Raw genomic sequence first — 106,656 nt, forward strand, 5'->3', positions numbered from 1 at the left:
CTTCAAATGGACTTATTCGGGCAAAGCATTGAAGAAATAATCAATGGTAGGTTAACTCCCGCCTACGTCTACTAGGAAGAGGCGACATCTCGCTAACTTTAGAGCGTACAGAATGGATCTACATGGGAGCTGTTGAAGTAAAATATTCAGGAGCCTATTTACCTGGATTAAAGTGGCATTATCTTAACGCCAGACTATCCAGAACGGGCAAATTGCTTTCCGACTTAACCTACAACTGTAAAGTCGTGTCTTACCCTCACTGTCCGCTTGCGCCTGACTGGTTGACAAAATCTAACTTAGAAGAGGTGAAAATTCAGGAAGGAGAACAGATGAATCTCCCCTTTCACGAAGCTGTACTGATGGTAAGCCAGCCCCCATTATTGAAAGGGAGTTTTTACCGAGCCAAGCGGTGGCATAAGCCAAAATCAGAACGATCGCCCGTAACAAACAGTCGCCGTACTCCAAAAACTTTCCAGCGCGAACTGCCATTTCTGAAGCCAAAAGTCCTAGCTCCCGATACTAAATTTGTCCCCCTTGCCTGTATTGATGGCGCTCTCGTACAGGTTCCTGAATATCTAATCAAGTTGTTAGAAGAAGCCAATGCTAGCCCATCCGAAAGAGCAGATGCAGCTTCTTTGTACGCGATCGCGGGTTTGAAAGGAGCCGTCAACTATGTAGAAGGGCTACCTTTACTGCGGACACGAACAATAAACACTTTACCCCAATCGATCGCGCCCAATATTGGCAGCGATGAAATTAAAAGCATTGTGAGTGCTTGATTCCGATCGTAGCGCAGCTTTAGCAATTTTTGAAGCTGCGATCGCGCTTTCATAATCGTTCCTTTTTTGCAGACTTAATTAGTTTTCCTCACAATTCGTTATTTCTGTACTACCAGTTAAAAATTTTTATGAATTTTTAGTTGTTTCAACCAAATTACTAGGCTGAACTGCGTTAGCTCTTACCCTTCTTAAAGGTAAGGCTACCGCCTTGCAAGAACTGCAATGTCACAAACTTTTAGAATGGTAAAAACCAATAGCAAAGCTAAAGCAAAAAGCTCAAATAACGCAGGAATGACTGAAAGCACAATCCCACTTCAGTCAGAAAACCTTGATTTTGAAATTGACCCCGAACTCCTAGAAGCAGGTCACAATCAAGTAAGGCGACCTATTCTGCCCTATGGCATCGTCATCAACGAACAAGTGGCAGGAATATTAATTCCAGAAGATCAGCTAGAAAAAGCCAATTGGTTTGTCATGCCAACAGAAGAGGAAATGACTACAATTGGACTAACAGAAGATGTTACAGGTCTGCTGCTTTCTAAATGCCACTTATGCGTGTTGGGATTCGTCCCTGAATACATTCGTTACAAGAATGACGTTCCCGATTTAGGCGGTAGTGTTGTCGGGCTGTACGAAGAGTATAAAGCTCAACTCGATAAAAAGATAATGGATGTTGTTAGCGAACACGCCATTGTCTTCTTGGATGAAAACAATCGTCCCAGACACAGCACACCTATTGTCGTCAGATTTAAGAATGTTGCACTTTGGAGCTTTAAAGCAGCCAGAGACGAATTCTACCGTTTGTTGGAAAAAGCATTCGCCGACTATTTCCAAATTCCTTTCAGCGGGAAAACTGATAAATGGCGGAGTCTCGGCATCCTAGAGGTGGAGTTCAAAGGAGTTAAAGAAGGTGAAGGCTCTAATAAGAGCTACTGCTGCAAAACTGTCAGCTATACCAAACCAACTGCTGATAATTTCCCCTTTCTATATCTGGGACGCCCGCAGCATAAAAATGCGATTTGGGGGCTGCACGATATCATTGCCGGATTCACTGAAACTCCTGCATTACCGGGTACAGCCGAACCGCAAATTCAAGTGCTGCCACCCGCTGCTCGTAAAATAGAAAATGGAATAAAGCAGACAGCCGATCGTAAATCCCCTCGGAAAATTGCTGCTGAAGTAATAGAAGAAGAGGATGATTTCGACGACTTAGATGAAGAAGAGGAGTTCGATGATGATTTTGATGCGGAAGCAGATGACTAACAGCGTCGATTAGTTTCTTGTCAAGAAGTGCCTCATATCCAGTTAGGAAGCGAGGCATTCTTTTATTATGCAAAACAGGATCTCGCTAACAGATAGTCAAGCTCAAATATAGCGGTTCTCACGCCTTATGAGGTACACCCGATCGTGCAAATTTCAAGATCTTCGAGCGTTTCTGTGTACCTCACCTATCCGAGAAAAGCTATATAACTTTTCTCAGTAACATGAGGTAAGCTCGCAGATAGGGCTGACGGGCTGACGGGCTTGCCTCCATTCCCGCGTACCTCACTTTATTGAGAACTGCTATACTTTAAACTCGCCTATTTCATTTTATTGGGAAGCTCGATCGAGGAACTGTTAGCTAACTGATACTGGCGGCCGTTGAAGCAAAAAAACAACTGCCGAATACCATTTTGTGAGGGCTGCTGTACTTGCAAGCAAGGCAGATCGGAGGTTTGTGAGGGGTCACTTACTACTTGAATTAGCGGTCTATTCGGTGGCAAGTTGTCGTTTAAATAACTAGCAAATACACGAGTAGGAGTAACATCTTTTCTGAATAAGTATCCAGCATATAAGCAACCTCCTGCTCCACAAACTCCAGGGCTGTTAAAATTAAAAATAACTAACCTACCTGCTTGTTTGTTTACAGCCCAAGCCAACACATTTGATGCTGAATCTTGGGGGTTAAGCTCAGAATTTTCGGCAACTATGCCTCGAACAGTTTCAACAGGGATGAGTCTAGTAGCAGGTGTCCATGAAATCGTTGTAGCACTCGCGGTACAACCCGCAGTTCCTAACAACACTGATAGCAGCAAGAACAAGACCACTCCAAAGCGGAACCACCGCCCAATAAATAAAAACGATGATACTCTAGACCCCAAATTATTTAGGGAATTAGAAGCGGGGTTTGGGAGTTTCTTCTGAGAAGGTTGGGAAAACAGTAATAAAGTTTTCTTTGCAGCTATAATTGGTGGTTTCCCTCTGTGTTCTGAACCTGAAGTTAGTTGTTGATTTTTGCTAAACATTGATTTAACCTCCGCGAATTATTGTCTATGTAGATGTCATACCAAATCCGCTGATGACAGACACCTTGCAGATTTACTAAATCCGGTTATGACAGACACCTTGCAGATTTATTTACAAAATCAGGTTATGAAAGACACCATGCAGATTTACTAAATCAGGTTATGACAGACACCATGCAGATTTACTAAATCCGCTTTAAGCAAAAGTTTGATTGTTGCTTGTAGCAGTCTTATTCAAGCGAATTATTCTCACTTATTTTTGCTGGTTTTACTAAGTTGAGGAACAGTAATGCCAACCTGCTTAAATGCCCAAAGCTCTTCTTCCGAAAATTGCCAAGCGGGATCTCCCAAATTCGGCTGTAAGGTAGAGCGGAACTTATCAATACTCCCTGCCTTGTTGATGGAGTAACGCAATTCTCCCAGAGCGATTTGCCTTGCTACCGGCAGCTTGACAGTGCGGCTGTAAGGATAAAAAGCGTTCGTCGGGTTGGAATAAAGCAAGCTACACTGCGTCTCTTGGAGAGAAACCAATACAGAAAATGGCACGGCATCTCCCTGCAAATAGGCATCGAACAAGCGATATTGAGTGCGGCCATCTGTTACTTCAGTTACAAACTCTGTCCTGAGAGTCCCTAGACCAACTGGAAGGCAAGCTGAAGGGAAATCAGCGTTCCGAGTCGGCTGGCTAAAAGCTGGGGGATGGGTGAATAAACTGCTCGACAAATAAACTAAAAAAGCTGTTAGCAAGCCCCAGATAAATTTCAACAGAATTGTCCGTTTTTTCAAGGAAATCATGGTGCAGAACATCTCCGTTTAATTCAAATTCCTTCTTGATATGGGTTAACAGCCGTTCCATTAATGCGGGTTTCAAAGTGCAAGCGAGGGTCTGCCGTTGTTCCAGTGCTGCCTAGTCCGCCTATGACCTGACCTTGAGAAACCCGATCGCCCGCTTTGAGTTTTACTGAACCCTCGCGCAGGTAAGCGTACCGAGTTGTACGACCGTTGCCGCGATCGATTTCAATCCAGTTACCGTAGCCACCGCCGCAGTTTTTTACCCCTTCTTTGCAGTTAGAAACCACTGTCTTGACAACGCCGCCGCCAACAGCTTTTACCGGACTTCCCATTGAGCCAGCAATTCCAATGCCGCTGTAGATTTTCCGCACCCCGGAAACCGGACGAGTTCGCATCCCAAAGCGGCTGGTTACTGGCCCATTCGCAGGCTGGATATAGTGACTCGTGGATTGACCGCCGGGGGCAGCACTCGCAGAATTAGAGGATTGCGCCACACTGGAAGTCGGAACGCAAGCAGCAGCATTCGACCCCGCGATCGCCCTACCTCCCTCTCGATAGCGCCTCAAAACATCCTGTCCGTAACTTGAGAGAGTTAAACGACCGAATATATCGGTTGAAGAGCCGTCAACTTTGGAATAATCGCCTCCAAAATGCTTTTGAGCTACTCGTTCAATTAGGCGATCGCCACTAAAAAAACTTCCAGTAGTAGGGTCTTTTTCTTGAGAGGTGGCATTCAGCTTAGAAGCGAGAGTTTGAGCAAAAACAGCTTCTCGATCGGCAGGCGGAAAAAATTGAAAAAGTTCTGCTTGAGTGGGTTGATAACCGCCTCGCAGTTTGGCTAAAAATTGGGTACCCCCTGGTTTAGATGAAATTGAACTAGCAGCGTACTCGTCGTAGTTTATAAACTGGTACTTGCCCAACGGAACCCCGCAATTATTTCCGCCATGAACGCAAGCATTAACGCCGGCATTCTCGTAAGAACTGCTGCTTTCAATACTGGCGATCGCTTCCGACAAAGCTGCAATATTTACTCCTCGAACATTGCCAACTGACACGGGCGTTGATGGGGTGCTACCTGGAGGGCAAGGAACATTAATATTAGCTGCTGTAGTTACGCCTTTTGTAACAGGAGAAGATACTCCGTCGCGAACTGCCCCAGTTGGTACAGAGGAAGAACCGCCAGAAGATGATTCCAGCGCCCCAACAAAAATGGGAGAATTAACCCGATAGGTAAAAAAGGGCACCGGGCCAATGAAATAAGGAGAGCAGCCGCAAGGCGAACAAAATCGGAAAAATAGAGCCGTATCAACGGTATCGGTTCGCTCGTCCGGTTCCATGACTACTACTTTAAAAGCGCTGCCAAAAGGCAATCTTCCCGTCGGTTCCTTGCCACCGTTGACAACTTTAAGACAGCCCGATCCGCCCTCGACTTCCTGGTACTTACCGCTAATCCATTGCTTGCCTTCCAGCGAACCGCGAGCGTTGCGACCCGAATTCTCCAGATCGTCTAGTTCGATATAAGCGCAATCATTTTCTTGGCAATTAACCGAGAATCCTTGAACGTCGGAGCCTGAGATCGTCTTCGTTCGCCGTCGCTCGGCGGGGCCATAAATCGCATCAATTCTCATTACTAAATTGCCAAATTCGGCTATGGGATTGGGAAAGCTAGACAGAGGTAAAGCATTCAGCCCCGGTACGTCTTTAATTAAGGTTGTTTGCCAATCTGAAAACGCGCCAAGTTGAGCGCTGCTTAAGTTTGGAATTGAAGACATTGAATACTGAGACAGGTCAATTTCTCCGAGTTTTAAATTACTTAATTGTGGATGGGAAATGAGGAGCTGCTCTAGAGTGCGATCGGCTACATCAATGCCAGCAGCTTTTGTTGCTAGCAGTCCCGCCACCGGCGCAATCTCTGCGACTTTAAATTCACCTAGAAGAGGGATAGCCTGAACTAACTGATTTAACGGCTGCTTGGCAACTAAAGTAAATGCGCTTAAAGCTACGCTATCTAAATTCAGACCAGCTTGCTGCGCGATAAAACCGATCGATAGCAATTCTGGTTGCAAAGCTTGGCTGATATCGCCCAACATGATGTATTGGTCAGGAGTTTGTCCTGCTGTCCAACTTCGGCTCAAATCATAGCCAACTGCCTGCTTGTACTCTCCCGTTGAAAGGCTTCCCGATCGACTGATGGGTGGCATTTGAGAAAAAGAAATTTGCGTCCAATCTGGCAAGAGAGCGTTAACTGAAGTAGGATTTCCTTGCCTGTCCATCCCCGGTATTTCTAAAATTCTGGTTGGCATTTCAGTTGGATCGGTAGGAATTCGTGCCATAGCAAAAATTGGTCGATCGAACAAAATGGAAACTATTAAGACTAGAGAGAATAATCCTACTGATAATTGCCAGAATCTTGTTGATAATATTCTTCTCATGTTTGTGCAAAAAACTTTGGTTATTGGTGGAGGATACTGTACAAAAGTTAAGCAATTAAGTGGGAGAAAGGAACCCACTGAACTTGATGCTGCGCAATTGCGCTTCTTAAAAGAAATGAAGCAGCCTGCCGAGGCTTCAAATGGAGCAGCCTCGGCATAAAACACTACATATCTAAGTCATCGCCGTTGAAATGAAAAGTTTCATACAGGCGATTTGTAGCCGACAATCTGAAACACTACAGCTCTAAGTCATCAACGTCGAAATGAGAAGTAGCTCTTTGATTTTGATAGGGATTAGCGTCATTTACCCCTCGTTCAAAATAAGGGTTAGGGTTAGCAGCCGTCTCCGTCCACGGAGTATCTGCTAAATTCAAATTGCCTTCAAAAACGTTTTCTCGATAGCCATCAGCAAAGAAGTCGGGAACCCCGTATCCCTCTGTTTGCTGACTGCTATAACCGTTGCTTCGATATCCGTTAAGGGAGGATTCGCACGGGTTACTTTCACAGCCGCTAACAGCATAGCCCTCAGCGCTGTAACCTGGTTCATTGCCATAGATATTGTTTGGCTCGTTCATAAATCCTGTAGCTACAAAGTAGTAAGAATCAACAATTTAGCGTAGCTAGGGATAACGAGTGGGGGTTTCATCCGATAGTCGTAATTAAACTACCGCCTATCGGCGGATATGCTAAGGCGATCGCCTCAGCCTATCTGCAAACAACCAAGACCTACTGCTATTGCATGAAACAAAATATAGCGCTGGCATCGCTCTTAATTTCGCCCGCCTTCCATCCAGCAAGGTGGGTAAAAATTACTCAGAAATATAGAGGCGCGTATCTCTGCCGAATTGTTTGCGCAACAGACGGCACAAATCCCTGTAACTGAATTCGCTACGCGATTTCTTTGACCTTCATTCGTCACACAATTATCCTTCAAAAAGATATGACTCAGCTAAATCTGTTAACGCCCGAATTACTTGAAGAAATTACCACTCATCCTGTAAAACCTCAGTCCGGCATTTTGGAAAAGCTGAAGCTATTAGCCCAGATGGGTATGCACCGCGACTTAATAGCCGTGCTACTGGAATTTACCGGAATTCCCCTTCCCCTTTTACGTTACTATGCAGGCCCATTAGTTTTACACCAAACCCCCTGGTCAGAAAGCATACCTGACTGGTTGAAAACGGCTTGCTTATCCGATAGGCTTGACTTGATTGTAGAGGAGTACAGCAACAGAATTGTAGGGAATTACTGCACTTCCACAGAAGTCGTAGCTTATATGATGGGAGCGACATTTGAAGCTCCCCTGCACCACAGTTATTACAAAGTCTATATGTGGGCAGCACAAGAAACTTTGACGAGACACAATCGGCTACCAAATGGTTACAATTTATCCGAATTAGCTGAATTTTCAGCGGTGAACTTTGACAGCATCAAAAATGATTATCACCATCTAGCTAGAGCAATTAGGAAAAGCGTTGTCCGCCATGCAGCGTCCCAAGGCTGGGGCAAACGTAAATTGTCCCAAGATCAAAGTGCTGATGCAGATTTACCGACAGAAATGGTAACAGCTAATTCACCAAAATATCGGTCAAAAGTTGAAGGGCAATTGACTTTATTTTAGCACGAAACAAGTGGCAATCTTCGTCAACTATAGCCCTAATAGCAACAAAATTTAAATGAAAGATACTTCATCTATTGCAGAAATGCTATACGATCGAATCCGAGAATCTCCACCTTATTCCTGGTTTCCGTCTCCCCGAGAACTAATTGAGCTTATGATTGAAGAAGCTCAATTAGTTTCAGGAATGTACGCCTTAGAACCAACAGCAGGAGACGGCTTATTAGCGGAGGCTATGGTTAGAGCGGGTGCGATCGTTGATGTAATTGAGATCGACCCCCTGCTACAACAACTCCTGTTCCAAAAAGGGTTCAATCTAGTTGGAAGTGATTTTTTAACAACTGAACCCCAGAGGCAATATAGCAGAATTTTGGCAAATCCGCCATTTTCAACGCCCCACATCAAAGGAGTTGATTTAGATATCGTACAACGTGCTTATAACCTTTTTCTAGCCAATTCTGGACGGCTGGTAAGTGTTGTTAGCAATTCCATGAATGTCCGAGCCGATCCGCGATCGCAAGCATTTCGAGCCTTTCTTAAGCGCACGTCAGCCAATTTAATCGAACTTCCCTTAGAAATCTTTTGGGGCAGCGATCGCCCGGTCACTGTTGAGAGCTACTTAGTTGTAATAGACAAAAAGTAGATGATTGCTTCCCCACTATACCGTTTGGTTAGTGGGGACAGCATTTTTCGACCAAATCTACCTTTCAACAAATTACTGTCAGCCTCCTCGCTCTCTAGCATGAAGGGTAAAGATTTGGTAAGTATGAATGTTCCTAATTTTCGTAATTATAACTGGATTTTTAAAGCCAAATTTATAAAATAAACTAGGGAATGTTTATTATGAATTAACGGTTAATTTGTAATTATCGATCGAACACAATCCCTTGAAAATTACATAAATTAGATAAAAAAAGAAATGGATGTGAAATATCCAGAAATATAGCAACCGCCACGCCTGTTAGGACGGGCTTGAAAAATGAAACCTTTATTGGGCAAGCTTTCCACTTCTGACTCCTGACTCCTGACTCCTGACTTCTGACTCCTGCTCTATCTCCGCTAGCGCGGTCAATTTTATAACTAAAGCTATTGCCTTAAAATTCCTCTACTATTATGAATAAATCCACACACAATACCCCAGCCCCTGTGGTGGAATACGAGCTGATTGCGAACTCTTCCAAGCTCTCTGATATTCTATCACCTCTGATGAAAGCTCGTGTTATAGCCATAGACACAGAAACCACAGGGCTAGATCCGATCCGCGATCGCATCCGACTCATCCAAATAGCTGTTCCCCAACGTCCAGTGATAATTGTCGATCTAGCTGCTCTTGCCGATCGCGAACTATCGCCTTTAAAAACACTTCTAAACAGCAGTGCGCTCAAAATATTTCAAAATGGTAAATTCGACTGGCAGGTACTAGAAATAGCAGGGCTTAGACCGTCTGGCCCATTTTTTGATGTCATGCTAGCGAGCCAGGTGTTGCGATCTGGACTCAAGAAAAACCACGATCTACAATCCCTCGCTCTTGAATTTTTAGGAATCAAACTTGACAAGAGCCTACAGTCGAGCAATTTTGGAGGTAAGCTATCAGCTTCTCAGTTAGAATACGCCGCTTTAGATGCTGCTGTCCTGCTGAAACTTAGAGCGCGGCTGAGCTCAAAACTTCGGAGTGCTGGGTTACTAGAAACCGCCCAAATTGAATTTGAAGCGATGCCTGCTGTAGCTCAAATGGAACTAAATGGAATGTTACTGGATGCAGAACAATGGCATTTGGTGGGGGAGGAACTGAAAGCTCAAAAGCAGACTACGCTAGTGGAATTAGTGAAAGCTGGTCTCAAACCAGCCCGTAGCGCACAACTTTCCCTGTTTCCAGAGATGGTAGAAATTATCAACCCCCGCTCGTCCGTACAAGTTTTAAGCGCTCTTCATGCTTTAAACATTCCAATTAAGTCAACAAGTAAAAGCGAACTTATTCCTCTAGCTCGTCAATACCCGATTATCCAGTTGTTACTGAATTATCGGAAATTAGCATCTTTGTGTTCAAATTTTGCTGAGGCATTACCGAAACACATTCACCCGATAACGGGAAGAATTCACCCCAGCTATCGGCAATGCGGTGCGCGTTCGGGACGCTTTAGTTGCAACAAGCCCAACCTGCAAAACGTTCCCAGAAATTGTACGGCAAAAGGGATGCGTGCGTGCTTCATTGCCGCTCCCGCATCTCAAATTATTAAAGCGGATTACAGCCAAATCGAGCTAAGGATTGTCGCTGAAATATCTGGCGATGCAAAAATGTTAGATGCCTACGCTAAAGGTGAAGATTTGCATACTTTAACGGCTTCTTTGATTACGGGAAAGCCATTAGAGGAGGTAACGGCAGAGGATAGGCGCATAGCTAAATCAGTTAATTTCGGATTAATTTACGGCATGGGTGCTGCCAAACTCCAAGCTTATGCTGAAGAAAAGTACGATGTTTTTTTAACCTTGGAGGAAGCTAAAGAGTTCAGAAGACGATTCTTTCAAGCTTATGCTGGAATCAAAAGATGGCATGACAGCATCAGGAGAAGGGTGTACGTCAAAGATATCAAGCAAATCCGAACAATTGGCGGACGCAGAAGACGGTGGGCAAAGAAACCCCGGCTTTCTGAGTTGCTTAATCACCCGGTTCAAGGAACTTCGGCTGATATGTTGAAAGTGGCGATCGCTCATTTGTTTAAGCTCTTACCCAAGACAGGAGCGAAGTTGATTGGTGTGGTACATGATGAGATTCTGCTAGAGTGTCCGCAAACAACTTTAAAAAGAACCAGTCGTATTCTGAAAAAAGTGATGGTGGAAGCTGGAGAGTTGTATTTGCAGCAAGTTCCGGTTGAAGTAGAAGTGAAAATTGCTTCTTCTTGGGCTTGAAAAGAAGTCGCTATTTTAACCATAAATAGTCCTCTTAGTTTGTCTATTTTTCTAACAGGAAGTATTTTTTAACAGACACCTCCTGTATTCGCTTGTCTGCTTATTTATCAATTATTCAAGGTCGCAGCAATGAAAAATAGTACATTGCTGCGATCGCCAACAGGAGTAGCATAGTAAATAGAAGTTCTACAACGCAGATAAAAAACTAAAAACTTCAGGAGCAGAAGCCCTAGTAAAATTGGCAAAATCTGGTGGCAACCTGACATTAAGAGCAAATGCCATTGTGACTAAGACAAATTGCAGTCTTTCAGCTTCAGGGAAATTTTCTGCTGTATTCAAAATTCGACCAACCAATGATGTTGAACGCAACCGAAGTGACACCCTTTCAAATTTAATCTTCCAATAATCTATAAAAAAAGGTAAAATCAGTCGGCGATATGTCGGAGATAAGGGTTCAGGATGTTGGTATATGAAAGGTGCGATCGCCATATGCAGGAAAATATCTGTTTCAAGCGGAGTGTCATTTTGTAGTGTCGCAACTAAGTAGCCAATTACTAGAAGCACTTGTTCGTTTTGAGGATCGAACCTGTTACTAAAATCTAATATTTCGTTATATGAAACTTCTGGTAAGTAAATTTGTTCAAGTAGCTCTGCTGCTTGTAACCAAAGTTGCTCGTTCACTGCTGTTACACTAATTTGGCGACATATTGCTGCTACTTCTGTCGCCTGTGAGCGCGCCAGTTCAATAGAGCGGAGAGCCACTGTACCAATTCGGAAAACAACGGGAAGTAGTCCAACTAAGGCTGCATTATGTTCTGCCTTCCGCCACAGTTCACTAGGCTTGTTACCTAAAATGGTTTCAACATCAAGATCGAATACTTGGTAAACTTGACCAAGCTGAAGCAGTTGCATACCAGCGACAAAAGAAGCTCCTGCATCCATCGCAAAATCGAGGACTTCAGCATAACGAGCATTTAACAGTAGATACGGAAGAGCTTCCAGACTGAGACGAGCGAAAACAGCACGCTGGTTTGTAGCTCTTGCATCGTCCATTCCTCTCAAAGCCCAAACTGCTGCTCGCTCATCATTGCCAACGGAATCTGCAAAAAATGTTAAATTGACCAAAACCGTACTTTCTCGATTTCTGTCGTAATAATCTACTAATCCTGGATTTTGAGAAAAAAGAATACCTCGCTGCGGTGCTGCGTAATCTTCGCCACCCAGTGTTTTAGTTGGAGGACTACCAGTACGGGCTAGATTAGAGAAATAACCCGATACATGACCATATACAACAAAGAGTTTTTTCCAGTCTTCTGTATCTGACCTACAAGCCAAAAGCTGCTCACCAGCCTGCTCCCAAGATTCAAACACAGATGCTAGTGAGTTGCCACCTAGCCATTGAGCAATAGCAAGTTCACCAAGTGCTTTTACCAGTTCGCTCTTATCAATAAGACTATTAGTTTCTGCTAAATTTACGGCCTGTCTAGCAAATTCAACTGCTAACTGAGCATCTTGCTCTCCAGTTGCAATACTCATATATATGAGAACTTTTAGGCGTATATAGGGATAAGCATTTGTTTCCTCACCTAATGCTTTGCTGAGCCAGATAATAGCCTGATTGTTTTGGTTAATGAGTACATATTTTCGCCCTACGAGTTCCTGGAGCAAAAACCGAACTCGCGGATCGTCAGATGCTTGGTGAATTGCTGCTTGTGCAACAGTTACTGCGGCATTTGCATCTCGCAAATAATCTCCTAAAACAATAATTTGAGAACGTACAGCCCACGCCCACAGGAGTTCCAAAGCAAGTTTCTTAGCACGTTCTGCCAAGTTTTCATAGGCAGCAAGTATTGCAGACCAATCCTGTTCTTCTTGAGGCTTCTCAGCCTCTTTATGCCATAACTTTTCTGAAACCACCAAGCAACCTTGTTCAGCTACCTCATGATTAAAGGCAAACTGCCTCTGTTCAAGAGTAAGCTGCTCTATGGTGCTAATCCAATCGCGAAGATGCTCCGCAGAAGTGATTCCTTGGCTATTTGTCCAAATCATGAATCCAAGCAATCCTTCATCAGAAAATGCTGGCTCATTGCTACCCGGTATTTGTGCATATGGTAGAAAGTGGAGTGCAGTTCTTAAATATCTATTGGCACGTATAGGGTCATTTTTGCCAAACACGGAGTTAGTAGCCATCATGGCTGCAAGAACACCTATAGCATTTTTATCGCTTGCCTGCTCAAGGAGTGTATCTAAATCTTCAACTAAATAAGATATAGATTTACCATATTTGTGTCGCGCAGCAATTTGCAAGCCACGCAGAAAGATACGAATGCCCAGATCCATTTGCTCAGGAAGTGGCAGACTACCCCATAAAGATAGCAATCCTCTGTCATCCACTAAAATCTCCATAGAATTTAGTTCTTGAATAGCGGGAATCAGTATCAAGCCAGCTCGGTCAAAAACTTCTGCACCCAGGAAGTGAATAATTGCATTGATAACATCTTGCGGCCCAAGTTGGTGTCTAGATACAATAAGGTCTCCTAATGCTAAATGGCATGATTTTTTCGTCTCAACCAACAAATTATTTTCGCCTAGTTGCTTAACCAAGGGAGAAATGAGCAAACCTTCATCAACATCGCGTTGCACCCAAAGTCCAACTAGAGTATGTAGGCGCTCGCTAGGTCTTTCCAAAACTCGGTTAACAGATGCGACAGCTTGCACCTCAATCAGCGAAAAACTACCAATGGGCAAACAGAGACGGTATAACAACTCTCTGGTATTCTCATCCTCAACAGAATCCAATACACGCCTAGTTATCTGGCTGTTGAGTGCAGCTTGATACTCACCTTTGAGTAGCCTCTCATATACTTCTTCATTAAGTTGCCAACTGTGCTTGCTTAAATCTCGTGCAATAGTAGTAAGTAATACTGGGTGCTGCTGTGCGATTGCGTTTATGCCTCTGAGCAAATTTGCACTAATCAAAGAACTTGGTGCACCGTAAGATTGAAGGATTTCAGCAGCTTCATCATCAGTAAAAAGTGGAACTTTCATTGAATGAAGAATTGTATTTCCTATAAATTCCTCAAGACTGAATGGAAGCTGATAGGGGCTGGTTGACAAGATCCGAACATCATGTAATCTGCACGCTCTGGTTAGCTGAATCAGTTTTTCTGAAAGTTCATCACTACCTGAAAGTTCTGGCAGATCGTCCAGCACTAGCATTGCACCTTCACCAAGTCTTTCACATAGCTGGCAGTACCACTCGTATTGATTGCTTTGCGATGTTGTGCCCGTTAGTTCCCTACAGACCGCATCTAATTGCTGACAGGCTGCTCTACGGGTTAAGTCCCGCAACCGCACCCAAGCACGACAAGTGCCAATAGCTTGAGCCACTAATATAGCGAGGTGGGTTTTACCCGCTCCAGCCATACCGTCAATGGCTATCCAACTATAATCGTTGAAAATGCTTATTATTGATTTGACAGTTTGCTCCCTATGACTTAGATTCTCTGCAAGCAGAGGAATACTAATAATGGGTGGAGTTGGAAAGTAATTAATTGCTACATCAAGACCCTGCTGTTGAATCAAGCGCTGCACTTGGTCATTAACTTGTGAAGCGATCGCATCGGGCAACTGTGTAAAATTTTGCTCCAGAGTCCCCACACGCGATTCAAGGTTCAAAAGACTCACTATAAGATTTTGCAACAGGTTATGGTCTCTTTCACTTAGTGTGGGAAGTGAAAGCTGATGCGTTCGCTCTTCTACTGTGAGTTGTTTGATATCAGGCTGAGAAAGTAGTTTAAAGACATATAGGAAAAGCCTTTGATACTGCTCCTTTGCTTGAATCTCATTTGTTGCATACTCTTGTTGAATGAGCGTTTTTAGAATCCGAGGTCTTAATGATTGAGGATCTGGTGCATTCGTACTCCACTCAAAGTTACAAATTAGGTCAAGTAGTTTGTTGTTGCTACAAGTTATTATAAATTTCCGAAATACTGCCCAAGTTGTATCAGAAAACTTTTCGGGTTTAGAGTCCTTACTTATAATTATACGGATGCCTTCTAAAGCTTCATTTTGAGAGATTTCTGTTAGAGTTCCTTGGCGAATCTGTTCCCATACAAAAATGCCTTCTTTTTTCTTAAGCATTTTTGGAGAAGGTCTCTCTCTAGTAACTGAGGCAGTAGTTGTGTAAATATATTTTAATCTCTGCTGCAAATTATTCTTACGATGCTCGACAAAATTAGCAATGGCTGTGACAGCACTCCAAAGCGTAACAGAAGAGTTGTAGTTTTTGACCTGTTCGAGTCGTCTTTCCTCTTCTCCAGAAAGTGAACGGGAAATTAAATCTATATCCTCCCCACACTCTAGTTCTAGGAATTCTCCGGGTTGCAAAGAAAGCCAACGCTCAATGGTCAGATCAACCTGATACACATACCCTCGAATGGTGTCCGATGCGTCTCTGTTAGGCTGTGGAGTAAAAGCAGACATAGTTAAATATACAGCGGATTCCAGGTTTATGAAGTACAGTAAAGTTTCATTTCCCTGTTCATATACTGGCTTTAGTGTACTCTATATACCTGGAATATGCTGTACTTAGATGGGTAAATGCTCTCCCTCTATGTGGATATCAGAAGCAGCCAGCTTTCTCCAGAGTAGCCCTCAGAAGTTGGCTAACCAAACAATTCCTGTAACGGAATAGAAAACCGCGATCGATCTTCTCCACTAGCCGATCGAGCATAAGTCGCTTGATTGCGAATCGCTAAAATTTGCTCTTCATCGCGCAGCATCGACGGCGTAAACTGATAGCGCTGTTGTCGGAGGTCGTTCAAAGTCACTTTCAATTCATCCGGCTGTTTCCCTTGTACCCGATCGCGATAATAGATTTCCTCAGCACATTTTTTCACAGCATTGCCAATTTCTGCTGGCGTACAAAGCCTGTAATCCCTCAATAAAATCCGCCACTCATCATCTGTCCAAGGCGAAATACAAGCATTGCGAAACTCAGGAAAGTATTTTTTTAAGTGAAGATTGAAAATCTCGTACATCGCGCCTTCGTGAGGCAAATTCACAAAGAAAATATCATCAAATCGGCGGATTAATTCCGGTGGTAACATACCCAAACGGTTAACCGTTGCCACTATATAAATTGGGTATTGATGTTCCTGCATCCAGGTTAAAAGCTTCCCCGATAATCGCCTAGAAACACCGCCATCTGCATTGGAATCCCACCCTGCAAAACCTTTATCAAAATCGTCCCAATATAGAATTGTAGGACTTAAAGCCTGAGTCAATTCTAACAGTTCGCGCAAAGCTAAATCAGGCCTGGAAGAACCGACGATCGAACCCCAATCAGCCGCCAACAGCGGCACTCCCATCTTCTTAGCCGCAAGTTTAGCACTTAGACTTTTGCCCGTACCCGGTGGCCCCCAAAGAATCATTCCCTTCGGAAATTTGAGTCCGTATTTCTCTGCTTCTGGACTTAACAACGAAGCTACTTTTGAAAGGGACTCATCTAGCAAGTCTAAACCACCTGCATCCGGCACATCTGCCTCAGCAATAAACTCTAGGCCTCGCCCCCGCAACTTGTTAACCTTGTGGTCGAGCACCAAATGCGCCATTTCCTCGTAGCTAGAAGCAAAAGCTAGCGATCGTTCCAAAATCAACTCGATTTCACCTTGTGGCAACCCCTGGCAAGCGCGAATCAAAGCAGCTTGCAACACCTCGTCGCCTTTGTCGCCCAGCCAAGAATTGCGATCGCAAAACAACTCCACCACTTTTTGCGTTGCAACGCGGGACGGTAATGGAGTCGTCAGTACGGGAATCAGCGGCTGCAAGTTCACCGGCAGTTGTATGTAGTTTTCCAACATCACCCAAAACTGAGGAACCGCAGACCAAGATGAGTGATAGTAAGCATTTGCTAGTTGAAATCCCAGACGCGAACTCACCTGACCGGATTCGTCAAAATCTAGCAATCCCTCAAGAATGTAAATTCCCTCTCTCCTACTTTCTAATAAAAACTGAAGCACGTCAGAATCTAGGTGCAAGTCAGTATTTTGTAAGATGCACCGACCGTCCCGACTCACAATTTCCTGCAAGCAACTGTACCCAGAGTTCCAAAAGAAAACAGGTAAATGCAGTTCCTGCCCCCAATTGTGAAACTGTGCTAACACGAATGTTCGATCGGGCGTGTAATACTCCAGCCCGACAATCTTAATTTTTCTTTGGGCTAAAGCGAGCCAGTCATTGAGGGTGCGCATAAACTCAACGGTAAGAAATATTCAAAGGTACTCTTCTCATTGATAAGCTGCGGTCGATCATTGCCATCAGCCAACAGTTCTACAGCAGTCAAACCTCCTCTTAATTCTTAGGAATTATTTACCTAATTTCCTGAATATACATAATTATTTATTTCGGTCGAGTGCAAAGGAATTACACCTTATTATCACATTAATCTTTTTTTAGTTCAATTTCTAAGAGCTATTAAGAAAATAATCAATAAAAAATTAATTATAAATTTGATGAAATTTGAGAGCGCCTAACGGCGCTGTTAGCCGTGAAGTAGTTTAATAAAATCAAACTTCATGGCTACTACAACAGCTAAAAACCATAACTCTCGCCCATCCAATGGGGCGGTGACTTTGAATGGCAAAAGCAATGGTGCTGCTAAGTCAAAGACCCCAGCGACAGCTACCCAATCGCAGGTCAGTCGCCGTTCGACACTCACTGTAGAAGAGCAAGCAGACGCACTTCTAGACCGCGTGCGAACTACCATTCTGAAAAAGTTTGGAGTCAAAATTCAACTGCGCGAAAAACGCCTCCAAACTAAGGTAGGTCACGCTACCAAGGAAAAATTAGGTTTGGATATTGCTGCACAGTTGAAAAAACGCGGCAAAACGATGAACTGGCAGCGTTGGAATAACGAAGTGTTTCCAACTCTATTCGGTCAACCCGATGCACTGCGCCACGATGTGGAAGTCATTGCGCTTGTGATGGCAAAACTGTACGACGTTTTCGAGCTTGACCCGCAAGAAGCAATTAAAGGTCTTGTCAAATTCAATCAAGAATCGCTTGCTAAACGCAATAGCTATAACAAGCAGGATGAATCCGATGATGAAGATGATGATGTCGATGACTTAGAAGATGAGCTTGATGCTGATGAAGATGAGGAAACAGATGAACCTGAAGAAGACTTGGATGAAGACAGCGAAGATGATTTCGATACCGAGGAAGAAGATGAGGAAGATGATACTGATGAAGATGAGGACGAAGATGAAGATTTAGAATAGTCTTTCACCCTCAGTTTTATAGCTTCCTTCAACGTCGCTCTTGTTGAATATGTAAAACTCTGCTCTGCCTAAAAACGGTAGAGTAGAGTTTTTATTTTATTCAAACTGTTAGCATTTTTAACATAAATCAACTTGAATATGAGGTTTGAAAGTATCGATTCGATCGATTAAACGATATTTAAATACAGCGATCGCTGTTGTTTAAAAAAATTAAAACCCAATGAGTGAACTCAAAGGGGCAGCGATTGCTGCTGTGTGGATGAACAAACTTGAATTTAGGAAAGTTGAGAAATGAGAGTCACTGAAAAAGTTCAAAAGACTAATGCAGCTAATACTGCTAAAGCTCAAAAGGCTCAGATAAAAGCGCTCGACAAGTGCATTAGTTACAACGATAAACTTCGCCTAATGGTACTAGAAGTTTTGAGAGAAGAATCTGGTCGGGAACTTGCAAGCGTTGCTCGTTTTAACGGCGGTGAATTTGATTGGGAAACACATAACGCCCAATTTCGCGCTGACTACAGCGAGACACCTTTAAAGGAATTGATGCGTGCTGGTCGCATCTTATACGGATTGACAGATATGGATGCAATCCGCGATCGCCGCGCCAAGCATCGGGGAATTCGCGATCGACGGCTCGCCCGCCAGAGCAGTGGAGTTGCCTCAAGCTCACAAAGTGTGTACGAAGAAGTCGATGTTGCTGACGACGACATCGATGATTTGGAATGAGTTGCTCGAGCAACTAAGAATGTCAAAAATAGCTCGTTAAGGGCAACTTCCCCACTCCTCATTCATTCTAGGAGTGGGGAAGTTTATTACCACCCACCCACCCTTTGATTGAGAGCTATTTTACTCTGGGATAACTATTTTTGACCTGGATGCGGATTTTAAAAGGCTAAAAAAGGAGGAAAAAAGAGGAGAAAACAGCACATTTCTTCCTCCTTACACCTCCTATTTCCTACTTTCTTCGTGTCCGCCAGTATAAATACTTACAACTTCTGTAAAGAATCATCACTTTTAGTGTAATTTTTTGTATTTTAGACCCTTATTTATCCTCTTAAATCCTCGTAATAAGTACGCCAATTGCATAGCAAGCCATGTTAAATGTACGTACAAGAGTCGAATTCGATCGCTTTTTGCCAATGCGAGGGTTTTTGCAAGACTGCTATGAGAACAGTTGTCAGGCAAGACTTGCGCGATCGCTCACTTTCGACAGCCTTGAGTTGAAAGTTTGATTGGGTAATTTAAACAGTCCTGGACGCAAGGAATACGATTTTATGTCATTACGAGCCGTACTCCGTAATCGCTTTCGGTCGATCGATCGGTGCGAGTGCGTCCAGGACTATTAAACTTTGTTTTTAGCTGTACGATCGCTCGCGTGAGTGGATATCGAAGCCCGGAATGAGTCAGTTAATGTAGTTTGTGCAGGAAGGTAGGAGACTAAAATCAAACGCATACCGTTAGAAAACAACAACAAGCTGTTAATTTGCCGTAATATTGTAAATGCCGTCAGGTCGCCCCCATTCTATTTTTTTGAATGAATCGCACGATTCCCGAACAAGAATCCCTCACCGTCGAGTTTAAGAGCGATCGCACTCGCCTGCCGGACAAAGACCTGATTGAAACCGTCGTCTGCCTTGCCAATACCGACGGAGGCGAAATTTACCTCGGCGTTGAAGATGACGGTCAAGTGACAGGTTTGCACCCCCAACACCAAAACCTGTCCACCCTCGCAGCCCTAATCGCCAACCGCACCAATCCCCCAGTCAGCGTGCGCGTTACAGCATTGCTTGAAGCAGGTCAAACCATTGCCTGCATAGAAGTCCCCAAATCACCCCGCATCGTCGCTACGTCCGACGGACTCCTGCAACGCCGCCGCCTGCAAGTAGACGGAACACCCCAATGCGTCCCCTTTTATCCCTACGAATTTGCCACTCGCCAGTCAGACTTAGGCGTTCTCGATTACTCCTCATTACCCGTCACCGGATCGTCTGTTGCCGACTTCGACCCCCTGGAACGCGAACGCCTGCGACAATTAATAGAGCGATACGGGGGCGATCGTACTCTGCTATCCTTAACTGATGAAGAACTCGACGGCGCTTTAGGGTTCGTGCGTTCTACCGATGGAATTCGCTTTCCCACCGTCGCCGGACTGCTGATTTTAGGACGAGAAAGCGCCCTCCGCGAACACTTACCCACCCACGAAGTCGCCTTTCAAGTCCTCGAAGGCACCCAAGTGCGAGTCAATGATTTTTACCGCACCCCCCTGCTAAAACTGTTTGAGCGAGTTATGGAACAGTTCGAGGTGCGCGTCGAAGAAGATGAAGTGCAAATCGGTTTATTTCGCGTCCCCGTTCCCAACTACGATCGCCGCGCCTTTCGCGAAGCCTCAGTCAATGCCCTCATCCACCGAGATTACACTAAATTGGGAGCCGTTCACATCCGCTGGGAAGATTATGGAATTACCATCAGCAACCCAGGGGGTTTTGTTGAAGGTGTCAGTTTGGATAACTTGCTAGTCGTAGAACCCCGGCCGAGAAACCCCTTCCTAGCCGATGCCATTAAACGCATCGGACTCGCCGAACGCACCGGACGCGGTGTAGATTTAATTTATCAGGGGTTATTGCGCTACGGAAGATCCGCCCCCGATTATCGAGGCACAAACTCTCATTCAGTTGCCGTCAGACTGCCAGGAGGGGAAGCCGATTTGGGACTGTTGCGTGTAGTAATTGAAGAGGAAAATCGCCGTCAAAGCTTGCTCCCCGTTGACTCTTTAATCGCGATCGGGCAATTGCGACAAGAGAGACGGTTAGACACGGCTACTCTCGCCCGCGCCATTCAGCGAGATGAAGCGATCGCCCGCAGCGTGTTAGAACGATTAGTCGAAACCGGTTTGGTAAAAGCCCACGGCGTCAAAAAAGGACGCACCTACACCCTCAGTCCCCTAGTTTACCGAGAACTGGGACAATCCGCCGATTACGTCCGGCAAGCTGGCTTTGAACCCATTCAGCAAGAGCAAATGGTGCTTCAATATGTAAGGACTCACGGCCGAATTACCAGAAAAGAAGCTGTGGAACTCTGTCGCATCAGCGAAGACCAAGCTAGTCGCTTGCTGCGGAAGTTGACTGCTGCCAACCAGTTAAAATTAGAGGGCCAAGGCCGCGCATCATATTATGTTGTTTCATAGCGAAAAAATACACACCGCACCTGAAAGAAACACGCGCTGCGCCTTTTAAACGCGCACGGAGCATAAAAGAACGCGCACTGCGTCTTTTAAACACCCACTCCGCATAAAAGAAACACGCGCTGCGTCTTTTAAACACGCACTCCGCATAAAAGAACGCGCGCTGTGTCTTTTAAACACGCGCTGTGTCTTTTAAAGCGCGTCAAAATCCCACACAATCCCTGTTGCTGAGAGGTTGTATTTCCAGCGATTCAACGCCCTAAACCACTTGTACTGTCTGGGGACGATCGCTCACAATCCCTACTCCTCGCCTCTATCCGATCTAGCTGCTCTGCCACAACTGCCCAAAAGTCAATATCTTCAGAGGAAATGCCCTGAGCTAAAATCAAATCTTCTCCGCGAACCTTGATTAACTCCCCTCGGACAGAGGCCGTCAGAGAAGACACCGAAACCCCTTCCGATTCTGTGACCATCAAATTGTACAAATCCCCTACCCGAACGCGGGTGTACTCATCAGTTTCTTCCACGCGATCGGGAGCACGATCGAGTAAATACTCAAAAGCTCTTTGAGCCGTTGGCAGAATAGACTCAGCCATTTTTACCTGCTGAATGTCCATTGTGACTGCTGGCGGTACTGAATCAGCATTCAAATCGCCTGCTGGCGAATTCGGAATTATCGGTTCTAACCAGTTAGAAAATATAGCAAAATCTTGTGAGTTTTCTTTAACAGTTGCACCCAAAATCTCTGCATCGCCATAAGATAGAGCGCTTTGCACTTCACCCTCTAAAGTAATCCGCAGTACGATGTGGCTGTCTCGATCTGAAATAACTCGGATCGCTTCACCCTCCTCTAAAAATGCTGTCCAATCTTCTATAACTTTGCGTTTCCCTAGCTTAAAGTATTGACAGCCATCTAATAAATTGCTAACTAACAAATTCTCTAGTTCTAACCGCTCCTCTTCTGGCAGCTTTAATATCTCTTCTTTACACTGTTCTTGTACTTCCTCTTTAAAACTTGCGCTACCATCCTCGGAGATTCCCAACGAGCGATCGCTCGTTTCATTTTTGCCTCGTCCTGCTAATATTTCAAGCGGGTTTAGTTCAAAAATTACTTGTTCTTCACCTTCATTCTTGTCTTGCAAAATAGCCGAATTGCTAAAAGCAAGAGGTACGATCGGTTCGCTGGAATTAGAGCGATCGCTCTCCAAATCTTGCTCCTGTATTTCAGCATCTTTTGTTGCTATTTCTGTCGAGAAATCCTCGGCTTCATCGCCCTCTACTTCACTGCTAAACTTTCCAACTCGATCGTCCCCATCTACTTGGGACAGCCCGACAAGCAAATCTTGTTTTGGTTGCCAATCTTGCCTTTTGGAGGAGGATAATCCTTTAAGCTCGAGAACTCGGCGCTCCCAATCTTTGTTTAATTCGATGAAATTGGCTGCATTAGTTTTTACCAGACTGATTTGAGCATAGGCATATTTCTCACCTGCCAAGGACAGGGCAAAATCAATAGCAGCAAGGCAACCGTGATAGAAATCTTGAGTCTCGCCGATGCAGATGCAATCTTCTATAATCGGTTCGCAATCGGTTTCTCTTCCAATTTGTCTGAGTTGAGAAATAGAGCTAGCCGGCAACCTGCAAATTGATAGTTTACAGTCGCCTCCTCCTGAATTTGAACTTAGATGTTGTTGGGGCGAATCATCTCCTCCATCATTGATAAAAGTTGCTATTTTAGCTTCTAAAAGGCTGAGTGTTTGTACCCCGACTTCTTCATCTATTAACTTGACTGCCCGATCCAATCCTGCAAGCAATCCCTGATAAAAATCTTGGGTTTCTCCAGCTATCGATCGGTCAGTTGCTATCTTCTCAAAAAAAGCTAACCCTATTTGTTTTAGCCTCAAAATATACTCAGGAGAAAATCTTTGCATCGTGCCTAAAAACATAAGCGTACCGCCACCTAAAAGCGCGTCGATCTTTTAGGAGCGCAAATTAAATAATTTACACATATTTGTGGGATGGGCGTCCAGAGAGGACGGGCGGGACGCCCATCCCACAAACCATGAAATTGTAAGTTATTTAATTCTCATTCCTTAGCAATCAACCTATCACGCGCTCTTGTCGCTCTCGATACGTCTGGAGTTGTAACTAACTTTAGTTCTCAAGGCATAGAACATTGAACCAGTAATTGTTTTATCAAAAAGTATTGTTCCGAAAAAAAGCCATCTAACAAACGCTTTTTGCCTATTGCTATAACTAGCTGGAATTACAAGAAACAACAGCCAATCGGATGATAGTTTTTACATTTGGATCGCATTTTAATAGTCCGCAAGATTAATATTGTCGGTGACTTTTGAGGTGGGAAATTAGGAGGGACGGCGGATTTAGTTTACGGCCTTTAGCTTTTAGCTTAAATCAGTAACTTTTACTGTCAACAGGAGAACGGCATTCCCATGCAGTTTAACCATCAACACAGCTCTCAACAGCCCGTACCGGCCGATCCGCTGCGGCACAGCAGGAGGAACATACTAGCATCCATCCTATTGCTATTGGAGTGCGATCGCGCTCTTGCCGACTGGTTTCTCCCCCAACTACCTCACGTCTCAGGATTTACCTACAAAGGAAATCGCTTTTTGGTAGCAACTCACAAAGAGGCCGAGCAAATAGTTTGGGGGTGGATCGAGCATAATTTATGGGCAGTAGCCAATACTGATGAAGATATTGACTTGCTCCTCCAGCACTTGCAAATTTCCCCATCTTTGGTTGAAGCATTTAATGGGCAAGCTACTCTCAATTATCTTCGGACTGCTCACCCTAGAAAATTTTGCAAGCTTCTGTCTCCTGCCATAGCCAATCCCACCCAGTTCGTACAAGCTCTGTTTGAGAACCGCAGCAGACCGGGATTAGTTAAACGCGCCATTTGTGAGTCAGCCCAGTTCTCGCCTCTGGCTTGGACAGAAGTGGAACGGGCTGGATATCTCATTTACTGTATTGTCGATCGACCAGAGGTACTTCCTGGTTCCCTCAAACTAACAATCAACTATCCTTATCCCTGCAAGCCAAGGGCGGAGCGAGCTTAGAAGTATTTACAGAACTGGCAGAAAATTAGGCTCTCAAGTGAGTAACTCTCGCCAGGACTTACGCAATTGCCGTTGTTTTTTATAGCAGCGGCATTGTCACTGTTGCCAATTCCCCAGTGGGGAAAAATAAAAAAATCCCTAATGCGCCTTAAAAAATATCTCATTGATATGAGAGCATAACTATAAGTTTTTCTACAAAACGGTCAGAGGATAGGGTTTATGCAAAAAGCGCAGATATCCCCAGACTTCAACAAGAATGCAAATATGCTTACAGTTTTAACCGCCACCTCCTCTTGCACGCAGGATGGAAACTATGGCGGCACGCTACAGGAGCCCAAGTTATGACAAAGATAATCTCGCTGTTCAACCAAGCCGGCGGTGTGGGGAAAACCACGATCGCGCTCAATCTCGGCTACCACCTCTCAAAGCGAGGCCGCAAGGTTCTTCTCATCGATATCGATCCTCAAGGTTCTCTGACACTCTTTATGGGGATTGACTCTCAGAATTTGGATAAAACTGTGTTTGATGCCATTGTCAATGAGGAGCCTATGCCCATCCACACGGGCATTCACGGTATGGATTTGGCTCCTACCAACATCAACCTCAGCGCGGCGGAAATTCAACTGGTTAACATGGATTTTCGGGAAGTTCGTCTCAAAGATGCGATCGCCCCCATTCAAGACAACTACGACTTTATCCTCATAGATTGCCCTCCCAGTTTAGGGCTTCTCAGCTACATCAGTCTAGTAGCTGCCACTCACGTCTTAGTTCCCGTTGAGACTCACTACAAAGCCTTTGAGGGAACCAACCTCTTGTTGCAAACAGTAGCGAGAATCAAAAAGAAAGGAAACCGCTCTTTGCAGATAGCTGGTTTTGTTCCCTCCCGCTATGCTGCTACCAACTCTCAGGACAAGCGGACTCTCAAGGCTATGAGCGAGCAGTTTACGACCTTCGGCCCCGTTTACACTCCCATCCCGCGCATAACTGCTTTTGCGGATGCTTCCGAGAAACAAGTCCCGCTTGCTGTTTACGAACCTAAAAATCCCGCCGTCAAAATATTAGACCAGCTAGCAGCCAAGATGGAGAAACTCAATGTCAAGTAAGAATGACCAGCCCTATAAAGGTAAGGCAAATTTGAGCGTTTTGTTTGGAGATGATGAAGTGGCAGAACCAACGGCAGAAAAACTGCTCTCGATTGAGTCGATCGAGCTTCCATCTTCTCAACCTCGCCGATACTTCGACTCCCAAGCTATGCAGGCTTTGGTTGAGTCAGTAAAAACTGATGGAATTCTCCAACCTCTATTAGTCCGTCCTTTGGGAGATGACAAATACGAGCTAGTAGCAGGCGAAAGGCGGTATAGAGCTGCAAAAGAATTGGGGTTGACAGAAGTCCCCGCGATCGTTCGGGACTTGACCCAACAACAAGCTCTGCGCGTCGCATTAGTTGAGAACCTCCAGCGGGAAGACCTCAACCCAGTCGAAGAAACGGAGGGTATCTTGCAACTGCTCTCCCATCACCTCGAATACGATCTAGAAGAGGTGGTGCGGCTGCTCTACCGGATGCAAAATGACGTACAGAGGATGAATGATAACGTTATCATTCATCAGGAAATGCAAACAGTCGTCAAGGTTTTTAGCGAATTGGGACGGATGTCGTGGGAGTCTTTCGTCAGCAACAGACTGGGACTGCTGAAGCTGCCGTCAGACATTCAAGAAGCCCTGCGCCGGGGTCAGATCGAGTACACCAAGGCGCGAGCGATCGCCAAAGTTAAAGACGAGCAGGCAAGAAAGTCGCTTTTAGAAGCGGCGATCGCTGAAGGTCTATCTTTAACTCAGATTAAAGAACGCATCGCCGATCTAAAGGCAGGTACTTCGCCAGAAGAACCGGAAGAAAATCTGAAAACCCAAATAAAGGGAGCTTTAACAAAAGCAAACAAGTCCAAAGCTTGGAACGATCCAAAGAAACAGAAGCGCCTCCAAAAAATCCTAACAGAGCTAGAATCCCTCTTAGGAGATTAGAAAAAGCAAGGGCGATCGCGCATCCACCAAAACGCTACAACCGGATTCCAGACAATAATTTTAGCCATTGAAGGTGATGGTTGTACCCATTCAAAGGCCGAAGTGAGAAGACACTTATGATGAATTAAATATCCGGCTTCTAGCTTCTGCCTTCTAGCTTCTGCCTTCATACTTCGGTCTTCGGATGTCTTCGACCTTTGTTTTATAAGACTAAGAAGGATTCTTGGTGCAAGTCATTGTACAACCGGACTCCTAAAAAACTATTCAGGACAGGACGCAATTGTCACAATTAGTAAGGTGCGTCAGATATCTAAACCCTCAATAATCGTTCGATCGATTTACCTGACGCACCCTACAACTCGATCTGAGTATGCCAGTTGCGTCCAGTCCTGCGATTGTTATTTGGGTTTGTTTCTGGCTTAACGCGCGATCGCGCTGCTTACTGGGCCTGATATTATTTCTGCGCTGGCTGTTGGGAGGCAAAGTTTAAGTTTTTGTGAAGAATGCCCTGTTAATCGAGAGGGCATTCTTTTTTGGCGATCGATCTGATGCAGGCGATCGCGCGCGAGAGGGAACAACTATTTCTGCAGACAGAGAAGTCGCGCACGCTAACAACAATTCTCACGCCTCAGTGGCAGTGAATGAGAAATTAGCTTTGCGGCAGCGAATGCGAAATCAGCTTTTAGGTAGAACTCACTCAAGCTTGGCAGTTGATAAGTTATGGACTTAGAAATGAAATAGAAAAACGCCAACTCAAACTAAGTTGTGCGAAGGTTGACAGTTATGCCACAAACTAACACTCTTTCAAACCGCAGCCGACTTTCACCGCCGGCAAAGTATCAAACCCGGTCAGATTCTTTTTTGGCAGATTTTCAAAAGTTGCTAAATGCTTTTGCCCGCGCCTGGAATAAGTATCAGCCAAACGATTCGCTCTCGAACGACAGAAAACAAGACTTAGATTGGCTTGAATCGACGCTGCAAGAGTATAAAATCTCCATCCAAACTTCAACTAGTCGCAAAGAGTTTTGGAAAGGTTGCAAGGATGGAAAACAAAGCAGGAGAACAATTTCTGAGTTCGACTCGCCAAGCGTCGCACAAACCTTACTCAACGCGATGCCTTCGGCTGGCGAAGCCTACGCGAATCCAAAAGCAACTCAAATATACGAGCTGGGATTTCAAGTTGGATGGCGGTACGTTCGCCTCAAAGACTACTTGCTGCGAATCAGAAAGCAGCGGAAGTTGGAAGAATCCAAGCAGCTTCAAGATTATCAACAGTTTTTAAGTTTTATCCGCCAAAAGCCTGACTCAGAAGATATGGACTCGTTCGTAAGCTTTGGATGGAGGCGGGAGAAAAAGCTAGGACAATGAGAGATAAACCCAGTAAAATCTTGGCGGTTGACGATAAAACTGACAACTTATCGATCGTGCAGGCTATCCTCTCAGAAGAAGGCTACTGCGTCAGCACGAGTTCCAGCGGACTTGATACTTTAGCTCTAGTAGAGGAGTCACCACCAGATTTACTTTTGTTGGATGTAATGATGCCAGAAGTAGACGGTTACGAAGTAACTTACAGAATTCGCTCAAATCCTCAACTTCCTTTTATCCCCATCTTGTTAATTGCGGATGATAACTCAATGACCGTAGCAGATGGACTAGACTTGGGCGCAGACGATTTCGTTTGCAAGCCCATCCAGGTAAATGAGTTACTGGCCCGCGTCCGCAGCCTCCTCCGGCTCAAACACAGTATAGATGCGATGCAGGAAGTGACAAAGGCGCGAGAGGATTTTGTATCTCGTCTCACCCACGATCTGCGGATTCCCCTTGTTGCTGCTGATAGAATGCTGGCCCTACTCCAACGAGGAAAATTCGGCGAACTGCCCCAAAAAGCGGTAGAGGCGATCGCCACCATCGGCAGCAGCAACCAAAATTTGCTTTCGTTAGTCAATACTTTACTGGAGGTTCACCGATTTGAATCGGGTTGCAAGACTCTCGCGATCGCCCCCTTTGACTTCAAAAAAATGGTCAAAGAAGTCGTCAAAGAATTGGAGGCTGTCGCTATCGACAAAGGACTTGTCCTAACCTGCGATGAGTCCGACTCGCAACCGCTGCGGATTGAGGGCGATCGCCTGGAACTCCGCCGAGTCATCACCAACTTAGTCGGAAATGCCATTAAATTCACCGATTTTGGTTGTGTGAAAATCGTTGTCCGTTCAGATGCTAAGTCGGTAAGCATTAGCGTAGCAGACACCGGCCCCGGCATCAGAGCCTCAGAACAAGCCACGTTGTTTGAACGATTCCGCACCGGAAACCATGCTAGAGCAGGTTGCGGCCTGGGGCTGCACTTGTCTCGCCGGATTGTAGAAGCCCACTCTGGCAGTATTGACGTGGCATCAACGGTGGGTCAAGGCAGCACATTTACTGTACGGCTCCCCATCTCGCTCTAAAAGTCTTATTTGGATACAAAAGAGCGCATACGTTCTACCTCGGGCACACTCGTGCCGCTGAAGTACCATTGTCCTTTTTTTAAACAAACCATGAATAAAATTAGCGTTGCCTTAATTGAAGACCATCACCTGACAAGGGCCGGAATCAAAGCAGCTTTAGAAGACTGCGAAGAACTTGAATTTATCGGAGAAGCAGCTAATGGTCTGCAAGGGATAACTTTACTGGAGAAAAGCGTGCCTGACGTAGCGATCGTTGATATCGGACTGCCTGGATTGGTAGATGGAATTGAACTGACAAAAAGGTTCAAAGAATACATACAAATTCCCAAAACTCCAAGCGTAAATAACCAACCGAAAGTGTTGATTTTGACTATGCAGGATAACGAAGAATCGGTGCTGGCAGCTTTTGCAGCAGGTGCTGACTCTTACTGCATGAAAGATGTCAGTTTTGAAAAGTTAGTGGAAGCTGTTGTTGAGACAAATGCTGGCGAAAACTGGATCGATTCTTCAATTGCCAGAATCGTTTTGGCTCGCATGAATAATCCTTTCAAGGAAGCTGTTACCAAAGCTGCCATCTCCACTGTGTCAATCAATGGAGTCGATCCGGAGTACAGTCAGTCATTAATGGCGAACCCTTTAACAGAACGCGAAAAAGAGGTTATAGAGCTGATTGTCGAAGGGTGCAGCAATGAGGAAATTTGCAAGCAGCTATACATTTCCCTCGGTACTGTGAAAACTCACGTGCGTAACATCCTCAACAAGCTGTCTTGCGACGATCGCACTCAAGCTGCTGTCAGAGCTCTTCGTGCTGGTTTAGTTAACTAAATCCTTTTCAAGAGCAACCGCTTGGTGGATAATACAACAGAGAGGTTCCAGCAATCTAAGCTATCTAGGCGAGGGTCGCGATTAGAGGAAGTGCAGTGCCAGTTAATGCCGACAAACCACACTTGTGGAAACCCGATATTGCCCTGTCGGTAGACTTTTACAACAATTGGTTCATGCAGTTCGCTCCCCTCGCCTACCGCGACACTCGCATTGCTACAACTAAACTTGTTGAATACGCCTTAGCAGAAACAGCCAATCTGACCAACATCACGTCCGCCCTGCTGCGACAGCATCCAGAGGTTTTGCCTATTTTACGCATGGCGGCAGCGCCGCCAATTGCGCGCGATCGCCTTATCGGTTTAGCCGGGGTGTCGCCCAATCTAGTCAAAAATATGGAAGAGAGACAGCGAATTCCGCCTCGCGCAGACATTGCAACTCTGGATGCTGAACTGACAAAAATCAGTCAAATTATTGCACGGCTGCTCGACAAAGATATTTTTCCTTGGCTAGAAAGCGGGCAGCAGCCAACCGATAGTGAAGCTCAAAAAGCAGCGACAATTGTAGCAGATCGCCTTTGCGGTGCGATTTCTGACCCGATCGTTCGCAACGCTCAAGAACGAAGGCAGCTTGCTACGATTAGGCAATGGCTGGAACAGCGCGGTTATTCTTATGTTAGAGGAGGAGCCGGATTAAGTTTTGAGACAATGCAACCGGGGACTTTCTCGTTTCGGCTCAAGATTCTGGTACTTTTACAGTCTGGCAGCAAACAAATTAATATCCCTATTGACGTTGCGATCGCGCCAATTAATTCTAGCCCCGGTGAATTCCCGTTACTGATTGAAGCGAAATCTGCCGATGACTATACCAATCCGAATAAGCGACGCAAAGAAGAAGCTATTAAAATGACTCAATTGAGGAGTAACTACGGCAATAACGTGCGTTTTATTTTGTTTCTTTGCGGTTACTTTGATAGTGGCTATTTGGGTTACGAAGCGGCAGAAGGAATTGACGCTCGTTTGGGAACATCGAATTGATGATTTAGCGCTATTTGAAATATGAATGTAACTGCAACAATTGAATTGACACGAATGTTGCGGCAATCGCAACTGGATGGAGCTAGAACTCAAGCTCAGCGAAATAAGCTAGGTCAGTTTGCTACGCCTCCAAAACTGGCAGCCGATATCCTCAAATATGCTTCAATGCTGTTGCCATCGGATATTAAGATTCGTTATAGTGGTAGAGGTAGACCTTTTCGATTTATTCTGAATCATTCAATGGCTACGGCTACCAATGTCTATTTAATGCTGTATCCCAAACCTGCTCTTGCCAAAGCGCTTTTAGAGAAGCCAGAATTGCTAAAAGAGGTGTGGCAGGCGCTCGATCGAATTTCTGATGACGTACTGATGGGTGAGGGTCGCGTATATGGGGGTGGGCTGCATAAGTTGGAACCGAGAGAATTGGGTAATGCTTTGGCCCAGAGGATTCTTGAGATTTTACCCAAAAGAAGCGCGGCTGAGTTATAAGTAAGAATTGAGGAGAATCGTCACGTAAAGCTATGTCTGCAAAAGATATCTTTCATACCGTTGTACGTTCAGCACTGGAAAAGGAAGGGTGGACGATTACTGACGATCCTATCTATCTTAAAGTAGATGAAGACAAGCTGTATGTGGATTTAGGTGCTGAAAATAACTTATTAGGAGCAGAAAGGTACGGGCAGAAAATAGCAGTAGAAATTAAAAGCTTTTTAGGTCTTTCATTGATTAATAATTTTCACGAAGCGATCGGTCAAGCTTGGAACTATAAAGTGGTTTTAGCAGAACAACAGCCAGATAGAGTTCTTTATCTAGCAGTTCCAGAAGATATTTATGAAGAGTTTTTCACTCGGCGTTTAGCTCAAATGTCAGTGACGCGGATGCAATTAAACTTGCTTGTATTTAATCCGATAAAAGAGGAGATTATACTATGGACATAGAGAAATATAGAAAACTAATTAAGTCGATTGTCGAAAAACATTCTGAATGCGATAGTGACGATCGCGAAGTAGAGACTCAAATTGCTTTCGATGTCGATCGCGATCGCTATCTGATGTTTCATGTCGGGTGGCGTGGAGAAAGACGAGTGTTTGGATGTGTTATTCACATCGAGATTAGGTCGGGAAAAATTTGGATTCAACGGGATGGAACTGAGGTAGGGATAGCCAACGAGTTAGTTGAAGCCGGAGTCCCTAAGTCTGATATCGTGCTAGGATACAGGTCGCCTTATATGCGTAAGTTTACAGAGTTGGCGGTGGGGTAGTTATGAAGTTAGAGATGAGGATAATTGAGTTATCAAATTGAATACACTGACGCAGAAGATTGAGCATCTAAAATTTTTAACAACTCGGCAGCAACGAACTGTATTAGACATCTCCTAAAAAGATTATGGAAGTCTTGCCCTATCTGGACAAAAACCTAATTTTGGGAGATGTCTATTAGATACTGTAAACGAACAACTAAAATATGAACCCCTAGTTGAGACAAGAAATCGCTCTCCCGATGGAACCTAACAGTTTAGCAACCTGGGAATTGCGGATTGGAAATGTACGGGTGTACTACGATGTAGAAGAAAACACAGTTTCTGTAGTCTACATTCAAGCAGTTGGGGTCAAGAACCGCAACCGAGTTCGGATCGGTCAGGAGGAAATTGAACTATGAAATCAGTAGAACTCGCACAAGCAACTGAATCGTTGGGTAAATATATTCAAGTTTTGGGGAAAGAGCCATTGCTTGTTATACCAATTTAATATGAAGCTGCATAGAATAAGGCTTCAAGAATGAAATTGTAAGAAGATAACGAAATGATTTGTTCAGGGGTGATTTGTGCCAAAACTTGATTCAGTCGTTCGCGCAATCGATCGAGTGTCAGAAACACTTCTCCCTTAAACTGTTGTTTGATGAATTGCCATACCCGTTCAATGGGATTGAGTTCGGGTTCAGGGGGCGACAAGCGCCCCCGAAGCCTTACAGGCAAAACTTTTCGCGCGATCGAGCCGCCTCAAAAATTTCGGCTTATTGACAAAATAATCTCGCTTAGGGAAAAGAATACCCAGTTGTGATAAAAAAGAAGGGTCCTGCTAATACCACAAGACCCAAACCAATAATATGTTGCCCTTATTCTATCACTCGATACTTGAAAAATATCTGACACCAGCACAATTACTTACCCTTCAAATGCTAGTCTGGTTGTTACAGTCTCAAAAACAAGTTAGAATAGAACGATTAGCTGCCACCCTGCAATTGCCAATCTTGCAAAGTAGTCGCCGCCGTCACATACAACGATTTTTACAGATTAAAGCACTCAGCATACTTGTACTGTGGTTCCCGATCGTTAAAGAGGTAATAGCCCGTCAGCTAAAAGTTGGGAGTCAATTAGTAATTGCATTGGATAGAACTCAATGGAAAGAGTATAATGTCTTAATGGTAAGTGCGAACGTTCAAAAAAGAGCATTTCCTATATTCTGGACTCTGCTCGACAAAAAAGGGGCTTCTAATTTGCTCGAACAGCAACAAGTGTTGCGTCCAGTTATTCGCTTGTTGAAAAGATATAAATTAGTAATTGTTGGCTCCGCGTGAATTTCATAGCATAGAGCTGGCGCAATGGTTGCACCGTCAGCGTGTGAGCTTTGTCCTCCGTCAAAAATGCAATACTACTTTCCGAGAAAAAAGACAACCATTTCAATCGCTAGATACCATCCCTGTTCAACCAGGTATTCAGCTCTTCTATCAAAAAATTAGTTTGACTAAAAAGAAAGGTTTTTCTCGCTTTAATTTGGCTGCTTATTGCAAGAGAAAATATCGAGGCAAACAAGAAGATGAACCTTGGTATCTGTTAACAAATCTCCCAAGCTTGAAAAGTGCGATCGGGATTTACAGCCAACGTTACGGCATCGAAGCAATGTTTAAAGACTGTAAAACAGGAGGGTATAACCTGGAGGGTTGTCAAGCCTCACCTGACAAATTGATTGCTTTAATAATTTTAATTGCCCTAGCCATGACTTCTGCGTGGTTACAAGGAAAAAGAACTAAGCTTCAGGGACAAGAGAAATATGTTTGTCGGCTTCAAGAAACAGGCAGAACTAGAAGAAGACATAGTAACTTTTGGGTTGGCTTGTCGGCGTGAAAATTGGCTAATTGCTGTTGACTTCTGTCAGGAGTGGGTAGAGTCCATGCTGAGTTTAGTTCGCAATAAACAGCCATTTTATCAGAAGGGATTGAGAGCCATAAAGCTTATAGGACAAGCACTTTAGCCTCGTTGTCGCCCCCTGAAGAGTTCGGGACCTGACGGGGTGACAACCCCGTCAAAACATCGATCGAATAAGGGACATAGCCCTTAGATCCCTCTGAAAAAATGTAACTTATTGCGCCTGATTTTCATTAATTCCGTAATAACATCTTGACAAAATTCCATTTGAAAGTCGCAGGCGTAGCTTACAAAGATTTCTCAACTTGGACTGCCTTGACATAAAGCGCTTGTGGTTTCCGATAGTTAGAGAAATATTGAAGGAAAAATTTAAAAAGTCTCAACCTTTAAAGCTAGCTATCGATCGAACGAGCGTGGCGAGACAAAAATGTATTTGTAATTAGTTTGATTTGGAACAAACGAGGTATTCCCTTGTACTGGCAACTATTAGATAAAAGGGGGAGTAGTAACTTATCTGAACAGCAAGCTCTTATCAGTCCTATTTTAGAGCTTCTACAGGATTATGAAATTATCATCATAGGCGATGCCTGAATTTGGCAGTGTCAAACTGGCGTCTTGGCTTTGTGAGAAGGATACAAAGTTTGTTTTTAGGATTAAGCAGGAGCGTTACATCCAACAAGAAGAATCAGATTACACCCACTTATATGACTTGGGCTTACTGCCAGGTACTAGCTTTTACCTGACGGGAGTTAAAGTTACCAAACATGCATGGTTTTGGCAAATTCGATGTAGCGGCTTATTGGCGACGTAAATATCGAAACAACGGGGAAGATGAAGGTTGGTATCTCTTAACTAACTTAGGGAGTTTGAAGAGAGCGATCGCTGCTTTTAGATGTCGTAGTGGGATCGAAGCCATGTTTAAGGACTGCAAAACAGGCGGTTATAATTTAGAGAAGAGTCACGCCAACGCTCGGCGTTTAAAAAACTTAATTTTAATCATTGCCATTGCCTATACTTGTGCGACGTTCCAAGGTCAAAAACTCAAACTGGGAGGGATTCAGAAGTATATTGGTCGGTTAACTGAATGTAGGCGCTCGCCACGCCGTCATAGCAGCTTCTGGATTGGTTTATATGGCCTATCGTGGGCGGAGCGAAGCGGAGGGGATTGGAATGGAGTTTTGTCAAGAAATTGTTGCTGAATTAATGAGAGCTCGACCTAATAAACTGCCATTTTTTCAGAGGGGTTTGAGGGCTATATCTTTGATTCGATCGGGGTTGTGACGGGGTTGTCACCCCGTCAGAACATTATTTCTTGGTGGGGTTACTTAACAATTCTGACCCCATCTTTTTTTAGCTCAAGTCGATCGAATTCGCCACTGGTGGGGCTTTTGACGGGGCTGTCACCCCGTCAGGCCGATTCCTCAATGATTCAGGGCATCATTCACCAACGCCGCATTTTTTTCTCGAAATCGCAGTGTGAAAATGCTACCCGTACCCAATTTGCTCTGCACAGTCAGGCTACCGCGATGTGCTAAGGCTATAGCTTGCGCTATTGCCAACCCCAATCCCGATCCGCCAGTAACGCGATCGCGTGAACTGTTAACTCGATAGAAACGGTCAAAAATTTGCCTTTGATCTTCTGCGGCAATCCCACACCCTGTATCTTGAACATGAATCACAACTAAATGGTCACTTTTCTCTAAAATAACAGTTACTTTGCCACCAGGTGAAGTGTATTGAATCGCATTGACAATTAAATTAGAAACTAAGCGATAAAGCTGGTTAGAATCACCGATAATAGTCAATGGCTGATGCACCCGCAATTCCGATGTTAGCGCTACCTCTCTTGCGATCGCCATTGCTGCCAATTCCTCGACTAAATCGCTAACCAGGTCATTCAAACAACACAATTGAGGGCGATAGGGTATCGGTTGATGATCCATGCGCGCCAGCAACAGCAAATCGGCAACTAACTGAGTCAGCCGTCGGTTTTGGCGATCGATCGTCCGCAAAATTTCCCGCGCCTCTTTTTCATCCAATTGAGCAGTCAACAGCGCTGCTTCTACTGTCGCCTGCGACGCCGCTAAAGGCGTTCGTAATTCGTGAGCGGCATCCGCTGTAAACTGTTGAATTTGTCGGTAGGAAGAATAAATCGGTTTCATGGCCAATCCTGCCAATAACCAACTTGAAAAGCTTATCAAAATCAATGCTGTAGGCAATCCTAATTTCAAAACCCATTTCACTGTACTGAGATAATCGTTGAAGTCTTGCAGGCTCCGCCCCACTTGAAAATATCCCCAATCTTGCTGGCTTTTAGTGTGCAGCGCTACAGAAATTTGGTGATAAACGTTGCCTTTGGTGTCAGTTATTGTTTGCCAGTGTTTGGAGTTAAATACTGGCGGTAATTCTGCTGGATAAGCGCCTGCTGTAGCAATCAATTTCCCGGAATAATCAAATAAACGAATATAGTAATAGCCTTGGTTGATAGCGCTTAAAATATGGCGGCTTGGCAACGGTTCTTTAATGCCGTTAACCCCAATTAGGCGGAGGTTGGGCAAAAGTTCGTTTACTATTGGCTCCAAGCGTCCGGGCTGCTGCAATTTGAGTTCTAGGCTGTCGTGTAGCGTCCCCGCTACCGATTCTAATTCGCGGTCTATGGCTACCCAGTGAGCATGGGCAATCGCCCTATATACGCCAAATCCCAACAAGCTTAAAATCAAACCCATTACTGCTGCATAGGAAATGGCTAATTTCCAGCGAGTCCGGTTAAATAGTTTATTTTGATTCATTTTTCATAATTTGGTAATTGGTAATTGTTAATAGGTAATTGGTCAGGAATTACGCATTTCAACGTAATTATGTCATTCTGAGTGTACCGAAGAATCTCACAGATGCTTCACTACACTGCGTTGCGTTTGACTCATGACAGACACAATAGCTGCGTCCAGGACTGTTGGTAAATAAAAGGGGTTCTGAACAATGCCCACCCTACTTTAATTTCTCATCCGGTATCCTACGCCGTGTACAGTTTCAATTAAATTCGCGCAGCCAACCGACTCAAGTTTGCGCCGCAGCAAGCGCACTTGAGCTGCTACGACATTGCTAAAGGTATCTGCACTAACCTCCCATAGCTGATTCCGAATTTGGTCAGTAGTGACAATTTGGTTCGGATGTTTCATCAAGTATTCTATCAGTTGAAACTCTTTGTTTGTTAGAGAAATTATCTGGCTTTTGCCACTTATAGCGAGATGGCAGACAGTTCTATTTCCGCAGTCCACAACCAGATTTCCTACCTGTAGCTGTTGCGGTAGAATTTGGGGAGATCGCCTTTGCAAAGCCCGCAATCTTGCTAACAGTTCCGCCATCCCGAACGGCTTCACTAAATAATCATCAGCCCCCGCATCGAGTCCAGCCACTTTATCTTCCATTCGGTCTTTTGCTGTCAGCATCAAGACTGGCAATGCGCTATTTTTGGCGCGCAATCTTCGCAGCAGTTCTAACCCTGACAATCCTGGAAGCAACCAGTCAAAAATAGCCAAGTTATATTGAGTCCAATGACTTTCTAAGTATTCCCAAGCTTCACAGCCATCCTGGGCCCAGTCAACGATATATTTTTCTTGCTTCAAAGTGCGATCGATCGCTTTTCCTAAATCTGGCTCATCTTCAACTAGCAAAACTCTCATAACTCTAATTTATAGCAGTAAATCCCTTCAAAACTTGACTAGCAAACAGATAGCAACGCCTATAGTACCCCCACTTTTTGCCTTTGAGTGACAAATAGCAGATTTTAAATTGCAATTTTCTCTAATTTATTCAAGTTACTTGCAATTTAAAATCACCAAATGCCAGCTACATTTAGTAGGTTTGAATTAAAACTGTACCGAGTGGTATGTCTGCGTTTATTCCCACCATTTTACCAGCGATCGCGTACATCCAATTGCGACTGTAACCAGGAGTGTGAATGCCACGCAGATCGATCGATATGGTGGTGTCAACAGAAACAGGTTGGGAGAAAACCACTGTCGCTTTTCGGTTATTAACAGAAACTTGAGACTCGATTTTTTGACCGGATTGATTTTTTACTTCAATTGGGCCGCGCATTTTCACATCATCCGGCAAATCAATTGCAAGTGCCGAAAGAGCTTTTCCCTGAACGTGAACTTCAAAATGATGGGTAGCACCCTGAAAGCGAGCTCTATTGGGATGGGCTCCGCTGTGAATCAGGTGAGAAATATTAGCATTTCGCATTGCTCCTCCCGCAACAGTAGCGGGGGCATTAGATGCCAGCATTAAGGTGAATGCAGCAGCGTAAATTAACTTTTTCATGGCGATGCTCCTCAAATAATTAACTCAATGGACTCGGCATTAATTGGTTTAAAAGCCCTGAAATAAATCCAGGTAAGATGTCAGTCGCTTAAAAAATCAACCTCCAAAAGCATTTACCAACGCGGGAGAGTTTGAATATTGGCCGTACCAACTTTACTGTCTGAACTCTGACCCACTTTCTTGGCATAAACGCGGTATATATAAGTACGCGGGTAGATTGAAGCCTCAACTTCAAGCACAGAAATTGTCAGCAAAGTTCCGGCAACTACAGGTTTGGAGAAAACTACCGTTGCTTTTCCACCTTTAACAGAAGTTGTTGCACCAATCTTTTCACCGGATTGACTGCTTACTTCAATACCCTTGATTCGCAGTGATGGCAACTGAATTGACAGTTCTGAAATGGCTTCTCCTTCAACGTGAACTTCAAAATCGTGGAAGGCTCTCCAAGCTGGATAGTCAGGATAGGAACGGCCTCCGACAATGTGAGGTGATTGGGAATCTCCCGGTATTCCTGTTGCTTTTGCTGCGGAGATAGAAGAGGTAATAATTAAGGCAAATGCTGCACTAATGCTAATTAATTTTTTCATGACTGCACTCCTTGAAAACTAAGGTTTGGCTTATTTCTTAGTTTGATAGGTATGAATGAAACTCGGATGAAAGATCGGCCGTAACACCAGATTTTTTTATTGATAGCTGCGAACCCGTGCCATACCGAGGGGGATGTCTGCATCGTCGCCCACGAATTTAGCGGCAACCTGGTATAACCAAGCGGTAGAAACTCCAGAGATTCTTACTTTATTCATGGCAATTTTGATTGTGGTTCCGGGAGAGACAGGCTGGGAGAATGTTAGTATGACTTGATTGCTAGTGACAGAAACATTAGTTTCAATCTTCCGGTCTGAATTGTCAGATATACTGATATCATCCCTGACAATTAACCCCGCAGGAACGCGGATTTTTAATTGAGAAATAGCCCTACTTCCTTGAGGAATCTTCAGCCAGAAAGTGTGCCTGACAATTCTTGCCTTAGTTTCAGGGAATTGTACTGAACTATCAATGTGAGGAAAATTCTCGGCACCTGTTCTGGTACTCGCATGGACAGCAGGAGCTAAAGCTGCGGCTGACAGAGCAAATACGGCACCGTAAATGAGTGTTCTCATAGTCTTGACTCTCTAAGGAATTAACTGCGCCCACCCAACATTCATATTTGAAGAGTTAGCTTCTTATTAACTAGATTGACAATTAATTATGAAATCAAGATGAAAAATTAGATGGGGGGGTAATTTTTTTGCCACTAAACAGGACGAGTACCAAAATCACCAACTGGATAGAGCCTGGGGCAGCAATCAGAGCTACAATGAAGTTGAGCGGTAAGATTGAGAAAGCTACAAGGCGCGTAATCTCTTCGGAGGTATTGAGATATAGGTAAGTTCCAGAGCGATCGCCAGTAAAATAATAAACACTGAATGCATCTTCAGCTCCTCCCTTATGGCAAGTAAAAGCGTATTAATTAATGACTAAGAAGGGTTCTATTAAGAACCCTTCTTAATCAGAATCGTCAATCTATTCGTCGATTCATACTGGATGTGAGGAGGTGCTATTAACTAGATTGACAGCTAATAATGAAATCAGGATGAAATATCAGGTGTCTGACTGCGATATTTGACCGATCGCCTTTAAACACAATTAAAAGCGTATTGATACGCCCATAAATGGCTGAATGTCGTCAGCAGCCTGTGTTAACCCAATGTTTACACCTGCATCCAGTTGGATATTCTCTGTCAGCAGATACTTGAGACCAGTGTCAAATGTGGCAACAAACTGGGAACCTCTCTCAGTAGTCTGCTGGGTAAACAACTCGAAATAAGTGCTCCACCGCTCGGAGAGTTCACGACCAAAACTAACGGTATTGACGAACCCAAGATTATATCCAGAGGCATCTTGATTCTTATTAAAGTCGAACTCTGTCTGCATACCCACGTCCCAAGTCTCAGATAATTTGACTGCAAAGGGGACAATAACGCCACCCTCAACCGAATTGTTTCCGATGTTGTTTTGATTGGTGGGTAATTTGATAAAAGGCATTTGACTGTACCTGTCGGATTTTTTTGAAAAATTTGGTACAACTATTTGACAAATGTGTGATATGTACGGTTGAACAGTCCTCTCTTATTTAGAGATGAAATGTACCCAGAAATTCCCATCTGCCATACAGACGCGACGAATTAAGTTGTAGGAATAATGAAGATAGGCTCCGCTGGCGTTGTTGTCGTACCCATTAGCAAACCATTCGCCATAAGGATCGTGAACAAACAAGCCAGTTTCGTCATAACCAACTACGGGCATAATATGACCGAAAGAAGTAAAATACCCATGTATGACAGTTGGGTTTCCATCTACCAACCAATCTTTAACTTCCTCAAATGTCCCATTCTCTTTAAAGGTATCTTGAGCACCATACTCTCTGACAATTTTTGCCAAGTCGTAGGGGTTCCAGCGACTGTAACCTTTGTTGAGTGCATATTGGTAGAGTTCGTCCTCAAATTGACCTATCTTGTCCCGGCGAGGTTTGCCGAGAAATTGCAAGCACATTGCCATTGATGTGACATTGCAAGCACCAGTCGGATTATAGTAGTTATCGAGTTGGTACTTGTAAGGAAAATTAGCCAGTTGAAAGCTTTTAGGCTTAGGTTTTGGATAAATTACCTTCCCCTCTTCTAAAATTTGGACGTGGGGCCTATAGACATACCAAATTTTAGAATTTTTAAAGGAATCTTTTCGGAAAGCTACTCGGATGCGATCGCGAACCACTTCATAAGAAACAAGCTCAAATACTTTCCCAGCTTCTATTTTTTGTTTCTCTGCATCTGATAAATCAGACATATCGATAGGTCTAGCCTGGAGAAAAGTTTCCTTAACTATCTTGAGGACTGGAGGTGGAAATTTGAGATCCGATCGCTTGGCTTCAATAAGTTTCTCGGCTGTTTTTGCTCCGATAAATCCTGGTTCGTCAGTGCACTGGATCAGCTTGTGAAATCGATTCAGGGCCGCAGTAGAGACTGGGCCAAAGATGCCGTCGGCTGGAGGGTCTAGCAAACCTAAGTCGATGAGGCGAATTTGAATTTGGCGAGTTAGCTCTTTATCGGCTGCGATCGCTTTCACATCCAACTTCTTATTTGTTCCCACAATGTTTTGGAGTTTCATAATTAATTTCTTGAATTTTTGAACGAGACGAATCTACGAATTATGAATGCTTGTTCCTAAAGAACATTCACCCAAAAATCAGCAATGACAATTTTGCCATTGCGGTTAAACTGACCCCACAGCTTGTATTTTCCCGGCTGAGGAAAACTGGTCATAAACTGTACTTGACCGTCGGGAGAATCTTTCATAGCATGGGCATGAATGTAATCTGCTTTTGTCAATGGAGATGACTGTTTGAGGATGACTAAATGCCCCCGTTCTCCCAAGTAAGGCTGCAAATCTGTAACGGGTCGATCGCTAGACTTTTGTTGCAACTTAAAGATTAAGGTGACTTCTTCACCTGCTTTGACCTTTGGTTGAGAAAAGGCTAGATTAGCTTTGGTATCTCCAAATGTTTTTGTATAATTAAAATCAATTGCTGCGGCTGGCAGATTGTCGCCTGCAACTTGTTTTTTCATCACTGAAACTTGTTCTTTTTGACCGGATGGTTTGTAGTCGCTAAACAAGGTGTAACTGCCCGATTGCGGAAAATTAGCCTCGACTTCAAAGCTACCGTTTCCTTTGTAGGTGGGATGAAGGTGGCTGAAAAATTGCAGATTGTCACTGACAACAATGAGGTGCATCAGCTTTTGTTGAAAAGTGTCAAAATTAGCGATCGCTTTCCCGGCTGAATCTTGAACGTCGATCGATAACTTAACAGGCGTTTTAGGGGCGATGTCTCTTGAAGCAGTGAGTTTTGCCTGAGTAGTTGTCGTCTGAGTCGGTGTTGAATGTCCTCGATCGGAGTTACTTGATTTTTCCCCATCTTGCATTCCACCCATTGAGGAATCGCCATGTTGCATCGGTGGCATTTGAGAGCCTTGATTTTGGGCTTTACTATTGGTTAGCCCGCTAATTGCGATCGCCCCAGCAGCAACTAAACCAGCAAAACTGTAAATCATTAATTTTTTGTCCATACTGTTATCTCATTGATTCAAAACATTCAGTTGAATTGGCTCTAGCCTGCCTCTTCCTTACTGTTTGCAGACAAGGTGAGTATTACAAATCCCACCTTGCCGAAGCGCGATTAATTAAGCAGCAGCAGTTGCCATCTGGCGGCATTCCGCAGCACAGCGCCGACAAACTTCAGCGCATTTTTGACAGTGTTCGTTTTGATGTTTCTCGCACTCGCTAGCACAAGCTTCGCAGATATCCGCACAGACTTTACAGATTGCCTCTGCAAAGCGCGAACCGCGACTCATAAAACTAGCGCAAGTCCAGCAGATGCTTGCACAATCGCGGCAGAGTCGGGCGCATTCTGGCATTTCTCCGATGCAGCAGTCAGCGCATTTTTCGCATTCAGTAGCGCACTGAACCACTGTATCGCAACAGGATTGGTGATTGTGTTGGTGTTCGCTCATAAGTAAATCTCCCTGAAAAATTTGATGTTTTAAAGGATTGAGCAGCATTTAACTGTCCTTAACTTCAGATTGACATTTATAAATGAAATCAGGATGAAATTGTTAAACGCATTTTCCGCATTTTCGATCGCCACCAAACCCAGGTATGTTGAGGAAATCCCGATTAAATTCCCAGAATGTATTGGCTGTAATTCTTGGGTAAAACTTTTTGCAACAGGTAAATAATTACAAAACAAACTAGCAAATCCACCGTCACTAAAAATGCGAGCTTTAGCAGCGGAGCGGCAGGATACACAACTTGATAAAACGCTGAAAAAACATACCTCACTACCATCAAATCCAGCAGGTATATAGGAAATGAATAAGCAGCCAATATTTTGATTAATCCAGATACTTTACTAGGAAGTTTGATTTTTTGAGAAAATGCCAAGATCGACAGTACGAACAAAATTGCGTATCCTTGAGTAGATAGTTTAAAAAACGATCGGGCAAACCAGGCATCAGAATTCACTTCACTGAGTAGGTAATATTCCCAAATACTAGCTAGATAAAACAAGATTGTTGCTGCTAAAACCAGCCTTTTTTGGCGCTGAAGGTATTCTTGAATTTTGTTATAATGACTGCCAAGAACTAAACCAGTTGAAAACGGCAAAATCCAACTAAAAATCCAGCGCTCCATCAGCGGTATAGGTATTGAAGGTAAGTATTTGAGAGCAGCTAGGTAAAACACTGTGGTAAAAGCTATTTGAATTATGAAACCCAAAGCCAAAATTTTTATGGGTTCTAAGAATCTTAATTTAACGAGAATCCACCACCACAAATAGCATTGAACGATCGCAACTATAAAGTAGTAGGGGGGCATCACAGAGCCTGTCAGCACATCTGGTACTAATCCCAGTAAATCGAATTGTTTGAGGTTGCCCAAATTATTTAAGATGTAGAAGGCTACCGACCAAAAAAGATAGGGCGGTATAATTCTCGACAGCCTTTTCTTTAAGATCGAGGTCGGATTATTCTGATTGTCAAGCTTGTTGGCGAGAAAAAACCCGCTGAGCACTAAAAATGCAGGTACGCAGAAAAGCTGGAGCGTATCGATCGAGATCAATAAAATACTACGATCTTGACCAAATGCAAAGAAACCTGCATGAATAATCACAACACTGACGATCGCCAAAGCTCTGATTAAATCGAATTGGGCAAACCTAGTAGATGCTTTTTGCATTGTAAAAACAGGGGTAGTGATGGTAGCCACACTCGGCTGCAAACGATATTTGTCAAGGGTTCCAGTCTTAAGTTGACACCTGCGGGCAGTGACGTATCCCTACTGCATGGTGGGTGCAACACCAGAAACGTTACATTCTGATTAGACAGCGTTTAACCGCGCTCAACTTAAGGTTTACATTCATAAATGAAATCAGGATGAAAATTTTAATATTGATGCGAATTTATAGTCCGGCTAAATAGCTCATTCTCTGACAGAAATTTGGTATAATATAATAAAGTGGCAGAATTACTCTACTTTGAAAATTCCCGAATGAAGCTTACAGCAGATTGCAGGTTTGTGAAGTTCCTTCACAAGGCTTTTCGGGACACAGAATTGCCGTGTCCCTACCTCTTCTGCGTACATCACATACATGAAAAGTGCTGTATAAAAATGAGCCAGCAACATTTAAAAAACCCAATTTTCCAATGAAGGGCTATGGGGATAGCAATGCTGGCGTTTTGCCTTGCGATCGTGGCTGCTTTATTCTTTATCGACGGAAGTTGGCGGGCATTAGTCGATCGCGATAACAAACAGCCCGCATTCCTATGAAAGCATAGGAAATCAGCTATCTATCGATCGAATGTAAAACGACCGTCCACTTTTTCTCCGTTAATATCCGCTGTCACCTTCACTGGATACTGACCGGGATCTTTGACTGGAAATACCACGGCGTAATGTTTGCCATCAGCATCGTATTTTAGCTCTAATGTTTGCTGCTTTCCGTTCGGTAACTGCACTTGAGCCGTCACTTTTGCGCCAGGAATTGGTTCGTGGTTATCACCTTTTTGCAAATAAAGATCTAAGTGAGTTCCGGTATCTTCTTTCTGAGTTAAAAGTTCTAGGTGGTAAGGCCCCGACTCGACAACTTGACCTCCTTTAGATTGTTTGGGATGGTCTGTTTTAGCAGTTGCCGCGGCCGGACTGGAAGCATTAGGTGCAGAGGCAACAGGTGAAGCTGCTGGGCTGCTATTTGGAGCGCTTGCTTCGTCGCCTTTACTGCACGCTCCCAAAAACAGCAATCCGATACTGACTAGAACGATCGAGCTTGACTTGAAGGATTTCAAATGATGAACTCTTAGCATATATTGTTGAGCATCAGGTATTCCCCTAATTTTACACAGGAAAGTGAAATTAGGATGAAATTTGCGATCGCACTAAAATTTTCATTCACAGCAAGACTTCTGGCCGCTGGAATACAGAAAATTGCCCGCTTTGAGTCAGGTTTGCGATCGCCTTAACTGCCGATCGATTCGATCGATGATTTTGATTCTTATATTCAAGAAAACAATAATTATTATCATTTTGATTGCAAGCTGATGCAGGCTCATTCTGCTTGACTGGCTGCTAAACTTTTAACTCAAGCTCTATTACTTTGTGAGTTTTTGGGATATAATTTGAATAGTTGTTCATATGTCTATATAATCGATCCAACCCAGGAGGCACAGTGACAAAGCCAAAAGCAAATCCTTCCGGCTGCTGCAGTTGCAGTCACGACGACGATCGCGACCATGACCATAACCATGACCACGGCCACGGCCACGACCACAGCCACGACCACGGGAACGGAGATTTTAACCTGAAGCAAGAATTGATTCCTGTGATATCGGTTGTTGTACTGTTTTTTGGCGGTTTAATCTTTGAAGAACAACTGCACAACACGCCCTATTCTATAGGTGAATATCTGATTTTCATCCCCGCCTATCTTTTAAGCGGATGGAATGTTTTAACTATTGCCGGCCGCAATATTCTGCGAGGTCGGTTTTTTGATGAAAACTTCTTAATGACGATCGCAACTCTGGGGGCTATAGCTATTCACAAACTTCCGGAAGCAGTCGGGGTTATGTTGTTCTTCAAAATCGGAGAACTTTTTCAAGAATTTGCCGTTGGGCGATCGCGTCAATCAATTCGATCGCTCTTAGAAATTCGCCCCGACAGCGCCAACCTCAAAGCAAATGGTGAAATCAAAAAAGTTGCACCGCAAACTGTAGTCGTCGGCGATATCATCTTAGTCAAACCGGGAGAAAAAATCCCCTTAGACGGTGAAATTATCGACGGCAATTCTCAGGTTGACACATCGGCACTCACTGGTGAATCAGTACCTCGAATCGTGAAAGTTGGAGACACAGTTTTAGCAGGAACAATTAACCAGACAGGAGTTCTCACCGTCCTAGTTACTAAAGTCTTTGGTGAATCTTCAATATCCCGAATTCTGGAATTAGTAGAAAATGCCCGAAGCAAAAAAGCTGAAACTGAGAAATTCATCAGCAAATTTGCCAGTTACTACACGCCGTTTGTGGTATTTGCATCGCTAGCAGTGGCTTTAATTCCGCCTTTGTTTATTTCAGGAGCAACTAATGCAGATAGATTTTTATGGGTTTACCGCGCCCTAGTCTTGTTAGTTATTTCCTGTCCGTGCGGATTAGTGATTAGTATTCCTCTGGGATACTTTGGGGGAATTGGCGGTGCAGCCAAGAGCGGTATTTTGGTTAAAGGCTCGACTTTTCTAGATACCCTAACAGCAGTCAAGACAGTTGTTTTGGACAAAACAGGAACTTTGACAAAAGGAGTTTTTAAAGTAGCGCAAATTGTACCTGCAAATGGTTTTTCCCAAACAGAGTTAATGGAAATAGCGGCTAAAGTAGAATCTCAATCAAATCACCCAGTCGCGAAATCTATTATGGAAGCTTACGGCGGCAAGATAGATTCATCGGATGTGCAAGATTACGAAGAAATAGCAGGCCACGGCATTCGAGCAAAAGTACAAAACCGAATTGTGCTGGCTGGAAATGACCGTTTGCTGCACCGAGAAAATATCCCTCACGATATCTGCAATGCTGAAGGTACGATCGTGCATTTAGCGGTAGACAACCGCTACGCTGGCTATATTTTAATTGCTGACGAGCTTAAGGAAGACGCACTACAGGCTATTGGCGATCTCAAGAAAGTCGGTGTCGATCGAATCGTGATGCTGACGGGAGATAATCAAGCTGTAGCCGAGAGTGTGGCGAAAAAGCTCGGTTTAGATTCCTACTTAGCAGAGTTATTACCTGAAGGAAAAGTAGAGGCGATCGAAAAACTGATTTCCCAATCTAAAGGCGGCGATAAAATTATCTTCGTCGGGGATGGAATTAATGATGCACCCGTGCTTGCTAGAGCTGATGTTGGCATAGCAATGGGAGGTTTGGGTTCGGATGCGGCGATCGAAACTGCTGATATTGTAATTATGGCAGATGCACCTTCCAAGGTGGCTGAAGCCATCCAAATTTCCCGAAAAACTCACAATATTGTTTGGCAAAATATCATTTTTGCTATGTCAGTCAAAGCGATATTTATTGCTTTGGGTGCTTTTGGGTTAGCGACAATGTGGGAAGCTGTTTTTGCCGATGTCGGCGTGGCTTTAGCTGCGATTTTCAATGCGACTAGAGTGTTGAAATAGTCGGATGAAAACTACAGGAGGGAGGAATTGCCCGCCCTCCTTCTAGCAATTTGTAAAGGAAAGCAAATGGAAAGTGTCATCAAAATTTTATTGGGAAGTTTAGCTCTCAGTATTATTCACGCATTAATTCCCAACCACTGGATGCCTTTAATTGCCATTGGTAAAACTGAAAATTGGTCTCGAAGCGAAACTTTACAAGCAACAGTAATTACAGGAGTTGCTCATACCCTCAGCATTATCCTAATTGGAATTGTCGTTGGCTTATGCGGTTACAAGTTCGCTGATACCTATGTAGAGGCTGCTAAAATAATTGCACCTTTAGTTTTATTGGTTTTAGGAATTATCTATCTTTTGGCCGAGTTAGATAGTTCTCGCAAACACCACCACCATCACGCTGAAACAGTTAATTTAACTACCAAGCGATCGCACTTTCAAATTTTAGCTGTTTTAGGAACAGGAATGTTTTTCTCGCCTTGCATCGAGATTGAAGCCTATTATTTTTCAGCAGGAACGATTGGTTGGGTCGGCATACTTGTAGTTTCTGCTGTCTACTTAGTGGTGACTGTTTTGGGAATGGTTTTGCTAGTAGATTTCGGAATGAAAGGAGTTAATGCTTTAGAAGAAAAGCTGCACTTTTTTGAGCATCACGAACAAGGATTAACCGGAGTAGTGTTAATCCTTCTAGGAATGGTGGCTTATTTCATCAAAGTGTAAAATGGTTGGTAATAAAATCTAGTTTTGGGAAACATTCAGCACAGGAAAAAATATTATGCGCCGTCAACGTTCTCTGCCCTGGATTCACCGCTATTCCCGCCCGATTGTGGCAGGTATTGCAACTATTGGGGCTGCGATAACTGCCTATCTAACAGCAATCAAGTTATCCAATGGAACGGCAGTTTGCCCGATCGAAGGCTGCGATATCGTGCTTTCGAGTCCCTATGCCTATGTCTTTGGTTTGCCTCTTTCTTTATTTGGTTTGTTGGGCTATTTGAGTACGATCGTTTTCGCAGTAGCTCCCCTATTTGTCAATCCCTCAGAACAAAAAGCTCTCCGCTTTAAATTAGAGTCTTGGACTGGATTATTGCTGTTTGCTGGTGGCACAGCAATGATGGTTTTCAGCGGCTATCTGATGTATGTACTGGCTGTCGATATCAAAGCAACTTGTATTTACTGTATTGCCTCTGCTTTGTTGGCAACTAGCTTGTTTGTCCTAGCATTAATCGGTCGTGAATGGGATGATATCGGGCAACTGTTTTTGATAGGAACTCTGGTATCTATGTTAGTGCTGGTTTCCTCTCTTGCTCTTTATGCCGATGTCAATAATCTCGGTGCAGCGAAGGACAGCAGCATCACCATTACGACATCTTCCGGTAATTCTGAAATCGCTTTGGCGCGACATTTAAAAAGAGTGGGAGCTAAAATGTACGGTTCTTTTACCTGCGAACACTGCCAAGCGCAGAAGGAAAGTTTTGGCAAAGAAGCAGCTCGCATTATAAATTACATCGAGTGCAATCCTAAAGGGAAAAATGCGAGGCGCGATCTTTGTCAAGCTGCTAAGATTCAAGGGACTCCAGCTTGGGAAATTAACGGTAAGTTATACCAAGGGGAAAAATCTTTGCAGGAGTTAGCCGATCTATCTGGCTATCAGGGAACTCGCGAATTTAAAAATTCTTCAGGTCACGGGCATTAACTTATACCAAATCCGAGTTAGTCATCCCCTTTATAAATCCTCCGTTTGGAGCCATAGTAATTGCGATTGCGGAGCGCAGTGAACAATGATAATATTGCGGGTTAGTAAACCCGGATTTGGTATAACTTATTCACTTTTAGCGATCGCTACTAATAGCAGCCAATCGATCGCAGCTTGGTTAAGTTAGTTGCGATCGGCCGAGCAAACGGCGCTGCAATCCAAATCCGATCGCCATTCCCGCAACTACAATGCCTGTAAAGTAAGCCAACACAGTCAACCGTACTGAAAGAGGAGGCGCAACTCCTTCAACTTCTATAATTTGTGAAACCTGCAATGGTAGAAACTGACGGGCTGCATTTGGCTGGGGAGAAACTTCCACCTCAACTTGATGAGGCGCGCCATCAAAAAACTGCTCTTGCCATACCAGTTTTCCTGCCGCATCTGGGCTGCCTTTGTAGCCAAAAGCAATCCACTCATCTTCGACTGGGGTGACTTTAATATTCAACAATACATCTGTGACTGGCTGATTTGTTTTGGTATCGGTGACTTGAACTTGTAAATTAGCAGTTGTACCTACTGTGGCAGTAACATCTCCAGAAAGTCGCACCTCCAAACCCTGCGATCGCGCGATCGGGCGAGTTTTTTCTGTTGGTTTAGATTCAGTCATGTGAGACATGGGCATCGACATCTTAGACTGGGCAATTTCAGCACTGACATTGACAAATAATAAGGCAGAGATCGCAATTATTATCGCCCCACTTAACAGCAATCGCACTCTCTCAGGCGCTATTTCTCCGGCTTGGATTTTTGGCTTTCCTCCAATTGCCAAGCCGCCACCTAGCCCGACAACCAACAAAATCGCCGCTAAAATCGCAAAATTGCGATACTTCACGCCGTTTTCCGGTACTGATAGTGTTAAAGTTTGCTGGATTGGGGTAAAAGCATTTTGGGCGATCGGAGTCACCTTTGCTAACAATTGATAATTTCCCCGAATCGGCAGCATTTGCTGGATTTGCAACTCACCTTTAGGAGCAATAGCTTCTATTTCCAGCAACTTTGTGCCTTCCACAATCGGAAAATCGGTGGTAAACCAAGGATTTTTCGGCGGAGTTAGAATTGTTAACCCCATTCGAGCATTTTCTAAAGGAATACCTGCTGCATCTAAAGCTTGCAGCTTTAAAGTCGCTGGAGATGAAGGTGTAGTTGCCTCGGCTTCAAAGGGTAAAATCTGGCTGATTTGTGGTTCGGCAGTCAGTCGCACAGTTGGTTGTGGAGACTGCGAAAACCCTACCCAAGCATAGAAAGATATACTCATCATGCAGGCAGCACTAATGAGTGCAGAAAACTTGAATTTTGACATTTTAATTCTGGACTTTTAAGGACTCTCGCGTGTGGTGGGGACGGGTTTATTTAACCTCTAGTGACAGCTAACCATCAAAGTGTGGTGGCGCAAAGAGTGTACCCGATCGTGGAAGGCGGGATAAGTTGTAAAGTAAACAGTCCAGATAGTCAAAGCGCACAAGGAGATGTAGAGAGTAGCTTGCACGGGTGTTGAAAGGGTAAACCGTGCTGTTTGTTGCCAAATTGAAGAAGAAGATTGAGTAGTCATCATGTACCTCGCAGATGAAATTAACTAAATTTGCGTATCGGCGGGCATCCTGACTTGGAGAACTTGTCTCCTTCACAGTTGCGGGACAGTGCCGGACTTGCACCGAACTTTCCCCCTTACCTCTGGTGGCTGCTTCTCACCAGAACCGATTTGATATTCAGACAGTACCACAGTTTCTGCGGCTGCATTCACATTACCTAGAGTTTTACACGAAAGATACACAACTTAATATTTACTGAAATCTGCCGGATTTAGAACCCTCCGACTGATGACATTCCCCTACCTTCGTGAGATTATGAAAGAAATATGAAAATAGTTGAACTGTAAAACAAATGACTGATTCCGAGAACAAACCCAGCCTTCCAGAGGTTCACCGCAGCATTCCCATTCCCAACAGCAAAGGTTTCTGGCGTAAAATGCTGGCTTACGCAGGGCCTGGATATTTAGTTTCAGTCGGTTACATGGACCCCGGAAACTGGGCGACTGACTTAGCGGGAGGAGCAAAGTTTGGCTATACGCTATTAAGTGTGATTTTGCTATCTAATTTGATGGCAATTTTGCTGCAATCACTGTGCGTGCGTTTGGGAGTAGCAACGGGACGAGATTTGGCACAAGCTTGTCGAGATTATTTCAGTCCAAGAGTCAGTTTTTTGCTGTGGATACTTTGTGAAATTGCGATTTCGGCTTGCGATTTAGCAGAACTGGTGGGAAGTGCGATCGGACTGCAATTACTATTTGGAATTCCGTTAGTTTGGGGCGTATGTATCACTGCACTAGATGTGATAATGGTGTTGTTTTTACAAGGTAAAGGCTTTCGTTATATCGAAGCTTTGGTAATTACCATTATTGCGATTATTGGCGGTTGTTTTATTACCGAAATTATTTTTTCCAAACCGGATGCAGGAGGAGTTTTACTCGGCTATGTTCCCAAGCTAGAGATTTTGCAAAATCAAGGAATGCTTTATATTGCGGTTGGTATTTTAGGGGCAACTGTGATGCCGCACAATCTTTACTTGCATTCATCGATCGTGCAAACTCGGGCTTGGCAAGAAACTTCCGATCGAAAATGGGAAGCAATTAAATTTGGCACGATCGATTCCACAGTAGCACTGTCAATAGCTTTGTTTATAAATTCAGCTATTCTGATTTTGTCGGCTGCCACATTTCACTTTTCCGGCTATCAAGAAGTAGCGGAAATTCAAGATGCCTACAAACTGCTTTCTCCGGTGCTGGGAGTGGGTTCTGCTAGTGCAATTTTTGCCTTTGCTTTATTGGCATCGGGGCAGAATTCAACGCTGACAGCAACTCTGGCAGGACAGATCGTGATGGAAGGGTTTCTCAATTTTCGGCTGCGGCCTTGGTTGCGGCGCTTGCTGACTCGACTGATTGCGATTGTGCCGGCTTTGATAACAATTATCTTGTTTGGGGAAGGCAGTACAACTAATCTACTGGTTTTCAGTCAAGTTATTCTGAGTTTGCAACTATCTTTTGCAGTAATTCCCTTAGTCATGTTTACCTCAAACCGCCGCTTGATGGGAGAGTTTGTGAATCCATTTTGGCTGAAAGCTGTAGCTCGATCGGTTGCTAGTGTTATAGTAGGATTAAATATTTGGCTGCTATTGCAAACCTTTGCGGGTTGGTTGTCGGCGCGATCGTAATTTTCTACAGATCCCTCCCCATCTTTAATAGCAGTTGAAGGAATTAATCTTTCCTAGTTCTTAACTTTTGGTGGCTATGCTGAACCAAGCTACTGCGCGCGATCGCAGATGAATAGCGTATAGTAGTCGTCAACCTTAACATTATTCCCATGTCCTCAGAAAACCATCAGCAAGCTGTACTCCAAAAGCAATCCCACAGAAAAACATCAAGGGATTGGAAACTTGCTCCCAATTGGTTGCAGCGACAGTTCAGCCGCGCCCCGATTCGGTGGAAAATTAGCTTGGGTTATGCACTGGTACTTAGTATTGCTGTTTTGGGAACAACTGTCGGACAGCTAGTTGGAAACTTCCATACCAGAAAAGCTTGGGATCGCCTCAACCTCGAACAAGACGAGGCGCAGCTTTTAAGCGAACTGAAAATTGCTGTAGTGGAAACTCAATCCCACCAACAAAAGCTAGTTATTCTGATGGAATATCCCGACTCATTTAACCACGAAAAGGATGAATACTTCGCTCACCAAAAACAAGTTAATCAGCTTTTTTATAAGTTAAAAATTTTGGTAGCTCGAAATTTCAACAAAGACGACACAGAAATAGTAGATTTGAATCAATTTTTACAGGCTTATGATGCAACTCAAAGAGCTTACAGTCAACAACTCGATCGGCTGCTGCAAGAAATCGATCCGAAACGCTTGTCGCGAGAACAAGTTACAGCCTCGCAACAGTTACTTTGGGAATTTACTAAAAGTCAGTCGGCGAGAGATTTTAACCAACTTTCAGAAGACTTAACTAAACTTGTTAAGGTTGCCGAGCGAGGACAGGAGCAAGCCGAAATCGGTATGGATCGCGCGCGGCAAATTATTAATAAAATCAGTACCGCCAGTTTTTTACTATCGGTAATCGGTGCCACTATTTTTGCATTATACATCAGTCGGATGCTTTCTCAACCTATAGAAGCACTCACTCAAGTTGCCGAACAAGCAACGAAGGAATCCAATTTTAGCCTCCAAGCTGCGGTTACTACTGACGATGAAGTTGCAAGATTAACAACTTCTTTCAACAGTCTAGTTCAGTCTGTTAAAGAGCATATTGAAGCACTAGAAATCTCGAATCAAAACTTGGAAAAGCGCGTAGATGAAAGAACAGAAGAACTTTCCAAAAAAAATCAGGAGTTGCAGTCAGCTTACAACCAACTTGCAGATGCCTTGCACAATCTTCAACAGACTCAAGCCCAGCTAATTCAATGCGAAAAAATGTCTAGTTTGGGTCAAATGGTAGCAGGTATCGCTCACGAAATCAACAATCCGGTCAGTTTTATTTACAGCAACCTAGAACACGCTAGTAACTACGCTCGAGACTTACTGCGATTAGTGGAATTGTACCAGAAGCAGTACCCTAATCCCAGCGGTGAAATTCAAGCTGAAACTGAGGCAATAGACCTGGATTTTCTGGCTGATGATTTTTCTAAACTTATACATTCAATGAAAAATGGCGCTGACAGAATTCGGCAAATTGTTCTGTCTCTGCGTAACTTTTCTCGATTGGATGAATCGCAGCTAAAATTTGCCAATATTCACGAAGGAATTGACAGCACCTTGGTAATTGTCAATCAGCGGTTGGAGCAAAAGATTGCAGTGATTAAAGACTATGGAGATTTGCCTTTAGTCAAGTGTTATCCCGCACTTTTAAATCAGGTGTTTATGAATATAATCGAAAATGCGATTTGGGCTATTGAGGAACGAAACTTTCATGGTAAAGACTCAAGCTGTGAGACTCATAAACCTACCATCTGGATTCATACGAAAATAATAGATAGCGAGCTGGTTAAAATCATAATTAGAGATAACGGTACTGGGATAGCGCCTGAGTTAAAAAATAAAATATTTGACCCTTTTTTTACTACGAAAGATGTCGGCAAAGGAACAGGTTTAGGACTAACTGTTTGTTATCAAGCGATCGAAAAGCACAAGGGTAAATTAGAGGTTTTTTCGGAACTGAGAGAGGGAGCGGAGTTTTGCATAACCCTGTCAATTAAACCGTCGGACAATTGACATAAACACGATCGCAAACAGCATCAAGCCATAATTTTACCAAATTTTTTAGGTTTCGCTTAATCTTTCCAAGTTCTTGACATTTGTCCTCTAGAGTGAAACCGCAAACATACATGGGAAGGATTTGACGATGCAAATTGCAAAGAAAACCTCTGTAATTGACAATCAAAGCGACGGCGAGACTAATGATGAGTCGCTGGATGCGGCTAGTGTCAGCAACGATCCGATGGATCGCTGGCAGGCAAAGGATGTCGTTCCACCATTTAGCAATCAAGTAGACGGCATAATGTGGAGCGATCCGCTCGACGATCGAATAGGTAATGACTTGCTCTGCGATCGCTTCATCAGCGAAAAATTACCTGAAAATTTTCTCAATTAAATAAATCTTGCTGAGTTCTTGACTTTTGTTATCTACAGTGAAACTGCAAGCCTAAATTAAAGAAGTTTCACGCCATGAAAACCTCAACACAAATCGCTCTCGTGACAGCTTTAGTCGGTACTTTAGGGTTAAGTGCATTAGTCCGAACTGTGTACGCCTTGCCAACACAAACTCAGGTTGCCGTCATGCCCGATCGCACCAGCGCCAAATCAGTACCTGAAGCCAGTGATGGCGATGGCGAAACGAACGACGATGCGAAAGAAAAGCAAGAATCAAGTCGCCTGCAATCTCTGGCTAAAATTACACCCGAACAGGCGCGATCGGCTGCGGAAGCTGCTAAAGGCGGTACAGCAAATAGTGTCGAATTAGAAAACGAAAACGGCAGCGTTGTGTACTCAGTCATTATCGATCGGCAAGAAGTAAAGGTAGATGCTGGTAACGGTAAAATCCTCTCCACGCACAACTTAAAAGCCGAGAGCAATGAAAGCATTTATCCCCACAGCAGCATTCAAGTTTCCGAGGCGGCTGGTGGCGATAGCGATGGGGAAACTAATGATGATGCCAAGAAGTAAAGCTCAAACAAATTCGCTTTCTTTAGGAAACAAATAGAGTAGGGGCGGTGCTCTGAGTGCCCGCCCTTACTCGGGCAAATATCCCAAGTCTAGAACACTCAATGATAAACTCAAAAGAGAAATCTTATGAAGAAGATACTAAACAGGGTTCCAGAGGTTACAGGTTCCTTCTGGATTATTAAGGTTCTGGCAACTACAGTAGGTGAAACTGCGGCTGATTATCTATCAGTAAACCTGAACCTTGGTTTAAGCGTTACATCCTATGTTATGAGTGGGGTGTTACTGATTGCGCTTTTAAATCAGTTTAGGCTGAAACGGTATGTGCCAGTGATTTACTGGATTGTAGTCGTTTTGATGAGTATCACTGGCACACTGATTACCGATAGATTGGTAGACGAGCTTGGAGTTAGTTTGATTACAATAAATATAGTTTTTTCTGTTGTTTTAGCTGTGGTTTTTGCGCTTTGGTATTTAAATGAAAAGACATTAGCTATGCACTCCATCAACACAGCTAAAAGAGAGCTATTTTATTGGGCTGCAATCTTATTTACGTTTGCCTTGGGTACGGCAACAGGAGACTTGCTAGCAGAGGCTTTGAAGCTTGGTTATGCACAATCAGCATTATTATTTTGCCTTTTAATTGGGATAGTAGCCGTTGGTTATTATTACTTCAGAATGAATGCGGTCTTGGCATTTTGGATAGCTTATATCTTGACTCGTCCGCTTGGAGCATCTACTGGCGATTTATTGTCACAACCTGCTAAAAATGGTGGTTTTGGTTTTGGTACGATCGGAACGAGTATGCTTTTTCTTTCTATAATCGTCAGTCTGGTTATCTACTTAAGCCTTAAGCAAAAGAAACTAGCCCCAATGCCGATCGACCAACAGGACTGATTAGCGATCGAATCACGCGAGTATAGTTACTGTTACAAGTCACCTAAGCGCGGGCAATTGTTTCACGGTGCAATTGCCACATTACCCCTGGTAAACACAAATGCGATCGATCTTTCCAAGTTCTTGACATTTGTCCTCTATAGTGAAACTGCAAAAGTACGATAACTCGATCGCAACAATGAGCAAACTTCCACAAATCACTGCGTTCTTTTGGATAATGAAGATATGTGCAACCACTCTGGGAGAAACAGCAGGAGACCTTTTATCCATGACGTTAAACGTGGGCTATGCGGTTAGTTCCATGATATTGATTGGAGTGTTCTTAGCGAGTCTTGTATCTCAATTGATGTCGAAAAACTATAACCCATTGCTTTATTGGACTGTCATCCTTTCAACCAGCACGGCCGGTACAACAATGTCAGATTACATGGATCGTACTTTAGGGCTGGGCTACGCTACAGGGTCTGCGATTTTAGTTACTATTCTCTTGGCTATTTTGGCATTCTGGCGATTCAGTATTGGCTCTCTATCTGTTAATAACGTCAAAACGCCTAAAGTAGAGCTGCTTTATTGGACGGCAATTCTATTTTCAAATACTTTGGGTACTGCCTTGGGAGATTTCCTAGCCGATACTTCTGGACTCGGATTTGCAGGAGGAGCGTTCCTAATTTCTAGTTTGCTTGCCTTAGTATTGGCAGCACATTATTTTACCCAAATTTCCGCAGTCTTGTTGTTTTGGGTGGCGTTTGTCCTAACCAGACCCTTTGGTGCAACACTGGGGGATGTTCTGACAAAACCACACGAAAAAGGTGGCCTAAATTTTGGTACGATCGGCTCATCTATAGTGCTTTTGTCAATACTTGGAGTCTGTATCGCGTTCACAACTTTCAAGCAGAGAAGACTAATCGCGCCTGAGACTTCTAGCAATGAATGATGTAGTATCAAATTAGAAAAGGTTTGACTCTCATCTAAGTTCTGCCTCGTAGCAAAATTTGGGCGATCGGCCCGCTAGGGCGTGTTTTCAAACTTTTTAATCAGTTTCAAAGATTATATTATATATGCAACTCAAGCAATGGCGAGTGGAATGCCCGAGCTGACCTCGAATTAAGACATAAAGTTGATTTATGACTTCACTACCTTGGTTTCTAGAAGTGCTGGTTGGATCGGGAATGGGGTTTTGTTCTGGACTGTTTGGTTTGGGTGGAAGCTCGATCGGCACCCCGATTTTGCGGTTATTAGGATTACCTACGTTAATTGCGCTGGCAAGTCCGCTTCCCCTGACTTTACCCAGTGCGATCGGGGGCGCGATCGCGTATCGAAAAGCTCACCTGATTCATTGGCGAATTGCGTTATTAACAAGTTTGTGGGGTGTGCCTGGAGTGCTTATCGGAGCTTGGCTGACAGAGTTTCTTCCCGGGCTTGTGCTGATGCTTTTGACCGCAGTGTTCATTCTAGGAGTAGGATGTTATGGATTAAGTGGATTGCGCAATCAAACGCCGCCCGATCGCGCGCAGTTACGGGAGCAAATTATTCCTTACTGGTCGCCCCTTTTAGGGTTAATTAATGGATTACTGGCTAACGGGGGCGGGCTGCTGCTCGTTCCGCTCTATCAACTTGGAGTTGGACTGGAACTCCGCGCCGCCTTAGCAACTTCGCTTGCAACTGTGACTCTCATGGCGTTGCCGGCGACGATCGTTCATGCAGTTTTAGAACACATTGATTGGGAACTGACTGGATGGTTAGCCATCGGAGTTTTTCCCTTTACTTATTTGGGAGGTAAATTGGCTTTACATCTCCCTAGTCTGATTTTGACTCGTCTCTACAGCCTATTTTTAATTGCATTAGCCCTTTATTTTGGCTACACAGAGATCGCCAGCATGATGCCATAATATATCGACCATATAGACCTGCTCTCAAAATTAAAAATGGTATCTTAGCGAAACCAGTGAATCTGTAGGCAATTAACTTAATATATAGCAACCGCCAAGGCTGTTAGGAAATTTATGGTCATTTACTGGAGTTTAGACTAAGACCAAACAAAGGGGCGCATTACTTTCGATTGAATGCACGAAAAGATGAGCGAGCGAAAACTTCAGATTAAGGGGACTTTTTGGTGGTTTTTCTCGGACGAGAAAACCCTTTTTTGACCACAGGATATCGAATAGAGGACTGTCGTTTTTTCCCTTTAATCCAACCGTCCGATTTACCTCGCACTTTGGGAGCTCGAGCTGGTGTGCCTAACAGGGCTAAAATGCTTCCAAAAGATTGAGCTACCCGCCCAGGGGTGAGTTTGACCAGAGATTTCTGCCACGGCAAAGGGCGCCCGGCTACCAAGTTACGGGCCAACCATAATTGCCAAGTAACAATCGGCATCAAATCGCTCCAACGGTCACATTGAGCGGGTGTACTTAATTGAGGAACTGTCCAATGCAGGCGATTTTTAGCAAAACGATACCAGTGGTCGATCGCAAATCTTCGTAAATAGAGTCGCCAAATTTCTGTGACAGCAGGCATTTTTAACCCGACAAACGCCAACCACATCGGCTTGGCAATCCTGGTAGAGCCATCAGCAGCTAGTCGCTCCACCAACAGAATCGACATCTCATGATTCGGGGACAAGCGAAAATGTAAATTGTGCCACACCCGTATTCGCAATTGACCTAAATCTGGGTCATCGATCTCAACTTGTTGTGCAGGATTTCTCCAAGTTGTAGAGTCATTGAGTTTGAATCGCTCGCCGTGGATTTTAGGTCTACCTCGGCCTCCATAAGCAGGCGGTGGTCCCCACAAACATAAATTCGACCGCAGGCGCATCAGTTTATCGACCGGCAATTCTGCCGTTTGATTGACAAACGGCGCACAGCCGTATTCGCTGTCCCACAACGATAGTGCTCTTGACGGCAAGTGAGAACTGACACTCGATAATTGTTGAACAGCCTGAGAAATTGGACTGTCCCAACTGGTGATTCTCTCATGTAGCAGTGGCAGGGCCCAACTTCCGGTGTCTTCAGGTATCCACGCCAATGTACTGTAACCGTATCCCACAGTTACTGGGCGACCTCCCAGTTGTGATGGAGAATGTTCGTAAGTACGTTCTTTCAGTGTTTTAGCAAACGGCCTCGACCAACTCGTATGGTCGCCTGCAAGGACAATTCGTTCCGATCGCGGCAGTTGTTGGATGTAAAGTTTCATTAATTGCGATCGATCGGGTCGAGTATCTTGTAGTGCTTCGTAGACACTCGGCCATTGACGGCGAAACACGCAAGATAATGATAAGTCGGCTAAACTTTGAGCTGTTCTGGTCAACAAGAGCGCATCCATTAATTCAAAGGTAGCATCTTGCGCTTTGCATAGATTCTTGTAGATGGCTTGACGAAATTCTTGCAATTGAGTGACAACATTATTCATAGCGGTCGATCGGGGTTGGTGAGACTTCTTCGATTGTCCGTCATCCGGGTCAATTCATGCGTGAGCTGACCCGGTATTTTTGGTTGGTGCGCATCACTCAAGAACACCGTGCGCTCGCAGAGTCGTCAACAGCGATCGAACTATTTTTGTAACTTTAATCCATTCGGTGCGTCCGCATTAGTTTTCCCACGCCCGATGCCAACAGCCAGCCACTAAGTTCAAATGAACGTCAACGGTCGCTGGCCTGAGTTTAATGGTTGAGCCTCATGGCCGATCGCCAGCGACCGTTGCCGTTCAAAAATGCAGTGACGATCGCGCTTTTAGATCTACTTAGTCTAAACTCCAGTCATTTATCCATGAGCGGAGTCGAAGGGAGCGATGACCAAAGCGCTTTGGCGACTGCTATAAACCCGCGTCTTTTCTGCTAGATGGTACGTCACAAACAAACTTGATATTCGCTAAATTTTAGCCAAGCAATACTAGACTTGTCTGGTTTGCAACTTCAGCATTGTGATGCACAGCATCAGCCAAATATAGCCGACTCCGTAGCCAGCAATTATATCTGTCGGCCAGTGTACTCCTATATATATCCGACTCAGACCAATAGCAGCGATCGTAATAACAGCTAGAGTATAGATAAATTTGGAAAACTTGGGAAAGCGAGCAGAAAGCAGGTAGGCTAGAAACCCATACATGACAAAACTTCCTAAAGCGTGACCGCTAGGGAAACTAAAAGATGTTTCAGAAATTAAACTCGGAAAAATATGGGGACGAGGTTTAGCAAAAACTAACTTCATGCCGCTATTCAGAATCAAGGCTCCCAAACAAGCAATGGCAAAAATTTTAGCTTCCGATCGGTGATGCTGCCACCAAAGAATTCCCAATGTGACTGCTACAATAACTACTACTACACTGGGATTGGCAAGCTTAGTAATTGTCAGCATCACAGCATCTAAACTCGGATTCGCATACCCGTGCAGCCAGTACATAAAAGCAGTATCAAAGCCAAAAGCTTCTTTTTCTAATACTTCTTCAAACAGCCACGCTAAAATAAAAACAATCGACAGACAACTGGCAAGTCCAACAACACCAATTGTCACGATTAAAGTGGTTATATGAGGGTTGATATGCTGCACCCAAAACTGGTAAGACTTGCGTAACATAATTAAAAAAAATCCAACAACTTAAAATGTATAGCTTCTCAAATTATTTGTCAATAATTTGCGAGATTTATAAACAATTAACAACACAATTATTTTAATTTAAAAACAGTTAAAATTTTAGCAAATTAATACTCCGACCGATCGGATACTTTAACAGATGGCAATCGCACGGTGAAGCAACTACCAACTCCTACCTGACTGGTGAGGGTAATTGAACCACCGTGATTTTGGGCAATGGTTTGGGCGATCGCCAATCCCAAACCCGAACCCCCTGCCCAATAGGAACGAGATTTATCCGCCCGCCAAAACCGTTCAAAAACCAGTTTAATATGCTCTGGTGCTATCCCCGCACCCGTATCTCGCACCCTAACAATTAAATAAGAACTAACCGAGTTAGCTGTAACTTCAACTGTTCCTCCTGACAGCGTATAGTGGAGTGCGTTTTCCATTAAATTGGCGAACAGCCGTGTCAGTTGTCCCGCATTTCCTAGCAAGTACATATCCCCGTCAATCTCAGACTTGAAATCAATTTTTTTAGCACAGGCTTCAGGCTGATACAGCGATAATAAGTCAGACAAAATTGCGCTTAAGTTGACCGAAGATTCGCGGACTTCGCAATTTTTTTCAGCCCTAGCTAACAGCAGTAAATCTTCGGTCAGGCGCGTCATTTGATTGGCAGCACTAACAATAGCTTGGAACTTTTCTGTATCTGATTTTCTCATTTGCTCTGGATACTTCAATGCTACTGCTGCATTACTTTTAATCGCCATTAAAGGACTGCGGAGTTCGTGGGAAGCATCAGCCGTAAACTGTTTTAACCGTTGAAAACTCTCTTCTATTGGCTGCATGGCTTGCCTAGTTAAAATTACTCCGCTAAATCCGCTTAGAATTAAAGCTATAATAATACTACTCCCCAGTACCCAATCTAATTTAGTTAAAGTTTCATCTAGTTCTTCTAAAGATTGACTGACTCTTACATACCCAATAATTTTGCCATTATCGCTCCCAATAATTGGCAATATAACGGCTAAAATACTGAGTTTTTCCGTCTTAAATTGCATCGGATTTATACTCGGTGAGAACGGTAAGTTTAGTACAATATTTCCTTGCTGTAAAACCGAGTTTCCGTTCGTGTCAAACCACTGCAAACCTTGATTTTTATGAATCAACTGTTGTACAATAAAGTCACTTTCAACTTTGAGGCGTCCATTTTCAAATTCTGCATTAGTAGCGGCTCCTTGCCCTAAAGCAGTCAGTCTGTCTGTTAGCTGGTGGGTGAGACTGCGCGCGAACAAAAGCCGAACCCCAGCGGCAAAGATGACTAAAATCGAGGTAAATACTGTCAGATAAGATAACAGCAAACGCCAGCGAATTTTGGTAAACATAATTGGACAAATCTGCAACGATCGGTAGAAGATTCATGATTTATTTGTGAAAGATTAGAAACCCGGTTTCTGAAATCTGAGATTTTCAGTTAGTGCCGCTGAGACGATAACCAATTCCATAAACTGTTTCGATGAAATTTTCTGAACTTCCGGCTGCTTTTAGCTTGCTCCGCAAATTTGTAATGTGAGTCTTGACAGTTCCTTCTCCAGAGGAGCGATCGAAATCCCACAGTTTATCTAAAATTGCTGTACGGGTCAAAACTCGATCGGGGTTTCTCAAAAAGCATTCTAATATCATATATTCTTTGGGAGTTAAAGATAAAGGTCGATCGCCATAGGTGACGGTGCAGCTACTGGGATTGAGTTGTAAGTCGCCGTGGCTTAAAATCAGCGGCTTGGTTTCAGGAATTCTGCGAGATAAAGCTCTGATTCTTGCTGCTAATTCTTCTAATTCAAAGGGCTTAACTAAATAATCATCAGCCCCCGCATCGAGTCCGACGACTTTATCTGAGGTTGTATCCCGTGCTGTCAGCATCAAAATCAGAGCGTTGGACTTAGCTGCACGCAGACGCTTGCACAGCGCAATTCCATCTAATTTTGGGAGCATCAAATCTAACAAAATTAGGTCATAATTAACTGATTGGATGTAATCCCAACCTTCGATGCCGTCACTCGCTATATCGACGGCATGGTTTTGATGCCTTAAATCTTCTGCTAGAGGTTTGGAAATGCGATCGTCGTCTTCTACTAGCAAAATTTTCATAGGTTTGTGCTAAAATAGTCAATATTTATTAGATATCTGCAAAAAAGTCAGTTTTGAACAGGCAAGATGCCTGTTCCACAATAATTATATCATGTCCGCCTAATCGCTTACGATATGTCATTGCGAACGAAGTGAAGCAATCGCAATGTTTCTGTGATTGCGAACGGAGTGAAGTAATCACAAGTGTTTAACCGGACATGATATTAGCGGTTGAAACCTGTTAACCTCACATTCAAATGTGGCGAAGCGCCCGTCATTTTAATTCGAGGTTAAACTATACAAACCCCAGGACGCCTGCGCGGACTAAGAGATGGAAATCAGGGTTTAAAATCAAGCGTCAAAACTTGGATTAATAGTCTTATTTTCAGTTAATACACTCGTTTTATTAACTATAAACCTCCCGAACTGAGAATACAAAGCTGGCAAAACTAACAGCGTTAAGGCAGTAGAAGTAAACAATCCTCCCAGCACTACAACTGCTAGCGGTTGCAAGATTTCTTTGCCCGCGCCGCTGCCAATTACTAAAGGAACCATCCCCAAGGCAGATGAAAGAGCCGTCATCAAAATAGCGACTAGCCGCTCCATAGAACCCTCAACGATGACTTTCTGCAAAGGCATACCATCTGCTAACTTGTTGTTATAGTTATCAACTAACAGCAATCCGTTGCGGGTAGCTACACCGAATAATGTGATGAATCCTACCATTGATGCGACTGAAATAATCCCGCCGCCTAGCGCAACTGAAATCACACCGCCGACTAATGCTAAGGGCAAGTTTATCATGATCGTGGCAGTAGCTGGAATTGTTTTAACGGCAAAGTAAATCAGTACCGCGATCGCGACAAAGGCTAATAAGCCAGCCACAATTAATGTTTGAGTTGCTTGTTCTTGAGCCTGAAATTGCCCGCCGTACTGAATGTAATATCCCGATGGCAATTGCACTTTTTGTTTTACTTGGCTGCGAATATCAGCGATGACAGAGCCTAAGTCTCGCCCTTGGACGTTAGCAGAAACGACAATTAGTCTGGATACATTTTCACGGTTGAGGGTGTTGGGGCCGGTGCCGTAGTCAACTTTAGCAACTTGTGCGAGGGGAATTTTCTGTCCGCTGGGAGTATCAACTAACAAATTGCGGATAATATCAAGATTGTGCCGATCGCCCTCATTGAGCCACACAACTAAGTCAAACACTTGCTGTTGCTCTAAAACTTGAGAAACGACTCGCCCGTTGAGAGCAGTTTCAATGATTTCTGCTAAGTCGCCTACCGCCAAACCGTAACGAGCAGCAGCGGTACGGTCAAACTTAATTTGTACCTGTTTGATGGGGACTTGCTGCTCTAATTGCAAGTCTACAACAGCGGGAATTTCTGTCATACTGGCTTCTACTTGTTTGCCGATCGCCCTTAATTGTTCCAAGTCAGGTCCGAATATCTTAACAGCGATCGCACTTCTGACTCCCGACAGCACCTCATCCATCCGATGCGAGATAAACCCGCCAATATTAGCCGCAACGCCCGGTATTTTCGCATATTCCTTTCGCAACTTTTCGATAGTCGCTTCCCGGTTTTTCACCCCCTGTGAACTAATCTCTACATCCATTTCTCCAAAATTCACACCGCCGACATCGCTATCGCCTGGAGCACGTCCAGAACGCAAAGCTAAAGCTTCAAAATTATCGTCATTTTTCAAGGCATCCTGAATTGCAAAACCCACCTGATTTGTCGCATTTAAAGACTCACCGGGATAGAGAGAAGTAGCAACAATCAAACTGCGTTCCTGAAACTCCGGCAAAAACACTCGCCCCAAACTAGGTAAAATCACCATCGAAGCTACAAAGCCCACAACAGCTATTACCAAAACAATTTGAGGGAAGCGGATAGAAAACATTAAAGCTGGGCGATATAATTGGTGAGATTTGCGAGCAATCCAAGTTTCATCTGGGGGCAAACGGCGATCGACTAATAGCAAAGCGCACAGTGCCGGAGTTAAGGTTAACGCTACCAATGTAGAAGCAATAATTGATAGTAAATAGGCCACGCCCATCGGCGTAAAGATTCTACCTTCCACGCCTGATAGTGCGAAAATTGGGGCAAAGACTACGGCAATAATTACTGTTGAAAATAACACGCTGACCCGCACTTCAACGGAGCCATTAAACACGACATCTAGCGGCGGAATCGGTGTTCCTGCTTGCTGGTTTTCCCGTAGGCGGCGGTAGACATTTTCCATGTCAACAATGGCATCATCTACTACCGAACCGATCGCCACAGCAAGTCCCCCCAAGGTCATCGTGTTGATGCCTTGTCCTGTCCAATCTAAAATCATCATTCCCAGCAGCAAAGACACTGGGAGGGCGCTGAGGCTGATGATAACGGTGCGCCAGTTCATTAAAAATAGAATTAGTACGATCGACACAATGATGATGCCATCCCGAAGAGCATCTCTCACGTTTTCAATAGAAGCTTCAATAAAATTTTCCTGCCGAAAAGTGACAGTAACCTCGACATCTTTAGGCAAACTCGGTTTAATTTCCTCCATCGCCGCCTCAACAGCCTTCGTTACGGTTGGAGTATCAGCAGCAGGCTGTTTGTTGACTATGACTATAATCGCTTTCTTGCCATTTAAGATGCTGTCGCCGCGTTGGAGTGCTGCACCGATTTTCACGTCAGCTACTTGGCTCAGCAGCACTGGTGTGCCATTTCTGGCTGCGATCGCAGATTGTTTCAAATCCTCGATCGACTCAATCCGCCCCACGCCCCGAATTAATAATTCTTGGTCGGGACTAATTAAAAATCCGCCCGGAGCATTGACATTTGCTTTTTTAACTGCTTCTGTAACTTGTTGCAATGAAACATTAAATTCTTTCAGTTTGTTAGGTTCTACTAAAACTTGATACTGGCGTTCTTCACCCCCAAATATCACAATTTGAGTGACGCCTGGAACTGCTAAAAAGCGGTTTTTCACTTGCCAGTCCACAATTCGCCGCACTTCCATTAAAGGTGTCGTATCTGTAGTAAAAGCATATTTAATGGTGGCTCCCAGTGGAGAGCTGATGGGAGAAATTTGCGGGATTTCTACGCCTTGAGGAAGTTGGTTTTGCGCTTGCTGCAACCGTTCTGTTACTAACTGGCGGGCGCGGTAAATTTCGGTATCCCAACCAAAGATGACTTTGACGACAGAAATGCCTACAGCAGATGAGGAGCGTACTGTTTCTACTCCGGGAGTGCCGTTAATCGCACTTTCTATGGGTCTAGTGACTAGAGATTCGACTTCTTCAGGAGCAAGTCCTGGTGCTTCGGTTTGAATTTCGACTTGGGGGGGAGCAAAGCTGGGAAAAACATCGAGCGGCATTTGTGTCAAAACTCGCAATCCCCAAAGGGTAATCAGGATGGAAGCAATGACAACTAGCCACCGTTGAGCGATCGACCATTTGACAATAGAATTAAGCATTTTAGATTGGGCAGGACTAAAGTCAACTGTCACACTTAAATCAGCTTGTAGGGTGTGTCAGACGAAGTTACTGCTTATTGAGAGTTTCATTCTCTGACGCACCCTAACTCTATGTACCCGTTGCGTAAGTCCTATAGGGCTGTAAACGCTAGTCCCTAGCGGCTATTGACCGCAAGGTACTCTCCTCAATCTCACACGCGAAAATGAAATCAGAATGAAATCTGTTAGGTGTATCAATTTCTTTTTTTAGGTGGGTTGCCCCCAGCATCTGAATCGCATAGCCGTTTAATTTCTCAACAATCGCAGACCACTCAGCGTCACAAGCACTGTAGAACCCTCATGCCCAATGACACCTAAAGGCATGGTAATATTGCCAGTAAAATTGGCAAATAATAGCAGGACAATGAAACTGAGAGCAAAGGCAATGTTTTGTTTGACGATAGTCTGAGATCGGCGACCTAAGCGAATCGCTATTTCTAATTTTTCTAGGCTGTCTGCCATCAAAACTACATCTGCTGTTTCCAAAGCTACATCGCTACCACTAATTCCCATTGCAATCCCTACGGATGCCTGAGCCAAGGCAGGAGCATCGTTGATGCCATCTCCCACCATTGCCACTGTTTGATACTTTTGTCGCAATTGCCGAATTACGTTGACCTTATCTTCCGGCAGAAGTTCTGCATATACTTCATCTACACCAATTTCTTTGGCAATAGTTTGGGCTGTACGCTGATTATCGCCCGTCAGCATAACGATTTTTTCTATTCCTAATTTTTTGAGTTTAGCTAGAGCGAATGCTGCCCCTATTCGTACTGTATCAGCGACAGCAATTAACCCCAACGCACGTCCTTCTAAGGCAACCCACACGACTGTTTTTCCTTCTTCTTCCCATCGTTGGCTTAGTTGAATTAGTGCATCTGGAAAATAATCGCTCTGTTCCCGAACAAATGCTGCTTTGCCAACTATAGCCTTTTGGCGATCGACTTCTCCGACAATCCCCTGTCCGATGTGCGCCTGAACGTTAACGGCTTGAGTCCATTCTAAATGTCTAGCTTGAGCCGCTTGGACAATGGCATTGCCAATTGGATGCTCAGACAAACTTTCTATGGCGGCAGCTATTTGAAGCAATTTGCTTTCAGACTGCTGGTTCACTGCCATCACTTCGACTACTTGAGGTTTGCCAGTGGTAAGAGTACCTGTTTTGTCAAATGCGATCGCTTTAATTTTCCCCATTGTTTCCAAGTGAGCGCCACTTTTAAATAAAATGCCATTGCGAGCGCCATTGGCAATGCCTGACAGTAGGGTTGGCATAATTGCTGCCATCAATGCACAGGGAGAGGCAACCACTAAAAAAACTAGCGCCCGATAAATTGTAGTTTCCCAGTTCCAATGCCATAAACATGGAGGCACAATTGCTAATAGTAATCCTGACAGCACAATTACTTTAGCGTAGCCCCGCTCAAATCCTTCGATAAACTGCTGCGACGGGGGAGTTTCAGTCTGTGCTTGCTCTACAAGCCGGATTACTCGTTGAATCAAGCTACTTTCTGGCGATTGATGTACCTTGAGTTTTAACGCTCCGTTGCCGTTGATAGTTCCGGCAAAGATTTCATTTCCGACTGTTTTCTCAAATGGCATGGATTCTCCGGTGATGGAGGCTTCGTTGAGGGTGCTGTTACCTTCAATAATCAATCCATCGGTGGGAACCAGTTCTCCCGGTTTTACTAATACTTCAGCGCCAATTTGTAGCGCCGAAATAGGAATAAGTTGCTCACTTCCATTGAGGAACACACGCGCCGTATCGGAAGTAAGCTTCATCAGGCTTTTGATGCTGCGCTCAGTGCGTTGCATCGCATAGCTTTCAAGTGCACCGCTGATAGCAAAGATCAGAATTAATACGGCTCCATCGACGATTAGGTAATACTCGCGCCGCCATAATCCTAAGCTAGCTGCACCCAAGGCGGCGACAATCATCAGCAGATCGACATCTAGTTCTTTTTCTTGAAATAGTGTGGTTAATCCCTCACGGGCGCTTTCGTACCCGCCAATGACATAGGCGGCGGGTAGAATCAGCAAGCTGAGTCCAATCCAACCCCAGTGTAGTGTTAGCCATCCCAGAAAGACGAGAAGACCGCAGATAGTGGCTGCGATCGCATCTGGATGTTCCTTAAATAATGCAGGGAAGCGAGGGTTAGAGAGGGTTGGGGAAGACATAGGGGTAGTCAGCCGTAATAGACGACTATTTGACTCTAAACCTTGACATCAGTGTCAATGTCAAGTGTATTTGTGCATTTTATAAAAATGTTGGTAAGTAAGTGGACATAAATAAGTGTTACCTGACGGGGGGGCCAGAAACCCGGTAACTTTTGCGAAACCGGGTTTCTATATCTTCGGTTTATTTATGTCTACCTACTTAATAGAACCCTAATAAGGCGTTGCTGGATACAGGTATGAATTCAAGATTTCGCGATTGCTATAAGCCAAGTAGGGTGAGTTTTGTAACTTCCGATAAAAGTTGATTCATACCGTAAATCAGCAACGCCCCCTAATAACTATGAAGATGGTGAAGATCGCTTTTGTAGGGGTGCGAATGGCGCATAGCTAAGTGTTGATGAGAATGGCTATGGGGTTCGCCTACAAATCCTTCGGGATGTTCGTGCTGATGGTGTTCTTCATGGAGGTGTTCGTGTTCGTGCCACATACTTTTATGCTCGTGTTCGCGTTCGTGCTGCTGGGGTGAGAGGGTGAGTTGTACCGCAACTAGCAAGACTAAACCAACCAAGCTGCCGTAGAGGAATGTGCGATCGCCAAAGTTACTTCCCAGCCAGCCAGCCAGCGGGTAGGAAAGTCCCCACCACAGGTGACTCCAGGCAAAGTGTGCGCCATAAACTCGTCCTTGGGCATCAGCAGGGATGCGATCGGCAATCAAGGTTTGGGCGGGTAAATTCACCAAGTTTTGCCCCATACCTGCTACCAGCCATAGAATCATCAGCGGTGCTAGACCTACATAGTTTGCAGGCAATAAAGCTAAAGTTACAAGAGCCGCACCAAGCAGCATAAATGTTGTACGTGCCAAGCGTTTGCTCGCAGCACCGAAGGCCACTGCTGAAATAGTCGCACCAATTCCAAAAGCAGCCATTACCCAGCCGTACTCTACATTTCCCAGTTTGAGGGTTCCCTGAACGTAACCAACAGTATTCACCAAAATTTGTGCTCCAGCAATGGATGCAACTAACTGCATTGCTAAGGCATAACGAATTGGGGCATCCGTGAATAGGCGCTTTGTGCCGTTTTTGATGTCTCGCCACGTTCTGCCCTTTGTAGCTGAGTTGGATGGACTCGGCTGGACTCTTAGCTGGCCCGGTAGAGTCAAGATCAATACGGCTGCAATTAGGAAAGTCAGGGCATCTAGGAAGAAAACCTGTCTTGCCCCAATCAGTGCAGCCACGCCCCCAGCGATACCGGGACCGAGTACCCCTAGCAATTGGTAGGTGGCGGAAGAAAGTGCGATCGCCTGGGGGTAATCATTTTGACCCGTTACTAGGGGAATTGTTGCTTGGTAAGTGGGCGTGAAGAAGGCATTAAAGACGTTGAGGGAGAATATTAGTGCGTAAATTTGCCAAATCTGCGTCACAAACGGCAACAGGCTGACAATCAGCATTCGCGCCAGATGAGTGATAACGAGTATTTTTTTGCGATCGAGGCGGTCGGCGATCGCGCCAGCTAAGGGAGAAAGCAAGACAAACGCTGCGATCCGCAGTGTCAGCGCCCCGGAAAGCACAACGGCACTCGTTTTTCCAGCCAACTCGAACGCGAGTAGAGCTAGACCGACCCAGGTGAGTGCATCCCCCAGCAAATTCGTGGTTTGGGCCATATAGAGGCGCGCAAATACGGGCTTTCTAAGGCTGCGGAAAGGCGTAAAGGCATTCATCAGTTTTCCTTAATTTGCATGTAGTGGGGGACTGTCAGCTAGTTGTGCTTTAGCCAAGTTAAAATCGTCATTCAATTTAGATTGACACGCAAAAATGAAATCACGATGAAATCTTCTGAATTTCAGACAGGTATTCGGATCGTAGCATCAGGAATTAATTAATTTACAATTCTTAATATCTTGCTACTTGACTCCCAAGCCTACTTGAGGGTTTAGGCTATTTATAGTTTCCCAAAGAAACTTTTCGATCCTAAATTCACAGGTAAAAATTCATGATTAAAGCAACTCAGACTAAACGATTCACTCTCGCAGCTTTGACGGCAGTTCTCCTTACAGCAGGTACTGCCGCTGTTGTCTTTGCCGCCGGCCCCTGCACTACTCCTACTCCTGACTGCCCGCTAGCTAATTGCGATAAATAATCCTTATTTTCGCAGTGCGTGTAGATCCCCTATCACGGATTTTTCGCAGGGGGATAAGCAAGAGAATATCCGACAGCAGCACGACCTCAATTTTGAGTGACTGCTGCTTTTTTTTCCAATATTATTCTTGACAAGATAGAGTATTGTATCGTGTAAAATTGGCTGACTATAACCACTACAAAAAACTGAAAGTAGCTATCACTATAATGATAGGGTTCCAACTTGCCTAAAACTGCTATGAAAAAATTTGAAACAGAATCCCTAGAACAGCAGCTACTAAAAAGTCGTTCAACAATCATACTTACCACATGGTTAAATGACATATTTACACATTGGCTTTAATGGTTAGTTAGTCATTTTAGCATGAATTACCTCGTGTTTAAATTTTGGCAGATACCAAGTAATACTATCGCCTTGAATACCCCGAGATCCTTTGATATGGCGAGCGCCTTGAATACCCCGAGATTCTTTGATGTGGCGATCGCCTGACCAGTCAAAATAGTGCAATCTTACTTGTGTCCACACTACATATAGTGTACACACAAGTAAGTCCTGAGATAGTACAACACCCTGGCGGGGTTGTCAGCCCGCCAACTGTAATTGACAATTAAAGCGAAGGCGATGGGGAAACTAATGATGATGCCAAGAAGTAAATACTGATTAGCGATCTCTCAAAATTTTGATGGTTTACTCCATGCGATCGATGATGTTTTACGCCTTGCGTCCGGCGCCGCCTTGGCGGTTGCTATAATTGTTTGCGTAGATTGAACGCGAGACAGGATACTTCTATTGTTAAAGAAATAATCATCGCGATCGCAGCCGCAATTGCACCCGATGCCCCAAGCTGAACTGCACCGAACGCAACTAAAAGCAGTATAGTCGTGCCAATCCAAGTGGCATAATTCAGACCTTTGGTTTGACCTGCCCCGACCAAAAAACCTTGAGTAGCATTTTGCACCGCCACCAGAAGGGGTACAAACGCGCACAACAGCAATACGGGACGGATACTCTCAACCAGGGCTTCATCGTTGCCGATAAAACTTTGCACAACCTGCAACCCAAATGGCGTTGTACTACCTAAAAACAACAGTAGCGAACAAAATCCACCCACACTGAGGGCAAATGCAATTAATTGGCGATCGCTCACTCGATCTCGATTTTTGATAATCACCTGCTGCACCATGCGAGTCGCATTGGCAATCACCAAAACCAATCCCCAAGCCGCAGGCCAAGCCGCCAATGCAATATTAGCGTCTTGGGCGCGGGCAATAATTCCCACCAGGACGGCACGTCCACCCCAGACTACCAGCATTGAAGAGCCTAATGGCCAGTAGAAATTCCACACACTTTTGAGATTGGTGGGTAGCTTTAACTCAGAATCAATTGGTCGAGGCAGACGAGTGGCTCCTAGCCGGTGCGCCGCAATGGTTACAACCAGCGCCTCTGAGAGAACCCCCGCGATCAAAGCAGTCCCCGCCAGCAGTGCGCCTGACATTTTCAACACAAATCCGCCCCATAACGTTAGGGCTACAATTAACAAACGAACCATGCTAGCTTTGGCAACCGCCTGAGAATGACCTGTGTGGATGAGCAATCCTTGAAAATAACGCCGCCACGCGATCGCCAAAGGCCAGAGAAACATTAACGTCAACACAATCTGCACCGTCTGCCGCAATTGGGGTGGAATTCCCAACAGCGTCCCCCCCAGCGTGGCGAAAATAAACGGCAGCGTCAGCAGCAACAGTAACGCACTCAGTCCGCCCCCTGCTAAAAGCGTAAATCGCCACAAGGCCCGACGCGATCGCCCACTCGGTGCAAGCGCATTCGAGGCGTGCAGAATCATAATAATCGGACTTTCAAAAAAGACCGCGAGGGCTTTGGCAATGCCCACGGCTGCCAAATTCACCCGTGCATCGGGTAAATGAGCTAGGGCAGTCGTCATCATCGGATCGCCAAAAGCCATTGCCACATCGCTGAGGGAGAGGGGAATAAATTGCCGCCACAAATCTAGCAGACCGATTTTAGACGGACTTTGAGAAGCCTTTAAGGTCATTGTTTATGCAGGTTGTTGCTGTCGCACGAGGGTAAGAGGGACGCTTTGAAGGGCGTTAATTGTAGCGGTGAGGGCTTTTTGTTCCAAGATTTCAATCCCTTGTTGGGACAGCCATTCTGGATTGTAGACTGTTTCGAGATAGCGATCGCCCCGATCCGGGTTTAGCAATACCATGCGTTGAGGATGGGGATGCTGCGTACCGTAGGCAAGGGCAGCAGCAACAATTGCTCCCGTCGATGCTCCTAACAACAAGCCTTCTCGACGCGCCAGGGCATGACAAACAGAAAAAGCAATGCGATCGTTCACAGAATATGCTGCATCCAGAACCATTGGATCAAAATTGGGCGGTACAAAAGATAACCCCAATCCTGTCATTTTATAGGGGTGAGACGGCGTGCCAAAAATAGCCGAACCTGCCACATCTACGCCGACAATTCGAGTTTGGGGATGGCGCTGTTTAAAATATCGGCTAATTCCCGCCAATTGTCCCGCCGTACTAACCCCAATAACGATAACATCTGGTGCGACGGGAAAAGCCTGTTCGATTTCGCGAGCAGTAAATTGCTCGTGGGCAGTTGGGTTTTCGGGATTGCGGTGCTGGCAAGGATACCAGGCACCAGGAATGGTTTCGGCGAGTTCTTTGGCTTTTTTCATCCTCGCCACTTGCATCGATCCATTGGCATCTGCCGCACTCAGGGGGACATCTACCAATTCTGCTCCATAGGCAGCCAGCATTCGCCGAATCGGGGGCGGTGTTTTAGCATCGATCACAATCATCACGCGATAGCCTCGCGCTGCACCAATCATTGCTAAACCAATGCCGAAATTACCAGAACTAGATTCAACAATTGTGCCGCCGGGGGCGAGTAACCTGGTACGTTCTGCGTGTTGAACTAGACATACAGCATTTTTCTCTTTAATGCTGCCACCAGGATTACAAGATTCTAATTTGAGATAAAATTCGTGATGCTGACATAGTTCGCTCAAGCGATTGAGACGAACAATGGGAACCTGTCCAATTGCCTCGGTGATATCGCGAGCTAGGGATGATTTCAGCGCTGTTTGTAAAAGTTGAATCATTGATTTAGATCCTTCAAAATACACGGTAGTTAGTCATGGTCATCTATCTTGCTTGCCTGCGGGAAATTTCAGCATCCGAGCGCGAGATCGTGCTTATCAATTAGCCAGAGGGCATCTTTGCCTAATTACAAGCTTGCAACGCCAGAATGAAAATTTGGTGAAATAAGTCAGGTTCATTAATTTTAAAAATTATAGGAAAAGCGCATAACATAAGTTTTTTTTATATCACAGGGATAAGCAAGAGAATATCCGACAGCAGCAGTAACTCAAAACTGAGTTACTGCTGCTTTTTGAGCCACTAGAATTATGGACAAGATAGAATATTTTATAATAAGAACTTGGGTGAGTATAACCAGCACAAAAAAGTGAAAGTGGCTACCGCTATAATGATAGGGGGTCAAACTTACCTAGAACTGCTATGACAAAATTTGAAACAGCATCCCTAGAACAGCAGCTACTAAAAATTGGAGAACTGGCCAAGCAAACTGGTGTTGCTGTAAGCACCCTGCGATACTATGAAAGCCTAGGGTTGCTGGAACCTACCATACGCAGCAGTAGCGGTTATCGTTACTACACAGCAGATGCCGCCAGACAAGTGCAATTTATCAAGAAAGCCCAAAAACTCAACTTTTCTCTTCAAGAAATTCAGCAAATTTTGGTATCTCGTCACCAAGGAATAACAGCTTGTCCGCTAGTGCAAGACTTATTGAGCCGCAAAATTCATTTCCTTGAAGAAGAAATTCAGCGCATGAGTGCGTTCAAAGCTGAGTTGGAAGCTTATCAAAAACTTTGGGCAAATCGAGCTTTAGACAATCCAGATGGCGAGCAACTTTGCAGTTTGATTGAGGGAGTTCAGTAGGGTTTATCAGTTGGCTATTTCAGCTTTAACTACCGGACCGTCTTCAATAACTGGCTGAGGTTGTTGAGGTCGTAAAATATTCCCAAATTTAGCATACAAAGCTGGCAAAACTAACAGAGTCAAGGCAGTAGAAGTAAACAATCCTCCTAAAACTACTACTGACAGCGGTTGCAGGATTTCCTTTCCGGGGCCGCCTTCTAAGACTAAAGGTGCTAAACCCAAAGCTGAAGTTGAAGCCGTCATCAAAATAGCATTGAGCCGTTCCATCGAGCCTTTAACAATAGCTTCCTTAAAAGGCATTCCCTCAGCAAATTTAGTGTTGTAGTTGTCTACTAATAACAAGCCGTTGCGGGTGGCAACGCCAAATAAAGTGACAAAACCAACTAAAGAAGCTACAGAGATGATGCCGCCAGTCAAAGCTACCGCAATTACTCCTCCCACTAATCCGATCGGCAAATTAATCATAATCATAGCCGTTGAAGCGATAGACTTGACGGACAAGTACATCAATACTGTAATTACCAGAAAGGCGATCGCACTAAATATCATAATATTTTGCGAAGCTCTTTGCTCGGCTTCAAATTGTCCGCCGTACTGGATAAAGTAGCCAAACGGCAACGGCACCTCTCGTTTAACTTTAGCTTGAATTTCATTGACAACCGATCGCAAATCTCTACCTTTAGCATTAGCCGCAGCCACAATCAAGCGGGAAACATTCTCGCGGTTAATCGTATTTGGGCCAGTACCGTATTTGACAGTCGCAACTTGAGCGAGGGGAATTTTGTTCCCACTAGGAGTATCGACTAACAAGTTTTGAATAGTTTCCAAGTTATTTCTAGCTGACGGTTGCAACCACACAACTAAATCGAAAGTTTGCTGCACTTCCAAAACTTGAGACACAACTTTGCCGTTTAAAGCTGTCTCGATGATTTCGGAAAGTTCGCCGATTTTCAAACCGTATCTACCCGCAGCTTGGCGGTTAAACTTAATTTGAATCTGCTGCACCGGCACTTGCGGTTCGAGTTGCAAATCCACAATTCCTGCAACAGTTTTCATTTGCGCTTCAACTTGTGCGCCGATGGTGCGAAGTTCGTTTAAATCCGGGCCAAAGATTTTGACAGCAATTTGACTCCTGACACCGGATAAAACCTCATCCATCCGGTGAGAAATAAAACCGCCGATATTTGGTGCAACTCCCGGCAATTTACCAAACTCCTGCCGCAGCGCCTCCAAAGTTTTCGGCCTGTTTTCCATGCCCTCCTCGCTCAAACCGATATCGATGTGAGCTAAATTGACTCCCGCAGCATCAGCATCACCCGGAGCTCTGCCCGATCGCACTTGTACGTATTCAAATCTGGTATCCTGTTTAAGTGCATCTTCGATCGCAAAAGCCGCGCTATCTGTTGTCTCCAAAGACACCCCCGGATAAAGCAGAATAGTATTCACCAAAGTTTGCTCTTGAAACTCCGGCAAAAACACCCGTCCAAAAGATGGGATAATAATTAATGCTGCCACCATACTAGCAGCAGCTAAAGCTAAAATAATCGCCGAATAGCGCATTGACAATTCTATAAAAAAATGATAGATGCGCTTGCAAAACCTCGGCAGCCAAGGTTCCTGGGAACTCATGCGTTTGTTAGGCAACAAGATAGCGCAAAGAGCCGGAGAAACGAGCAGCGATTCCAGACTAGAAATCACCACAACTACCAGATAAGTAATCCCCATAGGCGTAAAAATTCGACCTTCTACACCGGGCAAAGTAAAAATTGGCGAAAACACAACAATGCCAATTACCGTCGCTCCAATTAACGAATCGCGCACCTCCTGACTGCCGTCAAAAATCACATCCATCACCGGACGCGGGTGAAGAGAAGCCGTATTTTCTCTCAAATTGCGGTAAGTATTTTCGGCATAAACGATCGCATCGTCGATCGCAGTTCCGATCGCCACCGACAACCCCCCCAAAGTCATCGTATTCAGCCCCAGCCCCAGCCAATACATCGCCAGCAGCGCGAACAGCCAAGTCAGGAAAAAATCGAGCAAAACAACCGCCAGAGTGCGCCAATTCATCAAAAACGGGATGAGAATAAGGGTGACGATAATACTGCCTTCAACTAAAGCCGATCGCACATTCTCCACCGAGGAATTAATATACTCTTCCTGGCGAAAAGTTACAGTAACTTTAATATCTTTGGGCAAAGCTTGCTGCACCTCAGCCATTGCCGCTTCCACCGCTTTAGTTACCGTCGGAGTATCAGCAACTGGCTGTCTGTTTACCATCACAATCACAGCTTTTTTGCCGTTAAAACTGCCGTCGCCCCGCTTGATAGCAGCACCAATCTTGACATCAGCGACATCAGCAATTCTGACAGGCGTTCCCTGTCGAGAGGCGATCGCAGATTGCTTCAAATCTTCCACAGACTCAATCCGCCCCACCCCCCGAATCAAAGTTTCTTTATCCGGCGTAATTAAATAGCCCCCCGGCGCGTTAACATTCGCAGCCGCCACAGCTTCGGATACTTGCTGCAAAGATACATTAAATCCTTTCAATTTGGCAGGTTCTACTAATACTTGATACTGCCTCTGATCGCCACCGTAAGCCACCACTTGAGCAACGCCAGTCACTGCCAAAAGCCGATTTGTGACTTGCCAATCAACCAGACGGCGCACTTCCATCAAAGGAGTAATTTCCGAGGTAAAAGCATAGGTAATAACAAGGCCGACTGGAGAAGTTGTGGGAGAAATTTGCGGTGTTTCTACCCCAGCCGGGAGTTTGCTTTGAGCTTGCTGCAACCTTTCTGTTATCAACTGGCGCGCTTGATAAATTTCAGTTCCCCAATCAAAGATTACCTTAACCGCAGAAAGGCCCACAGCAGAAGATGAACGCACTGCTGTTACCCCAGGAGTTCCATTAATCGCACTTTCGATCGGTAGTGTTACCAAAGACTCGATTTCTTCCGGCGCGAGACCCGGTGCTTCCGTCTGAATTTCCACCTGGGGGGGTGCAAAAGGCGGGAAGACATCAAGCGACATTTGGGGGATAATATACACTGTCCAAAGACTAACAATAATGGTGGCGAGAACGACTAGCCAGCGACGGTTAATTACCCATCTAAGAATAGTGCTGAACATTTTATTATTTTGGAGTTAATATAGCGGTTCTCAAGAAAGTGAGGTATGGGGGCGAGTCCTATGCCTATGCCCTATGCCCTATGCCCTATGAGCACCTCATGTTACTGAGAAAGGCTATAGATAGATACTTCTGCAAACTAAATTGCTATATTCACGCAATTGTTTACTTCAAACTCTTGACTTCTGTCTCTTGAGCTTTAACGTGATGGTTGTTATTGTGTAACAGCAGTTCATTGTGCAACGGCGATGCAGAGTGGGAAAAACTATTGTTTCCGGCATTGTTTCCAGAATCCGCTGCTAATGCTGGCAATTTGCGCCGATTTCCCAACAACAAGCCTGCTGTGAAAGTCAGGGATGCGATCGCAACTGCTCCCCCTATTCCCGCCCACCATAAAGACACGGGTAAATTATTAAAATTAACCTCTGTTGCCTTTGGAGTTGCCTCTTTCTTTTCCTCGTCTTTTGAGGGCTTGCTGCCGCCCCGCAAAGATTGTGCATAAAGTTGAGGTGCTCGCTGCGTTACTATCAAATCTCCCTCGAATAAACCCCTCTTCACTTCAACTAAATCTCCGGCAGTTTGACCGAGTTCAATTTCAACAGCTTGATAAGCATTGCCATTTTGGACGTAAACGGTTTTTTTACCGCTAACATCCACTACCGCCGCACTCGGAATTGCTAAAATATTTGTGGCAGTTTTGTCGGTTAAAATCTCCAACTCAGCAAACAGTCCTGGCTTTAATTCACCGTTAATATTATCTAGTTCTGCTTTCACCGGCACCACCCGCGTTTCTCCTGACACGGATGACCCAATTAAGGCGATTTTTCCATTAAAAATGCGATCGGGTAAATTAGCGACTTTTACCCTGACTTCCTGACCCTGTTTTACTTGATTCAGGTCTTTTTCGTAAATATTGGCTGTGGCAAAAACGCGGCTGTCATTTAACAGACTCATCAACGGTTTTTCAGCGTTTACTGACTCTCCTGGGGTGATGGAGCGATCGGCTACCGTCCCCGAAATCGGAGCAACTACGGTAACGAGTCCTCGATCGTTGGCAACAGTTCCTAATTGTTGGAGCCGCGCTTGATAGGCTGCGTCAGCCAAGCGAATGCGCGACTGAGCGACTTCGACGGCAGTTTTGCCGCGTTTGAGTTGGTTCTCGGCTTCTAGGACTTCCCGGCGGCTCTGAGCTCTGGTAAGTTGAGCTTTGGCTTCTGCTACTCTGCCTTGAGAGTCCCGCAATTCCCGCATTGGGAGGTCTACTTCGGCTTGTTTAATTTCGGTTTGGGCTTGGATAACTTCAGGACGGCTTTTTGCCTTAGCAACAGCGGCTTTTGCTTCGGCGAAGCGGGCTTGCGATTCCAGCATTGTGCGCCGCGCGATCGCTCCTGCCGCTACCAATTCTTTGTCGCGATCGAACTGTTCTTTTGCCACAGTTAATTCAGTTTCGACCCGCGCTATTTCGGCTTGCGCTATTTCAACTTGACGCTGATAGTTTTCTTGAGCGGCTTGCACAACTGAACGCTTGTTTACTAATTCTTGTTCTTGCTGGTACTGCTTAGTTACCGCTGCCAATTGGGTTTGGGCTTGGGCGATTTCTGCTGCGGATATTTGAAGTTGGCGATCGTAATTTTCTTGTGCTAGTTTGAAATCTCCTTCCGCCTGCTGCAAATCTGCCTCAGCTTCGGCACGTTTCGAGAGAGATTCAACCCGCAACTGTCCTAATTCTGAACTCGATAAAACCGCAACCGGTTGACCTTTTGATACTTTGTCCCCAGGCTTAACTAGCAACTCTACTACTTTTCCAGCAACAGGAGCCGTAACTTCTACTTTTTCGTTGGGTAAAGTTTCAATTTGTCCTGTGGTTTTGATACCGATATCTAGTCGCTGGCGAGCGGCAGGGGAAACTTTAATTCCTAATCGTTTTGCTGTTTCGGCATCGACAGAAATAGCAGTAGGAGTTTCAGTTGTTTCGCCGCTGTGGTTAAATTCATCTCCGTGTCCCGCGTGGGCAAAAACGGGGGTGGACTCGATGAATAACAAAAGAGTCAGGAGTATTCCCGAAAAGTGAACTATCGGTGCTGGGGAGCGGACACGGCGGTAGTATTGCATGATTGAGTAGGGGAGAATCTGAACTCACAGCTCAGTTTTGCAGATAAAAATGAAATCAGGATGAAATATTGTATTACTGTTTGTACCAAGCTTGTCGCCACTGTTTCATTTGCTCGATTTCTTGCTTTTGCGAAGTCAGAATCTCTTGGGATAATGCCTGAATTTCCGGCCGTTTAGACTTCTTCAAAGCATCTTGGGCCATCACCAAAGCTCCTTCGTGGTGGGGAATCATCGCATTGAGAAATCGCAAGTCAAATTGGTCGTCAGCGGCCCCTAAATCCATGCTCATCATCATGCTTTGCATTTGTTCGGGAGTCATTGCCATCATGTGACCCATTTGAGCGTGATAAGCCATTGGCGTACTGCTGGCTTTGGGATACCAAGTTTTTCGCCACTCTTTCATTTGATTAATTTCACGATTCTGAGCGGCAATCATCTCATTTGCTATTTTTTTCATTTCCGGGCGTTTGGATTTATTGAGTACCTCTTTTGCCATGTTTACTGCACCTTGATGGTGCAGTGTCATGCCATCAATAAATCGCAAATCGTAGTCGGCATCAGCCGGGCCTAAATCCATTGACATATTGTGATTCATGCCACCCATGCCACCTTGTGCCGCGTCTTGCTTGTTGTTCGCTTCGGTTGCGGCGGTAATATTTGGTGCTTGAGTTTGGCTTGTAGGAGCTTTTGAACAAGCTGCAAGCACTCCGCTGGTTAGGGCGGCTGCGGCGATCGATGTCAGCGCTGCAAAGCTTGTTTTTAATGAAATTGGTTTCATAGATTTTACATCCTTAAAACTGCCATTTATCTTCAGCTTGTCCCGGAGAGATGAAATTAGGATGAAATTTACATTTTTGACTTGTAAAAACTTATTGATATGCCATTATTCCTAGACATAAGGTGCGCCCTAGCGCATCTACAAATAGAGCGGATCGCTTTTAACCAAGATTAAATCAGCCGACTCGATCGCCACATTGGTTCCCGCGCCGATCGCAAGTCCTAAATCTGCCTCGGTTAAAGCAGGTGCATCATTGATGCCATCGCCCACAAAGGCGGTCGGCTTCTCAGCTTTGAGCCGACGAATCGACGAATCAGCGAAGCTTTATCCTGTGGTAAGACACGAGCATAGTAGCGATCGATCTGCAAATCCCCAGCAACGGCCTTGGCAACCGCTTCGGCATCGCCTGTAATCATTAATGGTCTTTGCGATCGCCCGCAACGAAATCCCAGCCCTGTCAAGGTGGTGAAGAAGACCCTCAACCCCTCGGAATTTCGTTGCGGGCGATCTTAGATGTGAATTGAAGTAATTGCCTCTTTCTTCTGAAAGGAAGATGATTTCATGCTTTGGAGCGACCGGAATTTCATCCTGATTTCATAATTGCGTGCAATTCTAGAGAAGTAAACCAATTGGGAGTATCTCAAGTAGCAACCTTTTCTTTCGCTACTCTATCTCTAGTCTCAATGAAGTGAGTGTTCCTCAACTTCTTTGCAAAGATAGGATTTTCATTTCTTCTATTTAAAGTCATTGCTATTAGCAGCTTCCAAAACGTTTATTCCACCGCTATTCAAAACTCTGTAATTCGGTTCCACCGCTATGCTGCTGACCCAAAGATTCTAAGTGAAGTCATCCATCCTCTCAACCACTATTCACGATTTCATCTAGCAAACGATATGAACAATACTTTCATTGCAACTTATTTTGATTGGGATCACCGGACTCCACGCAAACGCCATCGTTTGGCTAATCGGGTATTGAATAAATTTCGCTTGAACGGTCAAGTTATTCCAAAAACGCCTGGCATGGCAAATGTAGAAGCTCGAATGAATATTTTTCATTTGGCAAGCCAAACAGCAGCATACAAAGTATCTGGTGATGTTGTCGAAGTCGGTTGCAATGCTGGCGAAAGCTCCATTGCGATCCAAAAAGTTCTGCATGAGTATGCGCCGGAGAAACAATTTCATGTGTTTGATAGCTTTGAAGGGCTTCCAGAACTAAAACGAGACGATATTAAAGATGGAATATACGATAAAGGTTCGATGACAGCTAGACTCGACGAATTCAAAAAGAATTTTTCCGATGTTGGACTGGATCTACCACATATTCATAAAGGATGGTTCGAGGATACTGTTCCTTCATGTCTTCCAGATAAGATAAGCTTTGCAGTTGTGGACTGCGATCTATATAGCTCTACTAAATATGTACTGCCCTATGTGTACGAGCGTCTAACGCCAGGAGCTATTTGCTTTTTTGGCGTTTATTATGATGAAAAGGTGTTTTCACGTCCATATACTGCTGGCCCCTTCAAATCGCCGGGTGTAAAACGTGCTTGTGATGAGTTTTTTGCAGACAAGCCTGAAAAAGTCTCTGTACTTTATGCTTGTGAGTACTCCAACGGCTATTTTCGTAAGCTGTAGAGACAAAGCAGTTTTATTAGACATCTTCAAAATAGAAATTACGCCTTAAAGATCGATCGACTGCAGATGGGGTCCGGTGTTGCATTTGGACATAAAATCCAAGGTTTGAGGCACAGACTGTCGGCCCTCGGCTTACGCCCTACATGCCTCGCTTTCACAATAGATTCTTTTTAGGAGATGTCTATTGGAATAAATCTTGTTTATTGCCGATCGCCCACACCTAGAATGACGCAAATCCGTCGATCGCACCTTGACAGGACTGGCAGTGACCACCCTATAAGATGGCAAGAATGCGATCGAAGGTCGATCGATCTTAGGGTATATAGCGATTCTCAAGAAAGTGAGGTACGTCGGTGAATCCGATGCTTTTAGGGTCGATCGCAAAAAATTCACTGCGTATTTGAAGATATTTTTGTCAATATTGCTGCGTTATTAAATATGATAAAATTAGCCGGTGCGATATATAGCAACCGCTTTCGTCGGCGCCGGACACAAGGCGTAAGACATACAAGGGTCGCCGATCGTAAGCAATCAAACTGATTCTTGTGTTTACAAATTCGACTCCCCAGCCCAGACTCTTCTGTGTTCAATGCAAGTTGAAATTTGGGGAGTAAGGCGGTGAATACAACAGTCTACACCCTGCACTTTGAATCAACTCCGAGTGGCCGACCACCTTTATGAAACGTGGCATTATCCATCACCATCACCTGTCCTCTAACCAGTGTTGGAACCAAACTTGTTTCTAGCCAAATTTCAAAAACTGTTCGATTACAACCTCCAACGACTGTAAAAGGGTCGCTCAGTTTTTGGTTACATAGAGCATTCGCTATCGTATTGATCGGACCTTCGCGTCGTCCTGATTTAAGTGCATGGAAACGTTGCCTCGTTCATTCACTCGCATAATCATATTGGTCTCGGTTATCCATTCCCGACTCATCTACATATAGCAAGCCTAAATGAAACATCTGGGGCTGGTCTTTGTCCCTATAAATATCACGTTTATTAACCGAATTTGATGCAAGCCTTGATAATTAAAATCATTTCCTATCTTTGAGTCAATAATTTTTACTTAACCTAACACTCTCTCGGGCGATGCCGTACTCTACTAATCTCACAGATGCTGAATGGGAAGTTTTGTCACCCTTACTCTCTCAAATATTGCCGCTAAAAAGAAAACTAGACCCCCTAACTGGACTCAAAGAGAAATTTTAAATGGCATCTTCTATCAACTCAAAAATGGTGGCAATTGGGCAGACGCGACCATTAAATTTACCTCCCTACTCAACCGTATATTGGTATTACAAACAGTGGCGCTCTCAAGGTGTGCTTGAAGAGTTGATGAGGGTCTTACATTCTCAAGTCCGATTGCAAGTTAAAAAAACCGAAGTGGACTACATTGATGATGATCGACTCACAAGCAGTAAAAAATACCTGTAATGCCAGTATTGCATCGAAAGGATATTGTTTTTACAAATCTACCAATGGTATTAAAAGGCATCCGAAAAAAATCGCTCTCCTAACTATTGAAAAGCGATCGCCTCAGTCTCGCCTGAATTTTGCCAATCACAATATAGAGAATGGGTACAACAAACAAACTAAGGAAAGTAGCAACAAACGTTCCACTAAAAACGGCTGTACCTAGAGACTGACGACTCGCTGCACCTGCCCCTGTCGGAAATACCATAGGATAAGCACCCAACAGCGCTGAAATTGCCGTCATCAGAATGGGTCGCAAGCGATCTTGTGAAGCTTCTACGATCGCCTTTGTAATAGAAAGACCTTGCTCTCGCAATTGGTTGGCAAATTCCACCATTAAAATGGAGTTTTTGCTGGCTAAACCAATCAACATGACTAGACCCACCTGGCAATAAACGTCGTTATACAACCCTCGTAACGATTGAGCAGCCAATGCTCCCAGAACTGCCAAGGGAACCGACAGCATGATGATCAGCGGATCGAAGAAGTTATTGTATTGAGCTGCCAGCACCAGAAAAACAAAGAAAACGCCTAAGCAAAAAATGAGCGGTGCTTGTCCCCCAGACTCTAACTCTTCTAGGGAGATTCCCGACCACTCAAATCCCATGTTGGGTGGCAACACCTCAGCCGCTAGCTTCTCCATTGCCTGAATCGCTTGTCCAGAGCTAAATCCAGGAGCGGCTGCGCCGTTGATTTCAATGGCTCGATACAGGTTGTAATGATTAATAGTTTGGGGCCCGGTTGTGGATGTGACCTTGACTAGATTGCTCAGCGGAATCATTTCGCCTTTGCGCGAATCTCCTTGGGAGACGCTACGTTGTCGCACATACAACTGACCAATATCTTCTGGATTGGAGCGAAACTGCTGGTCTGCCTGAACGTAGACCCGGTAGGTGCGCCCAAAGGCATTGAAATCATTCACATAGCGCGAACCGATGTAGGTTTGCAGCGTACTGAAAATTTCATCCACCGAGACTTGTAGTGCCTCTGCCTTCTCTCGATCGACCTCAATGAGCAATTGCGGTGCATTCGCCGTGTAGGTACTGAATACCCCCTGTAATCCCGGTGTTTGATTGGCACGAGTAAGCAATTCAGTCTTGACTCGATCCAGGTTACTGATGTCACTGGTGCTGCGATCGCCTCGGTCTTGCAAGTGAAACACAAAGCCACCCGTACTACCAAGACTGGGAATGGTTGGAGGATTCACCGCAAGCACAGGGGCTTCGGGAATTGCCATGAGTGGTCCCCGTATCCGATTGAGAATGGCGGATACTGACTGTTCTGGCTGTTGTCGTTCATCCCACGGCTTGAGGGGCGCAAACATAAGTCCTCTGTTGGGCGTATTGCCACTAAACCCCACCCCGCCCATTGCAAAGGTTGCCCGAATCTCAGGCACCTCTTGAAGTTGCTGTTCGGCTTGCGTCACAATTTGTCTGGTGTAATTCAAGGAGGTGCCATCGGCTGCCTGAATCAGGTTGATAAAGTAACCCTGATCTTCTTCTGGTAGAAATGCCTTGGGCACGCGCAGGTAAAGCCAAACCGTTAGCACCAACGATGCAATGAACAGAACCATCACGATCCCTTTGAAGCGGGTGAGGAACCCAAGCGAGCGATGATATCTTCGACGCAGCCAGTTTAAGAACCCATTGATGCAATTAAAAATCCAGCCCAGCCAGCCACGCGGTTTGGGTTGCCGACGCAGCAAGAGGGCAGAAAGGGCAGGCGTTAGCGTTAAGGCATTGAACGTGGAAATGGCGATCGAAAAGGTAATTGTCAGCGCAAACTGCTTGTAAAGTTGTCCTGTTGTCCCTGGAAAGAAGCCTACTGGAATAAATACCGCCATGAGTACAAGGGCTGTGGCAATCACCGACCCAAACAGTTCGTGCATCGCTTCGGAGGTAGCCTGAACTGGACTCAGCCCCTTCTCTTGAATTAAACGGGTGACATCTTCAGCAACTACGATCGCATCATCCACAACCATTCCAGTTGCCAAGGTCAAACCAAATAAAGTGAGACTGTTGAGTGAAAAATTAAATACTTTGACAAATGCAAAGGTTCCAATCAAAGACACGGGAATAGCGATCGCCGGAACGATCGTCGCGCGCCAGTCTTGTAAAAAGATGAAGATAACCAGAACAACCAGCGCTACCGATTGAAATAACGTGACTACTACTTCTCGAAAGGACGCCTCTACAAATAGCGACGAATCGTAGGGAATGTCATAGGTCAACCCCGGTGGAAAATTCTTCGCCAGTCGTGCCATCTCATCCTTGACTGCTTTGGCGATAGTCAAAGCGTTGCTGCCCGGAATTTGTAAAATCTGGTAGCCGACTGAAACGTGACCTTTGTAGCTGGCAAACGAGTTGTAACTTTCAGCCCCTAGTTCTGCCCGCCCAACATCTTTCAGCTTCACGGTTGTTCCATCTAGATCGGCTTTGAGGACAATATTTTCAAATTCTGTCGCCTCTTTCAGCCTGCCGCTCGTCTGCAAGTCAATTTGATACAGTTGCCCATCGGGTGCAGGTGGCTGCCCAATACTACCAATCCCCAACTGTAAATTCTGTCGGTTGACAGCGCTGATAACATCCTGAGCCGTGAGGTGGCGACTTGCCAAGCGGTTGGGGTCTAACCAAAGCCGCATAGCGTAACGGCGTTCGCCAAACGCAAGGATATTTCCAACCCCGTTAACGCGCCGCAGTGGGTCTAACACATAGAGATCGGCGTAGTTACTGAGAAACGTGTCATCGTAGCGATCGTCTTCACTGTAGAGTGCCATTGCCAAGACGATTGCACTTGACTGCTTTGATACAGTTACGCCCGTTTGTCGGACGACTTCTGGAAGTTTGGGTTCTGCTTGCAGCACCCGATTTTGCACGTTCGATGCTGCCACATCAAGGTCGTAGCCCTGTTCAAACGTGATGACAATCATGCTGGTGCCATCATTGCTGCTGGTCGAATTCATGTATCTCATGCCTTCAACCCCATTGATCTGTCGCTCTAACACCGTCGTAACAGTGTCCTCCACCACCTGAGCGCTGGCACCCATGTAGTTGGCTGTCACCGTGATTTGTACTGGGCTGATGTCGGGATATTGCTCTACAGGTAAGGTCGGAATACTAATAAACCCGACTACCAGAATAACGAGAGCACAGACGATCGCGAAGACAGGTCGCTTAATGAAGAAATCGGCAAACATAGGCTATACCTGGAATAAACGTGAGGGCTCTTAGCGATCGCAGCTTTTTTATGACTCAGGAATAATTGGTGCGCCGTCTCTGAGGTTGAGTAAACTGGAGACGACAATTTTTTCTCCTGGCTTTAATCCAGAGAGAACTTGGTATTTATTTCCCTTAATGTTGCCCAACTTAACCAGTCTTTGCCGAGCAACCATTTGAGATGGCGTTGATAATTGCGGCTGGGATGATTCGGCGACAAAAACAAATGCTTCTCCACCTAGACGAGTGACTGCTGTGGTTGGAACTAATACACCCGGTCGCTTATCCCAAATCGCCTTCACCCGGACAAACTGATCGGTTCGCAGTTGTCCCTGTGAATTGTCAAACAGCGACTTGACTAGGACAGATTGCGTATCATTCGTTGCTTTGGGCGAAATGAAGAATACGCGACTCGTACCCACTTTTCGACCCTGACCATCGGTTAACTCCACGGGCATTCCCGGACGTAACTGAAGTGCCTGCTCATTGGGAACTGAAAAAGTCACCTCTAACGAACGATTCTCTGTAATGGTCGTCAGTGGAGTGGAGGTATCCACAAAATCTCCCATTTTTACAGGAAGGTCACCCACCGTACCAGCAAAGGGAGCCGCAATTGTATAAAACTGAAGTTGCACGGCTTGCTCTTTTACATTTGCCTGAGCCTGTTTGACTAACCGCTGGTTCTTGACGATCGTTGCCCGTGCTTTGGCAATTGCCGCTTCTGCTCTAACGATCGTGGCTTCTTGGGCGGCAATGTCAGCGTCTGTCTGAGCAATCTTGGCTTTGGCTGCTTCCAGACCGTTTTGCCGTTGATCTAGAATTTGCAGACTGGTAGCTCCTTCGCCATATAGGTAGCTGAACCGTTCGTACTCTCGCTGATTGAGTTTTAGGTCAGACAGTTCAGAAACTCGACGAGCCTGTAATGCTTTGAGTACCGCTCTGACATTTTTGGCGTCAGCTTGGGCGCTTGCTGCTTCTGCTCTAGCAGTTTCCAAATCGGCTTGAGACGATTCAACCCCTGCAATCCGACTTTCAACCGAAGCTTGCTGCTGGTTTGCATCAACCTTCAACACAGGGGTACCTGTTTCAACTCGCTCTCCTGCTCGGACAAATATTTCAGAAACCTGACCCTGAATTCTCGGTCGCAGGGTGACAGAGCGACGCGATTGCAGGCTAGCTATGAACTCCGAGCTTTCTATAATTTGGCTGGTTTGCACCGACAATGTTTTTACAGGCGTTGGCGGCGGTTGCTGAACTGTTGCTGGAGGTGATTGATTACTCGGAGCAAAAACGCGCCACAGTCCAATCCCTCCACCGCCCACAAGGAGCAACACGAGCAATAACCAAGGGGACGATCGCCGACAAGAAGCGGACTCTGAATGGATTTGAAGATTGGTGTTTGAAGAAGGTTGCAATTCAGATGATTCCATAGTTTACTCATGATTTATTGGCAAGGAGTTTTGCTATCAACCACCAGTAGTTAGCTGATAGCAAAATGTTGAGAAATCAAGCCTTCGAGACAAAAATCTGTTTCTCTGCTTCAGCAACAAAAAATGCGAGTATAACTATTCCACGTTTACCCAAAAATCAGCCGTGACAATTTGACCATTACGATTGAACTGCCCCCAAAGCTTATATTTTCCTGGTTGGGGGAAACTGGTCATAAAATGAACCTCTCCTGCTGGAGTATCTTTCAAGGCATGAGCATGAATATAGTCGGCTTTTGTCAACGGTGATGACTGCTTGAGGATAACTAAGTGTCCTCTTTCCCCTAAATAGGGCTGTAAATCCTTCAGCGGTTGGTTGCTACTAGCATCTTGCAAGTTGAAAATTAAGTTAACTCCTTGTCCTGCTTTTATTTGAGGTTGAGAAAACGTGAGGTTAGCCTTAGTATTTCCCAAAGTTTTGGTGGTAGCCATGTCAACTTTCGACCGAGCTAAAGCTTGACCCGGAACTTGCATTTTTAAGACAGAAACTTGTTCTGCATTTTCGGCTGGTTTGTAATCACTGAACAGCGTGTAACCACCAGAGCCGGGAAAATCAGTTTGAACTTCAAAGCGTCCATTTCCTTTATAGGTGGGGTGAATATGATTGAAATATTGGAGGTCATCGCTAACGACAATCAGGTGCATTAATTGTTCTTGGAATTTATCAAAACCAGCAATAGACTTTCCCTCTTTGTTTTGGACTTCAATTACCAAAGGTACGGGAGTTTTGGGCGCGATATTGGAGGGAACTGTCAGCTTAGCGATAGCATTCGCAGGTTCGGCATCTGAATGTCCCGAATGACCACCATCATGATGTTGTTCTCCAGCGTCATGGGTTTTGGAATCCTCCATATTATGACCCTCATGAAGATTTTTATTAGCTCCTGATGTCTGGACATTATCCATTACATGACCCTCGTGAGAACTTGTATTTGCCACTTGTGAGGCAGAAGAAGTTGATGTTTTGCCAGATTTCGTGCTTGAGGGTGAGAAGCAACCTTGAGCTAGGATGAGAGTTGAAGTAATAGCAATTGCAGTTAAAAATGGCTTCATTGTTTTCTCCAGTTAGTAAACTTGAGGTGGTCCATTTATCAGGGGTTCAGACTTTGCTGTTCTCGTTTGGAGTTTTTAGTTAAGGGCATTCTTGTAAATGAATCCTCTAAACTACTGATAAACTCCACCGTTAAGATGAATATTTAGGATTGGCGGCTAGCCAAAAGCTAACCGCTGGCAGGAAAAAAAACTAAAAGGTTTACACGGATGGATAGCCAGCCGCAGCTATTGCTTCTTTGATTGCTGTTTCGGAGGCTTGAGTTTCTATGCTGACAAGTTTGGTTTTTGGATTGGCTTGAACCGAGGCAGTAGAATCAAGCGTTTGAATAACTTTGGTGATAGCATTCACGCAAGCAGAACAAGCCAGTTTAGGAACAGTTAGTTGCAGTACCATAGCCTTCAATTTCTAATCGATGGTGATTAATGGGTGAAGTTGGTTGAGTAAATCAATCGTGAATTTACTCAACCTAATAACAGCTTAAATTCTCTATTCGACTGGAGAGTCAAGGGGTAGCGAAAAATTTTTGACAAATTTTTTCAGAATAAACCGACATATAAGTCAATACGGTTCAGTTAAGCTCGATCCCCCCTAGCCCCCCTTAAAAAGCAGGGTGGATTAATTGTCAAAAGAGTAAACCAAAGGGGCTGGGTTATTTGCTGGCGATCGAGTGCAGGATTTAACTGATGTGTCGCAATTAAATGAGCCAAAAAGTAACTCGCTGACATCTTCAAGTTGATTAGCCATTAATCTTAAAGCGGACGGCAGAGTTCGAGTACCGAGCATCCGAGCTAGAGATACTAAAAATTGTCTAATCATTGCCCAGTTAGCAGGTGCATTGCCACCTCGATAAATGCAGTTATCCTCATTTAACGTCACATCTTTTACCCAATGGAGTCGATTCTCTATCAACCAATGTCCTCGAATTGCCGACTCAAATTGGATCGCTGACCAATCCCTACTACTTAAATAATAATGCGTTTCATGGAAATCAACTAATCGACGACGACTTTTTTTGCCTGACCATCTACTGCCCGATCTGGAGATCGCAATTATGCGTTTGACACCAGCCCACGCAGGTAATAACTGAGCTGATATGGGATAAATTGTAGTAGAACGAGTTGTGGTGCGCCCGTGCAAGCATTCTGAGGTTTGAGCCACATCGATCGCGCCCACAGATTCGACTAATTTTTGAGCCAGTTTAAACAAACTAGATTGATTTTTCTTGATGGTAATTATGTAGTCATTGCCTCCATCAATAATTAACTGAACAGTTTTTTTTTGCATGTGCAGTGCATCAGCAGTAATTACTACTTGAGAACCCGCAAGTTCTTGCACGAGTTCCTCAACAACTTCGATTTCACTTCGCTCCTGATTTTCCATAACTTTATGTCGGACTACCCAGCCGCGATCGTGACTGTACGCAGAAACTAGACTCACAAAATTTTGGTAAGAACTATTGCCACCAACACTTGTGCTTTTGATACTTTTGCCATCAATTGCCATCAATTCTCCTGGCGCGATCGATAAGTTTTCCCCGGCCCATATATTAAAAAGGACGGCAATTACCTCGAAATCTAATGAGAGAATGATGTTTCTAAAAGTTGAGTCACAGGGAAAGCGGATATCTGGTGGGAGGTTGAATAGTTTTATCAGAGTCGAGCGATGATTTTTGGTAAATTCAGCTAAGGGTTTATATCCCCAATATCCCGTACAACTACCCAATAAAATTATCATGAGTATCAGCCATAAGGGGTGCCTAATCCCCCTCGGATGTCGGTGGTCAGGTACTGATTTAATTGCTTCAATTAAATTCATTGTTGATGCACTCGCGATGGATAGTCGATCGCGATCGGACTCGATCCGATCGCGATCGACTATTATAATTTACTTGGGAACAATTAATCCACCCTGCCTAGCCCCCCTTAAAAAGGGGGGGACAAGAAATTACTCAAAGTCCCCCTTCTTAAGGGGGATTTAGGGGGATCTCCGAGGAATAAATAGTTTTAACTGAACCGTATTGACATATAAGTAGGTAGGCGGAAAAAAATATCTTTATGTAACGAAAAACTAAATGTGGTGATTGGATTTAAATTTAACACGTTGGTTACGGTAGTTTCCTCTTTCTCCTCTAACTTCTACTCCCTGAATTACGGCGTAGGCAAGCTCTAGCTCATTGTCAAATATTTGCCCTGCTAATTCATCTTTTTTAATGGGTTGCAACTCTAATATTTAGGCAGCAAGAAGATATATAAACCCTGATTTTCCCACTTTGACCATAACTGTTGAACTTGCCTTAATCAGTGTATGGGGCCGTTGTCTCGATCGATATTATTTTTTGATAAAAAACCAGTGTGTCAACTTCTATAACCTCCGTTGACACACCGATCGAAACAATTAAGTTATAGAAGAATTTACTCTTTTTGAATCAGAGGACAAATGATGGAATCAACCTTTTCTAGTAAGGTGGGCGCACCTGAAAGTAATCCTTCCAACTCTAGTTTGAGGATAAGTAGTTGCTGAATTTGTATATCGATACCGATCAGTTTATCTTGCAACTGAACTTTGATGTGTTCGCAAGGCAACTCTCCCCCATCGTGAACCGTCAATAATTCTTGAATCTCGGCTAAAGTTAAGCCCAAAGTTTGGGCGCGTTTAATAAAGCTTAGCCGAGTCAAAATATCAGAATTAAATAATCTATATTTCCCCTCGGTTCTGCCTGATGCCTTGATTAAACCGAGTTCCTCATAGTAGCGAATGGTTTTGATCGGTACGCCGCTTTCCTTCGCAACTAAACCAATGAGTTTTTGCTTTTCTTGAACTAACATACTGATTTCCTCTACTGAATCCAACTCTAAGCTTATGATAAACTATCCAGTGGGATGGAGAGTCAAGAGGGGCTAGACATTTTTTTGAATGACTGAGTGGCGATCGCCTGAATGTCGCAACTTTGGGTAGCAGTAGGCGTCTGGACAAACCATTCGAGCGATCGCACTTGGTTGATGGTCAGTTATTTAAGGCTTGAGCAGCCATTTCATCTGGGTCAGAGAGGTTAGCGGCTTGCACATCTATGGTACCGCGAAACATATTCATGCCACAACTAAAAGTGTGGTTTCCTACGTCTTCGGGAGTGAATTCAATGGTTGTTACTTGATTCAAAGACAAATCGGTAGCAATGCCAAAATCGGGAATCAGCACTTTCGCTAAACAAGCACTAGAAGTTTCGCGTAAAAAATTGAGTTGAACGGGTTTACCTGCTTTAACTACCAGATGATTGGGCGTGTAGCCTTTGTTAACAATGATAGTCACTTTCTGGATGCCCCGGTCAACAGTTGGATTGATTTGCATAGCTTCAGCGTCAATTCTTGTTTCAGGCTGATGTGTTGACATGGATGAATTGAACTGGGATTCTGTTAGTGTTTGAGGTTCCTCGAACCCCGTTGATTCAAGTTGTTGGTCTTCGGCGGCGATAATTTCGCCTCGAAACATATTCATGCCACAGCTAAAGACATAACTGCCAGCTTTTTTAGGTGTGAATTCAACAGAGGTTACTTGATTCAGATGCAAATCTGCTGCAATATGAAAATCTGGAATTAAGACTTGTTCCAAACAACTGCTAGGATCTTGGCGGTGAAAGTTAAGACGCACGGGTTGTCCAGCTTGCACAACAATGCGGCTGGGTTCATAGCCACCATCAACGGTGACGGTTACTTCTTGAATTCCTCCACTGGCTGTAACTGCTTTCTGAGATTTGGGTTTGCTAAGGAGAAACCACCAAAGTTCTAAACTAATTAATCCGATTCCAGCCATAGTAACTAAAATCTTGTTACTTAAGGGTTGTTCAATGCGATGAAACTGACTTTTTTGCTGTGTTTGAGTTGGGTGTGTTTCATGGGTATTTTGCGCTATTCCTTCACCAGATAACACTCCTAGTACAACCCCGAGACTAGCCATAGTACCGATAATTGTTGTTTTGCCGCTCATTTGAAAACCTCCTAAAAAATACACAAGATTATGGGAGTAAGAGCGGGTTTTGAACAAAGGTATTTAGTAAATTTCCTTCGTAATTGACAAAACCCGCGCTATCGTTCGATGTTTCATTCATCAGAGTGCAAAAATAGGCTACGTTAACACTCCAAAAATTGAACCGGAAATTACCCCAAGCAGAAATCCACATCCTGCTAATGTTCCTAGAAATGTAAGTTGCTTGTTCATCATTATTTCCTCTTAAGCACGAATCAAATTAGCCAACATTTTTGGGTCGAAAGTTACGGAGACGCAACGCATTTGTTAGTACAGAAACGGAACTAAATGCCATTGCTGCCCCGGCAATAATTGGATTGAGGAGCCATCCAAAAATCGGGAAAAGAATTCCGGCGGCGATGGGAATGCCTGCCACATTGTAGACAAAGGCAAAAAACAGATTTTGTTTGATGTTTTGGATCGTAGCGCGAGACAGTTGGATGGCAGTAACAATGCCTTGTAAGTCACCAGAAATTAGAGTGATATCGCTAGCTGCGATCGCGACATCTGTTCCTGTGCCAATTGCCATGCCTACGTCAGCTTGAGCAAGTGCAGGTGCATCATTGATTCCATCCCCCACCATTGCGACAATTTTTCCCTCTGCTTGAAGATTTTCGATTTGAGCGACTTTTCGATCGGGACGAACTTCTGCAATAACTCGTTTGATGCCGACTTCCTGCGCTATGACTTCCGCCGTGCGACGGTTATCACCTGTTAGCATTACCACTTCTAATCCCATCTTTTGTAAAGTGCGAATTGCGACAACAGAAGATGGTTTCACGGCATCGGCAATGCCCATAACTCCTTCTACTTTGCCATTTATGGCAATCCAGATAACCGTCTTACCGAGATATTCCAATCGATCCCACGGTGGCTGCAAACTACTGGTATCAATTCCCAATTCATTCATCCAACGATGAGTTCCAATTTGCACCGATTGATTGGATACATACCCTTGCACACCACTGCCTGCGTGAGCCTCGAACTCCCGTGAATCCGTCAACTCCACTCCTTGAGATTGGGCATATTGCACCACCGCTTCTGCCAGAGGATGTTCTGAATTCCGTTCGACGGATGCAGTGAGGCGCAGAAGTTTTAGCTCGTTACCATTGGCGGTACCATTAACCGTTATAAAGTCCGTTACAGTGGGTTTACCTTGCGTAATCGTGCCTGTTTTGTCTAAAACAACAGTTTGCAGTTTGTGCGCCAGTTCTAAACTATCTGCACCTTTAATCAAAATTCCGTTTTCTGCCCCTTTACCTGTACCCACCACGATCGAGGTTGGTGTGGCTAAGCCAAGCGCACAAGGACAAGCAATAATCAGCACGCCCACGGTGGTAATCAATGCCATTGTGACGTTGCCCATGATGTTGTACCAGATGATGAAGGTAGCGATCGCAATGGCAATCACAACAGGGACAAACCATCCCGTAACGCGATCGGCTAATCGCTGAATCGGTGCCTTGGAGCCTTGCGCTTGCTGCACCAGTTTAACGATTTGCGCCAAAAACGTATCTTTACCCACTCGTGTGGCTCGGAATTTGAAGCTTCCAGTCTTGTTAATAGTCGCTCCAATCACTTCATCACCAGGCTGCTTTTTCACGGGTACACTTTCACCCGTCACCATTGCCTCATCAATCGTTGAGGAGCCATCAATAATCTCGCCATCCACGGGAATCTTTTCACCCGGACGAACTAGAATGACATCTTCCAACACTACCTCAGCGATGGGAATGTCCACCTCTCGTCCATTACGAATTACCCGCGCCGTTTTTGCCTGCAAACCCATAAGAGAACGAATTGCTTCTGAGGTTTGTCCCTTAGCGCGGTTTTCCAACAGTCGTCCTAGCAAGAGCAATGCAACAATTACAGATGCCGCTTCAAAGTACACATCTGGTTTAAGACCCTGACTGATAAACCACTGGGGAGAGAAGGTGGGAAATAGAGAATAGAGGTAAGCTGCCCCTGTCCCGATCGCTACTAGCGTATCCATTGTCGCCGTATGACGCTTCAAGGCTTTCCAGGCATTGATGTAGAAAGACCTACCCGCCCAAAACAATACTGGAGTAGTGAGTACAAGTTGTAGCCAGGGATGGTGCAGCCACATGGGAATGAAGGGAATAGGCAATCCCGTCATCGCAGGCAGCGAGCCAATCACGATAACGGCGCTGATAATACCGCTAACCCACACCTTGCGGGTCAAGTCCTGATTTTCACTTTGCCGCGCCTGCCGTTCTGCATCATCTTCTGGGGCAAGTACATCATCTTGCATCGGCAGAGCAGAATATCCAGCCGCATCCACGGCATCCTGAATCGCTGCTACATCAGTTTGGCTGGGATTATATGTAACGCTGGCTTGTTCAGCTCCAAAGTTAACATTGCACGTCTCAACTCCCGGAACTGAGCGGATTGCCTCTTCGATGTTACTTGCACAAGAGGCACAACTCATGCCTCGCAGTTTCATAGTGGCGTTTTCCATACAAAACCTCCTTATTTTCATCCTTAAAATGGGTCTGAGAAATCTTTAGTGACAGGTAACGGGATAACCTGCCACTGTAATTGCCTCTGTAATGGCGGCTTCAGATGCTTGAGTTTTGATATTGACCAGTTTGGTCTTGGAAGCTGCCTGAACATTTGCGGCGGCATCTACTGTGTTGATGGCTTTGGTAATGGTTTCGTCGCAAGCTGAACACGCCATGTTAGGGACTTTTAGCTGTGTCATGGTTGTATTTCTCCTTTTCTTTGAGGGGTTAATCCTATCTTGAACTATCCAGTCCACTGGAGTGTCAAGAGGGAATGAAAAGAAATTTTTCAATACTCCGGACAGTTTTTAAGCAGCCAAAGTACCATAAGACAAGACTGAAGGAAGGTTAGGGTGATTTAAAATCAAATCCGGGTCTAAATCTAACTTATCAATAAAGGTAGAAAGTAGATGCTTACTGAATTCCAGGCGTTTATAAGAACAGATAGAAAACACAAACGATGTTTATTTCGAGTTAACTTCATTAACTCTTGGATGTCTTTCAAGTGCCGATCGAAATAATTTACCCACTGTTCTCCATCATGACCAATGCCAAATGTACTCCGTCTCCGGTATTTTTTTCTTGAGTCTTTACCGCGAGATACGTATTTTTGTACCTGTTTTTTTTGAATTTCAGTTCCTTGGGCGATCGCTGCCAGATATGCGATCGCCATTAACAAAATTATTTTAATGAGCCGCTCTCCCCTTAAACCAGTTCCTTCTATATTGTATCCCCACTCTTGCAATCTCGGAACATTTCTTCGATTCCCATCCGTTGTTTATAGGCGGCGATCGCCACTGACAATGAGCCCCCTTCTGTCAAAATAAACCAGGCATCTTTTACTTTTAATCTTTGATAGTTGCGTTTCCATTTACAAGCGATATCAAACCCTGCTATCGGTTGATTTTTTCTTACTCTTACGCCTCGTCCATACAATGAATTACCTGGTGCTAATCCTAATGGGTTGCAAAGCATCTTTAAGTTCTTGATTTTTGATAAAGACTGCATCCCAAGCTTGGGAAACAACCATGCACGTGCGAATTTCAAACCAGGTAGAATTTTTAAATACTGGTTGTGCTCCACCCTGTCATTTCAATAGCTGCTCATCTTGCAACCGTTGAATATCTGAGAGCAGTTCTTTTTTATTGCTTTTCGTTAAATAGATCTAGAAATCGGTTTTTATCAGCGTGGCGCAGAAGAGATTGCGAAATTGGATAATTTATATGGGTAGTTGGACCACCGCGACCTCGAACTGCAGTAGAACTTGGAAAAGTTAGCTAACTTCTGGGTAAAGTCACACCAGTGTTCAATCCTTAAATTTACGATACTCTGGCGATTCTACCCAAATTGTACAGAATCCCGAAGTAGCTGGCCTTCCCGTCACTTCCAAAGTCACCCCCAGCCGCAAGACATCCTTCTTACACTCTAAATTAGTCAGACTATCCGAATTCCACTTCATCAAATTCCGAGCAAACCTCCCCTCAGCGCTACTTGCCCAACGCAAAGACTCCGCCTGTTCTTGAGTCAGGTGAATCGGCTCCCCCGGTGCAAATCCCCTCTGCGACCAAAGTAAACCCATCCACCCCATCACAGCACCGGCACCTAACGCCACCAACAGGATACCCGCAGCCGGTATCAAAGCAAGAGCCGATGTTTTCCACCGAGTCAATTGGGTCTGACGCACCAAAGAATTGACAATCTCAGCAATTTGCCCCTCTTGCTTCTCAACCGCCACTCGCTCGTAACTCGCCAAAGTTTTGTTAATCCGCGCCACCCACCGATCGAACGCTAACTCAAAATCCTCCGGTTTCGGACTCTCTTGAATCAGCACTTCCAATCGGCCAGTAGCCAACAAAATCAGAAAAATTGGGTCAGTTGGCTCAATTTTCCCCTTAAAAGCCAACTCCAAAACTTTGCGCCGATACTCCTCAGATTGCCCCTCTAAAGCAATATCAAGCAAAGATTTAGTATCAACAACACCATAACTCACGGCAACATCCCCGTAGTTTCAAACGCTTCATAAGCTGACAACATAAACGACTTAATTCGCTGCCGGCCCAACACACCAAGTTCCTGACTATTCCTTGCCAAATCAAAAGTTATCCCCCAAGCATCGATCGCATTCCTTTCCCGCGAATAAAACTTAGGAAAATCAATCACCTTGACCTCATACTTTTTAATCGCATTCTGCACCTCCTCCATCTCTTCCACAGAACTCCAATCATCCTCCAATCCCAAATTGCGAACGAGGACGTGAGCAATCTTATTGTCAAAATGCTTAACTGACTTCAAAAAGAGCTGCACGCTATCGTAGCCCCCCGTACAAATAAACCACTTGCAAAAACTAATCCGAGACTGCTTCCCCAACTCAATTAAATTGTTCCTTCCCATCCACTTAGTTACCAAAGGATAAACCTGAGCCGGTAAATTGACAATTACGCTCTTCTCAAACGCCAATTCAAAAATCCGATCCGCTTCGTAAAACTTCTTCTCGTCCTCGCTAAACAGAGCTTCACGGCATACACTTTCATAGATTCGAGATACATCTGGATTTGAGCGATCGGTATCTACGGCAAAAAATGGGAAGTTCTTGTCCAAGAAATACTGAATCAAAACCCTAGCAAATAAGCTCTTGCCAACTCCGCCTTTCTCTCCATCAATCAGATGAATTTTAGTAGCAGGTTTTTCAACCTTCTCTAACCCGCACTCTTTGAAATCATTCGAGTTTTCGATCGCTGCATCCATACCTGAATCTCCTCCTTCATCAACCTGTTTAACCAGAGAATCTGTTAGCTGCACTTGATACTTCGAGTTCCTACTTCTAGCCATATTCCACTTTCCTAGCTCAGGTTTATTTTCTAAGATGATTCAAATCATTTTTGCTATTTATTGATAGCTAATAGCTGCCAACCTAGAAAGAGAAATTTGCCTGACATCTAAATCCTCACATCCAATAAATTTGACTAAAATACCTGTATTTGCAGAGGCGATCGCGAGCAAATTCCTATTAATAATAGAAGCTCATTCACGCGAATCCTGAATCATCGAAATCCTCGCCACCCTCTAATTCAAACAAGTCATCCGCAGTCAATCCACTGCGGGTGGAATGGTTGGGAGCCGTAAAGATTTCCGCACCGTACAACATAGAACGGTCTGCCTCCTCAATGCCAGCAGGTAATTCTCGTGATGATGGTATTTGGGAAATAGACATTCCCCCTATATTAGTAGGAGGATATTCAATCCCGCCTCGATCGCGCAAATAGAGAGCGTGCTTTTCCAGAGCATAGACAGCATTTCTAAATAACCGCCCTAAAATAACTGGATCGGTATTCCCTTTTTCCAGATACGCTAGTGGCAGCCAGTAAGGTCGCAGAGATTGGAGAATCATTTCTCTCGAAGGCAGCAATAAATTGCCTTTAATATACGACATCAAAACTCCATCAGCAGTAGATTTTAAAGGCTGATAGCGCCACAAAAAATCCACCCTTTCTTTTTGCTTAGCCACGAGCAACTATCTCCTGTAAAACGGAACCTTTTGACCCACAAACAGCGGATTCTGTGACCCGATCGTTAAACTGCTTTTTCAAATTTGCCTTGAAATACGAAAACATCCCATAGACATCATTGAGCCGATTTTCAAACCCTTTCTTTGACAAAATAGGTGGCATAGCAATTTCGGCATTCCAAATAATCGGGCAGCGATCGTAATGTTCGTTTAACTCGTTGCGGAGATAATCGGCCGTGCCACCGCAGAACACCAATTCATCGCAATCTGATGGCAAATTCTCGTCCAGCCAACTCGTGAGACTCCGTGCATATTCAGGCCGCGCCTCTTCGATCGCTGCTATTATCTGCTGCACTTCTTCAGCTCGCCCTTGCTTAGTCGTACTGCGAGCCAACCGCATTAAAGGAGCTGCCTTGAACTGTGTCCCCGCTGCTACAATTGCTGGAGTCAATCGCTCAGCAGTCTGTCCTGAAGTCTTAGCTACCACCCTCTCCACCATGCGGATGAAGCCCAAATCGCTCGTTTTTCCCGGTCTGACATCTCCCCGCTGAACCACCAGCAGGCTAGCATTGCGGTAGCCAATCATGGCGATCGCGCACACCCGCTCTTTCAAAACAGAGCCGACTTTCTTGTTGTGCATCAGGTAAATGCCACCGCCCTCTGGCTTGCAGTTAAACGCCAACAATTCCACGCTCATCTGACCCGTAGGAGTTTGGTAATCCGCTAAAGCTTCACGCAGCACCCGCTCGAACCGATTTCGGTCTTCATATTCGCCTGGGGGCAGCAGCGCGGCGATCGCCGCCGTAAAATTAGGAGGCAAATTCAGCTTTTCCTTAATCGCCCACATCGCCGCCAGAGTTTTGTGCAGTGCCCTCTCGTACTTGAGCTCCGAAAGGCCGGCATTGGCGTGAAACCTCTCTTTTGCCAAATACCCCACTGCCCTGTAATCGTTCCTAAAGGCAACCCAGGCCGTATTCTCAGGCTCGGCTGACCCCAATTGGTCTCTGCCGTAAGCCAAAATTGATTCCTGCGGTACAGATACGACCTCCGGTTCCATGCAGAGCAATCGAATTTGATTCTTTGCTCCTGCGTAGAGAATTTTAGTAGCAGACCCCCCGTAATCGCAGGCCGCGATCGCTTGAGGCCAGATGGTTTCGATAGTAGTTTTGCTCATGTCGCAAGTCTTCCTAATTGAGAGTTTCAAGAGTGGTAAAAAACAGCCCTGCACGCTCGTGCAGAAATAACGTTCGCGATTAAGCAAGCGTGCTACCTCAAAAGAAGGCTGTAAAACAACAGCTATTGAGGGATTAAAACGCACTTACTACTTATTAACCCTCCTAAAACCTCCCCTCCCTCAGCCAGTTGTCTGAATACCAACACCAGCAAAAATCGGACTCACGGCTTAGGCTTTGACAAAGCTTTTGGTAGCAAGCTGTGTCAGAGGTGCGTGCAAACTGCTTTCTGTAATGGGGTAGCACCCCTATGAGGAGAGCGCTGCTGCCAGCCTGTCGCTGTTCAATGGAAAATTTTCCATTAGACAGATATCTCGAAAAAAAATGTAGAGATAAGGGCGATCGCGCCTGCAAGCAAAAGTAGAAGAGCACGGATCGATGATTTTCGGAGATGTCTGTTGGAAATTCACACGCCTGTTAAGTTGAGCCAAATCTGAATCTCGGCCTCCGTGACAATGGAAAATTTTCCATTAGAAATTCCTACGCGAATCGAACCCAGCCAAACCTGAGTCTGCCAACAGCGGCAATGGAAAATTTTCCACTAGAAATTCCCACGCCTGTTAAATTCAACCAAACCTGAGTCTGAGCCCCTGTGGCAATGGAAAATTTTCCATTGGAAAGACTGACATGGAGTTTCCATGCGTTAAAGCCTCTTCTGGCAACAAGCGATCGGCAGGTGGCCCAGGCGCGATCGCCCGGAAGCGCACGCTACGCGATCGCAGTCGAAAAATAAAGTTCGTTACTCTGAGATCGGCACCATTCTCAATAATGCTGTAGGGGCGGGTTCGCCAAGAGACAAAAACGTAGTAAATAGGTTAAATAAACCCGCCCGACCCCACCGATAACCCCCTTATTGACAGGCGTGCAAAATCTCAGTTACCCCAACACCAAATAGCAAGCAAATTAGCCATGTCGAGATCCAAACGAATCAAAAGAATAGAGATACGCCTGACACCTGAAGAACTTCAGCTTGCTGAGACAATGGCTAAAAATCTCCAGGTGAGCGTCAGCGGTCTGTTCCGATACCACACTTTTAAACAACAACATCAACCAGCTTTGTGCCAAAAATTAGCCGAACTTAACCTCCAGCTAAAACCGATTGCCCTTGCTACAGAACAAGCATTATGGATGGGGGAAAGAATTACACAGCCAGCCAACTTCGAGCAACTTATCGAGCAAATTTTGGCACTGCTAAAGCAAGTACAGCAACAGCAAATGAACGTCCAAGTTCTAATGAATTTAAGCGATATTGAGGAGAGTTTAGCATATTATAGCGAAATAACTTAATAAAATAGCTAGAAATTATAACTGTTTTTAATGCACAACTTTTATTTTTAGTAAATAATGATTGGCAAGCAGAAAATCGGCAAAACTTTTACTCCATTGCTTAATTACCTCTTCTCTAAACAAGGAGCTTCACTTATTGGAGGAAATATGGTAGGAGAAAATGCTCGGGAATTAGCTGCTGAGTTTCTGTTCTCCAAACAACTTAATCAAGGAGTTGAAAAACCAGTTTATCATGCAACCTTAAGTGTGCCGGATGGCGAGTATATCCCCGATGCCAAATGGCGGGCGATCGCTCTAGATTACCTAGAAGGAATGGGACTGGATAAAAACCTGTTTGCTATCATCCGCCATACCGACCGCGACCACGACCACATTCACATTGCAGCCAGCCGCATCAAATTAGATGAAAAAGGAACTTGCGTATCCGATAGCTGGAACTACCTACGCAGCGAAAAGTTAATTGAAGAATTAGAAGAAAAGTACGACTTAACACCCGCTGCACGCAGTTTTGATAAAGAACGCCGCTCTCCCACGACTGGCGAACGCCGACGGTTAGCAAGAACGGGGGAAATTAGTACGCGGGAGCAACTGCAAACAGCAATTGATTTAGTAACGGTTGATAGTCCCGCGATCGCTCTTTTTATTGACCGACTCGTCGAACAAGGCATTAGTGTAAAAATAGAACCCACCCCCGCAGGCGAATTAGGCATTAGCTACAAATTAGATAATATTGCTTTTAGCGGAACTCATCTAGGCAAAGCTTACACCTTCAAGGGGCTGCAAAAATACAGAGGAGTCACTTACTCTGCTAATGCTGACAGAAATGTGGAAGCCATTCCCCCATTGCAAGAGCCAGAATTGAACGGGATTTTAGAAACAGAAAACTCTAAACCAAATAGCGACGCTAACACCGATAGTGATACTGATGACTGCGGCGAAATGAGGAACAGCAGCATTGAGAGCAATTCTTCACCAATATACTGGCAGACCTACTCTAATATTGACAGGCCAGAGCGAGAAGGAAGCAGCACGGGGACTTCCTCAGAAACCGACAAAGATTCTCTAATCGCTGAGTCAGAAGATGTAGGCGAACCAGACTCGCCTGACGATCGCGAAACATCGGGGTTCGACTCACTTAACTGGGAGTCTGTACGAAGCAATTTGATAGAAAATGCTTGTCTGCCAGTCGAATTAATCGACTTGCTACACGACAGGGGATGGATAGACGCAGACAGCCTGAACCGCCCTGTCTTCCAACTCCGCACCCTTGCAGGAGAGTACAGAGGAACCTGCACCTTAGACGCCAATGGAAAATTTTCCATTGACAGTCATGGCGGAGGTTCGCATCAAGCAGGCGACGGCGGTGAAAAGGGAGTTTTCTGGATAGCGGTTCAAAACAATATTGAAAGAGCCATTATTGCCAGCAACCCGGTAGAACTCTTGTCTGTAATTGCCTTAGATCCAGATTTCAATAATAGACCGACTTTATACTTAAGCATTGATGCGGTTTCTTCGCTGCCAACCGACTTTCTTAAGGAAGTAGAAACTATAGTAGCCGGCTTCAAAGGAGATCGAGACGGCGATCGACTGTCAAAAGAAATTATTGAAACATTCCCTCAATCAAAGCGACTCAATCCAGGCTTTGCCGGCTGGAACGCAATCTTAGCATCTCAAGAGCAAGAAAACGAAAATGGTTTTAACGCTCGTGATGAAGCAATCGATCGCAATTTTGGCGTAATTTTGGATTAATCGAAGCTCGCTATTAGTATTTTACGCATCTTCGATCGGGCAAGGAAACGATGGCTGAAGTTTGGCGATAAAGAAATTGTTTATTTTCCCGCCCTTTTCGACTTGTTTGAGCAGTAAAGCCGTCGCTGCAATCCACCTCAAGACCAAACAAGATGCTATTTGGAAAAGCGCTTTTTCCAAACCTGCGTGTCCAAGCCGTGAGTTAGCCTCTATTATCAGTAGTGTGAAGGAGTGGAAGCGCCACCTTAAAATTATGAATCTACGTCACATACTTCTCTCGACTGCGCCCCAAATCTTCGTGCAACCAGCGATAATGTAACTCTGCTTTGTGAGAAGTAAGGGAAGGACTAAAAGCAGTTTATCTTCTAATTTGATTCAGCAGATTGCCATTGGTGAACGGGCTGCTAGCGCAGCATTATGAATGGCTTGCTAACAAAAATATGAAGCTGAAAAATTACCAACTATTATCATGAAACTGCATTCACCCATTGGCGATATGCCAGGGTCGGGCCGAAGCAATTACCAAATGCTAGAAAGGTTGGGAATTGCAACTGTCCGAGACTTACTGCTCTACTTTCCCCGCGATTACATCAAATATCGGCGAGTAAAAATCGATCGGTTGAAAGTAGGCGATTCAGTTACGCTTGTAGGTAAGATTCAACATCACGAAATAGTCAGTCCGCCTAAAAATCCCAGGCTAACAATTCAGACGATTATTGTCAAGGATAGAACAGGTAAAATAGCCTGCAAGCGTTTCTTCAACCACCCGTACTACCAATCCCAAAAGTGGAGGAACGAGCAAGCCACCACCTATGTTGCTGGCAGCATTGTTGCTATATCTGGGATAGTCAAGACCGATCGCTATTGCGGAATGACATTAACTTCCCCTGAAATCCGATCGATCGGTCTTGACGAAGCCAAGAATACGAAAAATTCAATTATCCCAATTTATCCTTTGACAAAGGGAGTTAGCAACGAAATCGTTCAAGATGCAGTAACCTCAGCTTTGGAATCTGCCAAACTGCTAAATGACCCCCTGTCGCAGGATCTCAGACGAAAATGTGGTTTGATGGATTTACAGGAGGCGATCGCAAACATCCACCAGCCCCCAGACGAAACCAAACTGGAAGCTGCCCGCCGCCGCCTGGTATTTGATGAATTCTTTTATCTTCAGCTATCGTTTCTCGTGCGCCGCCACCGACTTTTGGCGCGAAAGGCTCTTACAAAAATAACTCCTGCTGGCCCTCTAATCCAACAGTTTTACTCTCAACTTCCGTTCTCGCTTACTTCAGCTCAACGTAGGGTGATTAACGACATTCTCAACGACATGACTTCCAAAACGCCGATGAACCGACTGGTACAGGGGGATGTCGGTTCTGGTAAAACAGTTGTTGCTGTCGTTGCTATCCTCGCTGCTATCCAGTCCGGCTATCAAGCGGCACTTATGGCACCTACAGAAGTGTTGGCCCAACAGCATCACAGGAAGATTGCTACGTGGTTTGAACGCCTTGGCGTTTCTGTTCAATTGCTGACGGGTTCTACCAAAACCGCCAAGCGCAGAGAAATTCACGCCCAATTAGAAACAGGTGAACTTTCACTATTGGTAGGAACTCACGCGCTGCTGCAAGAGAAGGTCAACTTCAACAAACTCGGGCTGGTAGTCATCGACGAACAGCACAGATTCGGCGTGCAGCAGCGACAAGATTTACTCAACAAGGGAAATAGACCTCACGTTCTGACGATGACAGCGACTCCTATTCCGCGTACCTTAGCACTGACTTTGCACGGGGATTTGGATGTCAGTCAGATTGACGAGTTACCGCCCGGTCGTCAGAAGATTCACACGAAAGTGCTTAATAAAAGCGCTTCAGCATACGATTTAATCCGCCGCGAGGTACTTCGAGGTCGTCAGGCGTACATCATCCTTCCCTTGGTGGAAGAATCGGAAAAGCTAGATTTGAGAGCAGCGGTAGCAGAATACGATCGACTGTCAACTGAAATCTTTCCCGAATTTAGAGTAGGATTGCTGCACGGTCGGATGACATCAGCCGAGAAAAATGAAGCGCTTAACTCATTTTGCGACAACAAAACCCAAATACTGGTTTCCACTACTGTGGTTGAAGTGGGTGTGGATGTTCCCAATGCTACAGTCATTTTAATCGACCATGCCGATCGCTTTGGTTTAGCTCAACTGCACCAGTTAAGAGGTCGCGTCGGTCGCGGGTCTTACCGTTCCTATTGTCTGCTGCTCAATACCAGTAAAACAGCAGAAGCCAAGGCACGTTTTGAGGTGTTGGAAAAATCCACTGACGGGTTCTTTATTTCGGAGATGGATTTGCGGTTGCGGGGGCCGGGAGTTGTGATGGGCTACCGTCAGTCGGGTATTTCGGAATTTGCTTTGGCGAATATACTGGATGATGAAGATTTGCTGAATTTAGCTCGTGAGATGGCAGTAGCAATTGTTAAGAGTGACCCAAATTTAGAAGAACATTCGTTGACGATCGCAGAACTCAAAAGACGGGGGCTGACCAGTTGGAATTGCGCTCTCAATTAATAGGTTCTAGTACACTTGGGCGTGAATAGAGCTACCATTTATATGTAGATGTAGAAGGTAGAACAGATCGATGCCCAGACTAG

General features: G+C 44.7%; 91 protein-coding genes and 1 riboswitch. Of the genes, 41 read left to right on the plus strand and 50 right to left on the minus strand.

Features of this window, described 5'->3' with window-relative positions:
• The first annotated feature begins 122 nt into the window (after positions 1–122).
• Entirely contained in the window at positions 123–779 is a 657-nt protein-coding gene (locus tag QUA80_RS11015; protein ID WP_333424053.1) for a hypothetical protein, read from the plus strand.
• Positions 780–1,001: 222 nt separating this feature from the next.
• Complete coding sequence (locus tag QUA80_RS11020; RefSeq protein ID WP_333424055.1) at positions 1,002–2,042, plus strand: DUF5895 domain-containing protein; 1,041 nt, start codon at positions 1,002–1,004, stop codon at positions 2,040–2,042.
• Between the two features lie 317 nt (positions 2,043–2,359).
• Here the strand turns inward: QUA80_RS11020 and QUA80_RS11025 are convergent, their stop codons facing one another.
• The 3 genes from QUA80_RS11025 to QUA80_RS11035 all read right to left on the minus strand — a co-directional run bounded on the left by QUA80_RS11025 (position 2,360) and on the right by QUA80_RS11035 (position 6,189).
• The gene (locus tag QUA80_RS11025; protein ID WP_333424057.1) at positions 2,360–3,064 is read right to left on the minus strand and encodes a hypothetical protein; all 705 of its coding nucleotides are present in this window, start codon (positions 3,062–3,064) and stop codon (positions 2,360–2,362) included.
• 249 nt (positions 3,065–3,313) lie between these two features.
• Positions 3,314–3,859, minus strand: a complete 546-nt coding sequence (locus QUA80_RS11030; protein ID WP_333424058.1) for a hypothetical protein — start codon at positions 3,857–3,859, stop codon at positions 3,314–3,316.
• A gap of 23 nt (positions 3,860–3,882) precedes the next feature.
• Entirely contained in the window at positions 3,883–6,189 is a 2,307-nt protein-coding gene (locus QUA80_RS11035) for a M23 family metallopeptidase (RefSeq protein ID WP_333424060.1), read from the minus strand.
• 25 nt (positions 6,190–6,214) lie between these two features.
• Between QUA80_RS11035 and QUA80_RS11040 the strand changes: the two genes are divergently transcribed.
• Complete coding sequence (locus QUA80_RS11040; protein WP_333424062.1) at positions 6,215–6,448, plus strand: hypothetical protein; 234 nt, start codon at positions 6,215–6,217, stop codon at positions 6,446–6,448.
• Between the two features lie 76 nt (positions 6,449–6,524).
• On the opposite strand, the gene QUA80_RS11045 is transcribed toward QUA80_RS11040, so the two are convergent.
• Positions 6,525–6,863 carry a hypothetical protein gene (locus QUA80_RS11045; protein WP_333424064.1) on the minus strand — a complete coding sequence of 113 codons (339 nt, stop codon included), beginning with the start codon at positions 6,861–6,863 and terminating at the stop codon, positions 6,525–6,527.
• 365 nt (positions 6,864–7,228) lie between these two features.
• On the opposite strand from QUA80_RS11045, the gene QUA80_RS11050 reads away from it, so the two are divergent.
• The 3 genes from QUA80_RS11050 (at position 7,229) to QUA80_RS11060 (ending at position 10,813) form a co-directional block, all read left to right on the plus strand.
• Positions 7,229–7,909, plus strand: a complete 681-nt coding sequence (locus QUA80_RS11050) for a hypothetical protein (protein WP_333424066.1) — start codon at positions 7,229–7,231, stop codon at positions 7,907–7,909.
• Positions 7,910–7,964: 55 nt separating this feature from the next.
• Positions 7,965–8,549, plus strand: coding sequence for a class I SAM-dependent methyltransferase (locus tag QUA80_RS11055; protein WP_333424067.1), 585 nt, complete (start codon positions 7,965–7,967; stop codon positions 8,547–8,549).
• A gap of 470 nt (positions 8,550–9,019) precedes the next feature.
• Entirely contained in the window at positions 9,020–10,813 is a 1,794-nt protein-coding gene (locus tag QUA80_RS11060; protein WP_333424069.1) for a bifunctional 3'-5' exonuclease/DNA polymerase, read from the plus strand.
• A gap of 186 nt (positions 10,814–10,999) precedes the next feature.
• On the opposite strand, the gene QUA80_RS11065 is transcribed toward QUA80_RS11060, so the two are convergent.
• Positions 11,000–15,298 (minus strand): hypothetical protein, encoded by a 4,299-nt coding sequence (locus QUA80_RS11065; RefSeq protein ID WP_333424071.1) that lies wholly within the window; start codon positions 15,296–15,298, stop codon positions 11,000–11,002.
• 182 nt (positions 15,299–15,480) lie between these two features.
• A complete protein-coding gene (locus tag QUA80_RS11070) occupies positions 15,481–17,067 on the minus strand; it encodes an AAA family ATPase (protein WP_333424072.1) in 1,587 nt (528 codons plus the stop codon).
• A gap of 324 nt (positions 17,068–17,391) precedes the next feature.
• Between QUA80_RS11070 and QUA80_RS11075 the strand changes: the two genes are divergently transcribed.
• The 3 genes from QUA80_RS11075 to QUA80_RS11085 all read left to right on the plus strand — a co-directional run bounded on the left by QUA80_RS11075 (position 17,392) and on the right by QUA80_RS11085 (position 21,280).
• Complete coding sequence (locus tag QUA80_RS11075; RefSeq protein ID WP_333424074.1) at positions 17,392–18,096, plus strand: hypothetical protein; 705 nt, start codon at positions 17,392–17,394, stop codon at positions 18,094–18,096.
• Positions 18,097–18,387: 291 nt separating this feature from the next.
• Positions 18,388–18,822, plus strand: coding sequence for an aminoacyl-histidine dipeptidase (locus QUA80_RS11080; RefSeq protein WP_333424076.1), 435 nt, complete (start codon positions 18,388–18,390; stop codon positions 18,820–18,822).
• 808 nt (positions 18,823–19,630) lie between these two features.
• A complete protein-coding gene (locus QUA80_RS11085) occupies positions 19,631–21,280 on the plus strand; it encodes an RNA-binding domain-containing protein (protein ID WP_333424078.1) in 1,650 nt (549 codons plus the stop codon).
• Between the two features lie 248 nt (positions 21,281–21,528).
• Here QUA80_RS11085 and QUA80_RS11090 read toward each other — a convergent pair whose 3' ends face one another.
• Positions 21,529–23,220, minus strand: a complete 1,692-nt coding sequence (locus QUA80_RS11090; protein ID WP_333424080.1) for a hypothetical protein — start codon at positions 23,218–23,220, stop codon at positions 21,529–21,531.
• 507 nt (positions 23,221–23,727) lie between these two features.
• Between QUA80_RS11090 and QUA80_RS11095 the strand changes: the two genes are divergently transcribed.
• From QUA80_RS11095 to QUA80_RS11105, 3 genes are all read left to right on the plus strand, one after another.
• Positions 23,728–24,354, plus strand: a complete 627-nt coding sequence (locus tag QUA80_RS11095; RefSeq protein WP_333424082.1) for a hypothetical protein — start codon at positions 23,728–23,730, stop codon at positions 24,352–24,354.
• A 341-nt stretch (positions 24,355–24,695) separates the two neighbouring features.
• Positions 24,696–25,457, plus strand: coding sequence for a ParA family protein (locus tag QUA80_RS11100; RefSeq protein WP_333424083.1), 762 nt, complete (start codon positions 24,696–24,698; stop codon positions 25,455–25,457).
• Positions 25,447–26,373, plus strand: coding sequence for a ParB/RepB/Spo0J family partition protein (locus QUA80_RS11105; protein ID WP_333424085.1), 927 nt, complete (start codon positions 25,447–25,449; stop codon positions 26,371–26,373). The genes QUA80_RS11100 and QUA80_RS11105 overlap by 11 nt, the downstream gene beginning before the upstream one ends.
• Here QUA80_RS11105 and QUA80_RS11110 read toward each other — a convergent pair.
• Positions 26,370–26,543, minus strand: a complete 174-nt coding sequence (locus QUA80_RS11110; RefSeq protein WP_333424087.1) for a hypothetical protein — start codon at positions 26,541–26,543, stop codon at positions 26,370–26,372. The two genes, QUA80_RS11105 and QUA80_RS11110, sit on opposite strands and share 4 nt — an antisense overlap.
• 326 nt (positions 26,544–26,869) lie before the next feature.
• On the opposite strand from QUA80_RS11110, the gene QUA80_RS11115 reads away from it, so the two are divergent.
• The 9 genes from QUA80_RS11115 to QUA80_RS11155 all read left to right on the plus strand — a co-directional run bounded on the left by QUA80_RS11115 (position 26,870) and on the right by QUA80_RS11155 (position 32,335).
• A complete protein-coding gene (locus tag QUA80_RS11115) occupies positions 26,870–27,103 on the plus strand; it encodes a hypothetical protein (protein WP_333424089.1) in 234 nt (77 codons plus the stop codon).
• Positions 27,104–27,156: 53 nt separating this feature from the next.
• Entirely contained in the window at positions 27,157–27,741 is a 585-nt protein-coding gene (locus QUA80_RS11120) for a hypothetical protein (RefSeq protein WP_333424091.1), read from the plus strand.
• Positions 27,738–28,817: a hybrid sensor histidine kinase/response regulator gene (locus QUA80_RS11125; RefSeq protein ID WP_333424093.1), complete on the plus strand. Its 1,080-nt coding sequence runs from the start codon at positions 27,738–27,740 to the stop codon at positions 28,815–28,817. Before QUA80_RS11120 ends, QUA80_RS11125 begins: the two co-directional genes overlap by 4 nt.
• A 90-nt stretch (positions 28,818–28,907) precedes the next feature.
• Positions 28,908–29,642, plus strand: coding sequence for a response regulator transcription factor (locus tag QUA80_RS11130; RefSeq protein WP_333424094.1), 735 nt, complete (start codon positions 28,908–28,910; stop codon positions 29,640–29,642).
• A gap of 95 nt (positions 29,643–29,737) precedes the next feature.
• Entirely contained in the window at positions 29,738–30,676 is a 939-nt protein-coding gene (locus QUA80_RS11135) for a XamI family restriction endonuclease (protein ID WP_333424096.1), read from the plus strand.
• A 21-nt stretch (positions 30,677–30,697) separates the two neighbouring features.
• On the plus strand, positions 30,698–31,165 hold the full coding sequence (locus tag QUA80_RS11140; protein WP_333424098.1) for a hypothetical protein: 468 nt from the start codon (positions 30,698–30,700) through the stop codon (positions 31,163–31,165).
• Positions 31,166–31,197: 32 nt separating this feature from the next.
• Positions 31,198–31,614 (plus strand): XisH family protein, encoded by a 417-nt coding sequence (locus QUA80_RS11145; protein ID WP_333424099.1) that lies wholly within the window; start codon positions 31,198–31,200, stop codon positions 31,612–31,614.
• Positions 31,605–31,937, plus strand: a complete 333-nt coding sequence (locus QUA80_RS11150; RefSeq protein ID WP_333424101.1) for a XisI protein — start codon at positions 31,605–31,607, stop codon at positions 31,935–31,937. The genes QUA80_RS11145 and QUA80_RS11150 overlap by 10 nt, the downstream gene beginning before the upstream one ends.
• Before the next feature lie 239 nt (positions 31,938–32,176).
• Positions 32,177–32,335, plus strand: a complete 159-nt coding sequence (locus QUA80_RS11155; protein WP_333424103.1) for a hypothetical protein — start codon at positions 32,177–32,179, stop codon at positions 32,333–32,335.
• Between the two features lie 85 nt (positions 32,336–32,420).
• Here QUA80_RS11155 and QUA80_RS11160 read toward each other — a convergent pair whose 3' ends face one another.
• Entirely contained in the window at positions 32,421–32,651 is a 231-nt protein-coding gene (locus QUA80_RS11160) for a hypothetical protein (RefSeq protein ID WP_333424105.1), read from the minus strand.
• A 131-nt stretch (positions 32,652–32,782) separates the two neighbouring features.
• On the opposite strand from QUA80_RS11160, the gene QUA80_RS11165 reads away from it, so the two are divergent.
• Positions 32,783–33,253, plus strand: a complete 471-nt coding sequence (locus tag QUA80_RS11165; protein WP_333424107.1) for a hypothetical protein — start codon at positions 32,783–32,785, stop codon at positions 33,251–33,253.
• Positions 33,240–33,800 (plus strand): transposase, encoded by a 561-nt coding sequence (locus tag QUA80_RS11170; RefSeq protein WP_333424108.1) that lies wholly within the window; start codon positions 33,240–33,242, stop codon positions 33,798–33,800. Before QUA80_RS11165 ends, QUA80_RS11170 begins: the two co-directional genes overlap by 14 nt.
• Positions 33,801–35,242: 1,442 nt before the next feature.
• Here the strand turns inward: QUA80_RS11170 and rppB are convergent.
• The 11 genes from rppB to QUA80_RS11225 form a co-directional block, all read right to left on the minus strand.
• Positions 35,243–36,610, minus strand: coding sequence for a two-component system sensor histidine kinase RppB (gene rppB, locus QUA80_RS11175; protein ID WP_333424110.1), 1,368 nt, complete (start codon positions 36,608–36,610; stop codon positions 35,243–35,245).
• Positions 36,611–36,814: 204 nt separating this feature from the next.
• On the minus strand, positions 36,815–37,504 hold the full coding sequence (gene rppA / locus QUA80_RS11180; protein WP_333424112.1) for a two-component system response regulator RppA: 690 nt from the start codon (positions 37,502–37,504) through the stop codon (positions 36,815–36,817).
• A gap of 172 nt (positions 37,505–37,676) precedes the next feature.
• Positions 37,677–38,147 carry a DUF2808 domain-containing protein gene (locus QUA80_RS11185; protein WP_333424114.1) on the minus strand — a complete coding sequence of 157 codons (471 nt, stop codon included), beginning with the start codon at positions 38,145–38,147 and terminating at the stop codon, positions 37,677–37,679.
• Positions 38,148–38,260: 113 nt separating this feature from the next.
• Positions 38,261–38,734, minus strand: coding sequence for a hypothetical protein (locus tag QUA80_RS11190; protein ID WP_333424115.1), 474 nt, complete (start codon positions 38,732–38,734; stop codon positions 38,261–38,263).
• Between the two features lie 96 nt (positions 38,735–38,830).
• Positions 38,831–39,307: a DUF2808 domain-containing protein gene (locus QUA80_RS11195; RefSeq protein WP_333424117.1), complete on the minus strand. Its 477-nt coding sequence runs from the start codon at positions 39,305–39,307 to the stop codon at positions 38,831–38,833.
• Between the two features lie 526 nt (positions 39,308–39,833).
• The gene (locus QUA80_RS11200; protein ID WP_333424119.1) at positions 39,834–40,232 is read right to left on the minus strand and encodes a transporter; all 399 of its coding nucleotides are present in this window, start codon (positions 40,230–40,232) and stop codon (positions 39,834–39,836) included.
• Positions 40,233–40,316: 84 nt separating this feature from the next.
• A complete protein-coding gene (locus QUA80_RS11205) occupies positions 40,317–41,351 on the minus strand; it encodes a C39 family peptidase (protein WP_333424121.1) in 1,035 nt (344 codons plus the stop codon).
• A gap of 56 nt (positions 41,352–41,407) precedes the next feature.
• The gene (locus tag QUA80_RS11210) at positions 41,408–42,307 is read right to left on the minus strand and encodes a hypothetical protein (RefSeq protein ID WP_333424123.1); all 900 of its coding nucleotides are present in this window, start codon (positions 42,305–42,307) and stop codon (positions 41,408–41,410) included.
• Positions 42,308–42,421: 114 nt separating this feature from the next.
• The gene (locus tag QUA80_RS11215) at positions 42,422–42,751 is read right to left on the minus strand and encodes a four-helix bundle copper-binding protein (protein ID WP_333424125.1); all 330 of its coding nucleotides are present in this window, start codon (positions 42,749–42,751) and stop codon (positions 42,422–42,424) included.
• Between the two features lie 163 nt (positions 42,752–42,914).
• On the minus strand, positions 42,915–43,973 hold the full coding sequence (locus QUA80_RS11220) for an acyltransferase (protein ID WP_333424127.1): 1,059 nt from the start codon (positions 43,971–43,973) through the stop codon (positions 42,915–42,917).
• 611 nt (positions 43,974–44,584) lie between these two features.
• Positions 44,585–45,097, minus strand: a complete 513-nt coding sequence (locus QUA80_RS11225) for a hypothetical protein (protein ID WP_445302228.1) — start codon at positions 45,095–45,097, stop codon at positions 44,585–44,587.
• A gap of 362 nt (positions 45,098–45,459) precedes the next feature.
• Between QUA80_RS11225 and QUA80_RS11230 the strand changes: the two genes are divergently transcribed.
• The 3 genes from QUA80_RS11230 (at position 45,460) to QUA80_RS11240 (ending at position 49,141) form a co-directional block, all read left to right on the plus strand.
• The gene (locus tag QUA80_RS11230) at positions 45,460–47,451 is read left to right on the plus strand and encodes a heavy metal translocating P-type ATPase (RefSeq protein ID WP_333424128.1); all 1,992 of its coding nucleotides are present in this window, start codon (positions 45,460–45,462) and stop codon (positions 47,449–47,451) included.
• 66 nt (positions 47,452–47,517) lie between these two features.
• The gene (locus QUA80_RS11235) at positions 47,518–48,165 is read left to right on the plus strand and encodes a hypothetical protein (RefSeq protein ID WP_333424130.1); all 648 of its coding nucleotides are present in this window, start codon (positions 47,518–47,520) and stop codon (positions 48,163–48,165) included.
• Between the two features lie 55 nt (positions 48,166–48,220).
• A complete protein-coding gene (locus QUA80_RS11240; protein WP_333424132.1) occupies positions 48,221–49,141 on the plus strand; it encodes a vitamin K epoxide reductase family protein in 921 nt (306 codons plus the stop codon).
• Positions 49,142–49,319: 178 nt separating this feature from the next.
• Here the strand turns inward: QUA80_RS11240 and QUA80_RS11245 are convergent, their stop codons facing one another.
• Positions 49,320–50,501 (minus strand): hypothetical protein, encoded by a 1,182-nt coding sequence (locus tag QUA80_RS11245; protein WP_333424134.1) that lies wholly within the window; start codon positions 50,499–50,501, stop codon positions 49,320–49,322.
• Positions 50,502–50,558: 57 nt separating this feature from the next.
• Positions 50,559–50,753 (minus strand): hypothetical protein, encoded by a 195-nt coding sequence (locus QUA80_RS11250; RefSeq protein ID WP_333424135.1) that lies wholly within the window; start codon positions 50,751–50,753, stop codon positions 50,559–50,561.
• Positions 50,754–50,772: 19 nt separating this feature from the next.
• Positions 50,773–50,915: riboswitch (cobalamin riboswitch) on the minus strand.
• Positions 50,916–51,082: 167 nt separating this feature from the next.
• On the opposite strand from QUA80_RS11250, the gene QUA80_RS11255 reads away from it, so the two are divergent.
• From QUA80_RS11255 to QUA80_RS11285, 7 genes are all read left to right on the plus strand, one after another.
• Positions 51,083–52,408: an Nramp family divalent metal transporter gene (locus QUA80_RS11255; RefSeq protein ID WP_333424137.1), complete on the plus strand. Its 1,326-nt coding sequence runs from the start codon at positions 51,083–51,085 to the stop codon at positions 52,406–52,408.
• Between the two features lie 149 nt (positions 52,409–52,557).
• A complete protein-coding gene (locus QUA80_RS11260; protein ID WP_333424140.1) occupies positions 52,558–54,459 on the plus strand; it encodes an ATP-binding protein in 1,902 nt (633 codons plus the stop codon).
• A 130-nt stretch (positions 54,460–54,589) separates the two neighbouring features.
• Positions 54,590–54,838, plus strand: coding sequence for a hypothetical protein (locus QUA80_RS11265; RefSeq protein WP_333424142.1), 249 nt, complete (start codon positions 54,590–54,592; stop codon positions 54,836–54,838).
• A gap of 74 nt (positions 54,839–54,912) precedes the next feature.
• The gene (locus tag QUA80_RS11270; protein WP_333424143.1) at positions 54,913–55,410 is read left to right on the plus strand and encodes a PepSY domain-containing protein; all 498 of its coding nucleotides are present in this window, start codon (positions 54,913–54,915) and stop codon (positions 55,408–55,410) included.
• 126 nt (positions 55,411–55,536) lie between these two features.
• On the plus strand, positions 55,537–56,304 hold the full coding sequence (locus QUA80_RS11275) for a hypothetical protein (RefSeq protein WP_333424145.1): 768 nt from the start codon (positions 55,537–55,539) through the stop codon (positions 56,302–56,304).
• Positions 56,305–56,482: 178 nt separating this feature from the next.
• The gene (locus QUA80_RS11280; protein WP_333424147.1) at positions 56,483–57,238 is read left to right on the plus strand and encodes a hypothetical protein; all 756 of its coding nucleotides are present in this window, start codon (positions 56,483–56,485) and stop codon (positions 57,236–57,238) included.
• 190 nt (positions 57,239–57,428) lie between these two features.
• Entirely contained in the window at positions 57,429–58,193 is a 765-nt protein-coding gene (locus tag QUA80_RS11285; protein WP_333424149.1) for a sulfite exporter TauE/SafE family protein, read from the plus strand.
• A 208-nt stretch (positions 58,194–58,401) separates the two neighbouring features.
• Here QUA80_RS11285 and QUA80_RS11290 read toward each other — a convergent pair whose 3' ends face one another.
• The 7 genes from QUA80_RS11290 to QUA80_RS11320 form a co-directional block, all read right to left on the minus strand.
• Entirely contained in the window at positions 58,402–59,712 is a 1,311-nt protein-coding gene (locus QUA80_RS11290; RefSeq protein ID WP_333424151.1) for an NF041680 family putative transposase, read from the minus strand.
• Positions 59,713–60,191: 479 nt separating this feature from the next.
• Positions 60,192–60,875, minus strand: coding sequence for a phosphatase PAP2 family protein (locus tag QUA80_RS11295; protein ID WP_333424153.1), 684 nt, complete (start codon positions 60,873–60,875; stop codon positions 60,192–60,194).
• A 125-nt stretch (positions 60,876–61,000) separates the two neighbouring features.
• Positions 61,001–62,260: a HAMP domain-containing sensor histidine kinase gene (locus QUA80_RS11300; RefSeq protein ID WP_333424154.1), complete on the minus strand. Its 1,260-nt coding sequence runs from the start codon at positions 62,258–62,260 to the stop codon at positions 61,001–61,003.
• 85 nt (positions 62,261–62,345) lie between these two features.
• A complete protein-coding gene (locus QUA80_RS11305) occupies positions 62,346–63,023 on the minus strand; it encodes a response regulator transcription factor (RefSeq protein WP_333424156.1) in 678 nt (225 codons plus the stop codon).
• Between the two features lie 330 nt (positions 63,024–63,353).
• A complete protein-coding gene (locus QUA80_RS11310; RefSeq protein WP_333424158.1) occupies positions 63,354–66,473 on the minus strand; it encodes an efflux RND transporter permease subunit in 3,120 nt (1,039 codons plus the stop codon).
• A 285-nt stretch (positions 66,474–66,758) separates the two neighbouring features.
• Positions 66,759–68,687 (minus strand): heavy metal translocating P-type ATPase, encoded by a 1,929-nt coding sequence (locus QUA80_RS11315; protein ID WP_333424160.1) that lies wholly within the window; start codon positions 68,685–68,687, stop codon positions 66,759–66,761.
• 331 nt (positions 68,688–69,018) lie between these two features.
• Positions 69,019–70,404: an MFS transporter gene (locus QUA80_RS11320; RefSeq protein WP_333424162.1), complete on the minus strand. Its 1,386-nt coding sequence runs from the start codon at positions 70,402–70,404 to the stop codon at positions 69,019–69,021.
• 272 nt (positions 70,405–70,676) lie between these two features.
• Between QUA80_RS11320 and QUA80_RS11325 the strand changes: the two genes are divergently transcribed.
• Positions 70,677–70,823 carry a porin gene (locus QUA80_RS11325; protein WP_333424164.1) on the plus strand — a complete coding sequence of 49 codons (147 nt, stop codon included), beginning with the start codon at positions 70,677–70,679 and terminating at the stop codon, positions 70,821–70,823.
• 745 nt (positions 70,824–71,568) lie between these two features.
• On the opposite strand, the gene QUA80_RS11330 is transcribed toward QUA80_RS11325, so the two are convergent.
• Both QUA80_RS11330 and QUA80_RS11335 read right to left on the minus strand, forming a co-directional pair.
• On the minus strand, positions 71,569–72,876 hold the full coding sequence (locus QUA80_RS11330) for a hypothetical protein (RefSeq protein WP_333424166.1): 1,308 nt from the start codon (positions 72,874–72,876) through the stop codon (positions 71,569–71,571).
• 3 nt (positions 72,877–72,879) lie between these two features.
• A complete protein-coding gene (locus QUA80_RS11335) occupies positions 72,880–73,956 on the minus strand; it encodes a cysteine synthase family protein (RefSeq protein ID WP_333424168.1) in 1,077 nt (358 codons plus the stop codon).
• Between the two features lie 418 nt (positions 73,957–74,374).
• On the opposite strand from QUA80_RS11335, the gene QUA80_RS11340 reads away from it, so the two are divergent.
• Positions 74,375–74,815 (plus strand): heavy metal-responsive transcriptional regulator, encoded by a 441-nt coding sequence (locus tag QUA80_RS11340; protein WP_333424170.1) that lies wholly within the window; start codon positions 74,375–74,377, stop codon positions 74,813–74,815.
• A gap of 6 nt (positions 74,816–74,821) precedes the next feature.
• Here QUA80_RS11340 and QUA80_RS11345 read toward each other — a convergent pair whose 3' ends face one another.
• The 4 genes from QUA80_RS11345 to QUA80_RS11360 form a co-directional block, all read right to left on the minus strand.
• Positions 74,822–77,947 carry an efflux RND transporter permease subunit gene (locus tag QUA80_RS11345; RefSeq protein WP_333424171.1) on the minus strand — a complete coding sequence of 1,042 codons (3,126 nt, stop codon included), beginning with the start codon at positions 77,945–77,947 and terminating at the stop codon, positions 74,822–74,824.
• A 163-nt stretch (positions 77,948–78,110) separates the two neighbouring features.
• The gene (locus QUA80_RS11350) at positions 78,111–80,057 is read right to left on the minus strand and encodes an efflux RND transporter periplasmic adaptor subunit (RefSeq protein WP_333424173.1); all 1,947 of its coding nucleotides are present in this window, start codon (positions 80,055–80,057) and stop codon (positions 78,111–78,113) included.
• 73 nt (positions 80,058–80,130) lie between these two features.
• Complete coding sequence (locus QUA80_RS11355) at positions 80,131–80,835, minus strand: DUF305 domain-containing protein (protein WP_333424175.1); 705 nt, start codon at positions 80,833–80,835, stop codon at positions 80,131–80,133.
• A gap of 138 nt (positions 80,836–80,973) precedes the next feature.
• On the minus strand, positions 80,974–81,105 hold the full coding sequence (locus tag QUA80_RS11360) for a hypothetical protein (protein ID WP_333424176.1): 132 nt from the start codon (positions 81,103–81,105) through the stop codon (positions 80,974–80,976).
• A gap of 623 nt (positions 81,106–81,728) precedes the next feature.
• On the opposite strand from QUA80_RS11360, the gene QUA80_RS11365 reads away from it, so the two are divergent.
• Complete coding sequence (locus tag QUA80_RS11365) at positions 81,729–82,472, plus strand: TylF/MycF/NovP-related O-methyltransferase (protein WP_333424178.1); 744 nt, start codon at positions 81,729–81,731, stop codon at positions 82,470–82,472.
• Positions 82,473–83,684: 1,212 nt separating this feature from the next.
• Positions 83,685–83,909, plus strand: coding sequence for a hypothetical protein (locus tag QUA80_RS11370; RefSeq protein WP_333424180.1), 225 nt, complete (start codon positions 83,685–83,687; stop codon positions 83,907–83,909).
• A 79-nt stretch (positions 83,910–83,988) separates the two neighbouring features.
• On the opposite strand, the gene QUA80_RS11375 is transcribed toward QUA80_RS11370, so the two are convergent.
• From QUA80_RS11375 to QUA80_RS11445, 15 genes are all read right to left on the minus strand, one after another.
• Positions 83,989–87,144, minus strand: coding sequence for an efflux RND transporter permease subunit (locus QUA80_RS11375; protein ID WP_333424182.1), 3,156 nt, complete (start codon positions 87,142–87,144; stop codon positions 83,989–83,991).
• Positions 87,145–87,192: 48 nt separating this feature from the next.
• On the minus strand, positions 87,193–88,593 hold the full coding sequence (locus QUA80_RS11380) for an efflux RND transporter periplasmic adaptor subunit (protein WP_333424184.1): 1,401 nt from the start codon (positions 88,591–88,593) through the stop codon (positions 87,193–87,195).
• Positions 88,594–88,728: 135 nt separating this feature from the next.
• Positions 88,729–89,703, minus strand: a complete 975-nt coding sequence (locus tag QUA80_RS11385; protein WP_333424186.1) for a hypothetical protein — start codon at positions 89,701–89,703, stop codon at positions 88,729–88,731.
• A gap of 199 nt (positions 89,704–89,902) precedes the next feature.
• Positions 89,903–90,097: a heavy-metal-associated domain-containing protein gene (locus QUA80_RS11390; RefSeq protein ID WP_015211780.1), complete on the minus strand. Its 195-nt coding sequence runs from the start codon at positions 90,095–90,097 to the stop codon at positions 89,903–89,905.
• Between the two features lie 222 nt (positions 90,098–90,319).
• Positions 90,320–91,519 (minus strand): ISAs1 family transposase, encoded by a 1,200-nt coding sequence (locus QUA80_RS11395; protein WP_333424187.1) that lies wholly within the window; start codon positions 91,517–91,519, stop codon positions 90,320–90,322.
• Between the two features lie 596 nt (positions 91,520–92,115).
• Positions 92,116–92,529 carry a heavy metal-responsive transcriptional regulator gene (locus QUA80_RS11400; RefSeq protein ID WP_333424189.1) on the minus strand — a complete coding sequence of 138 codons (414 nt, stop codon included), beginning with the start codon at positions 92,527–92,529 and terminating at the stop codon, positions 92,116–92,118.
• Positions 92,530–92,707: 178 nt separating this feature from the next.
• Positions 92,708–93,685, minus strand: coding sequence for a cupredoxin domain-containing protein (locus QUA80_RS11405; RefSeq protein ID WP_333424191.1), 978 nt, complete (start codon positions 93,683–93,685; stop codon positions 92,708–92,710).
• A 259-nt stretch (positions 93,686–93,944) separates the two neighbouring features.
• The gene (locus tag QUA80_RS11410) at positions 93,945–96,203 is read right to left on the minus strand and encodes a heavy metal translocating P-type ATPase (RefSeq protein WP_333424192.1); all 2,259 of its coding nucleotides are present in this window, start codon (positions 96,201–96,203) and stop codon (positions 93,945–93,947) included.
• 45 nt (positions 96,204–96,248) lie between these two features.
• Positions 96,249–96,446 (minus strand): heavy-metal-associated domain-containing protein, encoded by a 198-nt coding sequence (locus QUA80_RS11415; RefSeq protein ID WP_333424194.1) that lies wholly within the window; start codon positions 96,444–96,446, stop codon positions 96,249–96,251.
• A gap of 182 nt (positions 96,447–96,628) precedes the next feature.
• On the minus strand, positions 96,629–96,991 hold the full coding sequence (locus tag QUA80_RS11420; protein ID WP_333424196.1) for a hypothetical protein: 363 nt from the start codon (positions 96,989–96,991) through the stop codon (positions 96,629–96,631).
• Positions 96,967–97,329, minus strand: coding sequence for a hypothetical protein (locus QUA80_RS11425; protein WP_333424197.1), 363 nt, complete (start codon positions 97,327–97,329; stop codon positions 96,967–96,969). The genes QUA80_RS11420 and QUA80_RS11425 overlap by 25 nt, the downstream gene beginning before the upstream one ends.
• Positions 97,330–97,552: 223 nt before the next feature.
• Entirely contained in the window at positions 97,553–98,236 is a 684-nt protein-coding gene (locus QUA80_RS11430; RefSeq protein ID WP_333424200.1) for a DUF6753 family protein, read from the minus strand.
• Complete coding sequence (locus tag QUA80_RS11435) at positions 98,233–99,075, minus strand: mobilization protein (RefSeq protein ID WP_333424202.1); 843 nt, start codon at positions 99,073–99,075, stop codon at positions 98,233–98,235. The genes QUA80_RS11430 and QUA80_RS11435 overlap by 4 nt, the downstream gene beginning before the upstream one ends.
• A gap of 196 nt (positions 99,076–99,271) precedes the next feature.
• Complete coding sequence (locus QUA80_RS11440) at positions 99,272–99,751, minus strand: hypothetical protein (protein WP_333424204.1); 480 nt, start codon at positions 99,749–99,751, stop codon at positions 99,272–99,274.
• Positions 99,744–100,925 carry a ParM/StbA family protein gene (locus QUA80_RS11445; protein WP_333424206.1) on the minus strand — a complete coding sequence of 394 codons (1,182 nt, stop codon included), beginning with the start codon at positions 100,923–100,925 and terminating at the stop codon, positions 99,744–99,746. The genes QUA80_RS11440 and QUA80_RS11445 overlap by 8 nt, the downstream gene beginning before the upstream one ends.
• Before the next feature lie 656 nt (positions 100,926–101,581).
• On the opposite strand from QUA80_RS11445, the gene QUA80_RS11450 reads away from it, so the two are divergent.
• The 4 genes from QUA80_RS11450 to recG all read left to right on the plus strand — a co-directional run bounded on the left by QUA80_RS11450 (position 101,582) and on the right by recG (position 106,573).
• Positions 101,582–101,716: a hypothetical protein gene (locus QUA80_RS11450; protein WP_333424208.1), complete on the plus strand. Its 135-nt coding sequence runs from the start codon at positions 101,582–101,584 to the stop codon at positions 101,714–101,716.
• A gap of 176 nt (positions 101,717–101,892) precedes the next feature.
• Positions 101,893–102,270: a plasmid mobilization protein gene (locus QUA80_RS11455; protein ID WP_333424210.1), complete on the plus strand. Its 378-nt coding sequence runs from the start codon at positions 101,893–101,895 to the stop codon at positions 102,268–102,270.
• A gap of 57 nt (positions 102,271–102,327) precedes the next feature.
• On the plus strand, positions 102,328–104,019 hold the full coding sequence (locus QUA80_RS11460; protein WP_333424212.1) for a relaxase/mobilization nuclease domain-containing protein: 1,692 nt from the start codon (positions 102,328–102,330) through the stop codon (positions 104,017–104,019).
• 469 nt (positions 104,020–104,488) lie between these two features.
• Positions 104,489–106,573: an ATP-dependent DNA helicase RecG gene (gene recG / locus QUA80_RS11465; RefSeq protein ID WP_333424214.1), complete on the plus strand. Its 2,085-nt coding sequence runs from the start codon at positions 104,489–104,491 to the stop codon at positions 106,571–106,573.
• The last annotated feature ends 83 nt before the right edge of the window (positions 106,574–106,656 follow it).

This window comes from Microcoleus sp. F4-D5 (assembly GCF_036704885.1).
Lineage (GTDB): Bacteria > Cyanobacteriota > Cyanobacteriia > Cyanobacteriales > Microcoleaceae > Microcoleus.

What these genes read in the sequence shown, in the direction of transcription:
- QUA80_RS11250 (WP_333424135.1), bottom strand. Translation starts at nt 50,753, where the DNA reads ATGATGACTACTCAATCTTCTTCTTCAATTTGGCAACAAACAGCACGG.
- QUA80_RS11330 (WP_333424166.1), bottom strand. Translation starts at nt 72,876, where the DNA reads ATGACCTTAAAGGCTTCTCAAAGTCCGTCTAAAATCGGTCTGCTAGAT.
- QUA80_RS11140 (WP_333424098.1), top strand. Translation starts at nt 30,698, where the DNA reads ATGAATGTAACTGCAACAATTGAATTGACACGAATGTTGCGGCAATCG.
- QUA80_RS11220 (WP_333424127.1), bottom strand. Translation starts at nt 43,973, where the DNA reads ATGCAAAAAGCATCTACTAGGTTTGCCCAATTCGATTTAATCAGAGCT.
- QUA80_RS11235 (WP_333424130.1), top strand. Translation starts at nt 47,518, where the DNA reads ATGGAAAGTGTCATCAAAATTTTATTGGGAAGTTTAGCTCTCAGTATT.
- QUA80_RS11130 (WP_333424094.1), top strand. Translation starts at nt 28,908, where the DNA reads ATGAATAAAATTAGCGTTGCCTTAATTGAAGACCATCACCTGACAAGG.
- QUA80_RS11060 (WP_333424069.1), top strand. Translation starts at nt 9,020, where the DNA reads ATGAATAAATCCACACACAATACCCCAGCCCCTGTGGTGGAATACGAG.
- QUA80_RS11200 (WP_333424119.1), bottom strand. Translation starts at nt 40,232, where the DNA reads ATGCCTTTTATCAAATTACCCACCAATCAAAACAACATCGGAAACAAT.
- QUA80_RS11265 (WP_333424142.1), top strand. Translation starts at nt 54,590, where the DNA reads ATGCAAATTGCAAAGAAAACCTCTGTAATTGACAATCAAAGCGACGGC.
- QUA80_RS11355 (WP_333424175.1), bottom strand. Translation starts at nt 80,835, where the DNA reads ATGAAACCAATTTCATTAAAAACAAGCTTTGCAGCGCTGACATCGATC.
- QUA80_RS11100 (WP_333424083.1), top strand. Translation starts at nt 24,696, where the DNA reads ATGACAAAGATAATCTCGCTGTTCAACCAAGCCGGCGGTGTGGGGAAA.
- QUA80_RS11050 (WP_333424066.1), top strand. Translation starts at nt 7,229, where the DNA reads ATGACTCAGCTAAATCTGTTAACGCCCGAATTACTTGAAGAAATTACC.
- QUA80_RS11240 (WP_333424132.1), top strand. Translation starts at nt 48,221, where the DNA reads ATGCGCCGTCAACGTTCTCTGCCCTGGATTCACCGCTATTCCCGCCCG.
- QUA80_RS11070 (WP_333424072.1), bottom strand. Translation starts at nt 17,067, where the DNA reads ATGCGCACCCTCAATGACTGGCTCGCTTTAGCCCAAAGAAAAATTAAG.
- rppB (WP_333424110.1), bottom strand. Translation starts at nt 36,610, where the DNA reads ATGAATCAAAATAAACTATTTAACCGGACTCGCTGGAAATTAGCCATT.
- QUA80_RS11045 (WP_333424064.1), bottom strand. Translation starts at nt 6,863, where the DNA reads ATGAACGAGCCAAACAATATCTATGGCAATGAACCAGGTTACAGCGCT.
- QUA80_RS11365 (WP_333424178.1), top strand. Translation starts at nt 81,729, where the DNA reads ATGAACAATACTTTCATTGCAACTTATTTTGATTGGGATCACCGGACT.
- QUA80_RS11415 (WP_333424194.1), bottom strand. Translation starts at nt 96,446, where the DNA reads ATGACACAGCTAAAAGTCCCTAACATGGCGTGTTCAGCTTGCGACGAA.
- QUA80_RS11450 (WP_333424208.1), top strand. Translation starts at nt 101,582, where the DNA reads ATGGAAAATTTTCCATTGGAAAGACTGACATGGAGTTTCCATGCGTTA.
- QUA80_RS11085 (WP_333424078.1), top strand. Translation starts at nt 19,631, where the DNA reads ATGAATCGCACGATTCCCGAACAAGAATCCCTCACCGTCGAGTTTAAG.
- QUA80_RS11460 (WP_333424212.1), top strand. Translation starts at nt 102,328, where the DNA reads ATGATTGGCAAGCAGAAAATCGGCAAAACTTTTACTCCATTGCTTAAT.
- QUA80_RS11120 (WP_333424091.1), top strand. Translation starts at nt 27,157, where the DNA reads ATGCCACAAACTAACACTCTTTCAAACCGCAGCCGACTTTCACCGCCG.
- QUA80_RS11385 (WP_333424186.1), bottom strand. Translation starts at nt 89,703, where the DNA reads ATGAAGCCATTTTTAACTGCAATTGCTATTACTTCAACTCTCATCCTA.
- QUA80_RS11065 (WP_333424071.1), bottom strand. Translation starts at nt 15,298, where the DNA reads ATGTCTGCTTTTACTCCACAGCCTAACAGAGACGCATCGGACACCATT.
- recG (WP_333424214.1), top strand. Translation starts at nt 104,489, where the DNA reads ATGAAACTGCATTCACCCATTGGCGATATGCCAGGGTCGGGCCGAAGC.
- QUA80_RS11165 (WP_333424107.1), top strand. Translation starts at nt 32,783, where the DNA reads ATGTTGCCCTTATTCTATCACTCGATACTTGAAAAATATCTGACACCA.
- QUA80_RS11155 (WP_333424103.1), top strand. Translation starts at nt 32,177, where the DNA reads ATGGAACCTAACAGTTTAGCAACCTGGGAATTGCGGATTGGAAATGTA.
- QUA80_RS11075 (WP_333424074.1), top strand. Translation starts at nt 17,392, where the DNA reads ATGGCTACTACAACAGCTAAAAACCATAACTCTCGCCCATCCAATGGG.
- QUA80_RS11015 (WP_333424053.1), top strand. Translation starts at nt 123, where the DNA reads ATGGGAGCTGTTGAAGTAAAATATTCAGGAGCCTATTTACCTGGATTA.
- QUA80_RS11090 (WP_333424080.1), bottom strand. Translation starts at nt 23,220, where the DNA reads ATGTTTTTAGGCACGATGCAAAGATTTTCTCCTGAGTATATTTTGAGG.
- QUA80_RS11375 (WP_333424182.1), bottom strand. Translation starts at nt 87,144, where the DNA reads ATGTTTGCCGATTTCTTCATTAAGCGACCTGTCTTCGCGATCGTCTGT.
- QUA80_RS11315 (WP_333424160.1), bottom strand. Translation starts at nt 68,687, where the DNA reads ATGTCTTCCCCAACCCTCTCTAACCCTCGCTTCCCTGCATTATTTAAG.
- QUA80_RS11290 (WP_333424151.1), bottom strand. Translation starts at nt 59,712, where the DNA reads ATGAATAATGTTGTCACTCAATTGCAAGAATTTCGTCAAGCCATCTAC.
- QUA80_RS11405 (WP_333424191.1), bottom strand. Translation starts at nt 93,685, where the DNA reads ATGAGCGGCAAAACAACAATTATCGGTACTATGGCTAGTCTCGGGGTT.
- QUA80_RS11195 (WP_333424117.1), bottom strand. Translation starts at nt 39,307, where the DNA reads ATGAGAACACTCATTTACGGTGCCGTATTTGCTCTGTCAGCCGCAGCT.
- QUA80_RS11205 (WP_333424121.1), bottom strand. Translation starts at nt 41,351, where the DNA reads ATGAAACTCCAAAACATTGTGGGAACAAATAAGAAGTTGGATGTGAAA.
- QUA80_RS11145 (WP_333424099.1), top strand. Translation starts at nt 31,198, where the DNA reads ATGTCTGCAAAAGATATCTTTCATACCGTTGTACGTTCAGCACTGGAA.
- QUA80_RS11410 (WP_333424192.1), bottom strand. Translation starts at nt 96,203, where the DNA reads ATGGAAAACGCCACTATGAAACTGCGAGGCATGAGTTGTGCCTCTTGT.
- QUA80_RS11320 (WP_333424162.1), bottom strand. Translation starts at nt 70,404, where the DNA reads ATGAATGCCTTTACGCCTTTCCGCAGCCTTAGAAAGCCCGTATTTGCG.
- QUA80_RS11210 (WP_333424123.1), bottom strand. Translation starts at nt 42,307, where the DNA reads ATGGACAAAAAATTAATGATTTACAGTTTTGCTGGTTTAGTTGCTGCT.
- QUA80_RS11300 (WP_333424154.1), bottom strand. Translation starts at nt 62,260, where the DNA reads ATGTTTACCAAAATTCGCTGGCGTTTGCTGTTATCTTATCTGACAGTA.
- QUA80_RS11020 (WP_333424055.1), top strand. Translation starts at nt 1,002, where the DNA reads ATGTCACAAACTTTTAGAATGGTAAAAACCAATAGCAAAGCTAAAGCA.
- QUA80_RS11025 (WP_333424057.1), bottom strand. Translation starts at nt 3,064, where the DNA reads ATGTTTAGCAAAAATCAACAACTAACTTCAGGTTCAGAACACAGAGGG.
- QUA80_RS11260 (WP_333424140.1), top strand. Translation starts at nt 52,558, where the DNA reads ATGTCCTCAGAAAACCATCAGCAAGCTGTACTCCAAAAGCAATCCCAC.
- QUA80_RS11390 (WP_015211780.1), bottom strand. Translation starts at nt 90,097, where the DNA reads ATGGTACTGCAACTAACTGTTCCTAAACTGGCTTGTTCTGCTTGCGTG.
- QUA80_RS11125 (WP_333424093.1), top strand. Translation starts at nt 27,738, where the DNA reads ATGAGAGATAAACCCAGTAAAATCTTGGCGGTTGACGATAAAACTGAC.
- QUA80_RS11270 (WP_333424143.1), top strand. Translation starts at nt 54,913, where the DNA reads ATGAAAACCTCAACACAAATCGCTCTCGTGACAGCTTTAGTCGGTACT.
- QUA80_RS11040 (WP_333424062.1), top strand. Translation starts at nt 6,215, where the DNA reads ATGGAAACTATTAAGACTAGAGAGAATAATCCTACTGATAATTGCCAG.
- QUA80_RS11105 (WP_333424085.1), top strand. Translation starts at nt 25,447, where the DNA reads ATGTCAAGTAAGAATGACCAGCCCTATAAAGGTAAGGCAAATTTGAGC.
- QUA80_RS11225 (WP_445302228.1), bottom strand. Translation starts at nt 45,097, where the DNA reads ATGCTAAGAGTTCATCATTTGAAATCCTTCAAGTCAAGCTCGATCGTT.
- QUA80_RS11185 (WP_333424114.1), bottom strand. Translation starts at nt 38,147, where the DNA reads ATGAAAAAGTTAATTTACGCTGCTGCATTCACCTTAATGCTGGCATCT.
- QUA80_RS11350 (WP_333424173.1), bottom strand. Translation starts at nt 80,057, where the DNA reads ATGCAATACTACCGCCGTGTCCGCTCCCCAGCACCGATAGTTCACTTT.
- rppA (WP_333424112.1), bottom strand. Translation starts at nt 37,504, where the DNA reads ATGAGAGTTTTGCTAGTTGAAGATGAGCCAGATTTAGGAAAAGCGATC.
- QUA80_RS11215 (WP_333424125.1), bottom strand. Translation starts at nt 42,751, where the DNA reads ATGAGCGAACACCAACACAATCACCAATCCTGTTGCGATACAGTGGTT.
- QUA80_RS11080 (WP_333424076.1), top strand. Translation starts at nt 18,388, where the DNA reads ATGAGAGTCACTGAAAAAGTTCAAAAGACTAATGCAGCTAATACTGCT.
- QUA80_RS11325 (WP_333424164.1), top strand. Translation starts at nt 70,677, where the DNA reads ATGATTAAAGCAACTCAGACTAAACGATTCACTCTCGCAGCTTTGACG.
- QUA80_RS11345 (WP_333424171.1), bottom strand. Translation starts at nt 77,947, where the DNA reads ATGTTCAGCACTATTCTTAGATGGGTAATTAACCGTCGCTGGCTAGTC.
- QUA80_RS11335 (WP_333424168.1), bottom strand. Translation starts at nt 73,956, where the DNA reads ATGATTCAACTTTTACAAACAGCGCTGAAATCATCCCTAGCTCGCGAT.
- QUA80_RS11445 (WP_333424206.1), bottom strand. Translation starts at nt 100,925, where the DNA reads ATGAGCAAAACTACTATCGAAACCATCTGGCCTCAAGCGATCGCGGCC.
- QUA80_RS11380 (WP_333424184.1), bottom strand. Translation starts at nt 88,593, where the DNA reads ATGGAATCATCTGAATTGCAACCTTCTTCAAACACCAATCTTCAAATC.
- QUA80_RS11395 (WP_333424187.1), bottom strand. Translation starts at nt 91,519, where the DNA reads ATGAATTTAATTGAAGCAATTAAATCAGTACCTGACCACCGACATCCG.
- QUA80_RS11340 (WP_333424170.1), top strand. Translation starts at nt 74,375, where the DNA reads ATGACAAAATTTGAAACAGCATCCCTAGAACAGCAGCTACTAAAAATT.
- QUA80_RS11150 (WP_333424101.1), top strand. Translation starts at nt 31,605, where the DNA reads ATGGACATAGAGAAATATAGAAAACTAATTAAGTCGATTGTCGAAAAA.
- QUA80_RS11435 (WP_333424202.1), bottom strand. Translation starts at nt 99,075, where the DNA reads ATGGCTAGAAGTAGGAACTCGAAGTATCAAGTGCAGCTAACAGATTCT.
- QUA80_RS11295 (WP_333424153.1), bottom strand. Translation starts at nt 60,875, where the DNA reads ATGTTACGCAAGTCTTACCAGTTTTGGGTGCAGCATATCAACCCTCAT.
- QUA80_RS11305 (WP_333424156.1), bottom strand. Translation starts at nt 63,023, where the DNA reads ATGAAAATTTTGCTAGTAGAAGACGACGATCGCATTTCCAAACCTCTA.
- QUA80_RS11370 (WP_333424180.1), top strand. Translation starts at nt 83,685, where the DNA reads ATGGCATCTTCTATCAACTCAAAAATGGTGGCAATTGGGCAGACGCGA.
- QUA80_RS11095 (WP_333424082.1), top strand. Translation starts at nt 23,728, where the DNA reads ATGCAGTTTAACCATCAACACAGCTCTCAACAGCCCGTACCGGCCGAT.
- QUA80_RS11280 (WP_333424147.1), top strand. Translation starts at nt 56,483, where the DNA reads ATGAGCAAACTTCCACAAATCACTGCGTTCTTTTGGATAATGAAGATA.
- QUA80_RS11190 (WP_333424115.1), bottom strand. Translation starts at nt 38,734, where the DNA reads ATGAAAAAATTAATTAGCATTAGTGCAGCATTTGCCTTAATTATTACC.
- QUA80_RS11455 (WP_333424210.1), top strand. Translation starts at nt 101,893, where the DNA reads ATGTCGAGATCCAAACGAATCAAAAGAATAGAGATACGCCTGACACCT.
- QUA80_RS11055 (WP_333424067.1), top strand. Translation starts at nt 7,965, where the DNA reads ATGAAAGATACTTCATCTATTGCAGAAATGCTATACGATCGAATCCGA.
- QUA80_RS11030 (WP_333424058.1), bottom strand. Translation starts at nt 3,859, where the DNA reads ATGATTTCCTTGAAAAAACGGACAATTCTGTTGAAATTTATCTGGGGC.
- QUA80_RS11035 (WP_333424060.1), bottom strand. Translation starts at nt 6,189, where the DNA reads ATGGCACGAATTCCTACCGATCCAACTGAAATGCCAACCAGAATTTTA.
- QUA80_RS11245 (WP_333424134.1), bottom strand. Translation starts at nt 50,501, where the DNA reads ATGTCAAAATTCAAGTTTTCTGCACTCATTAGTGCTGCCTGCATGATG.
- QUA80_RS11255 (WP_333424137.1), top strand. Translation starts at nt 51,083, where the DNA reads ATGACTGATTCCGAGAACAAACCCAGCCTTCCAGAGGTTCACCGCAGC.
- QUA80_RS11110 (WP_333424087.1), bottom strand. Translation starts at nt 26,543, where the DNA reads ATGAAGGCAGAAGCTAGAAGGCAGAAGCTAGAAGCCGGATATTTAATT.
- QUA80_RS11310 (WP_333424158.1), bottom strand. Translation starts at nt 66,473, where the DNA reads ATGCTTAATTCTATTGTCAAATGGTCGATCGCTCAACGGTGGCTAGTT.
- QUA80_RS11275 (WP_333424145.1), top strand. Translation starts at nt 55,537, where the DNA reads ATGAAGAAGATACTAAACAGGGTTCCAGAGGTTACAGGTTCCTTCTGG.
- QUA80_RS11285 (WP_333424149.1), top strand. Translation starts at nt 57,429, where the DNA reads ATGACTTCACTACCTTGGTTTCTAGAAGTGCTGGTTGGATCGGGAATG.
- QUA80_RS11400 (WP_333424189.1), bottom strand. Translation starts at nt 92,529, where the DNA reads ATGTTAGTTCAAGAAAAGCAAAAACTCATTGGTTTAGTTGCGAAGGAA.